At 70.3% G+C, this 114,723-nt stretch carries 100 protein-coding genes, 2 tRNA genes and 8 pseudogenes (1 of these 110 only partly in view); 62 read left to right on the top strand and 48 right to left on the bottom strand.

Going from position 1 to position 114,723, the window contains the following annotated elements; all coding sequences use genetic code 11:
* Both A4R44_RS25050 and A4R44_RS25045 read right to left on the bottom strand, forming a co-directional pair.
* Positions 1-482, bottom strand: partial view of an oxidoreductase gene (locus tag A4R44_RS25050; protein ID WP_067585514.1) — the 5' portion only. Its footprint begins 373 nt before the window's first position; 482 of the gene's 855 nt are visible here — the first part of the coding sequence; the start codon lies at positions 480-482; its stop codon lies off the left edge, out of view.
* 41 nt (positions 483-523) lie between these two features.
* Positions 524-1,354 carry a helix-turn-helix transcriptional regulator gene (locus tag A4R44_RS25045; protein ID WP_067585511.1) on the bottom strand — a complete coding sequence of 277 codons (831 nt, stop codon included), beginning with the start codon at positions 1,352-1,354 and terminating at the stop codon, positions 524-526.
* A gap of 218 nt (positions 1,355-1,572) precedes the next feature.
* Here A4R44_RS25045 and A4R44_RS25040 point away from each other — a divergent pair, with 218 nt between their 5' ends.
* Together A4R44_RS25040 and A4R44_RS25035 are read left to right on the top strand one after the other, a co-directional pair.
* The gene (locus A4R44_RS25040) at positions 1,573-2,463 is read left to right on the top strand and encodes a glycoside hydrolase family 16 protein (RefSeq protein ID WP_067585508.1); all 891 of its coding nucleotides are present in this window, start codon (positions 1,573-1,575) and stop codon (positions 2,461-2,463) included.
* A gap of 197 nt (positions 2,464-2,660) precedes the next feature.
* Entirely contained in the window at positions 2,661-8,117 is a 5,457-nt protein-coding gene (locus tag A4R44_RS25035; RefSeq protein WP_067585505.1) for an RHS repeat-associated core domain-containing protein, read from the top strand.
* 19 nt (positions 8,118-8,136) lie between these two features.
* On the opposite strand, the gene A4R44_RS25030 is transcribed toward A4R44_RS25035, so the two are convergent.
* Positions 8,137-9,033 (bottom strand): LysR family transcriptional regulator, encoded by an 897-nt coding sequence (locus A4R44_RS25030; protein ID WP_067585502.1) that lies wholly within the window; start codon positions 9,031-9,033, stop codon positions 8,137-8,139.
* Positions 9,034-9,130: 97 nt separating this feature from the next.
* On the opposite strand from A4R44_RS25030, the gene A4R44_RS25025 reads away from it, so the two are divergent.
* Positions 9,131-9,973 (top strand): oxidoreductase, encoded by an 843-nt coding sequence (locus A4R44_RS25025; RefSeq protein WP_067585499.1) that lies wholly within the window; start codon positions 9,131-9,133, stop codon positions 9,971-9,973.
* 93 nt (positions 9,974-10,066) lie between these two features.
* Here the strand turns inward: A4R44_RS25025 and A4R44_RS25020 are convergent, their stop codons facing one another.
* Positions 10,067-11,881 carry a hypothetical protein gene (locus A4R44_RS25020; protein ID WP_067585496.1) on the bottom strand — a complete coding sequence of 605 codons (1,815 nt, stop codon included), beginning with the start codon at positions 11,879-11,881 and terminating at the stop codon, positions 10,067-10,069.
* A 296-nt stretch (positions 11,882-12,177) separates the two neighbouring features.
* Here A4R44_RS25020 and A4R44_RS25015 point away from each other — a divergent pair, with 296 nt between their 5' ends.
* Both A4R44_RS25015 and A4R44_RS25010 read left to right on the top strand, forming a co-directional pair.
* On the top strand, positions 12,178-12,954 hold the full coding sequence (locus A4R44_RS25015) for a lysozyme (RefSeq protein ID WP_067585692.1): 777 nt from the start codon (positions 12,178-12,180) through the stop codon (positions 12,952-12,954).
* Between the two features lie 46 nt (positions 12,955-13,000).
* A complete protein-coding gene (locus A4R44_RS25010; protein WP_067585493.1) occupies positions 13,001-13,519 on the top strand; it encodes a hypothetical protein in 519 nt (172 codons plus the stop codon).
* A gap of 236 nt (positions 13,520-13,755) precedes the next feature.
* On the opposite strand, the gene A4R44_RS25000 is transcribed toward A4R44_RS25010, so the two are convergent.
* The 4 genes from A4R44_RS25000 to A4R44_RS24985 form a co-directional block, all read right to left on the bottom strand.
* Positions 13,756-14,568 carry an arginase family protein gene (locus tag A4R44_RS25000; protein WP_067585488.1) on the bottom strand — a complete coding sequence of 271 codons (813 nt, stop codon included), beginning with the start codon at positions 14,566-14,568 and terminating at the stop codon, positions 13,756-13,758.
* The gene (locus tag A4R44_RS24995) at positions 14,561-15,262 is read right to left on the bottom strand and encodes a GntR family transcriptional regulator (protein ID WP_067585485.1); all 702 of its coding nucleotides are present in this window, start codon (positions 15,260-15,262) and stop codon (positions 14,561-14,563) included. Before A4R44_RS24995 ends, A4R44_RS25000 begins: the two co-directional genes overlap by 8 nt.
* Positions 15,263-15,398: 136 nt before the next feature.
* The gene (locus A4R44_RS24990) at positions 15,399-16,901 is read right to left on the bottom strand and encodes an FAD-dependent oxidoreductase (RefSeq protein WP_067585482.1); all 1,503 of its coding nucleotides are present in this window, start codon (positions 16,899-16,901) and stop codon (positions 15,399-15,401) included.
* A 1-nt stretch (position 16,902) separates the two neighbouring features.
* Positions 16,903-17,820 carry a diiron oxygenase gene (locus A4R44_RS24985; protein WP_067585480.1) on the bottom strand — a complete coding sequence of 306 codons (918 nt, stop codon included), beginning with the start codon at positions 17,818-17,820 and terminating at the stop codon, positions 16,903-16,905.
* A gap of 193 nt (positions 17,821-18,013) precedes the next feature.
* On the opposite strand from A4R44_RS24985, the gene A4R44_RS24980 reads away from it, so the two are divergent.
* Both A4R44_RS24980 and A4R44_RS24975 read left to right on the top strand, forming a co-directional pair.
* On the top strand, positions 18,014-18,589 hold the full coding sequence (locus A4R44_RS24980; RefSeq protein WP_067585477.1) for a hypothetical protein: 576 nt from the start codon (positions 18,014-18,016) through the stop codon (positions 18,587-18,589).
* Positions 18,586-19,083: a GNAT family N-acetyltransferase gene (locus A4R44_RS24975; RefSeq protein ID WP_067585474.1), complete on the top strand. Its 498-nt coding sequence runs from the start codon at positions 18,586-18,588 to the stop codon at positions 19,081-19,083. The genes A4R44_RS24980 and A4R44_RS24975 overlap by 4 nt, the downstream gene beginning before the upstream one ends.
* Here the strand turns inward: A4R44_RS24975 and A4R44_RS50720 are convergent.
* The 6 genes and pseudogenes from A4R44_RS50720 to A4R44_RS24950 form a co-directional block, all read right to left on the bottom strand.
* Entirely contained in the window at positions 19,075-19,431 is a 357-nt protein-coding gene (locus A4R44_RS50720) for a hypothetical protein (RefSeq protein WP_232791767.1), read from the bottom strand. The two genes, A4R44_RS24975 and A4R44_RS50720, sit on opposite strands and share 9 nt — an antisense overlap.
* Positions 19,432-19,534: 103 nt before the next feature.
* Positions 19,535-20,056 (bottom strand): annotated as a pseudogene (locus A4R44_RS50715) (MFS transporter); the annotation flags it as partial.
* A 113-nt stretch (positions 20,057-20,169) separates the two neighbouring features.
* Positions 20,170-21,144 carry an alpha/beta hydrolase fold domain-containing protein gene (locus A4R44_RS24965; protein WP_067585471.1) on the bottom strand — a complete coding sequence of 325 codons (975 nt, stop codon included), beginning with the start codon at positions 21,142-21,144 and terminating at the stop codon, positions 20,170-20,172.
* Positions 21,141-22,118: an alpha/beta hydrolase gene (locus A4R44_RS24960; RefSeq protein WP_067585468.1), complete on the bottom strand. Its 978-nt coding sequence runs from the start codon at positions 22,116-22,118 to the stop codon at positions 21,141-21,143. The genes A4R44_RS24965 and A4R44_RS24960 overlap by 4 nt, the downstream gene beginning before the upstream one ends.
* 125 nt (positions 22,119-22,243) lie before the next feature.
* Complete coding sequence (locus A4R44_RS24955) at positions 22,244-23,209, bottom strand: aldo/keto reductase (protein WP_067585465.1); 966 nt, start codon at positions 23,207-23,209, stop codon at positions 22,244-22,246.
* 34 nt (positions 23,210-23,243) lie between these two features.
* Positions 23,244-24,353: a zinc-binding dehydrogenase gene (locus A4R44_RS24950; RefSeq protein WP_067585462.1), complete on the bottom strand. Its 1,110-nt coding sequence runs from the start codon at positions 24,351-24,353 to the stop codon at positions 23,244-23,246.
* Between the two features lie 104 nt (positions 24,354-24,457).
* Here A4R44_RS24950 and A4R44_RS24945 point away from each other — a divergent pair, with 104 nt between their 5' ends.
* On the top strand, positions 24,458-25,819 hold the full coding sequence (locus A4R44_RS24945) for an amidohydrolase (RefSeq protein WP_198545435.1): 1,362 nt from the start codon (positions 24,458-24,460) through the stop codon (positions 25,817-25,819).
* 53 nt (positions 25,820-25,872) lie between these two features.
* On the opposite strand, the gene A4R44_RS24940 is transcribed toward A4R44_RS24945, so the two are convergent.
* Entirely contained in the window at positions 25,873-26,610 is a 738-nt protein-coding gene (locus A4R44_RS24940) for an SDR family NAD(P)-dependent oxidoreductase (protein WP_095213590.1), read from the bottom strand.
* Between the two features lie 87 nt (positions 26,611-26,697).
* On the opposite strand from A4R44_RS24940, the gene A4R44_RS24935 reads away from it, so the two are divergent.
* The 9 genes from A4R44_RS24935 to A4R44_RS24895 all read left to right on the top strand — a co-directional run bounded on the left by A4R44_RS24935 (position 26,698) and on the right by A4R44_RS24895 (position 36,436).
* Positions 26,698-27,654, top strand: a complete 957-nt coding sequence (locus A4R44_RS24935) for an aldo/keto reductase (protein ID WP_067585456.1) — start codon at positions 26,698-26,700, stop codon at positions 27,652-27,654.
* Positions 27,655-27,741: 87 nt separating this feature from the next.
* Positions 27,742-28,719 carry a methyltransferase dimerization domain-containing protein gene (locus tag A4R44_RS24930; protein WP_067585453.1) on the top strand — a complete coding sequence of 326 codons (978 nt, stop codon included), beginning with the start codon at positions 27,742-27,744 and terminating at the stop codon, positions 28,717-28,719.
* A gap of 173 nt (positions 28,720-28,892) precedes the next feature.
* Positions 28,893-30,416: an ABC transporter substrate-binding protein gene (locus A4R44_RS24925; protein ID WP_067585450.1), complete on the top strand. Its 1,524-nt coding sequence runs from the start codon at positions 28,893-28,895 to the stop codon at positions 30,414-30,416.
* Positions 30,417-30,485: 69 nt separating this feature from the next.
* Positions 30,486-31,427 (top strand): ABC transporter permease, encoded by a 942-nt coding sequence (locus A4R44_RS24920; protein ID WP_067585447.1) that lies wholly within the window; start codon positions 30,486-30,488, stop codon positions 31,425-31,427.
* Positions 31,424-33,250, top strand: a complete 1,827-nt coding sequence (locus tag A4R44_RS24915) for a dipeptide/oligopeptide/nickel ABC transporter permease/ATP-binding protein (protein ID WP_067585444.1) — start codon at positions 31,424-31,426, stop codon at positions 33,248-33,250. Before A4R44_RS24920 ends, A4R44_RS24915 begins: the two co-directional genes overlap by 4 nt.
* Positions 33,247-34,062 (top strand): ABC transporter ATP-binding protein, encoded by an 816-nt coding sequence (locus tag A4R44_RS24910; RefSeq protein ID WP_067585441.1) that lies wholly within the window; start codon positions 33,247-33,249, stop codon positions 34,060-34,062. The genes A4R44_RS24915 and A4R44_RS24910 overlap by 4 nt, the downstream gene beginning before the upstream one ends.
* A 106-nt stretch (positions 34,063-34,168) precedes the next feature.
* On the top strand, positions 34,169-34,759 hold the full coding sequence (locus tag A4R44_RS24905) for a TetR/AcrR family transcriptional regulator (RefSeq protein ID WP_067585438.1): 591 nt from the start codon (positions 34,169-34,171) through the stop codon (positions 34,757-34,759).
* A 395-nt stretch (positions 34,760-35,154) separates the two neighbouring features.
* Positions 35,155-35,883, top strand: a complete 729-nt coding sequence (locus A4R44_RS24900; RefSeq protein WP_067585435.1) for an alpha/beta fold hydrolase — start codon at positions 35,155-35,157, stop codon at positions 35,881-35,883.
* Positions 35,884-35,929: 46 nt separating this feature from the next.
* On the top strand, positions 35,930-36,436 hold the full coding sequence (locus A4R44_RS24895) for a helix-hairpin-helix domain-containing protein (RefSeq protein ID WP_067585432.1): 507 nt from the start codon (positions 35,930-35,932) through the stop codon (positions 36,434-36,436).
* Positions 36,437-36,587: 151 nt separating this feature from the next.
* Here the strand turns inward: A4R44_RS24895 and A4R44_RS24890 are convergent, their stop codons facing one another.
* Complete coding sequence (locus A4R44_RS24890; RefSeq protein ID WP_067585429.1) at positions 36,588-37,226, bottom strand: TetR/AcrR family transcriptional regulator; 639 nt, start codon at positions 37,224-37,226, stop codon at positions 36,588-36,590.
* A gap of 111 nt (positions 37,227-37,337) precedes the next feature.
* Between A4R44_RS24890 and A4R44_RS24885 the strand changes: the two genes are divergently transcribed.
* The 13 genes and pseudogenes from A4R44_RS24885 (at position 37,338) to A4R44_RS24830 (ending at position 50,718) form a co-directional block, all read left to right on the top strand.
* Positions 37,338-38,882, top strand: coding sequence for a long-chain fatty acid--CoA ligase (locus A4R44_RS24885; RefSeq protein WP_067585426.1), 1,545 nt, complete (start codon positions 37,338-37,340; stop codon positions 38,880-38,882).
* Positions 38,883-38,893: 11 nt separating this feature from the next.
* Positions 38,894-40,084: an acyl-CoA dehydrogenase family protein gene (locus tag A4R44_RS24880; protein WP_067585423.1), complete on the top strand. Its 1,191-nt coding sequence runs from the start codon at positions 38,894-38,896 to the stop codon at positions 40,082-40,084.
* Positions 40,081-41,403 (top strand): MFS transporter, encoded by a 1,323-nt coding sequence (locus A4R44_RS24875; RefSeq protein WP_067585420.1) that lies wholly within the window; start codon positions 40,081-40,083, stop codon positions 41,401-41,403. The genes A4R44_RS24880 and A4R44_RS24875 overlap by 4 nt, the downstream gene beginning before the upstream one ends.
* Entirely contained in the window at positions 41,400-42,572 is a 1,173-nt protein-coding gene (locus A4R44_RS24870; protein ID WP_067585417.1) for a serine hydrolase, read from the top strand. Before A4R44_RS24875 ends, A4R44_RS24870 begins: the two co-directional genes overlap by 4 nt.
* 50 nt (positions 42,573-42,622) lie before the next feature.
* Positions 42,623-43,195, top strand: coding sequence for a TetR/AcrR family transcriptional regulator (locus A4R44_RS24865; RefSeq protein WP_067585686.1), 573 nt, complete (start codon positions 42,623-42,625; stop codon positions 43,193-43,195).
* Between the two features lie 100 nt (positions 43,196-43,295).
* A complete protein-coding gene (locus A4R44_RS24860; RefSeq protein ID WP_067585414.1) occupies positions 43,296-43,877 on the top strand; it encodes a hypothetical protein in 582 nt (193 codons plus the stop codon).
* A gap of 152 nt (positions 43,878-44,029) precedes the next feature.
* A pseudogene (locus A4R44_RS50710) lies at positions 44,030-44,281 on the top strand (acetate kinase); the annotation flags it as partial.
* A 50-nt stretch (positions 44,282-44,331) separates the two neighbouring features.
* A pseudogene (locus A4R44_RS46185) lies at positions 44,332-45,022 on the top strand (phosphoketolase); the annotation flags it as partial.
* Between the two features lie 747 nt (positions 45,023-45,769).
* Positions 45,770-46,129 (top strand): hypothetical protein, encoded by a 360-nt coding sequence (locus A4R44_RS50705; protein ID WP_232791766.1) that lies wholly within the window; start codon positions 45,770-45,772, stop codon positions 46,127-46,129.
* A 137-nt stretch (positions 46,130-46,266) separates the two neighbouring features.
* Positions 46,267-46,854: a hypothetical protein gene (locus tag A4R44_RS24845; protein WP_157905001.1), complete on the top strand. Its 588-nt coding sequence runs from the start codon at positions 46,267-46,269 to the stop codon at positions 46,852-46,854.
* Positions 46,855-47,049: 195 nt separating this feature from the next.
* Positions 47,050-47,496, top strand: coding sequence for a CBS domain-containing protein (locus A4R44_RS24840; RefSeq protein ID WP_067585409.1), 447 nt, complete (start codon positions 47,050-47,052; stop codon positions 47,494-47,496).
* Positions 47,497-47,527: 31 nt separating this feature from the next.
* The gene (locus A4R44_RS24835) at positions 47,528-48,817 is read left to right on the top strand and encodes an ArsB/NhaD family transporter (protein ID WP_067585406.1); all 1,290 of its coding nucleotides are present in this window, start codon (positions 47,528-47,530) and stop codon (positions 48,815-48,817) included.
* 110 nt (positions 48,818-48,927) lie between these two features.
* A complete protein-coding gene (locus A4R44_RS24830) occupies positions 48,928-50,718 on the top strand; it encodes a chloride channel protein (protein WP_067585403.1) in 1,791 nt (596 codons plus the stop codon).
* Here the strand turns inward: A4R44_RS24830 and A4R44_RS24825 are convergent.
* Positions 50,715-51,281, bottom strand: a complete 567-nt coding sequence (locus A4R44_RS24825; RefSeq protein WP_067585400.1) for a TetR/AcrR family transcriptional regulator — start codon at positions 51,279-51,281, stop codon at positions 50,715-50,717. The two genes, A4R44_RS24830 and A4R44_RS24825, sit on opposite strands and share 4 nt — an antisense overlap.
* A gap of 78 nt (positions 51,282-51,359) precedes the next feature.
* On the opposite strand from A4R44_RS24825, the pseudogene A4R44_RS24820 reads away from it, so the two are divergent.
* Both A4R44_RS24820 and A4R44_RS24815 read left to right on the top strand, forming a co-directional pair.
* Positions 51,360-51,885, top strand: a pseudogene (locus tag A4R44_RS24820) (alcohol dehydrogenase catalytic domain-containing protein); the annotation flags it as partial.
* 135 nt (positions 51,886-52,020) lie between these two features.
* The gene (locus A4R44_RS24815) at positions 52,021-52,884 is read left to right on the top strand and encodes an alpha/beta fold hydrolase (protein WP_067585397.1); all 864 of its coding nucleotides are present in this window, start codon (positions 52,021-52,023) and stop codon (positions 52,882-52,884) included.
* A 131-nt stretch (positions 52,885-53,015) separates the two neighbouring features.
* On the opposite strand, the gene A4R44_RS24810 is transcribed toward A4R44_RS24815, so the two are convergent.
* The 4 genes from A4R44_RS24810 to aztA form a co-directional block, all read right to left on the bottom strand.
* Complete coding sequence (locus A4R44_RS24810) at positions 53,016-55,298, bottom strand: hypothetical protein (protein WP_067585394.1); 2,283 nt, start codon at positions 55,296-55,298, stop codon at positions 53,016-53,018.
* Between the two features lie 22 nt (positions 55,299-55,320).
* A tRNA-Asn gene (locus tag A4R44_RS24805) sits at positions 55,321-55,393 on the bottom strand.
* Between the two features lie 14 nt (positions 55,394-55,407).
* Positions 55,408-55,479: transfer RNA gene (locus tag A4R44_RS24800), tRNA-Pro, on the bottom strand.
* A gap of 90 nt (positions 55,480-55,569) precedes the next feature.
* Positions 55,570-56,277: a zinc ABC transporter ATP-binding protein AztA gene (gene aztA, locus A4R44_RS24795; protein WP_232791765.1), complete on the bottom strand. Its 708-nt coding sequence runs from the start codon at positions 56,275-56,277 to the stop codon at positions 55,570-55,572.
* A 48-nt stretch (positions 56,278-56,325) separates the two neighbouring features.
* On the opposite strand from aztA, the gene aztB reads away from it, so the two are divergent.
* From aztB to aztD, 4 genes are read left to right on the top strand one after another with little or no spacing between them, the layout of a single operon-like run.
* On the top strand, positions 56,326-57,159 hold the full coding sequence (gene aztB / locus A4R44_RS24790; RefSeq protein WP_067585388.1) for a zinc ABC transporter permease AztB: 834 nt from the start codon (positions 56,326-56,328) through the stop codon (positions 57,157-57,159).
* A gap of 12 nt (positions 57,160-57,171) precedes the next feature.
* Positions 57,172-58,356, top strand: coding sequence for a hypothetical protein (locus tag A4R44_RS24785; protein ID WP_067585386.1), 1,185 nt, complete (start codon positions 57,172-57,174; stop codon positions 58,354-58,356).
* A complete protein-coding gene (aztC, locus tag A4R44_RS24780; RefSeq protein ID WP_067585383.1) occupies positions 58,353-59,261 on the top strand; it encodes a zinc ABC transporter substrate-binding protein AztC in 909 nt (302 codons plus the stop codon). Before A4R44_RS24785 ends, aztC begins: the two co-directional genes overlap by 4 nt.
* Before the next feature lie 40 nt (positions 59,262-59,301).
* Entirely contained in the window at positions 59,302-60,456 is a 1,155-nt protein-coding gene (gene aztD, locus A4R44_RS24775) for a zinc metallochaperone AztD (protein WP_067585380.1), read from the top strand.
* A gap of 98 nt (positions 60,457-60,554) precedes the next feature.
* Here aztD and A4R44_RS24770 read toward each other — a convergent pair whose 3' ends face one another.
* Positions 60,555-61,349: an IclR family transcriptional regulator gene (locus A4R44_RS24770; RefSeq protein WP_067585377.1), complete on the bottom strand. Its 795-nt coding sequence runs from the start codon at positions 61,347-61,349 to the stop codon at positions 60,555-60,557.
* A 104-nt stretch (positions 61,350-61,453) separates the two neighbouring features.
* Between A4R44_RS24770 and A4R44_RS24765 the strand changes: the two genes are divergently transcribed.
* The 8 genes from A4R44_RS24765 to A4R44_RS51830 all read left to right on the top strand — a co-directional run bounded on the left by A4R44_RS24765 (position 61,454) and on the right by A4R44_RS51830 (position 68,532).
* Positions 61,454-62,404 (top strand): DUF1177 domain-containing protein, encoded by a 951-nt coding sequence (locus A4R44_RS24765; RefSeq protein WP_067585374.1) that lies wholly within the window; start codon positions 61,454-61,456, stop codon positions 62,402-62,404.
* Positions 62,401-63,741, top strand: coding sequence for a cytosine permease (locus A4R44_RS24760; RefSeq protein ID WP_067585371.1), 1,341 nt, complete (start codon positions 62,401-62,403; stop codon positions 63,739-63,741). Before A4R44_RS24765 ends, A4R44_RS24760 begins: the two co-directional genes overlap by 4 nt.
* Positions 63,738-65,027, top strand: coding sequence for a M20/M25/M40 family metallo-hydrolase (locus A4R44_RS24755; RefSeq protein ID WP_067585368.1), 1,290 nt, complete (start codon positions 63,738-63,740; stop codon positions 65,025-65,027). The genes A4R44_RS24760 and A4R44_RS24755 overlap by 4 nt, the downstream gene beginning before the upstream one ends.
* A 29-nt stretch (positions 65,028-65,056) precedes the next feature.
* Positions 65,057-65,791, top strand: a complete 735-nt coding sequence (gene pepE, locus A4R44_RS24750; RefSeq protein WP_067585365.1) for a dipeptidase PepE — start codon at positions 65,057-65,059, stop codon at positions 65,789-65,791.
* A 236-nt stretch (positions 65,792-66,027) separates the two neighbouring features.
* On the top strand, positions 66,028-67,305 hold the full coding sequence (locus tag A4R44_RS24745; RefSeq protein ID WP_198545434.1) for an MFS transporter: 1,278 nt from the start codon (positions 66,028-66,030) through the stop codon (positions 67,303-67,305).
* Positions 67,306-67,337: 32 nt separating this feature from the next.
* The gene (locus A4R44_RS24740; RefSeq protein ID WP_067585362.1) at positions 67,338-67,835 is read left to right on the top strand and encodes a MarR family winged helix-turn-helix transcriptional regulator; all 498 of its coding nucleotides are present in this window, start codon (positions 67,338-67,340) and stop codon (positions 67,833-67,835) included.
* Between the two features lie 334 nt (positions 67,836-68,169).
* Entirely contained in the window at positions 68,170-68,298 is a 129-nt protein-coding gene (locus A4R44_RS51835; RefSeq protein ID WP_255366187.1) for a hypothetical protein, read from the top strand.
* A gap of 102 nt (positions 68,299-68,400) precedes the next feature.
* Positions 68,401-68,532, top strand: coding sequence for a hypothetical protein (locus A4R44_RS51830; protein WP_255366186.1), 132 nt, complete (start codon positions 68,401-68,403; stop codon positions 68,530-68,532).
* A 59-nt stretch (positions 68,533-68,591) separates the two neighbouring features.
* Here the strand turns inward: A4R44_RS51830 and A4R44_RS24735 are convergent, their stop codons facing one another.
* Complete coding sequence (locus A4R44_RS24735) at positions 68,592-69,968, bottom strand: cell wall metabolism sensor histidine kinase WalK (RefSeq protein ID WP_093576461.1); 1,377 nt, start codon at positions 69,966-69,968, stop codon at positions 68,592-68,594.
* Positions 69,965-70,645 carry a response regulator transcription factor gene (locus A4R44_RS24730; RefSeq protein ID WP_067585359.1) on the bottom strand — a complete coding sequence of 227 codons (681 nt, stop codon included), beginning with the start codon at positions 70,643-70,645 and terminating at the stop codon, positions 69,965-69,967. The genes A4R44_RS24735 and A4R44_RS24730 overlap by 4 nt, the downstream gene beginning before the upstream one ends.
* Positions 70,646-71,003: 358 nt before the next feature.
* Here A4R44_RS24730 and A4R44_RS50700 point away from each other — a divergent pair.
* Together A4R44_RS50700 and A4R44_RS50695 are read left to right on the top strand one after the other, a co-directional pair.
* A pseudogene (locus A4R44_RS50700) lies at positions 71,004-71,761 on the top strand (IS701 family transposase); the annotation flags it as partial.
* 135 nt (positions 71,762-71,896) lie between these two features.
* Positions 71,897-72,235, top strand: coding sequence for an IclR family transcriptional regulator C-terminal domain-containing protein (locus tag A4R44_RS50695; protein ID WP_232791764.1), 339 nt, complete (start codon positions 71,897-71,899; stop codon positions 72,233-72,235).
* On the opposite strand, the gene A4R44_RS24715 is transcribed toward A4R44_RS50695, so the two are convergent.
* The 13 genes from A4R44_RS24715 to A4R44_RS24650 form a co-directional block, all read right to left on the bottom strand.
* Positions 72,232-72,615, bottom strand: a complete 384-nt coding sequence (locus A4R44_RS24715) for a hypothetical protein (protein WP_067585350.1) — start codon at positions 72,613-72,615, stop codon at positions 72,232-72,234. The genes A4R44_RS50695 and A4R44_RS24715 overlap by 4 nt on opposite strands.
* On the bottom strand, positions 72,596-73,606 hold the full coding sequence (locus tag A4R44_RS24710) for an AI-2E family transporter (protein ID WP_369805930.1): 1,011 nt from the start codon (positions 73,604-73,606) through the stop codon (positions 72,596-72,598). The genes A4R44_RS24715 and A4R44_RS24710 overlap by 20 nt, the downstream gene beginning before the upstream one ends.
* 410 nt (positions 73,607-74,016) lie before the next feature.
* Positions 74,017-74,238 (bottom strand): DUF6480 family protein, encoded by a 222-nt coding sequence (locus A4R44_RS24705; protein ID WP_067585347.1) that lies wholly within the window; start codon positions 74,236-74,238, stop codon positions 74,017-74,019.
* Positions 74,239-75,546: 1,308 nt separating this feature from the next.
* Positions 75,547-76,698 carry a CoA transferase gene (locus A4R44_RS24695; RefSeq protein WP_067585342.1) on the bottom strand — a complete coding sequence of 384 codons (1,152 nt, stop codon included), beginning with the start codon at positions 76,696-76,698 and terminating at the stop codon, positions 75,547-75,549.
* Entirely contained in the window at positions 76,695-77,507 is an 813-nt protein-coding gene (locus tag A4R44_RS24690) for an enoyl-CoA hydratase/isomerase family protein (RefSeq protein ID WP_067585339.1), read from the bottom strand. The genes A4R44_RS24695 and A4R44_RS24690 overlap by 4 nt, the downstream gene beginning before the upstream one ends.
* Complete coding sequence (locus A4R44_RS24685) at positions 77,504-79,192, bottom strand: CoA-transferase (RefSeq protein ID WP_067585337.1); 1,689 nt, start codon at positions 79,190-79,192, stop codon at positions 77,504-77,506. The genes A4R44_RS24690 and A4R44_RS24685 overlap by 4 nt, the downstream gene beginning before the upstream one ends.
* The gene (locus A4R44_RS24680) at positions 79,192-79,644 is read right to left on the bottom strand and encodes a MaoC family dehydratase (protein WP_067585334.1); all 453 of its coding nucleotides are present in this window, start codon (positions 79,642-79,644) and stop codon (positions 79,192-79,194) included. Before A4R44_RS24680 ends, A4R44_RS24685 begins: the two co-directional genes overlap by 1 nt.
* Positions 79,641-80,855: an acetyl-CoA C-acetyltransferase gene (locus A4R44_RS24675; protein WP_067585331.1), complete on the bottom strand. Its 1,215-nt coding sequence runs from the start codon at positions 80,853-80,855 to the stop codon at positions 79,641-79,643. Before A4R44_RS24675 ends, A4R44_RS24680 begins: the two co-directional genes overlap by 4 nt.
* The gene (locus A4R44_RS24670; RefSeq protein WP_067585328.1) at positions 80,848-81,714 is read right to left on the bottom strand and encodes a MaoC family dehydratase N-terminal domain-containing protein; all 867 of its coding nucleotides are present in this window, start codon (positions 81,712-81,714) and stop codon (positions 80,848-80,850) included. Before A4R44_RS24670 ends, A4R44_RS24675 begins: the two co-directional genes overlap by 8 nt.
* Positions 81,711-82,445, bottom strand: coding sequence for a 3-oxoacyl-ACP reductase FabG (gene fabG, locus A4R44_RS24665; protein ID WP_067585324.1), 735 nt, complete (start codon positions 82,443-82,445; stop codon positions 81,711-81,713). Before fabG ends, A4R44_RS24670 begins: the two co-directional genes overlap by 4 nt.
* 9 nt (positions 82,446-82,454) lie before the next feature.
* Positions 82,455-83,603 (bottom strand): acyl-CoA dehydrogenase family protein, encoded by a 1,149-nt coding sequence (locus A4R44_RS24660; protein WP_067585321.1) that lies wholly within the window; start codon positions 83,601-83,603, stop codon positions 82,455-82,457.
* Positions 83,600-84,427, bottom strand: a complete 828-nt coding sequence (locus tag A4R44_RS24655) for a CoA ester lyase (RefSeq protein WP_067585318.1) — start codon at positions 84,425-84,427, stop codon at positions 83,600-83,602. Before A4R44_RS24655 ends, A4R44_RS24660 begins: the two co-directional genes overlap by 4 nt.
* On the bottom strand, positions 84,424-85,593 hold the full coding sequence (locus A4R44_RS24650; RefSeq protein ID WP_067585313.1) for an acyl-CoA dehydrogenase family protein: 1,170 nt from the start codon (positions 85,591-85,593) through the stop codon (positions 84,424-84,426). The genes A4R44_RS24655 and A4R44_RS24650 overlap by 4 nt, the downstream gene beginning before the upstream one ends.
* Positions 85,594-85,815: 222 nt before the next feature.
* Between A4R44_RS24650 and A4R44_RS24645 the strand changes: the two genes are divergently transcribed.
* The gene (locus A4R44_RS24645) at positions 85,816-86,499 is read left to right on the top strand and encodes a GntR family transcriptional regulator (RefSeq protein WP_232791763.1); all 684 of its coding nucleotides are present in this window, start codon (positions 85,816-85,818) and stop codon (positions 86,497-86,499) included.
* A 133-nt stretch (positions 86,500-86,632) separates the two neighbouring features.
* On the top strand, positions 86,633-88,084 hold the full coding sequence (locus A4R44_RS24640; protein WP_067585309.1) for an amidase: 1,452 nt from the start codon (positions 86,633-86,635) through the stop codon (positions 88,082-88,084).
* Between the two features lie 95 nt (positions 88,085-88,179).
* Here the strand turns inward: A4R44_RS24640 and A4R44_RS24635 are convergent, their stop codons facing one another.
* Positions 88,180-88,848, bottom strand: coding sequence for a hypothetical protein (locus tag A4R44_RS24635; protein WP_067585305.1), 669 nt, complete (start codon positions 88,846-88,848; stop codon positions 88,180-88,182).
* A complete protein-coding gene (locus tag A4R44_RS24630; protein ID WP_067585301.1) occupies positions 88,845-89,027 on the bottom strand; it encodes a hypothetical protein in 183 nt (60 codons plus the stop codon). The genes A4R44_RS24635 and A4R44_RS24630 overlap by 4 nt, the downstream gene beginning before the upstream one ends.
* 203 nt (positions 89,028-89,230) lie before the next feature.
* Here A4R44_RS24630 and A4R44_RS48270 point away from each other — a divergent pair, with 203 nt between their 5' ends.
* Positions 89,231-89,620, top strand: coding sequence for a hypothetical protein (locus A4R44_RS48270; RefSeq protein ID WP_143132485.1), 390 nt, complete (start codon positions 89,231-89,233; stop codon positions 89,618-89,620).
* A gap of 180 nt (positions 89,621-89,800) precedes the next feature.
* Here the strand turns inward: A4R44_RS48270 and A4R44_RS24625 are convergent, their stop codons facing one another.
* The 3 genes from A4R44_RS24625 to A4R44_RS24615 all read right to left on the bottom strand — a co-directional run bounded on the left by A4R44_RS24625 (position 89,801) and on the right by A4R44_RS24615 (position 95,026).
* Positions 89,801-91,015: a cytochrome P450 gene (locus A4R44_RS24625; RefSeq protein ID WP_067585297.1), complete on the bottom strand. Its 1,215-nt coding sequence runs from the start codon at positions 91,013-91,015 to the stop codon at positions 89,801-89,803.
* Between the two features lie 82 nt (positions 91,016-91,097).
* Entirely contained in the window at positions 91,098-94,172 is a 3,075-nt protein-coding gene (locus tag A4R44_RS24620; protein ID WP_067585295.1) for a BTAD domain-containing putative transcriptional regulator, read from the bottom strand.
* A 29-nt stretch (positions 94,173-94,201) separates the two neighbouring features.
* Complete coding sequence (locus tag A4R44_RS24615) at positions 94,202-95,026, bottom strand: hypothetical protein (RefSeq protein ID WP_067585293.1); 825 nt, start codon at positions 95,024-95,026, stop codon at positions 94,202-94,204.
* Positions 95,027-95,209: 183 nt separating this feature from the next.
* On the opposite strand from A4R44_RS24615, the gene A4R44_RS24610 reads away from it, so the two are divergent.
* From A4R44_RS24610 to A4R44_RS24585, 8 genes and pseudogenes are all read left to right on the top strand, one after another.
* Positions 95,210-95,905: a hypothetical protein gene (locus tag A4R44_RS24610; RefSeq protein WP_157905000.1), complete on the top strand. Its 696-nt coding sequence runs from the start codon at positions 95,210-95,212 to the stop codon at positions 95,903-95,905.
* A 474-nt stretch (positions 95,906-96,379) separates the two neighbouring features.
* On the top strand, positions 96,380-97,174 hold the full coding sequence (locus tag A4R44_RS24605) for a hypothetical protein (RefSeq protein WP_067585287.1): 795 nt from the start codon (positions 96,380-96,382) through the stop codon (positions 97,172-97,174).
* Positions 97,175-97,245: 71 nt separating this feature from the next.
* A pseudogene (locus A4R44_RS50690) lies at positions 97,246-98,196 on the top strand (AMP-binding protein); the annotation flags it as partial.
* Between the two features lie 41 nt (positions 98,197-98,237).
* Positions 98,238-98,459 (top strand): annotated as a pseudogene (locus A4R44_RS52575) (acyl-CoA synthetase); the annotation flags it as partial.
* A 147-nt stretch (positions 98,460-98,606) separates the two neighbouring features.
* Positions 98,607-98,972, top strand: coding sequence for a hypothetical protein (locus tag A4R44_RS50685; RefSeq protein ID WP_232791770.1), 366 nt, complete (start codon positions 98,607-98,609; stop codon positions 98,970-98,972).
* 31 nt (positions 98,973-99,003) lie between these two features.
* Positions 99,004-99,276: an acyl carrier protein gene (locus tag A4R44_RS24595; RefSeq protein ID WP_067585282.1), complete on the top strand. Its 273-nt coding sequence runs from the start codon at positions 99,004-99,006 to the stop codon at positions 99,274-99,276.
* A 7-nt stretch (positions 99,277-99,283) separates the two neighbouring features.
* Positions 99,284-100,060 carry a hypothetical protein gene (locus A4R44_RS24590; RefSeq protein WP_067585277.1) on the top strand — a complete coding sequence of 259 codons (777 nt, stop codon included), beginning with the start codon at positions 99,284-99,286 and terminating at the stop codon, positions 100,058-100,060.
* 143 nt (positions 100,061-100,203) lie between these two features.
* The gene (locus A4R44_RS24585) at positions 100,204-100,881 is read left to right on the top strand and encodes a zinc-binding dehydrogenase (RefSeq protein WP_067585274.1); all 678 of its coding nucleotides are present in this window, start codon (positions 100,204-100,206) and stop codon (positions 100,879-100,881) included.
* A 128-nt stretch (positions 100,882-101,009) separates the two neighbouring features.
* Here A4R44_RS24585 and A4R44_RS52570 read toward each other — a convergent pair whose 3' ends face one another.
* From A4R44_RS52570 to A4R44_RS24575, 3 genes and pseudogenes are all read right to left on the bottom strand, one after another.
* Positions 101,010-101,327, bottom strand: coding sequence for a low temperature requirement protein A (locus A4R44_RS52570; protein ID WP_369805933.1), 318 nt, complete (start codon positions 101,325-101,327; stop codon positions 101,010-101,012).
* Positions 101,328-101,347: 20 nt separating this feature from the next.
* Positions 101,348-102,127: pseudogene (locus A4R44_RS52565) on the bottom strand (low temperature requirement protein A); the annotation flags it as partial.
* Positions 102,128-102,168: 41 nt separating this feature from the next.
* Positions 102,169-103,074, bottom strand: coding sequence for a helix-turn-helix domain-containing protein (locus tag A4R44_RS24575; RefSeq protein ID WP_067585270.1), 906 nt, complete (start codon positions 103,072-103,074; stop codon positions 102,169-102,171).
* 156 nt (positions 103,075-103,230) lie between these two features.
* Here A4R44_RS24575 and A4R44_RS24570 point away from each other — a divergent pair, with 156 nt between their 5' ends.
* Positions 103,231-104,199: an alpha/beta hydrolase gene (locus tag A4R44_RS24570; RefSeq protein ID WP_232791762.1), complete on the top strand. Its 969-nt coding sequence runs from the start codon at positions 103,231-103,233 to the stop codon at positions 104,197-104,199.
* Positions 104,200-104,734: 535 nt separating this feature from the next.
* On the opposite strand, the gene A4R44_RS24565 is transcribed toward A4R44_RS24570, so the two are convergent.
* From A4R44_RS24565 to A4R44_RS24555, 3 genes are all read right to left on the bottom strand, one after another.
* Positions 104,735-105,043: a hypothetical protein gene (locus A4R44_RS24565; protein WP_067585267.1), complete on the bottom strand. Its 309-nt coding sequence runs from the start codon at positions 105,041-105,043 to the stop codon at positions 104,735-104,737.
* A gap of 257 nt (positions 105,044-105,300) precedes the next feature.
* Positions 105,301-106,788: a benzaldehyde dehydrogenase gene (locus tag A4R44_RS24560; protein ID WP_067585264.1), complete on the bottom strand. Its 1,488-nt coding sequence runs from the start codon at positions 106,786-106,788 to the stop codon at positions 105,301-105,303.
* Between the two features lie 43 nt (positions 106,789-106,831).
* Positions 106,832-108,022 carry an aminotransferase class V-fold PLP-dependent enzyme gene (locus A4R44_RS24555; RefSeq protein ID WP_067585261.1) on the bottom strand — a complete coding sequence of 397 codons (1,191 nt, stop codon included), beginning with the start codon at positions 108,020-108,022 and terminating at the stop codon, positions 106,832-106,834.
* Positions 108,023-108,231: 209 nt separating this feature from the next.
* Here A4R44_RS24555 and A4R44_RS24550 point away from each other — a divergent pair, with 209 nt between their 5' ends.
* The 4 genes from A4R44_RS24550 to A4R44_RS24535 all read left to right on the top strand — a co-directional run bounded on the left by A4R44_RS24550 (position 108,232) and on the right by A4R44_RS24535 (position 114,709).
* Positions 108,232-110,289: a prolyl oligopeptidase family serine peptidase gene (locus A4R44_RS24550; RefSeq protein WP_067585256.1), complete on the top strand. Its 2,058-nt coding sequence runs from the start codon at positions 108,232-108,234 to the stop codon at positions 110,287-110,289.
* Entirely contained in the window at positions 110,286-111,971 is a 1,686-nt protein-coding gene (locus A4R44_RS24545) for a gamma-glutamyltransferase (RefSeq protein WP_067585249.1), read from the top strand. The genes A4R44_RS24550 and A4R44_RS24545 overlap by 4 nt, the downstream gene beginning before the upstream one ends.
* Positions 111,972-112,101: 130 nt before the next feature.
* Positions 112,102-113,712 (top strand): ABC transporter substrate-binding protein, encoded by a 1,611-nt coding sequence (locus A4R44_RS24540; RefSeq protein WP_095213588.1) that lies wholly within the window; start codon positions 112,102-112,104, stop codon positions 113,710-113,712.
* A gap of 34 nt (positions 113,713-113,746) precedes the next feature.
* Positions 113,747-114,709 (top strand): ABC transporter permease, encoded by a 963-nt coding sequence (locus tag A4R44_RS24535; protein ID WP_232791761.1) that lies wholly within the window; start codon positions 113,747-113,749, stop codon positions 114,707-114,709.
* Positions 114,710-114,723 lie beyond the last annotated feature (14 nt).

Genomic DNA, 114,723 nt, shown 5'->3' with positions numbered 1-114,723 from the left:
CCTTCGACGGCGAACTTGGTCGCGTGGTAATAGCCGGTCGCGCCGAAGGCGGCCAGCCCGCCGAGCGACGAGACCGAGACGACGTGGCCGCTGCGCCGCGCCCGCATTCCCGGCAGGACAGCGCGGGTCAGCGCCATCAAGCCGAATACGTTGGCCTCGAACAACGCGCGGATCTCGGCGTCTTCGCCCTCCTCGGCGGCGGCGAGGTAGCCGTAGCCTGCGTTGTTGACGAGGACGTCGATCTGGCCGAAGACGCGGTGTGCCTCGGCGACCGCTTCGGTGATCTGCTGCTGGTGGGTCACGTCGAGCGCGACCGCCAGCGCGCGTCCGGGGTGCGCGGAGACGAGGTCCGCGACTCGTTCGGGATCGCGGGCTGTCACGACCGCGCGGAGGCCGCGTTCGAGAACTGCGGCCGCGAGTGCGCGGCCGAGGCCGGTGGAACACCCGGTGATGAACCAGACGGGTGCATTGTTTTCAGACATGGATCTGCCCTCGGAGGAATTCGTGAATTGCGGAAAATGCGTCAGCGGTGCGGGCGGTCGCCGGCGGCGAGACTGCCGAGCAGCCCCAGCGCGGCCTCCGACGGACTGCCCGGATCCGCTTGGTACACCACGAGTTGCTGGCCGGAAGCACTGTTCACGGTCATCGATTCGTAGTGCAGGGCGAGCATTCCGACCAGCGGATGCCGGAACCGTTTCGATTCGCGCGTTTTCTGCCGGAGATCGTGGCGCGCCCACAACCGGCGGAAATCGGCGCTCTTGAGCGACAGTTCGCCGACCGCCTCGATCAAGAGAGGATCGTCCAGATCGGTGCCCGCCGCCGACCGCAGCCCGCCGACGGTGTTGACCGCGACCCGTTCCCAATCCGGGTAGAAGTCCCGGGCGCCGGGGTCGAGGAACACCAGCCGCAGCAGGTCGCCGCTGTGCTCGTGCCCGGCGAACAGCGCCTCGCCGAGCAGATTCGACGCGAGCACGCTCATGCACCGGCCGAGCACGACCGCCGGCGTCTGCGGCCACGCGTCCATCAGCTGCACCAGCCGCGGGCTGACGCGTTCCTTCGCGGGACGTCGCCTCGGCCGCTTCGGCCGGGCCAGCGAGTGCAGGTGCGCGAGCGCCTCGTCGTCGAGTCGCAGCGCCCGGCCGAGCGCCTCGACGACTTGCGCGGACGGCGTGCGCTCCCGGCCCTGCTCAAGCCGCACGTAGTAGTCGGTGCTCACCCCGGCCCGCTGCGCGACCTCCTCCCGGCGCAAGCCGCTGACCCGGCGCCGGGTGTCGGCGAGCACGTCCGCGTCCGCCGGAACGGTGGTGCCGCGCCGGGCCCGCAGGAACTCGCCGAGGAGGTTGCTGTCGCTCACGGTCCCAGGCTAGATCGGGGATGGCGGCCGCGGGGGACGCAAAGGGGGTGTGGTTCTCCCACCCTCTGCGGTACCCCGCGACGCAGTGGTTCAAACCTTTCCGGGCGCGCTCTGCCCGCGCGCACCGCCGCCGCGGAACCGGCAGGCAGACTGTTTTGACTGGTCAGCGGCACCGGCCGACCCTGCTGAGACCACCCCCTCCACCGGAAGGCGAACCCATGCGCCGAACCCCGCTGATCCTGGCCGCCGTGGCCGCCGTGTCGATGGCCGCCGCGCCCGCGCAGGCAGCCGAAACCTGGACCACGGTGTTCGAGGACACCTTCGACGGCCCCGCGGGCACCGGTCTCGACCCGCAGAACTGGCTCTACGACAAGGGAACCGGATACCCCGGCGGCGCGGCGAACTGGGGCACCGGCGAAATCGAGACCTCGACCGACTCGACGGACAACGTCTACCACGACGGAGCCGGGCACCTGGTGATCAAGCCGCTGCGCGACGCGAACGGCGCGTGGACGTCCGGCCGGATCGAAACCCAGCGCACCGACTTCGGCGCGCCTGCGGGCGGGCAGATGGAAATGAGCGCGACGATCCAGCAGCCCGACCCCGCGCACGGCCTCGGCTACTGGCCCGCGTTCTGGGCGATGGGCGCGGACGCGCGGCCGGTCGGCGCGACGAACTGGCCGAGCATCGGCGAGCTGGACATCATGGAGAACGTGAACGCGCTGGACCAGCACTCCAGCACATTCCACTGTGGACAGTGGGCGGGCGAGTGCCACGACCCGGACGGGATCAGCAGCGAGCTGCAGGACTGCGCAGGCTGCAAGTCCGGGTACCACACGTACGCGGTGGTGGTGGACCGCCGGGACGCGGCGGCGGAGGAACTGCGGTTTTCCTTGGACGGCAAGGAGACTTTCGCGGTGAAGCAGAACCAGGTGTCCGATGCCACCTGGAAGGCGGCGGTGGACCACGGGTTCTTCGCGATCTTCGACGTGGCGATCGGCGGGTCGTATCCGAACAAGGTGTGCGGGTGCACCAGCCCGGGAGCGGACATCACGCCGGGGGCGGGGATGAGCATCGACGCGTTTTCGGTGAAGGTCAGCGAAAGCTGAGTTTCGGCCACCGGTCCGGCAACGCCGGAAACCTCAAGCGGACGTGCGGAAATGCGTGCCCGGCCGGGCACGCGGCCGCCCCGCTGCCTCTCCGGACTACCAGAGTTGCCCTCCTGGCCAGGCTCCCGCGTGCCGCGTGCCGTCCCGGAGCGCGGTAGGTACCGTGATCACCGCAGCTACGGGCAGGGGGAACAAACGTGAGCAATCCATTGGTCGCGCCGGTGAAGGAGACCTCGGCGGTGGCCGGGGTCCCGTTGCTGGAGGACGCCACCGGGCTCAAGGAGGCGATCGAGAGCAAGAACTGGGCCGCGGTCGCGATCGGGGCCGTCGGCACCGCGATCGACGTGCTCACCGCGGTGATGGACCCGTTCGGCGCGATCTTCGCGGCCGGGGTCGGCTGGCTGATGGAGCACGTCGGCCCGCTCAAGGACGCTCTCGACGCGCTCACCGGCAACGCCGACCAGATCAGCTCCCAGGCGCAGACCTGGACCAACGTCGCCAAGGAACTCGAAGGCGTGTCCGGCGAGCTCGGCGAGCTGGTCAAGAAAGACCTCCAGAGCTGGGAGGGCGAGGCCGCCGACAGCTACCGCAAGAAGGCCGAGGACACCTCCGCCCTGATCGCCAGCGCCCAGAAGGGCTCCGAGGGCGCGGCCAGCGGGGTCAAGACCGCGGGCGAGGTGGTCGCGGCAGTGCGGTCGCTGGTGCGCGACACCATCGCCGACCTCGTCGGGCACCTGATCTCGTGGGCGCTGCAGGTGCTGCTCACCGCGGGGATCGGGATGGCCTGGGTCGGCCCGCAGGTCGCCGCGGCCGTCGCGAAGACCGCGTCCCGGATCACCGAGATCACCACCAAGCTGGTCAAGGCCCTCAAGGCGCTCATCCCGCTGCTGAAGAAGGCCGGGACGCTGTTCGAGGACGCGGGCAAGGCGCTGAAGGGCCTCAAGGGCGGCAAAGGCGCCCCGTCGCCGAAGCCCAAGGACATCAACGTCAAAGCCGAGGGCGGCGGCACCCGGTCCCACCCCGGCGGCGGCGAGGGCACGCACACCTCTGGAGCCGAAGGCGGCGGAGGACACCAAGGCAACACCGGAAACACCCACTCCAGCAACGCGGAGGGCAACCAGGGCGGCGGGCACGAAGGCGGCCAAGGCGGCACCGGGCCGCACGAGTCCGGCGGCAACGAGGTGCATACCTCCTCGACGCAGCAGCCGAGGGGCAACCCGAGCGAGAACGCGGCCGAACACCACACGGATCCCCACGAGATCAAGGGCTGCGGCGACCCGATCGACGTCGCCACCGGCGCGGTGTACCTGGTCCAGGAAGACCTGAACCTGCCCGGCGTGCTGCCGCTGACGGTGGAACGCACCCACCGCTCGACCTACCGCTCCGGCGGATTCTTCGGCCCCACCTGGTCCTCGACGCTGGACGAACGCCTGGAGATCGGCGACGAGGGCCTGCACTACGCCGCCCCGAACGGCGTGCTCGTGCGCTTCCCGTTCCCGCGAGGCATCGAGGCCGTCGCCACCGACGACGGGCCCTACCTCGCACTGCGCCGGGTCACCACCGGGTTCATCGTCGGCGACCCGCAGAGCAGCGTCATCCGCCACTTCACCGGCGACCCCGGCGACCGCGTCCTGCGGCTGCACGCGCTGGTCGACAGCTCGGGCAACCGGATCGACTTCCGCTACGAGGACGGCGTGCCGGTCGCCATGGAGCACTCCGGCGGCTACCGCGTGACGATCGAATCGGCGGACGGCCTGGTCACCGCGCTGCGCGTGCCGGACGCGCCGGTGGCGGTCCGGGAGTACCGCTACGACTCCGCCCGGCGGCTGGCCGAGGTCGTCGACGCGGTCGGCACCTCGCACCAGTTCCGCTACGACGCCGACGGCCGGATGGTGCGCTGGGACGACGTCAACGGCCGCTGGTACCGCTACCAGTACGACAGCGACGGCCGGTGCGTGCGCGCGCGGGGCGACGGCGGATACCTCGACACCGAGCTGTCCTACGACCGCGAGAACCTGGTCACCACGGTCACCGACTCGCTCGGCGCGGTCACCCGCTACCAGCTCGACGAGCAGCTCAAGGTCGTCGCCGAGACCGACCCGCTCGGCAACACCTCGACCACCGAGTACGACGAGTTCGGCCGGGTCACCGCCAGGACCGACGCGCTCGGCAACGCCACCCGCTGGGAATTCGACGCGCTCGGCAACGTCGTCGCGGTAATCCGCCCGGACGGCTCCCGGCTGGTCAACGAGTACGACGAGCGGGGCCTGCCGGTCTCCGCCACCGGCCCCGCGGGCGAGGTCTGGCGCTACGAGTACGACGAACAAGGCAGCCTGGTCAAGGAAACCGATCCGGCGGGCGGGGTCACCGCCTATGCCTACGACCCGGACACCGGCGCGGTGGCGACGCGGACCGACGCGCTCGGCGGCGTCACCCGGTTCGAATCCGACGCGGCGGGCCTGCCCACGAAGATCACCGCCCCCGACGGCGCGGTCACTCGCTACTCCTACGACGCGCTCGGCGCCATCACCTCGATCACCGGGCCGACCGGCGCGTCCGTGGAACGGGTGCGCGACGCGGCGGGCAACCTGGTCCAGCAGCGCAACACCGACGGCACGGTCAGCAAGTTCGGCTTCAAAGCGGCGGGCAACGTCGAGGAGTCGGTCGACCCGCGCGGCGGCGTGCACCGCGTCGAGTACGGCGCGTTCGGCCTGCCGCTGTCCGCGCAGGACCCGGACGGCGGCGTCCGGCGGTTCGGCTACGACACCGAACTGCGGCTGACGACAGTGACGAACGAACGCGGCCTGGTCTGGCGCTACGAGTACGACCACGCGGGCCGGGTCGTCGCGGAAACCGACTACAACGGCCGGGTCCTGCGCTACGGCTACGACGCGGCGGGACGGCTCGTGCGCCGGGTCAACGCGGCGGGGCAGGCGATCGACATCGAATACGACGCGCTCGGGCGGCTGGTGCGGCGCACCGCCGCCGACGACGTCGCCGAATTCGCCTACGACCACGACGGCCGGATGGTGCTGGCGCGCAACGGCGAGACCGAGGTCCGGTTCGAGTACGACCCGCTCGGGCAGCTGGTGTCCGAGTCGATCAACGGCCGCGTCGTGCGGTCGGAGTTCGACGCGCTCGGCAGGCGGACCGGCCGCCGCACGCCCACCGGCGCGCAGTCGTCGTTCGGCTACGACTCCGCGGACCGCCCGACCGCGATCACCACCGCGGGCCGCACCCTGCGGTTCGAATACGACGCCGCCGGGCAGGAAACGGCGCGCCGGCTCTTCGCCGGGACCGCGCCGGTGGCGGAGCTGCGGCAGGACTGGACCTCGACCGGAAGGCTGCGCGGGCAGACCGTGCTGCGCGGCGCGGCCACCGTGCAGCAGCGCGACTACCGCTACCTGCCGGACGGCAACCTGTACGCGACCGGCGATCTGCTCGCCGGGCCGCGCGCGTTCGAGGTCAGCTCCGGCGGCCGGGTCAGCGCGGTCAACGGCCCGGACTGGCGGGAGAACTACGGCTACGACGCGGCAGGCGCGATCACCGAAGCGGGCTGGCCGGGCGACCCGGCCGCGGCGGGAGCCCGGACCTACCGCGGCACCCTGATCGAGTCCGCGGGCGAGACCCGCTACACCCACGACGCCGAGGGCCGCGTCGTGACGCGGGAACGCCGCGGGCAGCGGTGGGAATACCAGTGGAACTCGGCGAGCAGGCTGACCGGCGTGCGCACCCCGGACGGCACGGTCTGGCGCTACCGTTACGACGCGCTCGGCAGGCGCGTCGCCAAGCAGCGGCTCGATCCGGCGGGCGCGGTGGCCGAGCAGATCGAATTCGCCTGGGACCACTACCGGCCCGCCGAGCAGGTGCACAGCGCCCCCGGCCGCCCGCAGGTCGCGACGGTGTGGGATTGGCTGCCCGACTCCGACCGGGTGCTCGCGCAGACCGAGCGGAAGCTCGGCGAACGCGTCGACGAACGCTTCCACGCCATCGTCACCGACCTGGTCGGCGCACCCGCCGAACTGGTCGACGGCACCGGCGCGCTCGCCGGGCACCAGCGCACCTCGCTGTGGGGCGCGGTCGTGGCCGAAGGCGGAACCGCGCGCACCCCGCTGCGCTTCCCCGGCCAGTACTACGACCCGGAGACCGGGCTGCACTACAACATGCACCGCTACTACGACCCGGAAACCGGCCGCTACCTCTCGCACGACCCGCTCGGCCTCAGCCCGTCCCCGGATTCGATGGCCTACGTGGACAACCCGACCGCCATGATCGATCCGCTCGGCCTCAGCCCGCTGCCGACCGAGCCGTGCCCCAAGAAGCTGAAGGAAATGGAGGAACAGCAGGCCGGCAACAAGCGCAAACGCGACGACGACGCCACGCCCGACGCGCCCCCGGCCAAGAAGGCGTCCACCGAACCGTCGAATCCGCCCGGCACCTACGGCAACCGCAACCCCGAGGCGGCCCGGATCGGAGAGAACCACGGCTACGAGTTCGACGGACACCTGACCAACCAGCACGAGCACGTCGGCGTCCACCAGGCCGCCGCGGACAACGGCAGCGGCCTGCCGCGGAAGCGTTCCGACGAAACGGACCTCGAGCACGCGGCCTACAGCTACACCGAAAGCCACGACTTCCACCGCAAGCACCCGGGCACCGGGAGCGGCAACCGGATGCACACCTCCGGCTTCACCAGCGGGAAAGCGCACGACGAACACCAGCTGAGCTACGCCTACGCGCAGCGGCGGGCCTACGAGCGCAAGGACACGTCGGATCTGCTGCAGCTCAACCAGATGGGCTACGCGCACATGGACGGCAAGTACACCCGGCCGACCTATCAGGTGCCGGGCCGCCAGCCGCACAACACCTATCTGAGCCCGCAGGAAAAGGTCTACCACGGCGACGACCCGAACCACGTTCACCATCCGGATTTCCACGACCCGAAACACGGCATCCACACCTACGGGAACAAAACCGAACGGGTCCCCGGCGAGCATTACCCGGACGGTTCCGAAGTGCGGCACCGGATCGAGAACACCGACAAGCAACGGGAGGATTCGGCCGCCGCCTACAAACAGCGGGCCGAGGACGCGAAGGCCGAACAGGAACGCCGCGACTACCTCACTGAGCACCGCAGCGAAATCGAAAACGGCAACGACGCCAAGCTCAAAAAGGACCTCAGCGACTTCGACGAGGAGCAGAAGTACCTGCGCGGGTCCAAGGACTCCTACCAGCACATGGTCGACGAGATGTACGGCACCGGCAAGGGCATGCCGTACAACCCCGCTCCGGGCACCAAGGAGTACGACGACATGGTCAAGAACGGGGAGTCCTTCGCGCGCACCGACCCGCTCACCGCGGGCGGCCGGGCCGAGGCGCATCTGGCCTACGAACAGCGTCAGACCGGCCAATACCCGCAGGGAACCGCCGACGAACTGCTCGACAAATGGGGATTCCAAGCCCCGAAGGACAAGAACGACCCGACGTGGCAGCGGTGGCAGAACGGCGATTACGACCCGCCGGAGCTGCGCAAATACGACGGCGAGACACCCATTTCCGCCGAGAAGCGCGCGGAGATGAAGGAAATGGAGGAAAAGGCGCTCGCGCAGCAAATGCGGACCCTGGACCTGGACCGTCGCGAGGGCAGGGGCTGACGCGCTTTCCGGCGCGGGATCAGCCCGCGCCGGAAAGATCCGTCGTCCCGGCCAGGCGGGTCGCCACGTCCAGCAGCGCGGCCGGGCGCGGGCCGTCCGCGCGCCACACGACGACGGTGCGCGCGGATTCGCCCTCCAGCGGCACGAACACCACACCGGTGCGGCGCAGGCTGTGCGCTGATCGCGCCAGCCGCGTCACGCCGACCCCGGCCGCGACCAGCCCCAGCAAGCCCTGCACGGTCGCGGTGCGCTGCACGACGTCCGGAGTGAACCCGGCCGCGGCGAAATCGGCGTCGTACTTGCGGTGCCAGGGATCCCAGGACGCACGCGGCGTCAGCACCCATGGCTCGTCCGCGAGGTCGGCCAAGCGCAGCGCCGAACGGTCGGCCAGGCGATGGCCCGAGGGCAGGACCGCGCAGACCTGCTCGGTCAGCAGGACGTGCGTCGCCAGACCGTCGACCAGCGGCGGACGAGTGAAACCGGCGTCGAAGCGGCCGTCGAGGACACCCTCGACGAGCTCCGCGATCGAGACTTCCGCGGTCGTGACGGTCAGCTCCGGGAGTTGCTCCCGCACCGCGCGCACGACCGGCGGGAGCAGGTAATTCGCGGTGCTGGCAAGGAAAGCCAGCCGCAGCGCGCCGATCTCGCCGCGGACCGCGCGAGCGACCGTCGCCACCGCGGCGTCGGCGCGGGCGAGCACCGCGCGCGCTTCGGGCAGGAAGAGCTCGCCGACCGGGGTGAGCCGGGTGCCACGGGCGTCGCGGTCGAACAGTTTCGCGCCGAGCTGGCGTTCCAGCACGGAAATCTGCTGCGAGAGGGACTGCTGCGCGATGTGCAGGGCCGCTGCCGCGCGCGTGAAGCTCGTCGTCTCGGCGACGGCGAGGAAGTAGCGCAGCTGCCGCAGCTCAGGGGTCACAGGCTGAGACTGTAGCCCGCCAGCGAACCGGTGTTGGCGGACCCCGGCAGGCGCGCGCCACGATCGGAGCCGGAAGAACCACTGGAGGGACTGCTCAATGACCAAGGAAACCGACGGCCGCGTCTGGCTGATCACCGGGTGCTCAAGCGGCTTCGGCCGCGAACTCGCCCGGGCCGCGCTGGCGGCGGGGGACCGGGTCCTCGCGACCGCCCGCACACCGGAGACGCTCGACGACCTCGTCGCGTCAGGCGGGGACCGGGTGCGCACCGCCGCGCTGGACGTCACCGACCCGGCCCGGATCGACGCCGCGGTGCGGACCGCGCTGGACGAGTTCGGCCGGATCGACGTGCTGGTCAACAACGCCGGCCACGGCACGGTCGGCGCGGTGGAGGAACTGACGCTGCCCGACCTGCGCGCGGTGCTGGAGGTGATGTTCTTCGGCGCGGTCGCGATGACCAAGGCCGTCGTCCCGCTGCTGCGGGAACAGCGGAGCGGCACGATCGTGCAGATGAGCTCGATGGGCGGACTGCTCGCGCCGCCCGCGTTCGGGGCCTACTGCGCGGCGAAATTCGCCCTGGAGGGCCTGTCCGAGGCGCTCGCGGCGGAGGTCGCGCCGCTCGGGGTCAAGGTGCTTATCGTGGAGCCGGGCGCGTTCCGGACGTCGTTCGGCGGCACGGCGATGCACCGCTCCGGCAAGATCGACGCCTACACCGAATCGACCGCGGCCACCCGCGCCGCGATCGAGGGGATGGACGGAACGCAACCCGGCGATCCGGCGAAGGCAGCGGAGGCGATCCTGCGCGCGGTGGACGCGCCCGACGCGCCGCTGCGGCTCGCGCTCGGCGGCGACGCGGTGGACGCGATCCGCGGCAAAATCGCCGCGCTGACCCAGGATCTCGACTCCTGGGAGAAGGTCAGCCGGGCCACCGCGCTGGACTGAGGCGCGGGGTCCCGGTCGGTGAAGGGCTCCTTGAGGGAATCAGGCTCCCTCAAGGAGCCCTTCACGGACGTGGGGACCCGGTGCCAGACCGGGCTACGGATAGTTCGGGACGTTGACCGGTTTGGTGCCGTCCGGGGTCACGTCGCCCGTGTCGTTCACGACGTGGGTGATCGTGCCGCGGTGGTTCAGCGACACCGTGAGCAGGCTGTGCAGCTTCACCCCGCCGTTGTCCGGCACTTCGAACGCGTGGTAGCTCGAAACCGCCGGGTTGGTGTCGAAGAAGCAGTAGCTGCCCAAGCCCCACGCTTCGTGCGACTTCACGTCCGGGCCGACCTTGTACGCGGCGTACCCGGCGGTGCCGGGCGCGGAATTCCACGAGCCCTGGTCCGGGACGTCGTAGGGCATTTCGTTCTGGAAGAAGATCGTCTTCCCGTCCTGGCCGTTCCACACGACCTGGAACTTCTGGTAATGCTCCACGAACAGCCCGGTCGCGGTCACGTTGTCGCCGTTGACGAGCACGCCGGTGTCGGCGGTGTTCGTGGTCCAGCCGACGGTGCCGCTGTTGCCGTGGTCGGCGCGCCACGCCCAGACGTGGTCGACGATCGTGTCGTCGCTGTTCACCGCCAGGCTGGTGGTCGCCTTGCCGGCCAGATCGCCGCCGACGCGGAAGAAGACGTCCTGCAGCGACGTCGGATTCGCCGCGTGGCTCGTGTGCTTGCCGCTTTCGCCGACGGTCAGCAGCGCCTGCGAATTCTGGGTTCCCGCGTCGAACAGCAGGCCCTTCACCCGCACACCGTCCACATCGGACACGTGCATCGCGTCGACGCCGTTGTCCGGGATCAGCGTCGGATAGCCGATGCCGAGCACCGTCGTGCCCGGCCGGGTCACGTTCAGCGTCTGGTCGAGGTGGTAGGCGCCAGGGGTGAAGAACAGGTTGCAGCCGGAGTCGAGGGAGCTGTTGATGCTCTCCGCGGTGTCGCCGGGCTTCACGACGCGGAACTGGCTCATCGGGAGGGAATCGCCGGGGGTGCCGCCGTTCGCCCAGCTCGGCCCGGAAGCGTTCGTGCGCAGGGACGGCAGGAAGACGCGGTAGTTGCCGCCGTCGTCCACGTACAGGTACGGCACGTCGCGCGACACCGGTGTGGAGTCGAGCGTCGTTTCCGGCGGGTTCGGGAACGAATTGGCCGGCGCGCCAGTGGTCCCGGAGAAGACCATGTTCCACACGCCGCCGTCCCAGCTGCCCAGCGCCGAATCCCGCGTGTACCACTGCTGCTGCGAGACGGACGCGGCCTGCCCGGACACGCGGGTGTCGGCGACGTAGCCGCCGCTCGCGTAGCCGTAGCTGGCGGGGAACAGCTGCAGTCCGCCCTTGATGTCCATCCGGCGGAACGGCGCGGCCTGCGACACCGCCCACCGGTCGCTGCCGTTGGAGGGCGTGACGGCCATGTTCTCCGCCGAACGCCAGAAGTTCTGCAAGGCGGAACCCTGGTCCGACTCGTTGAAGGCGTCCACGGTGATGTCGCCGTTGATCTGGACGTCGTCCGGGTTCTGCCCGAGCCCGGCGACGGAGGTGTAGAAGCCGACGTTGTCGTGCACCGCGTAGGAGCCCGGTTTGAACAGGTGCGCGACGCGGCCCGAGCCGAACTGCGCGGCCTGCGTGTCCTTCTGCGCCTCGAAGTCCTTGTCCAGCTGAGCCTGGATCGTCGAGGAGGGCATTCCCGGGTCGAAAATGTGCACGTTCGGCCCGAAGTCCGGCTGATCGGACTGGCCGGTGCAGCCCGCCTGCGCGGACGCTGGGGCCGCGGCGGCGGGCACGGCGAGCCCGGCCGCGGCGAGCAGGGCCAGCGCGATCAATGCGGGTCCGCGGGATCGGGACGGCCGCCCGGGTGGTCGATGAGTCCGGTTCACGTGGGGACACCTCCGCCGGTAGGGAATTTGCCAACTAGTTTGTGGTCGGCCACAACAAATTAAACGCCCAGCTCGGCGGTGCCGGTCACAAATCGGTCACGGTTGTCTGGACCACCTGGGCGATTCCGGCTATCGGAAACCTGTTCACGTCCGGGTGACGCAGCCAGCCTCGCGCCGCGTTGTGCCCCACGATGGGCCCTGGACCTGCCGCCGTGGAGATCGGAGTCTCGGTGACCCGGACAGCAACGGACAACCCCTGGCGGCTCGGCTTGGCCGCCGTCGGGTCGGCAGTGGCGATGGCATGCGGCGTCGCCACTGCCGGACCGGCCGCCGCCGCGGACTACTCGAAGGCCGGCGAGAACGTTGCCGGTTCACAGATTCTGCGGCACGAGGGCGTGCAAAGCGGGAGCCCGCGGCTCGACCCGGCGACCGGGCAGACCCTCGGCCACGACGTCAGCGGGCACCAGGGCGCGGTCGACTGGGGCCAGGCCGCCGGCGCGGGCGCCCGGTTCGCCTACGTCAAAGCGACCGAGGGCACCGGATTCGTGAGCCCGCAGTTCGACCAGCAATACAACGGCGCGCGCAGCGCCGGCCTGATCCGCGGCGCCTACCATTTCGCCCGCCCGGACGTCTCCAGCGGCGCTCAGCAAGCCGACTACTTCATCGCCCACGGCGGCGCGTGGCGCGGCGATGGCAAGACGCTGCCGGGCGCGCTGGACATCGAGTACAACCCGTACGGCGACGCCTGCTACGGCAAAAGCCAGGCCGACATGACCGCGTGGATCGCCGACTTCACCCACCGGTACCTGGCGAAACAACGCCGCAGCGCGATCATCTACACCTCGACGTCCTGGTGGAAGCAGTGCACCGGCAACGCGGGCGGGTTCGGCGACACCAACCCGCTGTGGCTCGCCCGGTACGCCCCGCAGATCGGCGAACTCCCGGCGGGCTGGGACAAGCAGAGCATCTGGCAGTTCTCGCGCACCGGCAGCCTGCCCGGCGACCAGAACTACTACAACGGCCCGATGAACCGCGTGGAGGCGCTCGCCAGGGGAGGCGGATCGTCGGCGTGATCGCCTGAAAGCCGTACCGGGGGTCCGGTCGCAGCTGGATCACCGGGTGACTTTCGCGATCGGACTCTTCGACCTCTTCGCCTACGCGATCCCGGGCGCCCTGCACCTGGCGGTCCTGGCCTACCTCGCCGGAGCGCCGCACTGGATCGACCTCGCCGCCGTCTCGCGCGGACCGGGCGTGGTGCTGGTGATCGGGGTCGTGGTGGCGAGCTATCTGCTCGGATACCTGGCGTACCCGATGGGCGCGCGGGCGGGACGGTGGCTGCCGCGGCGGCGGAAGCGGAACGCGAGGGAGGAGTTCCTGCGCCGGAACCCGTCCGCACGCGGCCAAGCGTTCGTCGAGGCGGATTCGTTCCTGCTGCTTTCGGCCCTGCGACTGCACGACGCCGGTGCGGCTCTGGAGGCGACCCGGCTGCGCACCGCCGGGCTGATGCTGCGCAATTCCAGCCCGGCGCTCGCGGTGGCGTTCCCGGCGCTGGTCGCACAGGGCCGGCTGATGTCGCACTGGGCGAGCGTGAAGACGCTGGAGCTCAGTTTTTGGGTGCCGGAGGTGGAGCGACCCTGATGCGTTCGACGAGTGCGGGGCCGCCGAAGACGGTCACGCCCGCGATACCGTGCCGGCGGACGTCGAGGACCGCGCAGCCGAACGGCTCTCCGTGCCGGCTAACGACGGCCGCGGGCTGACCGTCGACGACCATCCGGTACATCCGCCAGCCGCCTGGGTCGCGACGCGGCGCAGCCAGGCGCGGACTGAGGACCGCTCCTCGAATCGGTTCCTTGGTTCCCGCTGGTCTCGGCTGGTCAGCTGATGACGGCTTCGTGCCAAGCGACGTTGGCGCCGAGTGCGGCGGTGAGACGGGCGATGGTCTGTCGGGTGCTGTGGTCGTTGACGTGCTCGGGCAGCCAGGCGCAGGCGAGGTAAGCGCCGGCGACGTCGGCGGCGGCGCAAGCGGCGGCGAGGCATTCTTCGATCCGGGCGAGGGAAGGGCCGGGGCCGGACGGGAAGCGCGCGCCGGGCAGTTCGGCGCTGTCGATGACGTCGATGTCGAGGTGGAGGTAGACGGGGACCGGGCCGAGCCGGTCGAGGGCGGTGGTGATGGCGGCGGGGTCGGCGGGCACGCGGCGGACTCGGCTGGCGGCGAGGGCGTCGTGTTCGGCGGGGTCGAGGTCGCGGGAGCCGGCGAGCACGACGCTGGTGTCGGGGACCGGACGCAGGCCGAGCGGGTCGTCGAACAGGCCCGCGGTGCGGCCGGTGAGCATGGCCAGTGCCATGCCGCCGAGATAGCCGCTGGTGGAGATCGCGGGGGTGTTGCAGTCGCCGTGCGCGTCGAGCCACAGCACGGCGAGGTCGCGGTGGCGTCGCTGCAGCGCGGCCACGGCGGCGCGGCTGGTGGGGCAGTCGCCGGAGAGCACGAGGGGCTTGGCGGCGCGGGCCACCGCGTCGGCTGTCGCCTGGTGCAGCAGGTTCATCCGGACGGGGACGGGGGCCGAGGGCAGGACCGGCGGGACGACCTGGGCCGCGGCGGCGGGTACGGGGAACTCCGGGAGGCGCTGGTCGAGATGCCAGGGCGTGACGATCAGGTCCCACGGGCCGTCGGGGCGGTGGTCAGCCACGAGATTTCTCGCTTTCGTCGTGGTCGGCGAGCAGGTCGAGCAGCCGTCCCAGTTCGGCGGCGCCGGCTCGCAGGTGTGCGGTGATTTCGGCGCTGGCTTCGCTCGGGCTGCCGTGCAGGGCGTCCAGCAGCCGGCGGTGGTCGTCGGTGGTGCGGCCGAGCTCGCGGCGGGAGCGTTCGGCCAGTGCGAGGGCGAGGCGTTGTTCTTGCTGGAGCTGCGCGTGGAAGCGGCGCAGCCGGGGGCTGCCGGTGGCGGTGACGAGCGTGGCGTGGAAGAGGCGGTCGCTGTCCAGAGCGGTGGCGGTGTCGTCCTGGTCGAAGGCGTGTTCGATCCGGTCGACCAGGTCGGCCAGCTTCCGGTAGATCGCCGGGTCGCGGTGCTCGGTGAGGGCGTCGGCGGCGGTGAGTTCGACGGAGATGCGGGCGGCGTAGATGTCGGCGACGTCCGGGCCGGTGACGTCCGCGACGACGATGCCGCGGTTCATCTGATACCGGACCAGTCCTTCGCTTTCTAGGGTCCGCGCGGCCTCGCGGAGGGTGCCGCGGGAGACCCCGAGTTCGGCGGCGAGCGCGGTCTCGCGCAACGGAGTGCCCGGCGGCAGCCGGACGGACAGGATCGCCTGCCGGACGGCTTCGGCCGCCTGCTCGGCGGTGCTGCGCCGCTGGATGCCCGCCCCCAGGCCGTCGATCGTCATCAGTCCTCCAGTGCCGCGCTCGTTTGAGCTGACCGTGTGGGCTAGATTGCCAGATTGTCCGACAATTGGGCAAGACTTGGGGGCAGGCGAAAAGTCCCGGCCGCGAACCGCGGCCGGGACTCCGGAATGAACTGCCTCAGCGACCCCGGAACCGAGCCGCCAGCGCGGCGATCGGCGACCGCCGGCCTCGCAGGGGAACCTCGCCGGAGGTGATGTCCGCCAGCAGCGTCGCTACGGTTTCCTTCGCGCACGTCCGGTTCGCGCCGATTCCGCCCGACGGGCCGCGCTTGATCCAGCCCACCACGTACGCACCGGTCCGGCCCTCGACCCGGCCCGCGGTGTTCGGGATCGTTCCGGCGGCGTCGTCGAAGGGGAGCCCGGGCACCGGGCGGCCGCGGTAGCCCACCGCGCGCACCACCTGGCCGGCGGCGATCTCGACCGGTCCGGAAGGCGCGCCGACGCGCAGTCCGCGCACCTGACGGTCGCCGGTGATCTCCGCCGGGGCCGAGTGGAACCGCAACACGATCCGGCGGGGACCGTCCGCGGGAGGGGCGGTCCAGTCGACCGTTTCCCGGGCCAGGTCCTTCAGCAGCGCGGCTTTTCCGGTGCCCGCGTCGATCGCCGCCGCGGTGCGCGGGTCTTCGGTGTCGACTACGAGCGGCACATTCGCCCGCTGCGCCAGCGCGATCAGCTCGGGCGAGGTGTAGGCGGCGTCTTCCGGGCCGCGCCGGGCCAGCAGCACTACCTCGCGGACCTTGCTGGAGCGCAACCGTTCCAGCGCGTGCGGGGCGATGGTCGTGCCGTCGAGATCGTCCGGGTCGGCGGTGAGGATCCGGGCGACGTCCAGCGCGACGTTGCCGGTGCCGATCAGCACGACTCGCTCCGCGGAGAGGTCGACCGCGTGCGCGGGGACGTCCGGGTGGCCGTTGTACCAGGCGACGACCGTCGTCGCGGCGAGGCTGCCGGGCAGGTCCTCGCCGGAGAGGCCGAGGGTGCGTGCGGAAGAAGCGCCGACCGCGTAGATCACCGCGTCGTGCCGCTCGGCCAGCTCGTCCACCGTCACGTGACGGCCGACCTCGACGCCGAGCTTCAGCTTCAGCCGCGGGTGGTGGTGGAACCGCGAGAACGCCTCGCCGATCCGCTTGGTGTCCGGGTGGTCCGGGGCGACGCCGAAGCGCACCAGACCGCCCGCGACCGGCAGCCGGTCGATCAGCGTGACGCGCGCGTTGGTGTGCAGCAACAGGTCTTCCACCGCGTACATCCCGGCCGGGCCGGTGCCGACGACGGCCACGTCCGCGGGCTCGAGGTCGCTCGGGATGTCCCGGTCGAACGTCGGCGGGCCCCAGCGGTGGAAGTTCGGCGCCGGGTTCGCGGCGACCGGCGGGCGGTCGGCGAAGAAGTCCGCGTTGATCCCCGCGTAGACCTTCATCGAGTCGGTCAGCAGGTCCACCGGGAAGATCGCGTCGACCGGGCACGCGTCGGCGCACGCGCCGCAGTCGATGCAGGACGTCGGGTCGACGTAGAGCATCTCGGTGGTGCCGAAGTCCGGCTCGTCCGGCGTCGGGTGGATGCAGTTGACCGGGCAGACCGACACGCACGTCGCGTCGTTGCAACAGGTCTGGGTGATCGCGAAGGCCATGTCAGATCAGATTCGCCCGCTTGTAGAACACCAGCGCCGGCTTCGTGAGCAGCCCGCAGGAGCCGAGGAACTCCATCAGCCCGGCACAGCTGGAGCGCATCATCGACTTGTGGTGCTCGTTGGCCTTCGCCTCGCGCAGCGCGCGCTCGGCGTCCAGCCCGGCGTTCTTGTACACGTCGCGGTTGACCATGCTGCTGACGATGAAGTACGACGCGATCGCGATGACCAGCGCGTTGAACTGGCGGCGCAGCGCTCCCGCGCCCTCCAGCTGCTCGCGCGTCTCCTCGCGGGCGAACTTCATGTGCCGCGACTCTTCGACGACGTGGATGTTGTTGATAGTGCGCACGAACGGGACCACGCGCTCGTCGCGCATCCAGTCGCGCTGCATCACGTCGAGGACCTCTTCGGCGACCAGGATCGCCGCGTACGCCGCTTCGCCGCCGGCGACCGCCTTGAAGACGCGGCCCAGTTCGACGGCGAGCTTGCGCGGCCGGTACGGGGGAGCGCCGAGCTTCTGCGCGCCGCGGGCGAACATGATCGAGTGGCGGCATTCGTCGGCGATCTCGGTGAGCGCCCACTGGAACGCCGGGTCGGTCGGGTCCTTGGCGTAGAAATCGCGCAGCACCATCTGCTGCAGGATCATCTCGAACCAGATCCCGGTGCTGGCGACCGACGCCGCCTCCTGGCGGGTCAGCTCCTTCTGCTGCTCCGGGGTCATCTCGGCCCAGTAGCTCGTGCCGTAGAGCGTGCTCCACTCCGGGCTGGCCCCGTGGAAGTCCTTGTCCAGCGGGGTTTCCCAGTCGACCTCGGTGGCCGGGTCGTAGGACAGGGTCGCGGAGGAGTCGAGCAGCCGCTGCGCGGTCTCGTGCCGGCCGGACGGGGCCGCTTCCGGTGCTCGCTGCACGTCTGCGCTGGTCATTCGGTCCTCCCTGAGCGACATTGATTAGGCGTTACCGCGATTCACTGTTACCTAAGGTAACACCTAACTGGCCGTATCGCGAGGGGCACCGGCGAACCGCGTGTCGTCCGTTCGGGCAATCGGGCCGGGGAGGGGCCGCCGACCTGGCAGGATGACCCGCGAATGTCTTCCTGACCTCGGAGGAACCGCCGTCGTGACGCAACCGCCGCAGCCTTACCCCGGCATGGAGCCGCAGCAGTACTCGCCGCTGCCTCCTGCTTACGGAGGACAGCCCGCTCACAGCGGCCAGTTCCCGGCGCAGCCGCCGCCGACCGCGTACTTCGGGGCTACTGCCATTGCCGCGGCGACGCTGGCCTCGGTCATCGGACTGGTGGGCACGATCGGCTTCGTCGTGGCGGTGATCCGGATGGTCGGCCATCCGTCCTCGGGCAGGCTGCTTTCCAGCGGTATCGCCGGCGTGGTGGACCTGGCGATCGCGGCACTGACCGTCGCCGGCGCGATCGGGCTGTTCAGGCGCTCCCCGGCGGGCCGGATCTGCGTGCTCGCCGGCGGCGGCCTGGCAGTGCTGGACATCGTCGTCTTCATGATCGTCGGCCTCGGCTCCAGTTTCGTCCGGAGGAGCGCGCCGCCGACCCTGCAGATGACCTTCCCGAGCGGGTTCCTGTGGCTGATCGTCCCGGTGGCCGCCCTCGTGCTGGCAGCGCATCGGGCGACCGGCGCGTGGCTGCTGCGCAAAACCCGGCCGGCGCCGTACCACCCCGGCTGGTGACCGGCCGCGAGGAGATCCTCCGCACGTCTCGGCTGCGGCTGACGACCTGGCTGCCCGAGGATCTGGACGATCTCGCCGCACTGCACGCCGATCGCGAAGTCATGCAGCACATGACGAGCGGCCCGCAGACCCGCGAGGCGACCCGGGAACGGCTGGAGCGGTTCATCGCCGAGCACCGGACGCGAGGCTGGTCGAAGTGGCGGATCGAAGGCGCGCCGGGATTTCTCGGCCGGGCCGGGTTCGGCCTCGCCCATCGCAGCGGGCACCGGGAAGTCGGCTACCTGCTGGCCCGCGCGGCGTGGGGCGCTGGTCTGGCGACGGAGCTGACGCGGGCGCTCCGGCAGTGGCACGACGACCACCCGGAGCCCGCTCTCGCACCCGGGCTGCGGGCGTATGTGCTGCCCGGAAACGCGGCCAGCTGCCGGGTGCTGGAGAAGGCGGGGTTCCGGGCGGTCGGCGAGGAGGACGGCCAGCTCGTGTTCGAGTCAGGCTGATCGGCGCAGCCGGGGCAGCACCGCCAGCCACAGCAGCACGGTCGCGACGCCGTACGCCGCAGTCATGGTCAGGCTCATCGACAGCGGCGTGGTCCCGCCCAGCGACACCAGCGGCGCGACGACCGGCCCGATCGCGAACGACGAGGTTCCGAGCAGCGCCGCCGCCGTTCCGGCTCGTTTGCCGTGGTTGGCGAGGGCGAGCGCGTTGCCGTTCGCCTGTGTGGTTCCGCCCGCGAACATCAACAGCGCCAACGGAATCAGCAGCGCCGCCAGCCCGGCCCCGAACAGCACCGCGCCCGACATCGCCACAGCTGCCGCCGCGGTGAACGTCGTGCCCAGCACGTACATCCGGACCGGTCCCGCACGCCGTACCGCCGCGCGGTTCACCTGTGCTCACCAGCAGGAAACCCAAGAACAGCGGGTCTTTCAGCAATATCCGGAACTCGCCGCCGCCCTGGCGCGGATGTCGTGCCTCGGGTGGCAGGCTCTCCGGCAGCGCGGTCGCGGCGACGATCAGCAGCGCCGCCCCGATCCCGGCCAGGACGCCGAAGATGCCGCGCCACCCGATGACGGCCGCCAGCTGGCCGCCGATCACCGGAGCGACGATCGGCGCCAGCGCCCCGACGGTGGTCAGCAAGGCCAGCAGGCGCACCAGTTCGACGCCCTCGGCGAGATCTCGCGCGACAGCCAGCGACAGCACGATTCCGGCCGAGCCGCACAGTCCCTGGAGGAACCTCGCCGCGAGCAGCACCTCGATCGACGGCGCGAACGCGCACACCACGGACAGCACGGCGAACAGCCCGGTCCCGGCCAGCAGCGGACGCCGCCTGCCGAACCGGTCGCTCAGCGGGCCCACGACCAGCTGGCCGAAGGCGAGTCCGAGCATGCAGGCAGACATGGTCGCCTGCGCGAGGCTCTGCCCGGCGTCGAGGTCGTCGGCGAGCTGGGGGAGTGCTGGCAGGTACAGGTCCATGGAGATCGGGCCGAAGACCTCCAGCAGCCCCAGCACGACTGCCATCCGGAGCGCGCCTGGACGTTTGTTCGGCAACACCGGCTCGACCAGGTCTGCTTCGGTCTGGAGTCGCTTCATCCGGCGCGCAGGATCCGGCGCAGCCACGAAAGCCGGGTCGCGACCGCGGAGCGGGAGACTTCCGCGTCGGGGGAGAAACCGGCGAAACCGTGGTAGCCGCCCGCCCAGACGTGCAGTTCCGCCTGCCCGCCGGTAGCCCAGATCCGCAGGGCGTACTCGGTGGTCTCGTCGCGGAAGATCTCCGCGGCTCCGACGTCCAGGTACGCGGGCGGGAGGCCGGACAGATCGGTCATCCGGGCCGGGACCGCGTACGGCGACGCCGCGTCGGTGCCGCGCGCCGGGCCGAGCAGCGCATCCCAGCCGGTGTCGTTGTTGTTGCGGTCCCAGGCGCCGATTCCGTTGTACTGCCGGGTCGACACGGACTCGTTGCGGTCGTCGAGCATCGGGCACGCCAGCAGCTGCCCGGCGAGGGCTGGGCCGTTGCGGTCCCGGGCCAGCAGGGCGACGCCCGCGGCCAGGCCGCCGCCCGCGCTGGCGCCGGTGACGACGATGCGCGCCGGGTCGATGCCGAGTTCGCCGGCGTGCTCGACTGTCCACACCAGACCGGCGTAGCAGTCCTCGACGGCGGCGGGGGCCGGGTTTTCCGGAGCCAGCCGGTATTCCACCGAGATGCCGACCGCGCCGAACAGCAGGACGTCGTCGATCAGGCCGTCGAGACCGAAGAACCGGTTGCCCAGCACCATTCCGCCGCCGTGGATGCTGTACAGGGCGGGCGCGCCGGCGGCACCCGCGGCGGGGCGGACGACGGTGAGCACGATGTCCGGTGCGCCCTCGGGGCCGGGGACGGTGTGCTCGGTCAGTTCGACCGGGCGGTCGCCGGCGATCTGCTCGGCGGGCGGGATGATCGTCGCGAAATGCGCGCGGTTGGCCAGGATCGTGTCGGCGCGCAGCGGGATTCGCTCGACCAGGTCGAGGAACGCGGCGAGGCCGGGCTCCAGTTCCGGGTCGTAGGGCACCGGAGGGACGCTCATCGGCCTGCCTTCCCGAAGATCCGGCGCAGCCAGGAGTTCCGGGTTTCGAGGGCGGCCTTGCTGATCGGCCAGTCCGGGACGTACATGTCGAATCCGTGGAAGGCTCCCGCCCACACGTGCAGTTCGGCCTGTCCGCCGGTCGCCCAGATGCGCAGTGCGTAGTCGGTGTCCTCGTCGCGGAACGGTTCCGCGCTGCCGACCTCGATGAACGCCGGGGGCAGGCCGGACAGGTCGACCGCGCGGGCCGGGGCGGCGTAGGGGGAGACGTCGACGGCGCCGACCGCGTCGCCCAGCAGAGACTGCCAGCCTGCGAGGTTGGATTCCCGCGTCCACGTGCCCAGGCCGGGGTACTGCTGGCTCGCGACGGTCGTGTTGCGGTCGTCGATCATCGGGCACAGCAGCAGCTGGCCCGCGATGGCGGGGCCCTTCCGGTCGCGGGCGAGCAACGAGACTGCCGCGGCGAGACCGCCGCCCGCGCTGCCGCCCATCACCACGACGCGCGCCGGGTCGATGCCGAGTTCGTCGGCGTGCTCGACTGTCCACACGAGACCGGCGTAGCAGTCCTCGACCGGCGCGGGGTGCGGATGCTCGGGCGCGAGCCGGTATTCGACGTTCACCGCGACGACGTTCAAATCCAGCACCAGTGCCAGCAACCGGCCCACGTCCATGTTGCGGTGGCCGACCATCATGCCGCCGCCGTGGATGTTGTAGAGGACGGGAAGCACGCCGTCGCTTTCGTGCGGGGACAGGATGGTGATTTCCAGGTCCGGCGCGCCGTCCGGGCCGGGGATCCGCTGCTCGACGACGGTCACCGGAGCGTCGCCGACGGCTTCCGCGGCGGGCGGGAACATCTCGGCCATCGCGCGGCGCAGGCCGGGGATTGTCTCGCGGGTGAACGGCGGCGCGTCGGCCGGGACGATCTCGGCGAGCGCGGGCTCGATCTCCGGGTCGAACGGGACGGGGGGATAGGTCAAGGCAGCCTCCTCGGGCAGGGCGGGCGAGTTCTGCGGCGGCGCGGGCGGTGCCAGGTGCGGTACGTGAGGGGGACCCTGACGGAATCAGATTCCCTCAGGGTTCCTCTCACGTCCGTAAACGGGGCTCAGGGACCTTCGGGGTCGACGGCGTCGCGGTCGGCCCAGAACGGCTCCGCCAGCGCACGGATCCGCTCGGCCCCGACCTTCTCGACCAGTTCGACCGCGGCGAGGTTGTCCTCCAGCTGCTCCATCCGGGTCGCGCCGAAGAGCGTCGTGACGTTCGCCGGATGCGTCAGCGTGAACGCGACCGCGAGCCGCGCCGCGCTCGTGCCGAGTTCCTGCGCGGCCTGCACGACCTTGGGGGCGTCGCGGGTGATCCGCTTCCGGACGTCGCCGGGGTCGCGGCCGATCTCGCGGGTCAGCTTGGTGCGCCCGGCGAGGATGCCGCCTTCGAGGACGTCCGAGGCCTGCATGACGAAACCGTCGGCGAACAGCCGGGCGAACGGCTCGCCGTCCGGAATGGACCGGCGGCCGATGCTGTACTTCAGCTGCGCGATCTGCGGACCCGGCACTTGCAGCGCTTCGGCGATTTCGCGCAGCCGCGCGATGTTCCCGGCCGACCAGTTGTTGACGCCCCACGCCCGGATCAGCCCGGAGCGGGTGAGCCCGGCGAGGTCCTCGACCAGGTCCTCCAGCGCGACGTCGTCGCGGCGCAGGTCGCCGAGGATCACCAGATCCGCGACGTCGAAACCGCCGCGCAGGAACGCGTTTTCCAGTTGTGGCCGGAATCCCCGGTCGCCGAAGCCCTCGATCCACAGCTTCGCCGAGACCAGGTAGTCCTCGCGCCGGATGCGGGCGGCGCGGATGATCGCGCTCCAGAGAACGTCGGTGAAGACCGGCGGGTGGCCGGGCATGCCGTAGACGCCGACATCGAACAGGTTCACGCCGGCCTCGACCGCGGCGCGGACCATCGCGACGGCGTCGGCGAAGTCCATCCGGTCGTAGGTATGCCACGAACCGAGCGACAGCAGCGAAACGTCCAAACCGGACTTGCCGACCTTGCGGCGGGGCAGGGGCGAGGATGCGGACACGAGACCTCCTTGGCTCGTAAGGGGAAACGGACGATCAGGGAAGACGCGGGTCGACGACGGCCTTGGTCTCGTCCAGCCGGTGCATGGCCGCGATCCGCTCGCTCGCGCCGGACAGCCCGACCGGGCTGCCGAACAGCCGGTCCCACGGCATCCGGGCGGCGAACGACCCGAAGAACTCGATCGCGTGGTGGTAATCGGCGATGTCGCCGTTGAGCGAACCGACGACGGTCAGCTCCTTGCCCATCACCGTGCCGAGCGGGACCGGCGTCGGCTCCGGCCCGGTGCTCCCGACGATCACGACGCGGCCGCGCTGCGCCGCCATCGCGACCGCCTCGCGGCCGATCGACGGCGCACCGGCGAAGTCCAGCACCAGATCGCCGCCGTGCCCGCCGGTCAGTTCGGCGACGCGCTCGACGATCGCGTCCGAACCCCCGGCGACCTCGACCACGTCGTCGGCTCCGAACTCCTTCGCCAGCTCCAGCCGCGACGCGGGAGCGCCGACGGTGATGACACTGCCCGCCCCGCTGAGGTGCGCGACCGCGGTCGCGAACAGGCCCAGCGCGCCGGATCCCTGCACCACCACGCGAGATCCGGGCCGGACGCCGCCGACGCGGGCGAATGCGCGCAGCACGGTTTTCGCCGCGCACCCGGCCATCGCGGCCCAGGTGTCGGGCACCTCGGCGGGCAGCAGCAGCTTCGCCGCGCCTGGGACGACGTAGGCGTATTCGCACAGCCCAGCGGTCGCGAACGGGGCGACGTCGGACCGCTGCAGGAATCCGTAGCCACGCCGCGAGCACGCGACCGGCTCGCGCAGCACGGTGCAGCCGTAACACTCGCCGCAGGTCGATTCCGACCAGCCGATCCGGGATCCGGCTGTGACCTCGCGGCCGAGCGCGTCGCGCGTGTCCGGTCCGGCGGCCACCACTTCGCCGACCATTTCGTGGCCCAGCACCATCGGCAGCATGCCGGGAAAACTCATCTTCCCGGACCAGATCTCCACGTCCGTGCCGCACAGCGTCGCGCACGAGACGCGGACCAGCGCCGCGCCCGCTTCGAGCTGGGCGGGCAGCGGGAGTTCGGTCAGCTCCAGCGGCGCGCCGTGCTCGGTCAGCACCGCTGCGCGGGTGGAAGTCGGGACGGTCATGGGAAACCTTTCCGGGGACTGGCGGGCCCTGCGGGGCCGGGTGATGGGTTAGTCTACGGACGTCGACAAAAATGTCGAGTCCCCGAATTCCTCCAGGAGCGCCTGTGCCGACCTCAGTTGCGGACCTCGTCTTGCGGGCAGCAGCGGTGCACACCATGGCCGGTGCCGCGCCCGCGACCGCGCTGGCCGTGCGGGACGGACGCGTGCTGCGTGCCGGAACCGACGCCGACGTGCGGGAGCTGACCGGCCCCGGCACGACAGTGCTCGACCTCGGCGACCGCGCGGTGCTGCCGGGCATCAACGACGCGCACCTGCACGCCACGTGGCTCGGCGCGCTCTGGCCGGACACCCTGTTCGCCGACGACGGCGCGCCCGGACCCGGCCCGGAGAAGCCGCTGCGCACCGCTGCCGAACGCCGCGCGGCCATCCTCCGCGCGGGCGAAATCCTTGCCGCGCTGGGCATTACGAGCTACACCGAACCCGGTCTCGGGCCGGGCGAGGACGACGGGCACATCGGCGCGTTCGGCATGTCCGTCGTCGAGCAGTACCGGGAACTGGCCGCCGAGGGACTGCTGCGGGCGCGGGTGACCGCGCTCTGGCTGTACGGCGAACTCGACGGCCCGAGCACCTTCGGCACGTTCCGCGCCGGACTGGCCACAGTGGACGGAGCGGGTGCCGACCCGCGCCGGCTGAACTTCCGCGGAGTCAAGATCTTCGCCGACGGCATCCCGCCGATGCGCTCGGCCTACACCCACCACTGCTACGCCGACGGCAGTCACGCCCACCTGCTCGTCGGCGGCGCGGACGACCCGGAGCGCGAGGAAAACTTCACCCGGATGGTCCGCACCGCGCACGAGGCCGGACTGCAGGTCGGCGTGCACGCGACCGGCGACCGGGCGATCGAGCTGATGCTGGACGCCGTCGAGCGCGCCCGGGAGGAACGCGACGTCGACCTCGGCCACTACGTCATCCACGGCGACCTGGTCAACGCGGCGCAGCTGAAGCGGATGGCCCGGCTGGGGGTCGGGCTGTCCGCCCAGGCCGGGATCGCGGTGCGCACCGCCGGCGTGGTCGACGAGGCGCTGGGGGCGGGCAGTTCGGCCGCCGCGTGGCCGCTGCGGGAGGCGCTGGACGCCGGGATCCCGCTGTGCCTGACGTCCGACGCGCCGGTCCTGCCGCCGGACTGGCGCAAGGAAATCGCCGCTGCGGACCAGTGGATGGGTCCCGCCGAGGACGTAGGGAAGCGGATGGAAACGCTGCTCCGCTGCTACACCGTGCACCCGGCCCAGCAGGACGGTGCCGCGTCGTGGAAAGGCACGCTGGAGCCGGGGATGGCGGCCGACCTCTGCGTGCTGTCCGCGGACCCGTTCGCGGTGACTCCCGGCGAGCTTCCCGCCGTCGAGGTGGACCTGACCGTCCTAGGTGGACAGATCGTCCACGAACGCTCGCCCGGAACAATCGCTTAACGTCCGTGAGGGGCACTCTGAGTCCCTCAGGGTTCCCCTCACGGACGGCTGGCTCAGGTGAGCAGCTGGCCGCCGTCCACCGGGAGGCTCGTGCCGGTGATGTGGGCGGCGGCCGGGCTCGCCAGGAACACCACCGCCGCCGCGACGTCCTCGACCGCGGCCATCCGGCCGTCCGGGATCCGTGCCACCCACGCGTCGTGCGCGGGCGATCCGGGCGGCATCGCGGCGGCGAGCATCGGCGTCGCGACCGGGCCGGGCGCGACGGCGTTGACCCGGATGCTGTGCTCCGCCAGTTCGAGCGCCGCCCACCGGGTCAGCGCGTCCACGGCCGCCTTGCTGCTTTCGTAACCGCCCATTCCCGGCGTGGGCTGCCGCCCGCCGATCGAGGACAGGTTCACCACGACGCCCGGCTCGCCGTGCCCGGCCGTCCGGCGTTCGACCATCCGGCGGGCGACCAGCTGCGTCATCAGGAACGTCCCGTGCACATTGGTCGAGAGAACGCGCAGCAGGTCCGCGCCGGGCAGGTCCAGCAACCGGCCGTGGACGCTGAGCAGACCGGCGTTGTTGACCAGGACGTCGACCGGGCCGACCTCGTCGAGCGCGGCGGAGATCGCCGCCTCGTCGGTGATGTCGAGCCGGATTCCGCGCCCGCCCACCGGTTTGGCGGCTTCTTCGGCGCCGTCGAGGTCGGCGAGCACCACGGAATCACCTGCTTGGGCGAAGGCGGCGCCGATCGCGCGGCCGATGCCGCCGGCACCTCCGGTGATCAGCACGGTACGGGCAGCGGGCATCGTCGTTTCCTTTCGCCGGGAGCGGAGGTTCGCGGGCTTATAGTATACAAGTGTAGAAAATAAATCCCGTGGATCGCAGGAGGAATCGTGGCGACGGATCGACCTGGACTGGGCCCGGCGTTCCCGCGCGTGCCGGCGTTGTCGCTCGGCTCGTGGAACACCTGGGACCGGATGGAGTTCGGCGACGCGGTGGCGCTGATCGCTCGCGCGGCCGAACTCGGGCACGCCTTCTTCGACGTCGCGCACTACGACATGGGTCCGCACGCCGAGGGCTCCACGACCGACCAGATCTTCGGCCGCGCGGTGCGCGAAGCCGGTCTCGCCCGCGAAGATTGGCTCTACTGCGGGAAACTGTGGCTCTGGGACTACCCGAACGTCGGCTTCGCGCAGCAGCTGAACACCTCGCTGGAGCGCGTCGGCGTCGAGTCCGCCGATCTGGTCGTGGTCGGCGACTACTTCGGCGAAGTCGACCTCGAACGCGTCGTCGCGGACGTCGCGGAGCAGATTGAAGCCGGCCGGTTCCGCGCGTGGGGCGTGAACAATTGGCGCATTGACGATCTGCGCAAAGCTTTTGCCATTGCGCGCAAACGTGGTTTGGCGCCGCCGGTTTTCGCGCAGCTCAAGTACGGGCTGGCGCGCCGGTCGATGGCCGAGGGCGAGTTTTACGCGCCGCTGTTCGCCTCCGGAGAGCTGACGCTGCAGGCGTCGGACATTTTCGAAGGCGGGCTGCTCGTCGGGAATCTGAAGCCGAATCGCAAGATCGGCGCGGATGTCGGCGGCATCCGGGAGAAGATCGCGGACGCCTGGCCGGTCGTGCGAAAGATCGCCGACGAGCTGGACGCGTCGCCCGCGCAGCTGGGAATTGCCTTCTGCCTGGCCAATCCCGCGACCGCGAACGTCCTCGTGGGCATCTCGCGGCAGGCGCAGCTGGAGGACAACGCGGGCGCGCTCGCCTTGCTGGAACGCGTCGGCGCGGACCGGATTCGCGAGCTGACGCGGGAGCTGTGGCTCGATCGCGAGGTCGCCGCCGACGGAACCTGGTGAAGGGGCTGGTGTTTTTTGTCGACGTGCGTAGACTAAAGCTCCCCGGGGTGCCCGGAGGGGCATCCCGACGCCGTGAGGAGCCGCCACATGACGAAACCAGCGCCGGACCGCATCGTCGACATCGCCATCGGGTACATGGGCGCGAAGCAGTTGTTCGCCGCCTCGCGGATCGGTCTGTTCCGCGCGCTCGCCGACGGTCCGCGAACGGCGCCGGAACTCGCCGCGGCCACCGGCACGGGCGAACAGCTGATCCGGATCCTGGCCGACGCGATGAACGCGCGCGGCCTGCTGGAGCGCACCGACGGCCGCTACGCGCTGGCCGGGGACGCGCAGGAGTACCTGGGCGGGAACGGTGCCACGGATCTGGCGCCGTTCCTGACCTTCCTCAACGAAATCAGCTACGGCCACTGGCTCCAGTTCGACACCACTGTGGACAGTGGCAAACCGGGCGACCTCCAGATGGACGAGGGCCGCTGGGCGACGTTCATGGCGGGCGTGATGCGCTACAACTCGCTGCACGCCTCGATGCTCGCGCGCGCATTCGATTTCTCGCCCTACCGTTCCATGCTGGACCTGGGCGGATTGTCGCCGGAATTCGCGATCGGCGCGTTGCGGGCGAATCCCGCACTGACCGCTCGTTTCGTTTTCGGACCCGCGTCCACGCAGGGGATCACCGACGCGGTGAATGCGGCCGGCTGCGCGGATCGCACGAGCGTCGACCCCGCGCCGACCGAATCCGCGGAACCGGGCGGAGAACACGATCTGGTGATGGTGAACCACGTTGTGCACCGGTTCACCGCGGAGCAGAACCGAAAGATCCTCGCGAATGCCCGCGCGGCTGCCGGCGACGGAGCGACGTTGCTGCTGCTGGACTTCTTCCTCGACGACGACGAACGGCAGCGCCCGATCGACGCGCTGCACGCGGGCGAGTACTTCGTGATCGACGGAACCGTGGTGTATCCGGAGGCGGAAGTCCGCGAATGGCTCGACGGTGCAGGATGGCGCGTATGCGATGTCCTCGCACTGCCCGGGAGCCCGCGCGTTCTCGTCGCCGACGCGGTCTGAAAACGGCCCGCGGGGCCGGGAGATAACAAACGCATCCGGCCCGTTGATTTTTTAGCCGACAATCGTAGACTATCCCGCACCACGGCGAGCCGGGCCGCACTCGCAGGCCCGCCGTTCCCGGCGGGGCGCCGAGCGATCCCGCCGGCGGTCCAGCACCCTGAGAGAGGGACTCAATGACGAGGACAAGGACAGCGGCGTTGTTCGCGGCGGCGGCCGCGGCGCTGCTCGCGATCGCCGGATGCACCGGCTCGGGCGCCGCCGGGGCGGGCGCGGGCACCGACGAGCTGAAGGCGGGCGTGTTCCTCGACGTGACGTCGTGGGACCCGGCCAACGCCGACATCGGCTTCGACGGCCCGTACCTGTCCGCGGTCTACGACCCGCTGGTCGCCCTGGACAAGGACGCCAAGCCGATCCCGGCGCTCGCGAAGTCGTGGGACTGGTCGGCCGACCGGCTGAGCCTGACCATGCACCTGCGCGACGACGTGGCGTTCGACGACGGCCAGAAGTTCGACTCCGCCGCGGCGGTCGAGAACCTCGACCATCTCAAGGCGGGTACCCGTTCCGGGCAGGCCTACGCCGACGTGAAGAGCGTCGAGGCGAAGGACGCCTCGACGGTCGTGCTCCATCTGTCCGAACGCGACGACGCGCTGCTGTACTTCATGGGCCTCGGGCGCAGCTGGATGGCCTCGCCCAAGGCGATCAAGGCCAACTCGCTCGCCAACGGCCCGGACGGCTCCGGTCCCTACACCTTCGACAAGGCGTCCTCGCAGCCGCAGTCGCAGTACGTCTTCAAGAAGCGCGCGAAGCACTGGGACAGCGCCACCTACCCGTTCCCGACGGTGCGGCTGTTCCCGATCACCGACCAGGCGGCGAGCTTCAACGCGATGCTGTCCGGTCAGCTGAACGTCCAGTTCGCCAACGCGGCCAACCTCCCGAAGGCGCAGCAGAACGGCTGGAACGTCGCGAAGAAGCCGGCGTCGTGGGTCGGCGTGCAGTTCGCCGACCGCACTGGCAGCCAGGTGAAGGCGCTCGGCGACCAGCGCGTGCGGCAGGCGATCTCCTCCGCCTTCGACGCGGCGGGGATCCTGAAGGCGGTCGGCAACGACGCTGGCACGGTCACCGACCAGCTGTGGCCGAGCGGCAGCCAGGTCTACGACCCGGCGGGCAACGGCAAGTACAAGACCGACCTCGCGAAGGCCAAGCAGCTGCTCGCCGAAGCCGGGTATGCCGGCGGCTTCAGCCTGAAGATGCCGATGTCCACGATCTTCCAGGCGTGGCAGCCCGCCGCCGAGCAGACCTTCGGGCAGCTGGGCATCAAGGTCGACTGGCAGAACATGTCGATGCCGGACTACCAGAAGAACGCGCCGACGTACCCGATGTTCCTCGCGGTGATCGCGATGGACGGCAACGACATGGCCACGCTGACCGACCAGGTCACCTCGAAGCAGTGGTACAACCCGAATCCGTCGGTGGATGCCTTCCCGGAGGTGAAGGCGCTCGTGCAGAAGGCGCAGCAGGCCGAGCCGGGCCCGGCGCAGACCGCGGCGCTCAAGCAGCTCAACACCAAGCTCGTGGACCTCGCCTGGTGGAACGTCTGGTACCAGGCCGACAACCTCTACTTCAGCGTCAAGGGCATCACCGTCACGCCGATCACCGGCATGATGTTCCCGACGCTGCGGTTCATCCAGCGCGGCTGACGCGCCCGTCGTCCCCGGGTCCGTCCGAAGACTCCACAGTGGACGGACCCGGGGGAGGAGCCGAACGACATGCTCACATTCATCGTCAAACGCCTGGTGTCCGGGATCCTGTTGCTCGTGCTGGTCACCAGCGGCACGTTCTTCCTGGCGCACACGGCGGTGGGGGACCCGACCGCCGGTCTGCTCGGCAACAGCGCGACCCCCGCGCAGCAGGCGGCGCTGCGCGCCCAGATCGGGTACGACCGGCCGCTGCTCGTCCAGTTCTGGGACTGGCTGTCGCACGCGGCCACCGGCGACTTCGGGACTTCCTGGCGGAATTTCCAGCCGGTCGGCGAACAGATCGCGCTGCGCGTGCCGGTGACGCTTTCGGTCGTCATCGCCGCGACGCTGCTCGCGGCGATCTTCGGGGTGCTCGTCGGGGTCGTCTGCGGGCTGCGTCCCGGCGGCGTGCTCGACCGCGTGCTGAAGCTCGCCTCGGTCGTGCTGTTCGCGCTGCCCGGGTTCTGGGTCAGCCTCGTGCTCGTCACCTGGTTCGCGATCCAGCTGCAGTGGTTCCCCGCGGTCGGCTACGTGTCGCCGGACCAGTCGGTGGCGGGCTGGCTGCGGTCGATCGCGCTGCCGTCGATCTCGCTGTCGCTCGGCGCGATCGTGATGATCGCCGAACAGCTGCGCAACGGCTTCCTCCAAGTCGCGAATCAGGACTTCGTCCGCACGCTGCGGGCGCGCGGCCTGTCGTCGCGCCGGGTCACGACGCACGTGCTGCGCAACGCTTCGCCGTCCGCGCTGACCGTGCTGGCGCTGATGTTCGTCGGCCTGCTCGGCGGCGCGGTGGTCGTGGAGATCGTGTTCAACCTGCCGGGGATCGGCAGCCTGACGCAGTCGGCGTCGCAGATCGGGGACATCCCGGTGCTGCTCGGCCTGACCGCGGTGACCGTCGTGTTCGTCGTGATCGTCAACTTCCTGCTCGACCTCGTGCTCGGGTGGGTCAACCCGAAGGTGCGCGACCGATGACCGCTGCCCCGTTCCCCGCCACGCTCGCCCCGGTGAAGCGGATTTCCTTGCTGCGCCGGTACTTTCGCCGTCCGGTCGGCGTCGTCGCGCTGGTCGTGTTCGCGCTCGTCGTGGTCGCCGCGGTGTTCGCGCCGTGGCTGGCCTCCTACGACCCGAACCACGTCGACTTCGCGCTCACCCACGCCGAACCCGGCAACGGGCACCTGCTCGGCGGCGACTCCGCCGGACGCGACATCCTCAGCCGGCTGCTCTACGGCGCGCGGACCACGCTGTACGGCGGCGTGATCACCTGCGTCACCGGCGTCGTGCTCGGCGTCCCGACCGGCGTGGTCGCCGGGTACGTCGGCGGCGCGACGGACCGGATCTGCTCCTGGACCAGCGACGCCTTGCAGTCGGTGCCCGGGATGATCGTGCTGCTGGTCGTCGCGGCAGGCACCGGCCAGGACTTCACCGTGCTGATGATCGCGCTCGGCGTGTTCCTCTCGCCCGGCTACTACCGGATCACCCGCGCCCGCGCGCTCACGGTGCGCCGGGAGCCGTACATCGACGCCGCGCGCGTGGCCGGGGTCGGCACGCTGCGGATCCTGCGCACGCACCTGCTGCGCGCGGTGTACGCGCCGATCATCGTGCAGACCGCGCTGACCGCCGGGCTCGCCATCGGCATGCAGGCCGGTCTGCAGTTCCTCGGCATCGGCTCGGCGTCGACGCCCAGCTGGGGCCAGACGATGAACGACGGCTTCCTGAACATGCTGACGTACCCGCTGATCCTGCTGTGGCCGTCGATCGCGCTGGGCGTCACCATCGCCGCGTTGGCGTTCATGGGCTCGACGCTCGCCGATCTGGTCAGTGTCCGGGCCGAACAGCCGACTCGCCGGGGCCGGGCCCGGGTGCGGGAAGCCCTCGCGGCTCCGGCTCCGGCCGCGCTGGGTGAGGGCGCGGCTTCGGGCGCTCACGAACACGCGGCAGCGGATTGCGCGCTGCGGATCGAGAACCTGCGGGTCGGCTACGCGACCGACAAGGGCGTCAAGGAGGTCGTGCGCGGGGTGTCGCTGGACGCGGCACCCGGCGAGGTCCTCGGGATCGTCGGAGAATCCGGGTCCGGGAAGACACAGACGGTGTTCTCGGTGCTGGACCTCCTGCCGCCCGGCGGGACCGCCGTCGCCGACGGCATCTGGGTCGGCGGGCACGAGGCCGGGAACGCGGCCGCGCGGGCGAAACTGCTCGGCCGCGAGATCGGATACGTGCCGCAGGAACCGATGACGAACCTCGACCCGTGCTACCCGATCGGGCAGCAGCTCGTCGAGCCGCTGCGTCGCGTGCACGGGCTGGACAAGGCCGCGGCGAAGAAGCGGGCGCGCGAGGTGCTGGAGCGGGTCGGCCTCACTGACCCGGACCGCGTCATGGCCAGCTACCCGCACCAGATCTCCGGCGGCATGGCGCAGCGCGTGCTGATCGCCGGCGCGGTGGCCGGGCGGCCGTCGCTGCTGGTCGCCGACGAGCCGACGACCGCGCTCGACGTGACGGTGCAGGCCGAGGTCCTGGAGCTGCTGCGCGAACTGCAGGCCGAGTACGGGATGGCGCTGGTGATCGTCACGCACAACTTCGGCGTGGTCGCGGACATCTGCGACCGTGTCGTGGTGATGAAGGACGGCCGGATCGTGGAAACCGGTCCGGTGGAACGGATCTTCCGCGCACCCGAGAACGCCTACACCGCCGAGCTGATCAGCGCGTCGCTGGACGACACCGAAGGACGGGACGAGCTGGACGAAGCCTGGGAACGCCGCGGCCTTGCCCACGCGACCGGAGAGGAGGGCGGGCGATGACCGCACCGCTGCTCGCGATCGAGGACCTCGTGGTCGACTACCGGCTCAGCCGCCGGGTCCGATTCCGGGCCCTGAAAGGGATCTCGCTGGAGGTGAAGCCGGGCGAATGCGTCGGGCTGGTCGGCGAAAGCGGGTCGGGGAAGTCCACTTTGGGCAAAGCCGTGCTGGGCCTCGCCGCGCCGGAATCCGGCCGGATCACCTTCGACGGCGAGGACATCACCCACGCCCGGGGCGCGACGCGGCGGCGGCTGGCCAGCGACATCCAGGTGGTGTTCCAGGACCCGTACGGCTCGCTGGACCCGACCATGACCGCCGGCGAAGTCCTCGCCGAACCGCTGGTGGTGGCGGGAACGTCGCGCGCGGAAGCCCGGACGGTGGTCGCGGACATGCTCGACCGGGTGCGCCTGCCCGCCGACGCCGTGCACCGGTATCCGGGGGAGTTCTCCGGCGGACAACGGCAGCGGATCGCGATCGCCCGGGCGCTGGTCCGCCGGCCGCGGCTGATCGTGTGCGACGAGCCGGTGAGCGCGCTCGACCTGACCACGCAGGCGACGATCCTCGATCTGTTCCTGGAACTCCAGCGCGAAACCGGGGTGTCTTACCTGTTCGTGTCGCACGACTTGGGCGTGGTGCACCGGATCTGTCACCGGGTTTCGGTGCTGTACCAAGGAGAGATCGTCGAATCGGGTCCGACGGCTGTGGTTACCCGGGCACCGGAGCATCCGTACACGCGGCGGCTGCTGCTGGCCGCTCCGGTAGCGGACCCGGCCCGGCAGGCGGAGAGACGGGCGGCCCGGCTGGGGCTCGGGTAAGCACTCCTCGCGTTCGCCGGTGCCCGGATTCCGGGCTCGCCGCGCCCGCGGGCGGTCGAGCAGGGTCACATTCGCCGCGGGAGAATACGGGTTAGAGTCTGTAACCATGCCGAAGGTCATCGATCACGATCAGCGACGACGGGAGATCGTCGAGGTCGCCAAGAAGCTGATCATCGAGGGCGGGTTCGAGGCTGCCACGATGCGCAGCATCGTGACCGCGGCCGGGTTCGCGAACGGTGCCCTCAAGCATTACTTCCCCAGCAAGGACAGCATTATCGCGGCGACGTTCGAGAGCGTGCTGCAGGAGACGTCGCAGCGGATGTCCGAACTGGATCCGTCGCTGGGGCCCGCGGAGTCGTTGCGGGGGTTCGTCGAGGCCGCGATTCCGTTCGACGAGCATCAGATCGCGTCGGCTCGGGTTTTGCTGGTGTTGTGGGAGCATTCCGTGGCCAATCCGGATCTCGCCCGGCAGTATCGGGATTTGCTGGACAGCTGGCGGGGCGAGCTGACGGTGCGGATCGCTGCTGCTCGGGGGAAAGGGGAGGCGGCGGATGCTCCGGTGATCGGGGTGTTGGCGGATGAGATTATCGCCGTTTCCATCGGGGCGAATGTGACCAGTTTGATGCATCCGGTGGGGAAGGTTGCCGGGCGGTATCGGGCTTATGTGGACGGGTTGATGGCTCGGATCGGGGATTGAGTTCCTGCTTGGGAGGGCGGCTCGTCGCCTGGGGGCGACATTGCGCCCGGGGTGGGTGGGGCACCCCGAAGGGTGAGTGTGACTGCGGCGCGAGGGTGCTTGTCAAGGCGGGAAGGATGCCTTGACAAGCACCCTCGCGCCGTGTTTTTGGCTTCGTATCGGGGCGGGGGGAGTGTGGCTGCCTGGGTGGGCGGGTGCGGTGGCTGCGGTGGGGTGGTGGGTGCGCGCGGGTGGGGTGCGTGGTCGCGGTGAGTTGTGCGGAGGCGGGGCGGTCTGTGAAGGGGTTCCTCCCGCCCGGCGGCGGAGTCGTGAGGGGAACTCAGGGGATCAGAGTCAATGAGGGTGGCCCTCACGGAACGCTGGACCGGGTGGCGGGTTTTGTCTACGATTGTAGAATGACTTCCGCGTTTCCGGTCATCCGCACGCTTTCCGCGCGTCCTGTTACTGGGCCTCCGGTCGTGCTGATTCATGGGTTCGCGTCCTCGGCTGCGTGTGATTGGCCTGCGGAGTACTGGGCCGATCCGCTGGCGGCCGCCGGGCGGGAGACGGTTGTGGTGCAGTTGGCGGGGCATCCTGGCGGGCCCAGGGTCGCGAAAGCCGAGGAGGCGACCGCGACTCGGGTGGTGGACGCGTTGGCGGAATGTGCTGGCACGCAAGAGGTCGACGTCGTCGGTTACTCGCTCGGGGCGCGGCTCGCGTGGGATCTCGTTTCGCATCCCAAGGTGTCGGTGCGGCGGTTGGTGCTGGGCGGGTTGAGTCCGCAGGAACCGTTCGCGGCGGTTGATCTTGGGGCTGCGCGGCAGGCGGTCCGAGGCGGACCGGCTCCGGACGATCCGCTGACCGGGGCGATCACGGCGATGGCGGCGGCGGGGGATTCGGAGTCGCTGCTGAATCTTGTCGAGGGGTTGGCGAGCGAGCCGTTCGATCCGGGTGCGGGTGTTCCGCAAGTGCCGACGTTGTTCCTCGCGGGGCGGCAGGACTTCATGGCACACGGGATCGAGCAGCTGGCGGCGCGCGTGCCGGGTGCGCGGCTGCGGCAGGTCGCGGGGGATCACCGCGGTGCGCTGGTGGGCGTCGAGCTGCGGGAGGCGGTGTTCGACTTCCTCGGGGCCGCGGCGTTGTGAGGCGCCAGAATGGCCGCTGCGGCGCAGTCGTGCCAGCCTGGAGCGCATGACGACACCGGCGCAGCTCCGCAGAACCGCCCTGTCCTACCCGGAGACGGCCGAGCTGGCTGTTGCCGGCACGGTCGCGTTCACGGTGCAGGGCAAGGAGTTCGCTGCCCTGCGACCGGACCGGCAGGTCGTGCTCCGGATGACGCCGTCCGATGTGGACGAACTGCGCGCCGCCCATCCGACCGCGCGCCGCGTCGCCAGGGCGGGGGCACGGTTGCCGATCGAGGACATCAACGGGCAGCAGCTCAACCACTGGGTGCGGCGCGCGTGGCTGGCTCGGGCCCCGAAGCGGCTTGCGGCTCCGGTGGCTGCCGCGGGGACCGCGGTGGCGGGGGAGGTCGGCGACTTGCCCAGGGCGATCGGCAGTCCGGCAACCCGGGCGCTGCACGGTGCGGGGATCACGACGCTGGCGCAGATCGCCGAGCGGAGCGACGCGGAGCTGCTCGCGTTGCACGGCGTGGGCCCGAAGGCGGTGCGGCTCCTTCGCGAGGAGGCCCAGGACTAAACCGGGCCGTCGCGGATTCGGTCAGCGGCCGCGGCCAGGACAGGTGCCCGCTGCGGCTCCGAGCGAGGTGTCCGTGGCGAGGATCTACCGAAGCTTGCCGACGGCTTGCCCGGCGGTGGGCCGATATCTCGGCGGCAGCCGAGGCAACGCCTCAGGACTGCGGTGAATCCGCTCCGGTAGGCGCGGGGTCGGGCGGGTCGCCCTCGAAGCCGTTGGCCCAGTAGCGGCCGCGCAGCGAAAGGTTTTGCAGCATCCCGGTGGCCTCTTCCGCCGACATCGGCGCTGGGTCCGTTTCGAGCCACCACCGCAGGACGGCGAGCTGTTCCCCGACCCATGCCCTGGCCAGCACGCCGAGGTCGATGCGCGGCGTGACGTCGTGGTGGTCGGCGCGGGACTTGAACACCGAGCGCACCGCGTCCGTGCGCGCGTCGGTGAACTGCCGCAGCGCCCGGCCGTCGCCCTCGCCGCGCAGGATGAGCAGGTAGAGATCCCGGTTCTCGCGGGCGTGCCGGAACAGTTCCAGCGCCGGTTTGCCGGTGAAGCCCACTGAAGAGGCCGGGACCAGCGGCCGCAGCCGTTCGTCCAGTTCCTCCTGGAGCTCGGTGACGACGTGCCGCAGCAGCGCGTCCTTGTCCGGGTAGTGGCTGTAGAACGTCGCGCGGCCCAGATCGGCCCGTTCGGTGATGTCCTCCACCGTCACGTTGGCGTATCCGCGTTCGAGCACCAGCGACACCAGTGCGTCGCGGAGCAGGCCGCGGGTGCGGCGGGTCCGTCGGTCAGTGGTCGGCAAGAGGCCCCCTTCGGTCGTTGCCGGCCCGAGTGTAGCGAACTGTTGACACCGCGACTGTTAATAGACACAGTGTTCAGCATTGGTCAATCTGACGGAAAACAGGGAGTCGGCGTGAACCTGGGCAGCTATGTCACCCGTGCCAGCACGTTCTGGCCCGATCAGCAGGCGCTGGTGTGCGGCGAGCGGCGGTGGTCCTACCGCGAGCTGGAGGAGCGGACGAACCGGCTGGCGTCCGCGCTGCTCGCGTCCGGCGTCGAGCCCGGGCAGGCAGTCGCCACCTTCTCCGGCAACAGCGCGGAGCTGGTGGAGACCGAGATCGCTTGTTACAAGGGCGGGTTCCTGCGCGTGCCGATCAGCGCGCGGCTGTCCGCGGGCGAGGTCGAGCACATCCTGGCGGACGCGGACGTGCGAGTGCTGCTGGTCGATGCCGAGCACGCCGAAGCGGCGCAGAAAGCGGCTGCCGGGACTTCGTGCGCGCTGATCGACTACGACGGCCGCACGCCGGATGCGCGGTCCTACGCCGACGTGCTGGCGGCGGGGTCGTCCGAGCCGGTCGCGGTCGAGGTGAGTGCGGACGATCCGTCGGTCTTGCACTTCACGTCCGGGTCCACCGGGAAGCTCAAGGCCGCGGTGCAGACGAACGGAAACCGGCTGGCGAACCTGCGCAAGCGGTTGATGAGCCCGGAAGGCGCGCCGTCCGCCTCGGAAACGTACCTGGCGGCGGGTCCGATCACGCACGCCACCGGAATGGGTTTGCTGGCGGCCTTTTCCCGCGGGGCGACCGCGGTGGTGCTGCCGCGCTTCGACGCGGTGGAGTTTTTGGCGGCAGTCGAGAAGGAGCGGATCACCTCGACGTTCCTGGTGCCGGTGATGCTGAACATGGTGTTGTCGCATCCCGCCGTCCACACCGCCGACCTGTCCTCGCTTCGTTGCCTTCGGGTGGGTGGCGCGCCGGTGTCGCCGCAGCGGTTGCGGGACGCGGTGGCGGCGTTCGGTCCGGTGGTGATGCAGGGGTACGGCCAGGGCGAGACCACCAGCGGCGTCACGGTGCTGACCTGCGAAGACGTGGTCCGCGGGATCGAGGAGGACGCGGAGTTGCTGTCCTCGGCGGGGCGGCCGTTGTTCGACTCCGAGGTCCGGGTGGTCGACGACGAAGGCCGTCCGGTGCCCGCCGGGGAACTCGGCGAGGTGGTGGTGCGCGGTCCGGACTGCGTGACGGAGTACTGGCACGAACCGGAGCTGTCCGCGGAAACGTTCCGCGACGGCTGGGTGTACACCGGCGACATCGGCTACCTGCGCGCCGACGGGTATCTGTTCATTGTGGACCGCAAGAAGGACATGATCATCTCCGGTGGCTACAACATCTTCTGCACCGAAGTGGAATCCGTCCTCTACGAGCATCCCGCCGTTTCCGAGGCGTGCGTGGTGGGCGTGCCCGACGAGAAGTGGGGCGAAGCGGTGAAGGCGGTTGTCGTCCGCCGCTCGGACGTCACTGCCGAGGAACTGATCGAGTTCTGCGCGGAACGATTGGCGCGCATCAAGAAACCCCGCTCGGTCGATTTCGCCGAGGAACTCCCGGTGAACCGCAACGGCAAGATCGACCGGCGCGCGGTGCGGGACCGGTATTGGGCGGGCGAAGCCCGGAAAGTCCACTGAGGAGGTCCCGCATGTCCTTCACCCTTGCCCCGGCTTACGACGACAACCCGCGGCTCGCTGAGCTTGTCGGCCGGTTGCGCGAATACCTGTCGGGCGAACTCGCCGAGTACGAGGCCACGCTCGGGCTGACCCCGGAGACCCCGTTGACCCGGGCCGTGATCGAACCGGTCTGGAAACGCTGCCGGGAGCTGGGTTTCTACGGGGTCCACCTGCCCGGCGAGTACGGCGGCCTCGACCTGAGCTACACCGAACTGGCCGCGCTCAAGGAGGAGGTCGGCGCGTCCGGGCGGATCCTTTACCACTGCGTGCTCGGCGACCTCGGCGGTCCGCTGCGCGCGGGCGCGATCTTCGCCACGGCTACCGAGGAGCAGCGCGAGCGGTATTTGCTGCCGCTCGTCCGCGGGGAGCGCGCGTGCTGCTTCTCGCTGACCGAAACCAATGCCGGGTCGGATGTGCGGGCCATGCGCACCACGGCGACCCCGGAGGGAGACGGCTGGCGGATCAGCGGCCACAAGGTGTTCTCCTCGGCGGGTCCGATCGCCGATTTCTCCGTGCTGGTCGCCCGGATGGCGGGGGAGGACGAGAGCTACTCGGCGTTCCTGGTCGATCTGGACTCGCCGGGCTGCACGGTCGCCGACGGGGAGGTTCCGATGTCCGGCCAGCACATCGAGTCCGACATCATCCTCGACAACTGTTGTGTCGGCCCGCAGCAGCTGCTGGGCCGGGTGGGGGACGGGCTGCGCATCGGGCTCGGCCGGGTCACCACCAACCGGCTGCTGCACTGCCCGACAGTGCTGGGCCACGCCCGTCGCGCGCTGGAACTCACCATCGAATTCGCCCGCACCCGCCAGGTGTTCGGCGGTCCGCTGGCGGCGCTGCAGTCGATCCAGCACAAGATCGCCGACATGGCCACCGCGTACTACGCGGCCCGCGCCATGACCTACGACGCACTGTCCGCATTGGACTCCGGGAGCAAGCCGAGCACGGAGGCGTTCATGTGCAAGCTGTTCGTGGCGGAGAACGCCTTCCGCATCGCGGACGAGGCGGTGCAGATCCACGGCAAGGCCGGGCTCGTGCGCGGCGCGGAGGTGGAGTGGCTGTTCCGGCGGCTGCGGATGTTCCGCGTGCTGACCGGATCGTCGGAGATCCAGAAGAACGGCATTGCCAAGGCCCTGCTCCTGCCGTCCGGGACCCAGCGGTGAAGCCCGCCGGGACCCGGCCGCGTACGGCCGCGCCGGCGGGCGGCACCGCGGGGAACGCCTGGCTGCGCCGCTGGTCGGTGGTGGCGATGCTGCTGCTGTTCATGCTGATCAACTACGGCGACAAGGCCGTTCTCGGGCTGGCCGCACGCCCGATCATGCACGAATTCGGGCTGAGCCCGTCGCAGTACGGCCTGCTGTCCAGTGCGTTCTTCTTCCTGTTCAGCGTGTGCGCGCTGGCGGTCGGGTTCGCGTCGAGCCGGATCTCGACGCGGTGGATCCTGCTGGCGCTCGCGCTGGTCTGGGCGGTGACGCAGGTGTCCGTGGTCGCCGCGAGCGGGGTCGGGCTGCTGCTGATCAGCCGGATCGTGCTCGGCGCCGCCGAAGGGCCCGCGCAGCCGATGGCGCTGCACGCCGCCTACAGCTGGTTTCCCAACGCCAAGCGCAACATCCCGAGCGCGCTGATCGTCGGCGGCGGCGCGCTGGGCGGGGCGATCGCGACCCCGCTGCTCACCGTGGTGATCGTGCACTTCGGCTGGCGGGCCGCGTTTCTCGCGATGTTCCTGGTCGGCTGCGTCTGGTGCCTGCTGTGGCTGGTGATCGGCCGCGACGGGCCGGTCGACCTCGCTCCGTCCGGAGCGGCGCCGGTCCCGGCAGGCCGCGTCCCCTACCGGCGGATCCTGCTCTCCGGAACCTGGCTCGGCGGGTTCGTGGGCGCGTTCGGCGCGTACTGGACGTCCACGCTGATGGTCGCCTGGCTGCCGTCCTATCTTGAGATGGCGCTCGGCTACAGTGCGGGCGAGGCGGCCGCCATCGCCACGATCCCCTGGGTGGCCGGGCTGATCCTGACCTTCGCGCACGGCGCGATCACCCAATGGCTGCTGCATCTCGGCGTGCCCAGCCGGATCGCCCGCGGCATCCTCGGCGGCTGCGTGCTGGTCTTGGCGGGCTTGGCGATGGTGCTGCTGCCGACCGTCACGCAGCCCGCGCTGCGGATCGTCCTGATCGCCGTGGCGTTCAGCTTCCACGGCGTCACCTTCGCCAACGGCCAGACGGTCAACAGCGAGATCAGCCCGCCCGCGCAACGGGGTGCGGTGCTGTCGGTCAGCGTCGCGCTGGTCACCGTCGCCGGCCTGCTCGCGCCGTATCTCACCGGCAGGCTCGTCGAGTCCGCGGCCGGACCGGCCGCCGGTTTCGCCACCGCCTTCGCCATTCCCGGGGTCCTGATGCTGGCCGGCGGGGTAGCCGCATTGTTCTTCGTCCGCCCGGAACGCGACGCCCGGCGCATCGCGGCACTCGCCGCAGTCAAGGAGAAACCGTGACCAATCCGTATACAGTGGACAATGCTTATTGGAGCCGCGGCTACGTCGACCCGGCCTTTGTCCGTCTCGGCATGACCCGCGCCAGGGAAACCGGCCCGACCCGGCGGGTGTGGCGCGGCGCGGGCCCGCGCCGGGATCTGCCCGAGGACCACGAGGACCTGGACAACCTGCTCGTCGCCCCGCGGGCCGGGGCAGCGCCCGTCAAGCTGAGCGAGTTCCTGGCCGGTGCGGAAACCGACGCCATTCTGGTGGCGCACCGGGGGAAGATCGTCTATGAACGGTACTTCCACGGCATGCGGCCACACGACGTGCACCTGTCCGCGTCGGTGGCGAAGTCGTGGACCGGGCTGCTCGCCGCGCTGCTGATCGACGAGGGCGTGCTCGACGCCGGTCAGCCGTTGGCCCACTATGCCCCCGAACTCGCCGGCACGGCGTTCGGCGACGCCACGATCCACCACCTGCTGCACATGGGCACCGTCATGGACTACGGTGGGCGGCCGTTCTGCAAACCCCTTGAAGCGCAACGATATTTCGCCGCTGTCGGCATCGTGCCCCGTCCCGCTGGCTACACCGGGCCCACGAGCGTCAAGGAACATCTGGCCACCGCGCGGGCCGTCGCACCGCCGGGAACCGAATTCCGCTACGACAACGGCAACACCGAGGCCGTAGCCGAAGCCCTTCGCCGCGTCACCGGCGTCAGCCTGGCCGAACTGTGGAGCGAACGGGTCTGGGCCCGGCTGGGCGCGGACGAGGACGGCGCGTACTGCCTGGATTCCACCGGCACGGAGATCGCCTGCGGCCGCTACAGCGCCACCCTGCGCGATCTCGCCCGGGCAGGGGAGATGCTGCGTCGCGGCGGGACGGTCGGCGACCAGCAGATCGTGGCGGAACGCGTCGTCGCCGACCTGACTGCCGTGCCGCCCGGGCCCGCGCGGCGCGCCCTGCCGACCGGTGCCGCGCGGCCGATCGGCTACCACAATTTCTGGTGGGTCCCGGACGAGGGCTACGGCACCTTTGGCGCGCGAGGCATCCACGGGCAACGGTTGCAGGTCAGTCCGGGGCGGGAGCTGGTCATCGCCCACTACGGATCGCATGTGATGTCGCCTTCGGTTCCGGTGCCGCCGCTGGAGGCGGTGTTCGCCCGGATCGGCGATCATCTGGCCGGGTAACGCCGGCCGCTTGCTCTGCTAGCGTTGCCGTTGTGGTGCAGAAGATCCGGGTGTCCGAGGCGAGGTCGAGGCTGCTCGCGACGGCCACCCGGATCTTTTACGCCGAAGGTCTCCACTCGGTCGGGGTCGACCGGATCGTGGCGGAGGCGAAGGTCACCCGGGCCACGCTGTACCGGCATTTCCCCGGCAAGGAAGACCTCGTCGTCGCGTATCTCCAGGGCGTCTCCGAGATGGAGCGCGCCGGGGTCGGCAACATCCTCGCCGGCCACCCGCCCGCGGCCGAAGCCCTGCGCGCGGTCGCGGAGTGGATCGCCGAGAGCATCCAGTCGGCGCACTTCCGCGGCTGCGCGTTTCTCAACGCGGCGGCGGAATACCCGGACCCCGGACATCCCGTGCACCAAGCGGTCCTGACCCACCGCGAGTGGTTTCTCCGCACGGTCACGGAGTTGTTCGCGCGGGTCGGTTCGTCCGCACCGGAGCCCGCGGGGCGGCATTTCGTGATGCTGCGCGACGGTGCGATGGCGTCGGGCTGTTTGACGGATCCGGCCGAGGCCGGCGACACCTTCCGGCAAGGGGTCGACGGCATCCTGCGGCACCGCCTCGGCTCCGGGGCGAGCCCGTAACACTTCTGAAAGCCCGGTTGGCGTTGACGCCGCTCGGGGTCTGCCGAGAGGCTGAGGGAGAACGAACGTTCTGTCTCATTCAGCTTTCGGAAGGATCACCGTGACCATCGTTGACTCGCCCGCCGGAACCGCTCCGGCGTTGCGCCGGCTGTACTTCGTGCGGTTCGCCTTCGCGGTCGTCTGGGCCGCGCTGCTGTTTCTCACGGCCAAGACGCACGTCGGCCCGATCGGAGTTGTCCTGGTCGTGGCGTATCCGCTGTTCGACGTCGCCGCCGCGGTCGTGGACGCGCGCTCGTCCCGTGCCGCGGGGTTGTCCGTGAACATCGCGATCAGCCTGCTGGCAGGCATCGGCCTCGCGATCGCCAGTGCGTCCGGCGTCCCGGCGGTGCTGCGGGTGTGGGGTGCGTGGGCGGTCGCCGCCGGTCTTGTCCAGCTGATCGTGGCCGTCGGCAGGCGCGGGATGGGCGGCCAGTGGCCGATGATCCTCAGCGGCGGCATCTCGGTGCTGGCCGGGGCGAATTTCGCGCTCAGTGCCGGCGCGCCCGACCCGTCGCTCGCCGCTGTGGCCGGATACGCGGTGCTGGGCGGGATTTTCTTCCTGGTCTCGGCGCTCCGGCTGGGCCGCACTGCCGCCCGCCTGGGGACCAAAGACTCCGGCAGCGCGGACGTCCGCCCGCAGTGACCGCGGGTCGCGCGGATTAGCGTCGAGGGCGGGACACCGAACGCGAGGAGAACCCAGTGCGAATCCTGACCCTCAACCCTGGTTCGTCCAGCTTGAAGGCAGCGGTCGTGCACGATGGCGCCGCGGTCGGCTGGGCGGCCTGGCAGAGCGAGATGACCCGCGCGGTCGTCGACACCGTGGAGCGCTGGCCGCGGCCGGACGGGGTGGCGGTGCGGTTCGTCCACGGCGGCGCGCAGAAAACGCCGGTTCTGGTAACCGGCCAGGTGGTCGCGAATCCCGACCGGCTCGTCCCGCTGGCTCCGCTCCACCAGCCGCTGTCGCTGGACGTCACCCGGCAGGTCCGGGACCTGCCGGGTGTGCCGGTGGTGGCCTGCTTCGACACGGCGTTCCATGCGGACCTGCCCGACGCCGCCGCGCACTATCCGCTGCCGCGCGAGTGGACGCGGCAGAACCGGTTGCGCCGTACTTCCCGCCGGACACCAACACGCTCCTGGAGGTGGCCGCGCACTGCCTGCGCAGCCGGGACCTGGTCAACGTGGTGGTCGCGGGCAAGAACGAGACACCGGCCTGGCTCGACGCCGAGGAGGCCGCACTGCACTGCGCACGAGGTCTGGGCATCTGGGAATGGGCCGGCACGCACGCGGACCGCGAACCGGACGTCGTGCTCGCGTGCGCGGGCGACGCTCCGACCCTGGAAATCCTCGCCGCGGCGGCGATCCTGCGCGAGGAACTGCCGGAGCTGGCGGTTCGCGTGGTCAACATGGTGGCTGCAGCCGGAAACGGAGCACCGGCACGGACTGAGCGACTGGGAGTTCGACGCGCTGTTCACCCCGGACCGTCCGGTGATCTTCGCCTACCACGGCTACCCGTGGCTGATCCACCGCCTGGCCTACCGCCGCACGAACCACGCCGGGCTCCATGTCCGCGGCTACACCGAACACGGCACCACGACCACGCCGTTCGACATGCTGGTGCGCAACCGCATGGACCGGTTCCAGCTCGTGATCGACGTGCTGGACCGGGTTCCGGGACTGCTCGCCACGACCGGCCCGCTGCGGCAGCGGATGACCCGCACGCAGGAACGGCACCGGCACTGGATCACCGAACACGGCGAGGACCTGCCCGAGGTGCGGGAGTGGCGGTAGCGGCGCGCTCGCGGGCTTCGATCCGGGTCGCTGAGGGCCGTTGGTCCCTCGAAGTCGGGACAGGTTCCGCTATTTCGCGGCGCTGCCGGGAGCGAGGCTCGGTTCAGTGCCCCCTCACCCGGAGACTGCCATGAACGTTTTCCTGCCGCTCGTCGTCGACCAAGCGCTCGCCGCCGCCGTCCCCGCAGAACACCCAGCCGTGGCGGTTCGTCGTCGACGGCTCCCGGATCGAGGTGCGGCTCGACCGGGACCGGGTCCTCCCGATCGCCGACCCGGCCGGGCGCGAGGCACGGCTGTCCTGCGGCGCGGCGGTGTGCAATCTGCTGCTCACCCTGCGGGTCAACGGCGTGCGCGGCCGGGTGCGGATCGTCCCGGACCTGACCGACCGCGATCTGCTTGCGGTGGTCTCGATCGAGGGGAACACTCATCCGTCCACTGTGGACCGAAGCCTCGCGGAGGCGGTCTACCGGCGGCACACGAACCGGCGTCCGCTGTCCGATCGGCCGGTGCCGGTGTCCGCGCGGAGACTCCTGCGTTCGGCCGCACTGGGCGAGGGCGGCCAGCTCGAACTCCTGGACGCCTCGGGCCACTACGCGCAGGTCTCCGCGCTCGTCCGGCGCGCGGAGACCGAGCAGGCCGCGGACGCGGCGTTCCAGGCGGAAACCGCGAAGTGGACGGGCCGCGCCCCGGACTGCCCGGACGGCGTGCCCACCTCCGCGTTCGGGCCGCCCGCCGACGTCCCCCGGTGTGGTGTCGCTGCGCTCGTCGCACGAGAACCGCTCGATCCCGCCGCGGCAGTTCGAACAGGACCCGGTGCTGGTCGCGGTGCTGACCCGCGACCAGGGCGCGGCGGCCGACGTCCGCGGCGGGATGATCATGGAACGCGTCCTGCTCGCCGCGACCGCGGAAGGCTTGGCGTCCTCGTTCCTGTCGCAGCCGTTCGAGGCCCGGTCCACGCGGGCGCAGCTGCTGGCGGCATTCCACGGCCTGGGGCACGTGCACACGCTGCTGCGCATCGGGTACGGGCTGCCGGCGCGGAGGACCGCGCGACGGCCTGCCGCCGAGGTGACGACGATGCGGAGTGCGCCGGAGGTCGCCGCGTTGTGAGGCGGTGGCGGAACCGGGCCGTTGGTCCCCGCCGCCGTGCCCTCCGGGACGGGCCGGGCGGCCCGCCTGCCCGGGGCGGAATTCCTCTGTGGACAGCGCGTTGCGCGGGCGATTCCGGAGCACGGGAGGTGCGGAAGATGGAAACATGGACGGACCGCCTCCTGCGGTGGTGGCACCTGCTCGTTCCGGGACCCGGTTCGGTGGCGCGCGCCTCGGACCGGTTCCAGTCCGGGCTCCTGCTTGCCGCGCTCCTCGTCGCGCTGACCGCTCTCCCGTTCGCGGCCGCCGTCGGCTCGGAGCTTTACGGGACGCGGAAACCGGTCTCGGCCGGACAGCTGACCGAGCGCAACCAGGCGACCGCGATCCTGCTGACTGACGGCCCCGCGACAACGGTCAACGGGCGCAGCGGGCTCGCCGCCGGCCGACGCGACCTGGCGCGCACCGGACGGTTCGCGTCGAACCGGCCAGGTCGCGGCCGCCGAAGGCGCGCGGCGCGGCGACCGGATTTCGATCTGGGTGGACCGCGCGGGAAACCCCGTCCCGCCGCCGCTGACCGCCGGGGCGGTGCTGGCCGACGCGGTGTGCGCGGCGGTCGGGCCGTAGGTGTCGGTGTGCTTGGTGCTGGCCCTGGGGTCGGTGGCACGGTGTTCGCGCTGAACCGGCGCCGGAGGGCCGAGTGGCAACGCGAGTGGGATGCCGAACAGGCCAAGCGCACCCATCCGTGACCGGAGGCCCGGTTTGCCCCGGGCCGGTCTTTGCGGCATCTTTACGCGTGGTGTGCCGGGAAGTCTGGTCGGCCTGCCCGTGCCCAGCCGGGCGGCGGGCGGTCCGGTCGACCCCGAGGAGCCCCGTGGCGTCAGGCGTGCGGAAAGAAATCCCGAGTTCCGGCGGAGCCGCGCGGGCGGCCGTAGCCTGGGGGCATGCGCGCAGCGGAGCTGGCCGAGGAGTTCCCGGTCGTCGATCTCGACGCGGACGCGCTGGCGGCCGCGCGCCTGCTGGCCGAGCACCGGCTGCCCGGGCTGGTGGTGACGGAAGCGTCCGGGCGCCCGCACACGGTGCTGCCCGCCTCCGACGTCGTGCAGTTCCTGGTGCCGCCTTACGTGCGCGACGATCCGTCGCTGGCCGGGGTGCTCAGCGAGTCGATGGCGGACCGCGTCGCGGACAAGCTGGGCGGGCGGACGGTGCGCGAACTGCTGCCCGGCGAACCTCGCGAGCTGCCGAGAGTGGACGCCGACGACACGATCGTGGAGGTCGCCGCGACGATGGCCCGGCTGCGCTGCCCGCTCGTGGCGGTGATGCGGGACCGGACGCTGCTCGGCGTGGTCTCCGCGTCGCGGCTGCTGGAGCACGCGCTGACGCCTCGCTGATCCGCGCGCGCCTGCTCCGGGCGGTCCGCCGGTGAGCACGGTCATCGCGGTCGTCGTGTTCGTGGTGGCCTACGTCTTCATCGCGACCGAGAAGATCCCGAAGATGACCGCCGCGCTGGCCGGGGCGGGCGTGGTGCTCGCGACCGGGGTGAGCGGGTCGGCGGACGCGTTCTTCTCCGAGGACACCGGCGTCGACTGGAACGTGCTGTTCCTGCTGCTCGGGATGATGATCATCGTCGGGATCCTGCGCCGCACCGGGGTGTTCGAGTTCGTCGCGATCTGGGCGGCCAAGCGCGCCAAGGGGTCTCCGCTGCGGATCATGCTGCTGCTGGTGCTGATCACCGCGGTCGCCTCGGCGTTCCTGGACAACGTGACCACGGTGCTGCTGATCGCCCCGGTGACGCTGCTGGTGTGCGACCGGCTCGACCTCAGCCCGGTCCCCTTCCTGATCGCCGAGGTGCTGGCGTCCAACATCGGCGGCACCGCGACCCTGATCGGCGACCCGCCGAACATCATCATCGGCAGCCGCGCGGGCTTGGCGTTCAACGACTTCCTGCTCAATCTCGCGCCGATCGTCGCGCTCGAACTCGTCGTGCTGGGGCTGGTGCTGCCGTGGCTGTTCCGCGGCTCGTTCACCGTCGACCGGCAGCGGGTCGCCGACGTGATGGCGCTCAACGAACGCGAAGCGATCCGGCAGCCGAAGCTGCTGGTGAAGTCCGGTGCCGTGCTGCTGCTGGTGTTCGCCGGATTCGTGCTGCATTCGGTGCTGCATCTGGACCCGTCGGTGGTCGCGCTGCTCGGCGCGGGCCTGCTCGTGCTGCTCTCGGGCACGCCGCCCAAGCAGTATCTCGACGGCGTCGAGTGGGAGACCCTGCTGTTCTTCGCCGGGCTGTTCATCATGATCGGGGCGCTGGTCAAGACCGGGGTGATCGACTGGCTGGCGAAGCTCGCCGCCGGAGCCACCGGCGGGAACGCGCTGCTGGCGGTCTCCTTGATCCTCGGCGTGTCCGCACTGCTGTCCGGCGTGATCGACAACATCCCTTACGTGGCAACGATGAGCCCGCTCGTGCTCGCGCTCACCCACGACATCCCGGACCCCGCGCACGCGGAAGCACTGTGGTGGTCGCTGGCGCTCGGCGCGGACTTCGGCGGCAACATGACGGCGGTCGGGGCCAGCGCGAACGTGGTGGTGCTCGGTCTCGCCGCCCGGGCGGGTTCGCCGATTTCGTTCTGGGAGTTCACCAAGAAGGGCGCGGTCGTCACGGTGATCACTGTGCTCGTCGCCGCCCCGTATCTGTGGCTCCGTTACTTCGTGTTCTGACTCTCGATAGCGTGCAAAACGGATGAAAACCCTGACCGGGCTTGAGAAGTCCGCTCAGGTGTGAGCGATCCCGCAACCCTGTCCGTGTGCAATTGTTGCATACTGCATCAATGTCGTCGGGTGAGAGTGCGGGGAAACGCGGGCTGGTCGTACCGGTGCGCCGGCCGGTGGGCCGGTGGGTGCGGGAGAGCCGGGCCGGGCTGGTCGGGCTGGCGGTGCTGATCGGGGCGGGCGCCGGGCTGGGCGCGGTGGTGTTCCGGTGGTTGATCACGTCGTTCACGCACGTGTTTTCCGGGCACGCGGACTATTCGGCGGCCGGGCGTGCGGCGCATTCGTGGTTCCCGGCGCTGGGTCCGTGGTTCCTGCTGCTGGCCCCGGTGCTGGCGGGGTTGCTGTACGGGCCGCTGGTGCACCGGTTCGCGCCGGAGGCGCGCGGACACGGGGTGCCGGAGGTGATGTACGCGGTGGCGGAGCGGGGCGGGCGGATTCCGGTGCAGGTGAGCGTGGTGAAGGCGCTGGCGTCGGCGTTGACGATCGGCTCGGGCGGTTCGGTGGGCCGGGAGGGGCCGATCGTGCAGATCGGGTCCGCTCTGGGCTCGTCGCTGGGGCGGGCGGCGCGGTTGCCGGAGTCGCGGTTGCGGGTGCTGGTGGCGTGCGGGGCGGCGGGCGGGATCGCGGCGACGTTCAACGCGCCGCTGGCCGGTCCGTTCTTCGCGATGGAGCTGATCCTGCGGGATTTCGCCGCCGAATCGTTCGGGGCGGTAGTGCTCGCGAGCGTGACAGCGAGCGTGGTGGGGCGGGCGGTGCTGGGGAACGCGCCGTTCCTGGACTTGCCGCCGTTCACGGTGCGGAACCCGGTGGAGTATCTGCTGTTCGTGGCGCTGGGTTTGCTGGTGGGTGCGTGCGGGGTGCTGTTCGCCCGGGTGCTGTACTGGATCGAGGACCTGTGCGACCGGCTGTGGCGGGGTCCGGAATGGCTGCGCCCGGCCGTCGGCGGGCTCTTCCTCGGCGGGCTGCTGCTGGCGCTGCCGCAGATGTACGGGGTGGGGTACCCGGTGCTGCGGAACGCGGTCGAGGGCAAGTACGTGTTCGGGTTCCTGCTGGTGCTGATGCTGGGGAAGATCGTGGCGACCAGCCTGACGATCGGGATCGGCGGATCGGGCGGGGTGTTCGCGCCGTCGCTGTTCATCGGCGCGATGGCCGGGACGGCGTTCGGGATCGCGGTGCACACGTGGTTTCCGTCGGTGACCGCGTCGCCGGGCGTGTACGGGCTGATCGGGATGGGCGCGGCGTTCGCGGGCGCGGCGCGGGCTCCGATCACGGCGGTGATCGTGTTGTTCGAGCTGACCGGCCAGTACACGGTGATCCTCCCGATGCTGACCGCCATCGTGATCGCGACCGCGATCAGCCGCGCGCTGAGCCGCGACACGATTTACACGCTGAAGCTCCGCCGCCGGGGCATCGATCTGGACAAACACCCTTCCGCCGGGCGGTTGGCGGGCACGAAAGTCTCCGCGGTCACCGAACCGTTGCCGGAGCCGCTGCGCGAGAACCTGCCGCTGGACCTGGCTGCGCACGCGCTTGCCTTGTCCGGCCACGGAATCCTGCCGGTCATCGACGCGGGCGGCCGATACCAGGGCTGCGCGACCGCCCGCGCGGTCGCCGAAGCAGTAGCCGAGGACCAGACGGGCCGGGTGGGGGATCTCGCCGAGTTGCCGCCGTTGGTGACGAGCGATTCCACACTTGCCGATGCGCTGGACGCACTTGCCCAGGCTCCGGGGACCGGCCTGCCGGTGCTGACCGGCGGGGATGAGCTGACGGGGTGGATCACGCACCAGTCGGTGTTGAGTGCGCTGGAGCCCGCGGCGGCGAGTGCGACCGGCCGGAAGTCGGGGGCCTAGGCGCAAGCCCGGAGCCCGTCCAGCAGAAGGTCCAGCAGCCGGCCCGCCATCGCTTTGTGCTCGGCGGAACCGGCCACGGTGAAGATGCCGATGAGCGCGGCGGCGATGTCTTCGGCGGGGACATCGCCGCGGAGTTCGCCGCTGGCGCGGCCGGCTTCGAGGAGGCCGTCGATGGCCGCGAGCAGTTCGGTTCTGGTGCGGGCGTGGGCGATCTCGCCGGATTCGACCATCGCGAGCAGCGTGTCGAGCATTCCGTTCTTGGTGGCGATCCAGTCCCCGAACAGGTTCATCCAGCGGCGCAGCGCGGCTGCCGGACCGAGGTGGGCGAGCAGGTCCTCGGCACCGGCGGTGAGGCGCGAGACCTGGTCCTGGTAGACCGCGTCGACCAGTGCCTCGCGGGTGGGAAAGTGCCGGTAGAGGGTGGCGATGCCGACTCCGGCCTCGGCCGCGATCGCGCGCATCGACGGCTCGGTCTCGGCTGCGGCGAACAGCCGGGTCGCGACGTCCAGCAGCTGCTGGCGATTGCGGGTCGCGTCTGCCCGAGGGGTCTTCGCGGCAGCCAAAACGGATCACGCTCCACTTGTGCTAGCTTCGAGGATGTAAACGGAGCATAGTCCGTTTACTGAGCTCAAGGAGAACAGGTGAGCAGGAAAGAAGCGAGCCGGGCGGTTCAGTTCGAGTCGTTCGGCGGGCCGGAGGCCTTGCGAATTCGCGAAGTGCCGGTGCCGCAGGCTGGTCCGGGGAAGATTCGCGTACGGGTCACCGCGGCTGGGCTGAACCCGATGGACTGGTTCATGACCTCGGACGCGGAGACTGCCGCGCGGTTCGGGCTGAGCCTGCCGTGCGGGTTCGGCACCGACCGGGATCGTGGACCAGGTCGGCGACGGAGCGAGCGAGTTCGCGGTCGGCGACCGGGTGTTCGGCGGCGCGCTGTCCCGCGCGGTCGCTGACTACGTCGTCGTGGACGTGGCAGGGACCATCGCGGTGGGCGGCGAGGCGCACCGCACCCCGGACGGTGTCGACGACCGCACCGCTGCCGCGCTTGCGATCGCGGGCTGCACGGCGGCCGCAGCGCTGGCGGTGGTCAACCCGGGCCCGGGCGACACGGTGCTCATCGGCGGCGCGGGAGGCGGCGTCGGCGTGTTCGCGGTCCAGCTCGCGCGCCTTCGCGCTTCGCCCTCATCGGACTGGGCGCCCCGTTTCCGGCTGGTCAAACATGGATTCGCGAGCACCTGCCGCCCTGCCCGGACAAGCGCACCGCCGCAGCGCGCGGGCGGGGCTCGGCAGTGAGACAGTGGCAGCGTGTTCGACACCTTCGCGGAATGGGACATCCCTGTCAGCGATTCAGTGACCCTCCACGGGCGAAGCGGGGGAGAAGGACCGCCCGTTGTGTTGTTGCACGGGCATCCTCGGACGCATACCACCTGGTACCGGGTCGCTCCGGCGCTTGCGCGGGCAGGGTTTGCTGTCGTCTGCCCCGATTTGCGCGGGTACGGCCGGTCGGCCAAACCCGATCCCGACGAAGAACACGAGGTCTACTGCGACCGCGCGATGGCAGCCGACACCGTGGCGCTGATGCGCGGTCTCGGGCACCGCCGATTCGCTGTCGTGGGCCATGACCGCGGCAGTTACGTCGCTTATCGGACGGCGCTCGACCATCCTGATTCGGTGTCACGCCTGGGTGTTCTGGACAGCGTGCCGATCATCGAGGCGCTCGAACGCGCCGACGCGAAGTTCGCCGCGGCGTGGTGGCACTGGTTCTTTCTCGGCGCCTCCCCGCACGCTGAGCGGGTGATCACGGCCGATCCCCTTGCCTGGTACCACCCCGACGAGCACGCCATGGGGTACGAAAACTGCCGCGACATGACCCGCGCGGTCACGAATCCGGCCACTGTGCGGGCCATGCTGGAGGATTATCGCGCCGGGCTGACTGTCGATCGCGCCCATGACGAGGCGGACCGGGCGGCGCGGCGCGTCATCACCTGTCCGACCCTCGTCGCCTGGTCCGTCAGGGACGACATGGAGGATTTCTACGGTGACCCGGTCGCCGTCTGGCGTTCCTGGGTCAGCGGCGAGCTTTCGTCCGGCCGCATCGAGTCCGGGCACCACATGGCCGAGGAAAACCCGGACCAGCTCGCCGAAACCCTGGTCCGGTTCCTCCGGTAGCCGCCCGGTTCATCCGGCCCCCGAATCGGCGGAGCGGGCACCAGGTCCGCGACCCCGGTGCGGAAGCGGGCCAGCGAATACAGCACTGCCTTCGGCGCGGTCAGCCTGGGACAGATCGGCCCCGCCGTTTCCTAGACGCGCGAGGTCGGGCGGACTTCTGGCAGGCACCAATGCTTGCCAGTGGTCCAGCCGAGGAAACGCCGTCCGGTTCCGCTGTCCGTCCGGCCCTCCGGGGTGAACCGGCCGCCTTCCACGACGTGCGCCAAGCCGTTCACTGCCGGGGCGAACCGGTCGGCCAGGCCCGCTCGCGTCGCTTGCTCGGCGAGGTGACGGACGGTCGCGCGCTGAGTGTCGAGGTCGCAGAAGCTCAGGAAGAACAGCGCCTGCCGCCAGGCGTAAGCTGCGTTCTTGACCGCTTGCAGGGCCGTGTGGTGGTGGTCGGTGCGGGTCGCCAGCCGGGTCACCGCCCAGGTCAACGACTGGGCGGCCAGTTCGGGCGCCGCTGCCTGGAGCCGGGTCCGCAGATCGAGCGTGTGCACCAGGACTGCCAGGTTCTGCGTCGTGAGAATCTGGCTCTGCTCCAGCACTGTGCCGTTCGCGGCGACCGAGCGGAACCGCCACGACGGCCTGGCTTCGCCGGCTCGGGCCACGCACAGGCCGGCGAAGTCGTCGGCGGTGCGGTTGGCGAGCGCGCGGAACTTGCGAGGGGGTGGCTCCGACGTCCAGGACTCCGGCAGGTCGTAGTAGCGGGCGTAGAGCGTGCCCGCCATCGTGCGGCTCGTGAGTTCTGCTGCCGTGCGCCATTTCTCGGTGAACGTGCCCATGAAGATGTCGGCGGCGACCTCCTCCACCAACGGCATCGGCAGCCCAGCCTGCTTCGCCAGCGCGCCCAGTTCGCGCACCAGCGTGTTCGGCAGGATCGCCTGCGGGAACGCGCTGAGCGCCAGCAGCACTGTCTGGTCGAGGGTGTGACGGGCCGCCCGGGTGGCGTCCGGACGCCGCGCTCGCAACGGGTCGATCGCGTGGACCCAGGGCAGTTCCTCGATCCGGACCTGGTGTTCGAGGTCGAGCAGCAGCAGGCCGCGTCGGCGGCGGAAGGCCGCGTAAGTCTGGGCGTACAGCGTCGAAAGCTGCTCATTGTCGAAGTTCGCGGCCAGCAGTTGCGCGGTGATCTGCGGCAGGACCGTCGCGAGGACGTCGGCCGAGGTGATCACGTTCCGCGCGACCAGTTCCTCGATCGGCGCCTCCAGTGCGCGCGCGACCTTGGCGACCAAGTGGGCCGGCGCGTCCTCGGCGACTGGCTCGATCGCCGGCAGCCCGCCGTCGGCCGGGAAGCGGTCCAGCCGCTCGGCCAGCGCGGCGGCGAGTTCGGCGTGGGTGGGTCGCGCGGCGACCGCGGCCTGCAGCGCCCGCAGCGCCGCTCGCGGTTCCGAGCCCGGCTCGCCGTGCTTGGTGATCGTGTTCGCCAGGGCGCGGCGGATCCAGCCGACGTCCCGGCCGGTCAGTTCCGTGCTGTCGTGCTCGCACGCCAGCAGCGCGCGGTGCAGCCGGGCGAAGTTGCTTTTCGGGTGAGTGTGGGCTGTCGACGCGGTGTGCCGGAAGCGCGCCCTGGCGTAGTCCGCAAGCCACTCGGCGCGACGCTGCTGCCAGTCGGCCGGCCAGGTACGGCACGGCCAGCCGCCGGCGACGCCGGTTCCGTCCAGCCGCGGCAGCTCGCCCTCGACGGTGTCGCACCACAGCGCGACCAGCCGGTCGAACAGCGGGTGCCACACCGTCAGCGTTTCCAGCATCGCCGTGATCGCGGGCGGGGTGCTCGCCGACCGGAGCGATTCCCGGACTTCGCCGACTGTGCTCAGCCGGACCAGCGCGCCCGCCGGTCGCGGTGCCGCGCCGGGCAGCGGGGCCAGGCGCAGGCGATGCAGGTGCGGCCGCAGCTCGGCGATCAGGTCGAGCGCGGCTTCGGCGTGCCCGTGGTCCAGCAGCCACGCCACGGTCGGCAGCGCGGCGTCCTCCGGGACCTCGATCCGATAGGACTCGGTGGCCAGCATGGCGCGCAGTGCGGCGAGCCCGGCGTCGGTGAGGTACCAGAGGTTGAGCCGTTCGCGTTCTGTGGTGCCCGGCCCTTCGGCGCACAGCGCGGCCTCGGCGGGGGAAAGCGCGACCTCGGCCAGGAATCGGCCGGTGGCGAACCCGCCGTGCACGACTTCGAGGGTCACCCACGCCGGAGTGTCCGCGACCGGGGTCCGCGAGCCGATCCGCAGGGAACTGGTGGCCATGCCGGTCAGGACGTCCTGCCACCGGCCGGCTTTCGCCGCCGCACGCCGGCGCGTCGCCCTGTCCTTCGCGGACATGGCGGTGCGGACAGCCCGTTCGAGCTGCCCGTAGGCGTACCCCGGCGACGCGGTGTGTCCCATGTGGATTCCCCCTGTGGTCAAGACTTGGAGGCAGGATTCGAACCTGCGCCTTCCCGGGGAACAGCCGGGTGTTCTGCCTGCTGAACTACTCCAAGACGCGGCGGGAGGGACATGGAGGCGGGACTCGAACCCGCGCCCTCCCGGTCCCGAGCCGGGCGATCTGCCGCTGATCTACTCCATGCCGTTCCCCGCGCCGGAATCCTATGCCGCCGAGGGCCAGCGCCGCCATCGATATAGGGCTTTCGCTGTGGTGCAGGGGAAGTCCGGTTTCTTACTCTTCCGGCAAACCCCACCCCACAGCCACCCGCTCCCGGCTGAGCACCGCGGAGGGCGGGCCTTCGGCGAGCAACCGCCCGTCGCGCAGCAGCAGGCAGTGCGCCGCGCGGCGGGCAACGGCGAGGTCATGGGTGATCCGGACAACGGTCGCCCCGCCGCGAACGGTCGCGTCGAGAGCCTCGTCGATGAGGGTCTGGGCGTGCAGGTCCAGACCTGCCGCGGGTTCGTCGAGCAGCAGCAGATCCGACTGCTGGGCAAGGGCTTGGGCCACGAGCGTCCGCTGCCGCTGTCCGCCGGAGAGGGCGCCCAGCGGCTGGTCGGCGATGGCCGCGATGTCCAGCTGCTCAAGGCAGTCCTCGACGATCGTCCGGTCCCGGGCGGTGAGCCTGCGCCACGGGCCGCGGTGTGCCCAGCGGGCCATGGTCACCGTGGCGCGGACGGTGATCGGGAGTTCGCCGGACACCTCGCTGTGCTGGGTCGCGTAGGCGGCGCGGAGCCGGCCGGTGCGGTGCAGCGTGCCGGAGCTGATCGGCTGGATCCCGGCGATCACGTTGAGCAGGGTCGACTTCCCTGCCCCGTTCGCCCCGACGACGGCGGTGCTCCGCGCCGCGGGCACCTCGGCGGTGATCCCGCCGAGCACCTCGTGCGGCCCGTAGCCCGCGCGGACGTTTCGCAAGGTGACGGCCGGTTCGGCGACGTTCACTAAAGCCCCCTTAAAGAGAATGAAAACCATTTCCACTATAGTGGCGGCGTGACCTGGTTGCTGACCCCCTTCGACGTGTCGTTCATGCAGCGCGCGCTCCTCGCCGGGGTCCTCGTGTCGGTGATGTGCGCGCTGGCGGGCACCTGGGTGGTGTTGCGGGGGATGGCTTTCCTGGGCGAGGCGCTGTCGCACGGGATGCTGCCCGGGGTGGCGATCGCGTCGCTGGCGGGAGTGAACCCGCTGCTCGGCGCGGTGCTGAGTGCCGCGGTGATGGCCGGGGGCGTGACCGCGCTCGGCCGGTCGCGGCGGTTGTCGCAGGACACGATGATCGGGTTGCTGTTCGTGGGCATGCTCGCCACCGGCGTGATCATCGTGTCGCATTCGCAGTCGTTCGCGGTCGACCTCACCGGGTTCCTCTTCGGCGACGTGCTGGCCGTCGGTGCGGGCGATCTGCTGGTCCTGGCGATCGCACTGGGTTTGGTCGCCGCGGTCTCGCTGCTCGGGTATCGCCCGTTCGCCGCCGTCGCTTTCGACGTGCGCAAGGCCCAGACGCTGGGGTTGCGGCCAGGTCTCGCGAACGCCCTCCTGCTGGCGCTGGTGACCGTGACTGTGGTCGCGTCGTTCCGGGTCGTCGGCACCTTGCTGGCATTCGGGTTGCTGATCGGCCCGGCGGCCGCGGCCACGTTCTGGGCGCGCCGCATCACGACGGTCATGGTGCTCGCCGCGCTCATGGGAATCCTGCCCACGGTCGCGGGACTGCTCGTGTCCTGGCACTGGGGCACCGCCGCGGGAGCCAGCATCGCCGCCGCCGCGATCGCGCTCTTCTTCCTTTCCGCTCTGCTGTCCGTCGTCCGCGGCAGGAATTCTTTGTCCGACAACTGAAATCGAGGACGTATGACAACATCATCTGTCCGCCGGGCGGCGGGCGTGCTGGCGACGGTCGCGGTGCTGGCCGCCTGCGGGCACGATCCGGCGGAGCAACCCGCCGCCCCGCCGCACGGCTACGTCGAGGGAGCGGAGGAGACCGCCGAAGCACAGTCGAGGCTGGTCGTCGCCGACGCCTCGACTGGTGCGGCGCACGTGCTGGACCTGATCACCGAGCAAGTCACGCCCGTCGGAACAGTCGAGGGAGTGCACGCGATCACCGGGGACGGCCGGTTCGGGTACCTCACCGGACGCGCCGACGGAGTCCGGGTCATCGACAGCGGCGCCTGGATGGTCGACCACGGCGACCACGTGCACTACTACCGCGCCGCGGTGCGCGAGACCGGGACCGCTCCGGGGCAGCGGTTGCTGGCCGCTCACAGCGATCCCGCCGTCTCCGCACTGTCCTTTCCGGACGGAACCACCAAGCTGCTGGACCGGGCGAAGCTGGACCGGGGCTCGATCGCGGAACTCGGCACGATCGCGCGGAGTCCGCATGCCGGGGCGGCGGTGCCCTATCGCGAACGCGTCCTGGCCTCGGTTGCGGACGGCGTGCGAGTGCACGACCGGCAGGGCAAGCCGGTCGCGAAGATCGCGCAGCCGTGCCCCGAACTGAGCGGTGCGGCGGTCACCCGGCGTGGTGTCGTCTTCGGGTGTGCGGACGGCGCGTTGCTGGTCACCGAGAAGGACGGCACGTTCGCGGGGGAGAAGATCCGTTATCCGCGGCCGGTCCGCAAAGAGGAACGGGCCACCAAGTTCGCTCACCGGCCGGGCAGCACGACTCTCGCCGCCGCGGCCGGGGCTGACGCGGTGTGGTCACTGGACGTCCGGGCCCGGACGTGGTCCCGGGTCGAGACCGGACCGGTGGCCGCGCTGAACGCCGTCGGCGAGGACGCGCCGCTGCTGGTGCTCACCCGAGACGGCGTGCTGCGGGCCTTCGACCCGGCCACCGGGGCGCAGCGGGCGCAAGTCCCGTTGCTTCCCGCGGTCAACGGTCCGGTCGCCCCGGCGATCCAGGTCGATGCGACCCGCGCCTACGTGAACAACCCGGCCTCCGGCGAGATCTACGAGATCGACTACAACGATCACCTCCGCCGGGCCCGGACGCTCACCGTTCCCGGCAAGGCCAGCTACGTCGTGGAGACCGGGCGATGAGCAGAACCCGGACCGTGCTGTCGCTGTTCGCCGCCGCGCTTCTGGTGGTGTCCGGCTGTTCCGGTGCCCGCGCGAGCGCCGGTTCGGTGGTGGTGACCACGAACATCCTCGGCGACATCACCCGCCGCGTCGTCGGCGACCAGGCCGGCGTGACGGTGCTGATGAAACCGAACGCCGATCCGCACTCCTTCGGCATTTCCGCCCAGCAGGCGGCGGAAGTCGAACACGCGGGGCTGATCGTCTACAACGGACTCGGGCTGGAGGAAGGCATTCTGCGCACGGTCCAGGCGGCCGAACGCAGCGGCGTCCCCGCGCTGGCGGTGGGCGAGCGGGTCGATCCGATCAGCTACGCGGCCCACGGCGGCCCGGATCCGCATTTCTGGACCGACCCCGGCCGTGTCCGCGCCGCCGTGACGGTCATCGCCGACCAGGTCGTCGCGCGCGTGTCCGGAGTGGACGAAACCGCGATCCGGGCCAACGCCGAACGGTACCGGCGAGAAATCGGCGCGCTCGAAGACACGATGCGCCGGCGGTTCGCGGAAATCCCGCCGCACCGCCGGAAACTCGTCACCAACCACCACGTTTTCGGCTACCTGGCCCAGCGGTTCGGCTTCGAGGTCGTCGGCGCGGTGATTCCGAGCGGCACCACGCTCGCCTCGCCCAGCGCGTCGGACCTGAAGTCGCTGGCCGACGCGGTGCGGGCCGCCGGAGTCCCGGCCGTCTTCGCCGATTCCTCCCAGCCGGACCGCCTCGCCCGGGTGCTCGCCGACCAGGCGGGCGTGCGGGTGCGGGTGAAGTCGCTGTTCTCGGAGTCCCTCAGCGAACCCGGGCAAGGCGCGGCGACCTACCTGGACATGATGCGCGCCAATACCGACGCGATCGTCGACGGCTTGGCCGCGCCCTGATCGGCTGAACCGGAAAACCCATCCCCACCGAGGAGAATGAATGCCATTCAATCCGTACCGAACCGCTCTCGCCGTATCGAGCCTGCTCGTGGTGACCGCCTGCGGTTCCGCGCCGCAGCCCCCGGCAGCCGCGCCCCGGATGGTCGCCGACGCGGTCGCGATCACCTACGACGGCGGGATCTCCCTGCTGGACGGGAAAACCCTGAAGGTCGTCAAGGACCTCCCGCTGCCCGGCTTCAACCGCCTGAACCCGGCCGGGAACGACCGCCACCTGATCGTTTCCACGGCCACCGGATTCCGGCTCCTCGACGCGGCGGGCGCGGCGCTCACCGACACGGAAATCCGCGCCCCGAAACCAGGACACGTGGTGCGGCACGCAGGCAAAACGGTCCTCTTCTCCGACGGCACCGGCGAGATCACGGTGCTCGACCCGGCGGCGCTCGGGACCGGGAAACCGCCCGCGTCCCAGCACAAAACCCCGGAACCGCATCACGGCGTCGCGGTCGAACTGGCCAACGGCGAGCTGGTCGCCACGGTCGGCAACGAGGACGCCCGGAACGGCATCGCAGTGCGGGACAAGGACGGCAAGGAGATCGCGCGCAACGACCAATGCCCTGGAGTGCACGGCGAAGCGACCGCGCGGGGCGAGACCGTCGTCGTCGGCTGCGAGACCGGCGCACTGATCTATCGTGCGGGCACGATCACCAAGGTCACCAGCCCGGACGCGTACGGGCGCATCGGCAATCAGGCAGGCTCCCCGCACTCGTCGATCACGCTGGGAGACTACAAAACCGACAAGGACGCGGAACTGGAGCGGCCGGCGCGGGTGTCGCTGATCGACACCGAGAAGGCCAGCCTGCGGCACGTCGACCTCGGCACCAGCTACACCTTCCGGTCCCTGGCCCGCGGCCCGCGGGGCGAAGGCCTGGTGCTGGGCACCGACGGCAAAATCCACGTGATCGACCCGGCCGCGGCCCGGGTGACCCGGACGATCCCGGTCATCGGCGCTTGGCAGGAACCGCTCGAATGGCAGCAGCCGCGACCGGCGCTGTTCGTCCGCGGCGGGACGGCGTATGTGACGGACCCGGGCAAGAAGGAAGTCCACGCGGTCGATCTCGGGACGGGGGAGAAGACCGCGACTGGAACGCTTCCTGGCGTGCCGAACGAACTCAGCGGAGTGGTCGCCGAAAGCTGAGCAAGGNCAAGGCGGCTGGCGGGCGGCGAAGTGCCGCCCGCCAGCCGCCCTCGAATCTGTCGAGGGTCAACGAGCGGCGGCGCCCGCAGCCCCGGTCTTCACCGCCGGGGAACCGGCCGGGAAAGCCGCAGTTCGATCAACTCCGCTCCCCGGCGCAGCACATCCACCCACTGCTCCGGATCGTGCTCGAAGCGCGAGGAAGACCAACCCACGGACAAGCTCCCGTACGGCTCCCCACGCAAGAACACCGGCACCGCGAGCGTGGCCACCCCGGCGTCGTACTCACCGGTGGTGAACGCCCAGCCCCGCTGAGCGACCTCGGCCAGCTGCTCCCGCAGGACGGCCAGGTCGGTGACCGTATCCGGGGTGAACCGTGCCATCGGGCGGTCGGCGAACAGGCGGTCGCGCTCCTCTTCGGGCAGGAACGCGAAGTACGCCTTGCTGGTCGCACCCGCGTGCGCCGGGTACAGCTCGCCGACCAGCGAGTAACCGCGCAGGCGGCCGTCCGCGCCTTCCGCGGCCAGCACGCACCGGGTGTGTGCGCCGTCGGGCAGGGACAGCAGGGCGGCGTGCCCGGTTTGGGCGGCGAGGTCGGACAGGACCGGGACCACGAGCAGGTCCAGTGCCCCGGCGCGGTCCCACAGCCGGCCGAGGTGGAGGGCGGCCGGGCCGATCCGGTACTTGCGGGTGCTGTCGTCCCGGACGAGGAAACCGCGGTGGGCCAGCACGGCCAGGAGCCGTTGGGCGATCGAGGTGTGCAGCCCGAACTCGCGCGCCACCGCGGTGACCCCCCATTCCGGGCGGGCGCGGTCGAACGCGAGCAGCACCTGCAACGCGCGGTCCGCGGTCTGCGGCAGGCCGGGCGGGGTGGAGCGGTCGTCCGGATCCGGCATGCGGTCATTGTGCGAATAACGGGAAATGTTTGTCAAGCGGGGGCGCCCGGACGGAATCTGGTCGGACCAATCCCCGGCGGCTTTGCACTCTCCAGAGGAACCACATGCTCAAACACGTCCTGGAACTGCTCGAAATCCTCGACGACCCGGCGGTGACCGGGAAAGAGGTCGTCGCCTACCTCGACGCCGTCGCCGGCGCGGACGGCAGCGGCGCGGAGATCACCACGGTGCCCGGCCCTGCCGGGAAGACCGATTTCGTCCGGGTGCGCGTGTCCGGCAGCCGTGGCCGCACCGCGGGTGGCGACGCGCCCACACTCGGTGTGGTGGGGCGGCTCGGCGGGGTCGGCGCCCGGCCCGAGGTGACCGGGTTCGTGTCCGATGGGGACGGTGCGGCCGCGGCGCTCGCCGCCGCCGCCAAACTGCTGTCCATGCGGGCGCGCGGGGACGTGCTGGCCGGCGACGTGCTGATCGGCACGCATATCTGCCCGGACGCGCCGACCCTGCCGCACGACCCGGTGCCGTTCATGAACTCGCCGGTCGACATCGCCACGATGAACAGCTACGAGCTGTCCGCCGAGATGGCCGCCGTGCTGTCGATCGACACCACCAAGGGCAACCGGGTGATCAACCACCGCGGGCTCGCCCTCTCCCCGACTGTGCGCAGCGGCTACATCCTGCGGGTCTCCGAGGGCCTCGGCGAACTGCTGGAGGCAGTGACCGGTGCGCCGCTGGTGACCTACCCGATCACCACGCAGGACATCACGCCCTACGGCAACGGCGTCTACCACCTGAACTCGATCCTGCAGCCGGCGACGGCGACGGACGCGCCGGTCGTCGGGCTGGCAATCACCTCGGCGGCGACGGTGGCGGGCTGCGCGACCGGCACCAGCCACGAGACGGACATCGCCGCCGCCGCGCGCTACGCGGTCGAGGTCGCCAAGCAGTTCGGCGCGGGCGCCCTGCATTTCCACGACGAGACGGAATTCGCCAGCCTGCGAGCCCGCTACGGCTCGATGGCGCACCTGCAGACGCTGGGTACGGAGGTGGCCGGATGAGCACCGCGACGAAAACCGCGAAACACACCAAGAAGCGGATCGGCAACGACGACTACTCGCTGCGCCGCGTCCCCGAAGACGCCCGCTACGGGTTCGGCTCCATGCTGCTGCAGTGGCTCGCGCAGTCCGGCTCGTTGTCGCAGTTCGTGCTCGGCGCGACACTCGGCGTGGGAATGCGGTTCTCCGACGCCTTCTGGGCGTTCACCCTCGGCGCGGTGATCCTGGAGGTGGTGATCTTCCTGATCGGCCTCGCCGGCCAGCGCGAGGGGCTCACCATGACCATGCTGACCCGGTTCACCGGATTCGGCCGCAACGGCTCCGCACTGGTGAGCCTGGTGATCGCGATCAGCCTGGTGGGCTGGTTCGGCGTGCAGAACGGCATCTTCGGCAAGAGCATGAACGCCCTCGTCGGCGGGCCGCCATGGCTGTGGTGCGCGGTGTCCGGCGTGGTCTTGACGCTGCTGGTGATCTACGGCTTCAAGTACATGATGTGGCTGGCGAAGATCGCGGTGCCGCTGTTCTTCGGCCTCGTCGCCTGGAGCGTCATCTCGACCCTCTCCGACCATTCGGTGGGCGCGCTGATGTCGGCCGCGCCGACCGCGACGGCGATTTCCATCCCGGCCGCGGCGACGATCATCGCGGGCGGCTACATGACCGGTGCCGTGGTCGCCCCGGACATGACCCGGTTCAACCGCAAGGGCTGGCACGTCCTGCTGCAGAGTTCCGCGTCGATCGTGTTGTCGGAGTACATCGTCGGCATGACCGGCGTGCTGCTCGGGCACCTGGTCGGCAGTTCGGACGTCACGCACATCGTGCTGTCCACGTCGGGCTTCGTCGGGCTGATCGTGGTGGTGCTGGCGACCGCGAAGATCAACGACTGGAACCTCTACGGCTCGTCGCTGGGCGTGGTGAACTTCGTGCGGACCGTGTTCGGCCGCCCGCTGCACCGCGGCGTCGTCACCCTGGTGATCGGCATCGCCGGGACGGTGCTGTCCGCGATCGGTTTCCTTCAGCACTTCACCGCGTTCCTGTCGGTGCTGGGCGTCGCGATCCCGCCGGTGGGCGGGATCATCGTGGCCGAGTACTTCCTGGTGCGCAGGCTCTCCACACCGCTGCGGGAGACCAGGGCCGCCGGCCGGGTCCCGGCGACGATGCCGGTGTGGGTGCCCGCCACGCTCGCGGTGTGGGCGGCGGCGTTCTGCGTCGGCGAGTTCGTGCACTGGGGCATCCCCGCGCTCAACTCGCTGCTCACCGCCGCGATCCTGTACACGGTGCTGGGCCGCGCCGGGCTGATCCGCCCGGTGGGCTCGGCGGAACTGGAGGAGGTGGCGCGGTGAGGAGCGCACAGGACGAGGTGGTCGACCTCTGCCGGGACCTGATCCGGATCGACACGTCCAACCCGGGCGCGACCGAGCGGCCCGCCGCCGAGTACGTCGCGGAGAAACTTTCCGACGCCGGGCTGGAACCGACGCTGGTGGAGAGCGCGCCCGGCCGCGCCAGCGTGTTCGCCCGAATGTCCGGAATGGACGCGTCGCGGCCTGCGCTGCTCCTGCACGGGCATCTGGACGTGGTACCCGCCGACGCCGGCGAGTGGAGCGTCCCGCCGTTCTCCGGGGAGATCGCCGACGGCATGCTGTGGGGCCGCGGCGCGATCGACATGAAGGACTTCGACGCGGCGATCCTCGCGCTCGCCCGGCAGTTCGGCCGCACCGGGGAGAAGCCGCCGCGGGACGTCGTGTTCGGCTTCCTCGCCGACGAGGAGGGCGGCGGCAAGTTCGGCTCGCACTGGCTGGCCGAGAACCGTCCGGACCTGTTCGACGGCGTGGGCGAGGCGATCACCGAGGGCGGCGGGGTATCGTTCGACCTCGGCAACGGCAGCCGGCTGTACCCGATCGAGTGTGCGCAGCGCGGGCAGGCGTGGCTGCGGCTGACCGCCACCGGCCGGGCCGGGCACGGCTCCTCGCCCAACGACGAGAACGCGGTCACCGATCTCGCCGAATCGCTCGCCCGGATCGGGCGGCACCGGTTCCCCGTCCGGCTGATCGAACCGGTGCGGGCGCTGCTGGAACGCGCGGCGGACCTGCTCGGCGTGCCGTTCGATCCGTCCGATGTGGACGGAAGCCTGGCGCGGATGGGCCGGGTGGCCGAGCTGGTGAACGTGATTCTGCGCAACTCGGCGAACCCGACCATGATCTCCGGCGGGTACCAGGTCAACGTCATTCCCGGCCGGGCCACCGCCGCGGTCGACGGCCGGTTCCTGCCCGGGTACGAGCAGGAGCTGCTGGACACCATCGACGAGCTGCTGCTGCCGTCGGTGCGCCGCGAGTTCATCCACCGGGACATCGCGATGGAAAGCGGCTTCGACGGCCCCCTGGTGGACGCCATGTGCGCGGCCATCACCGCGGAGGACCCGGACGGCCACCCCACGCCGTACTGCAACGCGGGCGGTACCGACAACAAGGCGCTGTCCGGACTCGGCATCCGCGGCTTCGGGTTCAAGGCGCTGCGCGTCCCGCCGGAACTGCCCTACAACCGGCTGTTCCACGGCGTGGACGAACGGGTGCCGCTGGAGTCGCTGCGGTTCTCCGTGCGGGTCTTGGACCGGCTGCTGCGGACTTGCTGAACAATGGCGGGCGAACCAAGGAGAATCGCGTGACTGACTTGTTGTTGCTGTCCAACTCGACCAACCACGGCCGCGCTCCGCTGGAACACGCGCTGGACGCGGTGGCCGAGGTGCTGGACGGGCGCACCGAGCTGGTGTTCGTGCCGTTCGCGCTGGCCGACCACGACGGCTACACCGAGCGCATCGCCGCGGCGGTGGCGCCGCTCGGGGTGCGGGTGCGCGGGCTGCACACCGCCGACGACCCGGTCGCCGCGGTGCGCTCGGCCGAGGCGGTCTTCACCGGCGGAGGCAATACGTTCCGCCTGCTGGCCGAGCTGTACCGGCGCGAGTTGCTGGAACCGTTGCGGGCAAGGGTGGCCGAGGGAATGCCGTACCTCGGTGCCAGCGCGGGAACCAACATCGCCGGGCCCACCGTGCGCACCACGAACGACATGCCGATCGTGGAGCCGCCGAGCCTGACTTCGCTGGGTCTGGTGCCGTTCCAGCTGAACCCGCACTACGTCGATCCCGACCCGGGCAGCACGCACATGGGCGAGACCCGGGAGAAACGGCTCGCGGAATTCCACGAGTGCAACGACGTTCCGGTGCTCGGCCTGCGCGAGGGCACCTGGCTGCGGGTGCGCGGCGACTGGGCCGAACTGGCCGGAGTGTCCACGAACGGCGGCGCGGCCGGGCGGTTGTTCCGGCGTGGCGTGCCTGGCGAGGACCTTTCCGGCGATGTGAGTGACCTGCTGACTCCGGCGCGCGAACCGGTGTGGGGCTGACCGCTCGACGCCTGCGACGGTCGGTGAAGGGCCCCTTGCGGGAAGCAGATTCCCTCAAGGGGCCCTTCACCGTGCTTGGCCGCGGAGCGGACTCCGCCGAGATAGCTTGACACAAGCATCTTAGTACAAAGATACTTCCGGGCGACCCCGCCGGCCGGGGCGGCCGGTCTGGCGGCGCGGCGGGTCCGCGCGGTCGCCGGCCGCCTCGCGATGGTCCGGCCCGGAAAGGAACCGCGGTGACCGTGCCGACGGAAGACCGGCGTCCCGGCGCGCCGATGACCGCGTGGCTGGGCGTGCTGGCGCTGCTGGCGGTCGTGGCGATCTCCTACATCGACCGGGTCAACGTGTCCGTGCTGATCACTGATCCGGATTTCACGCAGAACTTCGGGATCGCGGGCGACCGGGCGGCGCAAGGCGCTCTGATGACGCTTTTCCTGGCTGGCTACGGAATCGCGGCCATGCTGATCACGCCGTGGTACGAAGCGGTGTTCGGGGTGCGGCGCGGGTTGCTCGTCAGCCTCGGGTGCTGGGCGTTGTTCACTCTCGTGTCCCCGTACGCCGGGAGCGCGATGCTGCTGCTGACACTGCGGTTCCTGCTCGGGGCCAGCGAAGGGCCGCTGTTCTCGCTGAAGACCATGTACGTCAAGGACAATTTCGCCGAAGGCGCGTGGGGCAAACCCAACGCGGTCAGCTCGATGGGCGTTTCCCTTGGCACGGCGCTGGGCATCCCGGTGATCACCTTCGCCCTGGTGCACTTCGGCTGGCACGGCTCGTTCCTCCTGCTCGCGGCGCTCAACCTGGTGGTCGGGCTGCCGCTGGTCGCGGTGTTCGTCCGGGCGTCGCGGCGCCGGACGGCCGTCCGGGAACCGGCGCTGCGGCGGTTCGCGGGGGCGCTGCGCACCCCCAAGCTCGGCTGGATCCTGCTGATCGAGGTGGCCACGCTCGGCTATCTGTGGGGCAGCACGTCCTGGCTCCCGTCGTATTTGCTGCAGGCACGGCATTTCTCGCTGGCGCAGATGAGCGCGCTCTCGGCGCTGCCGTTCGTGGTCAGCCTCGGGTCCGGATTCCTCGGCGGGTGGCTCATCGACCGGATGCCGGGCCGCCGGGCGCCGCTCGTGCTGGTCGTGGGCAGCGTCGGCACCGCGCTGTGCGCGACGACGGTGACCTTCGCCGATTCGCGCTGGCTCGCGGCGGCGACCCTGATCCTCGCCAACGCGTTCTGGGGTCTGCAAGGCCCGGCGATTCCGACCCTGGTGCAGCAATACGCGCCGGCGGGCTCGGTGGGCAGCGCCTACGGCATGATCAACGGGGTCGGCAATCTGGTGTCCGCGCTGCTTCCCACCTTGATGGGCGTGGCGATCGCCGCGGGCGGCGACCACGGGTTCGCCGCCGGGTACGCGCTGCTCGCCGCGACGCAGCTGCTCACGCTGCTCGGTGCGGTCGTGCTGCTCCGCGGCCGCGCTCCGGCCGGGAAGGAATCCGCGGCGACCAGGACGGGCGCGCACACCGGATAGGCTCGGTCCGCATCCCGCGGAACAAGGAGCCGATGACGATGGACCCGGTCGACCAGGTGGTGGCGGACTGGGCGCGGGAGCGCCCGGACCTGGACGCCTCGCCGATCGCGATCTTCGGCCGGGTCCGGCGGATCGCCGACCTCGCCGCGGGCGGTCTCCGCGAGTACCTGGCCCCGTACGGCCTGACCCCGGGCGCGTTCGACATCCTGTGCAACCTGCGCCGGGCCGGCCGTCCTTATCGGAAGACGCCCTCCGAGCTGGCGGCCTCCTCGCTAGTCACCTCTGGCGCCCTGACCGGGCGGCTGGACGCTCTCGAACGCGACGGCCTGATCCGCCGCCGCGACCACCGAGGCGACCGGAGGGTCAGCTACGCCGAACTGACCGCCGCGGGCGGCAAGCTCATCGACCGGGTCCTCGAAGGACACCTCGACCGGGAAGAAGCACTCCTCGCCAACCTGGGCGAAGCAGACCGCGAGGACATCGAACGGGTGCTCGCGCTGCTGGAAAGCGCGGTCCGGCGCGGTAGCTGACTGAGCGGTGTTCGTTCGGGCAGAGAACCAAAGAACCCCAGGGTCGCCACTAGCGTGATCATCATGAGGGCGGAGAAGCTGAAGACGTTCGTTCTGGAGCACGGAGCCTGGCACGGTCCGTGGTGCTGGGAGCGGGTGAGCGAGCACCTGATCGCGCGGTCAGAAAGTGGTGTGCCCGGCCCTGCCGTCCGACACGCCCGAGGCGGCACCTCGCGGTGATCGAAGACGCGCTGCGAGACTGGTCCGACGCCGTCCTCGTCGCACACTCGATGAGCGGCGGGGCGGCGACGCTGGCAACCCAGCGGTCAGTTCGCTCGTCCTGCTCGCTGCCCTGATGCGCGCGCCCGGCACCGCGTGGTCGGACAGCGGGGAAGCGCTGCTTCGCGAGCCGGTGCGGAAGGCGCTCGCCAGGGCTGTCGTGGACGCGTCCGGGTGCGTGATCTGGACCAGCCGACGCCGCTGACACGGTGAGCCGATTGCGACCCAGCGCGAACACGGCGGGCCAGCAGGTCGGTCCGGACCTGTCGCAGCGCCGTGTGCCGTGTCATGCCGCGAGGAGCATGCGATGGACAGCGAACGGAATGCCGCGCTGGCCCAGGAGTTTCTCGGTGCCGAGGTACGGGAGATCGACGGCGGGCACTCGCCGTTCCGGTCGGCGCCGGAACGCCTCGCCGCCCTGCTGGTCGAATTGTCCTGACGGCGAGGTCAGCTCCGGTCCCAGCGTTCACCTGCGGTGCGGCCGATCGTACTGGAGCGTCACCCGGGTGCTTGGGGGAGTTCGACGACGAACCGAGCCCCGCCGCCCGGCCGTCCCTCCGCCCACACCCGTCCGTCGTGGCGGTAGACGTGGTCCGCGACGATCGCCAATCCGAGGCCGGTCCCCGAATCGGGATCCCGCCGTCCGGCGTGCACCCCCCGGGAGAACCGCTCGAAAATGCGTTCCCGGAGTTCGGCGGGCACCCCGTCGCCGGCGTCGTCCACTTCCAACCGGACGACGCCGGCGCACGCGTGCGCGGCCACGCGGACCGCACCGCCGCCGTAGCGGGCCGCGTTGTCGAGCAGGTTCGCCAGAACCCGGTCGAGGCGGCGGCGGTCCGCGGCTACCAGCAGGGGTTCCGGAGGGAGTTCGAGAGCGGGCCGTGGGCCGGGGCTGCTCGCGACGCCGCTGCGGACGAGCGGGACCAGATCGACCAGTTCGCGTTCCTCGCCGTTGTCGGCTTGGTCGACTGCCGAGATCTCCAGCAGGTCGAGCACCATGCCGCGGAACCGGTGCAGTTCGGCCAGCAAGAGCAGCAGCGCCTTCTGCGCGGGCACGGGCATGGCGTCGCGGCGGCGTTCGAGAACTTCCGCGACGGTCGTCATCGTGGTGAGCGGCGAGCGCAGTTCGTGACTGACGTCGGCGGCGAACCGGGCGTCGCGGCGGACCCGCTGTTCCAAGGCGTCGGCGGTGGCGTTGAACGTCGCGGCGAGGGGAGCGAGGTCGGGTCCGGCCGGTTCGGGCAGTCGCGCGCGCAGGTCGCCGCGGGCGATCCGGGCGGCGGTTTCGGTGAACGCGGCGAGCGGACGGAGCGCGCGCCGCGCCGCCCACGCGCCGAGGACGACGCCGAACAGCCCGCACGTCAGGGTGCCCGCGACGAGGATCAGGCGCAGGTTGCGGAAGGTCCGTTCGAGCCCGAGCAGCGGATGGAGCTCGACGTAGTAGCCGTTCGTCTGGGCGAGCGGTTGCGCGACCGCGAGGACCGGAACTCCGTCGGCGGTGAACTGTTCGTGCGCGGGCGCGCCGGGGCGGGCGCGGGAAAGCAGGCCGGGCGGGAGTTCCTCGGGCCCGATCGGGCGGCCCGCGGTGTGCCAGCCGCCGGGAAGGGACACCAGGATCGTCGAATTCGGTCCGGCGGCGAGGCCGGACAGCAGTTCGCCGAGACCGGCGGGCCGGTCGCGGACCTCGTTCTCGACCAGCCGCGCGTTGATCCGGGAATGGCGGTCGGCGCCCTGCTGGCGCTGGGTGAGCAGGTAGCCGGTGGCGAGCTGCCAGGTCGCCGCCGACAGTGCGCTGACCACCACCAGCAGGCCGAGCCCGAACGCGGCGGAAACCCGGAAGCGCAAGGAAAGCCGGGACACGGAAGCGCGGCTCACGGCCGGGGCTCGGCGCGGTAGCCGATCCCCCGGACGGTGAGCACGAGACGCGGGCAATCGGGATTCGGCTCGACTTTGCGCCGCAATCGCCGGATGTGGACATCGAGCAGGCGCGTGCCGCCGAAACAGTCGCGTCCCCAGATCCGGTGCAGCAACTGCTCCCGGGTGACGACCTCGCCTTCGGCGGCGGCCAACTCGGCCAGGAGGCGGAATTCGGTACGGGTAAGGCGAATGTTGGCGCCTTCGCGAGAGACGGTCTCGTCGTGCGTGCTCAGCAGCAGATCGCCGACCTGGAGACAACACCGGCGGACCGGCGCCGCGCGGCGCAACAGCGCGCGGATGCGGGCCGCCAGTTCGCCGGCGACCAGCGGCTTGGTCACGTAGTCGTCAGCACCGGCTTCCAGACCCGCGATGACGTCCTGGCTGTCGGCACGTGCGGTGATGACGATGACCGGCAGGTCGCCGCGCACGCGCAACTCGCGGCAGACGGCGAGCCCGTCCATGCCGGGCAGCATCAGGTCGAGCAGGACGACGTCCACGCTCACCGATTCGAGCATCGCCAGCGCATCCTCGCCGCACGCGGCTTGCGTCACCGTGCAGCCCTGGTCGGCGAGCGCGAGGGAAAGCGCTTCGCTGATCAGGGCGTCGTCCTCGACCAGCAAGACTCGGACCGTCATCGAGCCGCCCCTCCGCCGCGGAACCTGCCCTAGAAATTGTTCCCTATCGCGGCAAGGCCGCGGCGGATGCGGATTCCTGCGCACAACTCGGCGGACAGTGGGGTTTTCGGCGGTGTTCCGCATACCGACACTCGACGCGGCTCCTCAAGCCCAGCCGCTGCGGTCCGTGCCGAGCAGCAACACTCCAGCTGGTAACCCGGACCGTCGTGAGCGCCGATGCCGGTTAGTACTCCAGCTGTAGTTCGTGATCGGTGACGTAGGCGTGGCGGCCACGCGATCATGGGTGTTTGTGAGGACAACTCAAGATCGTGTGGTGGCCGCGGCTGCCAGCGTGGACCCCGTGGTGTGGCGGGCGGTGCTGGGTGAGGCGTTCGCCCGGATCGCGGGCCGGTTCGGGCGTGTCGTGGCCCGCCGCGGCGCGGCGAGGTTCGTGCGGGGTCTGTTGTCCGGGTTGCCGCGGGCGAATTGCTGGACGATCGCCGAGCGGGTCGGGGACCGGACCCCGGACGGGATGCGGCACTTGCTGTCGCGGGCGGTCTGGGACGCCGACGGTGTCCGCGACGACCTGCGCGGGTTCGTGGTCGAGAACCTGGGCGAGCAGGACGCGATGGTCATCGACGAGACCGGGGACCTCAAGAAGGGCGGCAGCACGGTCGGGGTGCAGCGGCAGTACACCGGCACGGCGGGGCGGATCGGGAATTCGCAGATGTCGGTGTTCGTGGTGTATTCGACCTCCGCCGGGCATATCTTCATCGATCGGGAGCTTTACCTCCCGGCCGGGTGGGTGACCGGGGACGAGGCCTACGGCAAGGACGCCGCCGGCCTGCGCGACCCGCTCGGGGACCGGGAGCAGGCCTACGTGCTGGCCGTGGCCTGCGATCACCGCATCACCGACACCGCCCGCGCCGCCCGCGCCGACGAGACGGCTGGCCGAAACGGGTCTGGCAGGAGCTCTCGGCCGGGGCCGGCGCGAAAGGGCGGCGTTACTGCCTGTGGGCTCGCATCCGGCTGCGCCAGGCCGGGAAGCCCGGGCAGCACTGGATGCTGGTGCGCCGCAACCGGCGCACCGGCGAGACCGCGTTCTACCGCTGCTACAGCCCGCGCCCGGCGTCGCTTGCCGAGCGCTGGTGGACCTGCTGGACGAGTCGGTGAACCTGACCGTCCGGACGGGGGACACCGCCCGGTTCATTGCGAGCGTCGAGTGCTCGCAGGGCGTTGCGGGTCGGTTCACGCGAAGGGATGGTTTTCCCGGTGCATCAGACGACGGCCGGTCTGCTGCAGCTCGCCGAGCTGCCACCGGAACAGGCGGAGGAGCTGTACGCGGTCGACAAGCCAGGGGAGCGGCCGGAGCCGCCCGAATTGCGGGCTGATCTGGCTCAGGTGCGGCGCAGCGGTTTCGCGCTCAACCAGGGCCGGTCGGAACGGGGAGTGGTGGCCGTGGGCGTGCCGGTGCACGGAGCGGACGGGGTGGTCGTCGCCGGGTTGTCGGCGTCGATGCCGAGCGTGCGATACCGGAAAGACCAGCTGCCGACGCTGGTGGCGTCGCTGCGCGCGACCGCGGCCGCGCTGGAGGCGGATCTGCGCGGTTAACGCGGGTCTTCTCCCGCGAGTGCCGCCGCGAAAGCCGCGTGCACGTTGAGGAATTGCTGCACCGGCAACTCGGCCGCGACCCCGGGTCGCTGCGGGGCCAGCCGTTTCGCCGCCCAATCGCCCCACCGTACGTGTGCTTCCTCGACGCTCAGGTGAGCCGCTTCGGCGGCACGGCGAGCGTTCACGCCGTCCAGAATCGCCTGGTGCATCAGCGCGGGGGTCGAGCGTTGTTCCCACGCGCGCAAGGACGCCATCGAGGAAAGCCGGTGCAGCGTCGAGGACACCGTCTGCGGTGCGGACCGGGGGAGCGGAAACCCGCGTTCGAGCGGTGCTCGCCGTGGTGCTGTGCCGTCGGCGTTGTCAGTGATCAAGCTTGTCATCAGAGTCCCTCCGAAGTGCGATTACCCGCCTGCGCACGGCCGAAACCCTTGATCGTCCGGCGGCGTGGGCGTTGGCGGGCCGCAGCGGGTCGATGTCGAGCGGATCCAGCCGCGGGTCGCGCAGCAGCGACGCGAACGCGGCTTTCGCGACCGCGAGGATCGGCACCGCGAGCAGCGCCCCGACGATCCCGGCGATCTCCAGGCCGAGCGCGATGCCCAGCACCACGGCGAGCGGATGCAGCCGGACCGCGCGACCGAGCAGAAGCGGCTGCAGCACATGGCTTTCCAGCTGCAGCACCCCGACGACGATCGCGAGCACGATGCCCGCCGCGACGAATCCGTTGGCGACCAGGGCGATCAGCACGGCGACCGCGCCGGCCACCACCGCGCCGACGATCGGCACGAACGCACCGATGAAGATCAGCGCCGCCAGCGGCACCGCGAGCGGGACCCCGACCAGCCAGACGCCGAGTCCGATGCAGACCGCGTCCACGCAGGCCACCGCGACGGTCGCACGCACGTAGCTGACCAGCGAGGCGAACCCGCGGCGACCGGCGACGTCGATCTCGTCGCGGGCGGAGGCGGGCACGATCCGCAGCAGGAAGCGCCACACCTGATTGCCGCTGTACAGGAAGAAAACGAGCACGAACAGCGTCAGCAGCATCTCGGTCAGCACACCGCCGACGGTCGCCGCGGTGGAGAGCACCCGGCCGGCGAGTTCGGCGGTGTTGCCCTGGATCGCGTTGACCGCCTTGTCGAGGAGTTGCTGCACCTGCGGCAGGTGCAGCGGTCCGTGCTGCAGCCAGTTGTTGATCCTCGCCAGGCTGGCTCCGACCTGGCTGCCCAGCTGCGGAAGGCTCGCGGCGACCGTGGTGATCACCAGGGCGAGGACCCCGCCGAGGACGGCGAGCCCGACGACGATCGCGATGAGCGTGGCCAGCGCGCGCGGCACGTGCCAGCGCACCAGCCGCTCCACCAGCGGCGCGAACAACGCCGACAGGAGCAGGGCGATCCCGATCGGNCCAGCGCCCCAGCCGCTCCACCAGCGGCGCGAACAACGCCGACAGGAGCAGGGCGATCCCGATCGGGACGGTGACCTGCGCGAGGTAGCCGAGCGTCCACGCGATGACCCCGAGCATCGCGAGGACGACCAGGAATCGCCAGCTCGCTGCCGCCGCGACGCGCAGCGACCACGGCACCGCGTCGGCGGCGTCCCGGCGTCGACGGCGGTTCGCGCCCGCGAGCCGAGCGGTCATCCCGCGGCCGCGTTCGCCGACAGCGGTTCGGCGACCGATCCGAGGCGATGCCACGACCGCCGGTCCGTGCTCGCCCGTACCTCGTTTCGCCTCACGTCGATCACCTCGCGGCGCGAATTCCCGGCCGAGGTCAGTGGCAAACGGGCTAGAACCAGTCGAGGGCGCGCAGTACGAAGAACGCGGCCACCACCAGCACGAGGATCGCCACCGCGGCTAGCCAGCGGGCGGGCAGCGCGCGCGAGGGCATCGGCTGCGGATGCGAGAGTCCTGAGGTTTGCCCGGCGTCCGGCGGGGTGTCGCCGGGCGGCACGGAGCCGCCCGGTTCGAGACCCGGCACGTCGTCGGGTTCGGGCCCGGGTGCGGTCATGTTCGGTCTCCTCGTCGAGGGTGCGGTCACCGGGCTGGTTTGCCGCACCCGGCGGCGATAAACGTGGAGACCGGCACCCTGCCGGTTATCCCCTCCGCGATCGCGTCCATGGCCTCGGTCGGCAACGCGCCCATGGACCGCTCCGGTTCCGCCTGCCAGGCGACGAACGCGCCGTCGAATCCGGCGATGCCGAAATAGCCTTGTCCGCCTTGTCCGCCGCCTCCGGGCCGAGGCGGCCCACGACTGGGAGATCATCCGGCGCATGCGCCGCCGTCCGCCGGCGCGGACGCGTTCGATGATCTCCTTCACCTCGACGTCGTCGACCGCTTCGGCGCTCATCAGCAGGATCAGGAAGTCGGGTTTCGCGGCGAAGACCTCGCCGGTGCGCTGCAGGAACCAGCCGAGCAGTTCGGCGGGCGGCAGGGACTCGGGCGGATTCGCCTGCGACTCGCGAAGGTGCCGGAAGAACTCGTACGCCCCGCGCTCCAGGACGGCCGAGAGCAGCCCGGCCTTGGGTGTGGCCGTGGCCGCTCATGAACCGAACGGCCGGTCCAAAACTATGGAGCACACTCGCTGCGCGGCAGCGCGAGCGGGCAGCTCTCTGACGTCGGGACACTGTCGCGTCAGCCATCAGGAATGTCACCACCGACGCGCCACAGCAATCGAACTGGCTTGACGACGCGGGCAATCTCCTCGCGGACGCCGGGGGACACCTGGTCCATGGGCTGGTGTCCTCCGGCAACGCCATGCTCAACCACCCGGGCGAGGTCGCCACCGCAGCAGCCGGCCTCGGGGTCATTAGCTCGGCCGCCGAAGGAAATCGCCGAACGAGACGGCCATGGCGCGAACGACGCCGCCGTGCACGGTGCCGCGGACAATCCGGTCGAAATACCCGAATTCGGCCGGACAACTCGCATCGCTACACCGGCAAGGACGCTGTCGTTGACGTGAGAGACCACTACGGCGTCGGCGCGGGGCAGAGCAGGCTGGAGGCAACACTCCGCCGGAGTACCGGGCGGTCGTCGCCGGTCTGCTGTCCGAACGAGACCCTGAACTGCCGCCTGCCTTTCAAGGGCAGGAGAAACCCGCTCTTGACCAGTAAGAAGCGATCATCGACGCGCTGGGCGACGCGTTCACCGGACACCTGGGCGCTGGCCAGGAACCGACCGGGCAAGGCGAGCTCATCGGCAACGCGCTCGGTGCCTTCCTCACCCGGTGGCCCGCGGAAGACCTGGTCGACGACTGATCCGCCGAGAGAGTGCTTCCCCGGCGCTTTCGCCCGGGGAAGCACTCTCCAGGAGCGTCCGCTCAGCGGTCCGCAGACGCGCCCAGCACCTCGTCGTTATGCTGCCCAACCCCCGGCGCAGGCCGCGGAGCAAGCCGACCCCCGTCCACCTGGATCGGCGACTTCGGCGCCCAATGCGCCCCCGCCCCGGGCTGATCCACCGACTCGAACAACGCCAGCTCCCGCAGCGCCGCACCACCGTCCCGGCCGAGTTCGGCGAAGCTGCGGTACCGCTCCCACAAAATCCGGTGCCGGGTAAGCACTTCGGCCACCTCCGCGTACGGCGTCCGGCCGAACCACCGCGCCAGCAGCGGCGTGATCACGTCCCGATGCCGGTATCGGTCGGACTCGGTGGCGAAGGAGATCCCCAGCGTCTCGCTCAGCCCGGCGAAGGCGGCGGACAGTCCGGTCGCGGCGAGCATCTTGTGCCAGTGCCGTTCGGTGAGCAGCACGATCATCACCCGGACACCGTCGGCAGTTTCGAAATCGTCGCCGTAGGTGCCGTAGATTTCGTTGCCGGATTTGGTCCGCGAGTGGTCGGTCAGCTGCGCTTCGGCGAGGTAGCCGAGGTTCCCGGCGGTGGCGAGGGCGACGTCCTCCAGCGCGACCCGGATCGACCGGCCGCGGCCGGTGACCTGCCGGTGCCGTTCGGCGGCCAGCAGCCCGATCGCCAGGTACAGCCCGGCGCAGACGTCCCAGGCGGGCACCACGTGGTTGACCGGCACCGTACCCGTGCCGGTGAGCAGCGGGAAGCCGGTCGCCGCTTGAACGGTGTAGTCGACCGCGGCGCCGCCGTCGGCTCGGCCGTCGAGCAGCACGTGGATGAGGTCCGGCCGTCGCGCGCTCAGGGCCTCGTATCCGAGGTCCGCGTGCCGCGAAGTGTTGGTCACGACCACGCACGGACCGCCCTCGACGATCAGCTCGGCGACCCGGCGACGGTCCACTTCGGACTCCAGGTCGACGGCGACGGCCCGCTTTCCCTTGTTCAGCCCGGACCAGTACAGGCTCGTTCCGGTGTCGGACAACGGCCAGCGCGTGCGGTCGGGGGCTCCGCCCAGCGGTTCCACCCGCACGACGTCCGCGCCGAGTTGGGCGAGGGTGAGCCCGCACAGCGGTGTCGCGACGTACGCGGACAGCTCGACCACCCGCAACCCGGCCAGCAGTGCGGGGTTCATGCGTCGTGCACCCGGGAGAAGTCGGGCTTGCGGCGTTCGCGGTGCGAGGCGAGACCCTCGTGCACTTCAGGACCGCCGAAACCGTAGAACTCCAGTGCCAGCGAAGAGTCGAAGATCGCGCCGGCGAGCTGCCGGTACCAGAGGTTGAGGCTCTGCTTGGTCCACCGGATCGCGGTGGGGGCGCCGCAAGCCAGCTCGTGCGCGATCTCGCGGGCGGTGGGCAGCAGGTCGGCTTCCTCGTCCACACACAGCGACACCAGGCCGATCCGTTCGGCTTCGGCGCCGTTCAGCGGGCGGCAGGTCATCAGGTAGTACTTGGCTTTCGCCATCCCGCACAGCAGCGGCCAGCAGACGGCCGCGTGGTCGCCCGCGGCGACACCGAGGCGGGTGTGGCCGTCGATGATCTTCGCGTTCGCGGTGACCACGGAGACGTCCGCGAGGACTCCGGCGACGAGTCCGGCGCCGACGGCAGGGCCGTGGATCGCGGAGACGATCGGTTTCGAGCAGTCGATCACGTTGTAGACCAGATCCCGGGCCTCGCGCATGGTGCGGGAGCGGGCTTCGAAGTCGGTGGCGAGCTTTTCGACCAGGTCGAAGGACCCGCCGGCGGAGAAGCCGTTGCCTTCGCCGCGCAGCAGGACGGCTTTCACCGCCGGGTCGCGGTCGAACTCGCGCCAGATGTCGGCGAGATCGGCGTGCGCGGCTTCGCTGACCGCGTTGAGGTGCGGGGCGTCGAGGACGAGTTCGACGACGCCGTCCTCGTCCGGGCCGTCGACCCGCAGGTTCTCGAACTGTGCGTAGCGACTCATGCCGCTCCTTTCCTGCCGTCGCCGAGGAACAAGCCCTCGCGGTCGTATTTCCGGAGTTGCTCGACGTCGTCCGCGCTCACCTCGGGCAGTTCGCTCAGGTCCTCCGCCACTGCGAGGTCCCAGCCGCAGCGCGACCGGACGTGTTCGACGCGGTCGGCCAGCGGCTCCGGCCCGGGCGCGATCGCGGTGAGCACCAGTTCGCCGTCGCGCCGGGACAGGATGCCGAGGTCGGTGACCACCGCCCGGACCCGCGCGCCGGGGCTGGTGACGTAGCCGCAGTTTTCGATGAACCGCCGCGGGCTCATCGTCCCGACCACGTACGTCTCGTCCGCACCGGTCACGACGTCGTTCCCGCCGCCCGAACCGACAAGGTACGGACCGCCGTCGGCGCGGGTGGTGTTGATGTTGCCGCGGCGGTCGATTTCCGCCGCTCCGACGCAGGCGATCGACCGCGTGGCCGGGCCGTTCACGAGGTTCCCGAGCGCCTGTTCGGTGTCGAGCAGCATCGAGGACGACGGGAAGTTGGCGAAGCTGAAGATGAACGGGTCGCCGGGTGTCGGGGAATAGTCCCAGAGTCCGAGCTCGGCCGCCAGCGCGACCTCGTGCCCGTCCGCCTTCGCCTGTTCGACGGCCACCCAGGCGGCGAGGTTCGCGAGACCGGCTCCGGCCAGCACGCCGTCGATCCGGGTTTCGGCGATTCGTGACCGGACGAGTGCGGCGAGCCAGGTCGCGGCGCGTTCCGGCCGGGTCGCTGGCCCGGTGTGTTGCCCGCGGCCGGTGGGCGGGGTGGGCTGGCCGAGTGTGCGGGTCAGTGCATCAAGCCGCCCTGAACCGAGTTTGGCGAGATATGCGTCGTGGTCGACGAGGATCCATTCGCGGATCCAGTCGTCGAAATCCGCCGAACGGCTGGCTTCCCGCGCCGCGATCCAGAACTCGACGTCCTCGGCGTAGCCGTCCACGGGCAGCCGCGCGCCCTCGGTGCCGGGGAAGACCCCGCCGGGATGGGCGCCGAACGGAGCCTCGACCACGGCCAGCACGCGGTGTGCCGGAACGCGGACGAACGGGGCCCACGGCCGCAGGTCGTCGACGACCTTTTCCACCGTCGCGAGCACTCCGCGCCGGGCGGCGAACGCCCCGATCGAGCCCTCGAACATCGGCGGCGCGATAGCCAGATTGCCCTGCCGGTCGGCGACCGCGGCGTGCACGATCGCGACATCCGGGGTGAGCGGCGCGACCAGGCCGACGCGGCCGAACGGCGTGTCGACCTCCGCGTAACCGGGGTTCCCGGTCATCGACGAATCGCGCACCGAGCCGGTGACCACCGCGGGCACGCCGGTCGCGGCGGCGCGCAACCCCTGGATGTAGCTCAGGAACGACCAGTTTTCGACCTCGACCGTGCCGTCCGCGTACGCCTGCTGGAACACCGGGTTCGGCGTGAACACGGGAAACGAGTCTCCCGAGTAGACAGTCACGACCTTCTCCAGGCAGCCGGAGCGGAACAGCACCGCGCCGAGCGACGACAGGCTCGCCATGATCAGTGTGAACCGCGACGGCCGGTGCCAGTGCTGTCGCGCGATCTCGCGGACAAGCGCGCTCCACCGGCTGTGCCCGAGGATGACATGCAGCGCGTCGCCCTCGCGGACATGGCGTGCGACGGCTTCGTCCAGTGGGCAGAAGTCGGTCATCAGGCCACGACCACCAGGGTTTCGGCGACACACGCCGGTTTCGCCGAGTCTTCCAGCTCCACCGTGTACCGCGTGGTCACGGTGACCCCGGCGGGACCGTCTTTCACCTCGGCGAACGACGCGCTGGCGCGCAGCCGCGAGCCGGCCGGAACCGGTGCCGGGAACCGGACCTTGCCCAACCCGTAGTTGATCCGCGCGGCCCCGAAATCAAGCCGGACCAGCTGCGCGCTGAAGTACGGGATCAGCGAAAGCGTGAGGAAGCCGTGCGCGATCGTCGACCCGAACGGCCCGTCCGCGGCCCGCTCCGGATCGGTGTGGATCCACTGGCGGTCGCCGGTGGCCTCGGCGAACGCGTCGATCCGCGCCTGGTCGAGGGCGAACCACCCGGTCGGCCCGATCTCCTCGCCCAGCGCGGCCCGTACCTCGTCCGCCGAGCCGAAAGCCCGGGTCACGCCGACACCCGCTCGAACACCGCGGCCAGGCCCTGTCCGCCGCCGATGCACATCGTCTCCAGCCCGTAGCGGGCCTCGCGGCGCCGCATTTCCCGTGCCATCGTGGCGAGGATCCGAGTGCCGGTCGCGCCGACCGGGTGACCCAGCGAGATCCCGGAGCCGTGCACGTTGAGCCGGTCGAAATCGGACTCGCCGAAGCCCCATTCGCGGGTGCACGCCAGCGCCTGCGCGGCGAACGCCTCGTTGAGTTCGATCAGGTCGATGTCGGAGATCTTCAACCCGGCCCGTTCCAACGCGAGTGCCGAGGCAGGCACTGGCCCGATGCCCATCACCTTGGGCTCGACCCCGGCCACGCCGTGCGAGACCAGCCGCACGAGCGGGCGCAGGCCCAGTTCGGCGGCGCGTTCGCGGGTGGTCACGATGCACACCGCGGCGGCGTCGTTCTGGCCGCTGGCGTTGCCCGCGGTGACCGTCGCCTCCGGGTCCTGCTTGCCCAGCACCGGCCGCAGCTTGGCAAGGGTTTCGACGGTGGTGTCCGGCCGGGGGTGCTCGTCGGTGTCGACGACGACGGTGCCTTTCCGCGTCTCGACCGGCACCGGGATGATCTCCTCGGCGAACACCCCGGACTGCTGCGCGGCGACGGCCCGCTGATGCGACCGAGCGGCGAGCCGGTCCTGCTCTTCCCGGCTGATGCCGTACTGCCGCCGCAGGTTCTCCGCGGTCTCCAGCATCCCGCCGGGCACCGGGTAGTGCTTGCCGCCCGGAGTCTGGCGGCCGCGGGTGAGCGAATCGTGCAGGTGGACGCCCGCGCCGCCCGCGCCCCAGCGCAGGTCGTTGGCGTAGAAGACGGTGGTGGACATGCTTTCCGCGCCGCCCGCGACGATCAGCTCGCTCGCGCCCGCCTGTACCTGCAACGCGGCGAGCAGCACCGATTGCAGTCCGGATCCGCAGCGACGGTCGACCTGCATGCCCGGCACAGTCACCGGCAGCCCGGCGTCGAGCGCGACGACGCGGCCGATCGCGGGGGCTTCGGCGCTGGGGTAGCAGTGGCCGAGGATGACGTCGTCGATCGCGTCGGCGGGCAGACCGGTGCGCTCCAGCAGGCCTTTCACCGCGATCGTGCCAAGGTCGGCGGCGGGCACGCTCTTGAGCGAACCGCCGAAGCGGCCGATCGGGGTGCGGACAGGTTCGCAGATGACGGCGTCACGCATGGAGAGTGCCTTCCTCGTGATAGTCGGCTTCGAGGCTGGTGCGCGGCCCGGCGTCCCCGACGAGGGTCAGGGCCGCGCCGCCAGGACGGGGTTCGGTGCGCAGGCGCGCGGGCTGGCCGCAGAACAGCGGGGCCAGGTTGCGGTGCGCCAGCCGGGTCACCCGCGCGCCGGGGGAGTCCAGGCGCAGCACCTCGGCCAGCGCCAGCGACATCAGCGGCCCGTGCACGACCAGGCCGGGATAGCCCTCGGCCCGGGTCGCGTACGGCCAGTCGTAGTGAATGCGGTGCGGGTTCGCGGTGGCCGCGGAAAAGCGCATCAACAAGGTGGGGTCGGTGGCGAAGTCCCAGCCGTTTTCGGTGCGGCGGAACGGAGTTCGCGCCAGCTCCGCGGGTTCCACTGGCGCTGCCCCGGAGGTGGTCGCGCCCGCTTCGCGGTAGATGAGGTCCTGCCGTTCCGCGACGAGCGGCGAACCGTCCACACCGGACAGCGCGGTCCGCACCACGACGATCACCAGCTTTCCGGAGCGGCCGGATTTCTCCGTCACCGAGTCCACAATGGACCTCCGGGTCACCGTCTCGCCGATTCTCGGGGCCCGGTGCACGGTCACCTCGCCACCAGCGAACATCCGCCGCGGCAGGTCGACTGGCGGCAGGAACGAGCCACGCGCCGGGTGCCCGTCGGGGCCGAGTTCCGAGGAGACCGGCCAGCGGGGGAGCGCGACCCAATGCCACAGCGGAGGCAGGTCGTCGCCCGGCCGCGGCGCGGGCAGCCCGTTGTCGAAGAGCGCGGCCAGCGCCGCGACCGGGGCCGGGTCGACCAGCTCCGCGGTCGTGACCGCGTGGGGTTCCCAGCCGGTCACATGAACCGCCCGCCGGTCACCTCGAGCACCGTGCCGGTCATGTAGGAGGACAGGTCGGACGCGAGGAACAACGCGACCGAAGCGATTTCGCCGACCTCGCCCGCGCGGCGCATCGGGATCTCGGCCATCTTCTGGTCCCACGCCTTCTGCGGCATGGCCTCGGTCATCGCGGTGCGGATCAGGCCGGGCTGGATCGCGTTGACCCGGACGCCGTGGTGCGCCATCTCCTTGGCCGCGGCCTTGGTCAGCCCGACGATCCCGGCCTTGGCGGCGGAGTAGTTCGTCTGCCCGACCATGCCGACCTTGCCCGAGAGCGACGACAGGTTCACGATCGCTCCGCTCTTGCGCTCGCGCATGATCGCGGCTGCCTTGCGGGTGCCGTTCCAGGTTCCCTTGAGGTGCACCGAAATGACCTGGTCGAACTCGTCCTCGGTCATGGTCCGCATCGTCGCGTCGCGGGTGATGCCCGCGTTGTTGACGAACACGTCGACCGGCGAGAACGTCGCGGCCGCGGCCGCCAGCAGGGCGTCGACATCGGCGGACTTGGTGACGTCGCAGGCGACGCCGACGGCTTCCCCGTCCAGGCTGTCCGCGGTTTTCGCGGCTGCCTCGCCGTCGATGTCGCCGAGCACCACCCGGGCGCCCTGGGCGACGAACAGCTGGGCGATGGCGAGTCCGATGCCTTGCGCGCCGCCGGTGACGACAGCGGTCCGGCCGTTGAGCAGAGTCATGGGATTCCCTCAGATCTTGTTGCGCGCGACGAGCTGCGCGGCGATGACGTTGCGCTGGATTTCGTTGGTGCCCTCGCCGACGATCATCAGCGGCGCGTCGCGGAAGTAGCGCTCGACGTCGTATTCCCTGGAGTAGCCGTAGCCGCCGTGGACGCGGATGGCGTCGAGCGCGACCTGCATCGCGGTTTCCGACGCGAACAGCTTGGCCATCCCGGCCTCCATGTCCGCGCGTTCGCCCGCGTCGAGCTTCTCCGCGGCGTCCACAGTGAGCAGCCGGGCGGCGCGCATCTTGGTGGCCATGTCGGCGAGAAGGTTCCCGACCGACTGGTGTTTCCAGATCGGCTTGCCGAAGGACTCGCGTTCCTGGGCATAGCGGACGGCGTCGTTCAACGCGGCCTGGCCGACGCCCAGCGCCCGCGAGGCGACCTGGATCCGGCCGACTTCCAGCCCGCGCATCATGTGCGACCAGCCCTGGTCCGGCGTGCCGCCGAGAACGGCGTCCGCGGGCACTTGCTGGCCGTCGAAGACGAGTTCGCAGGCTTCGACGCCGCGGTAGCCCAGCTTGGGCAGCTTCTTGGAGATGGTGAGGCCGTCGCCGGGTTCGACGAGCAGGACGCTCATGCCGCGGTGCGCGGGTTTCGCGTCGCGGTCGGTGATGCACAGCAGGCCGATGAGGCCGGAGTGCGCCGCGTTGGAGATCCAGGTCTTCGAGCCGGTGATCGTGTAGCCCTCGTCGCCCGGCACGGCCTGGGTGCGCATCGCCTGGAGGTCGCTGCCGCCGCCGGGCTCGGTCAGCGCCATCGTCGCGCGGATCCGGCCTTCAGCCATGGCGGGCAGGTACTTCTCGCGCTGCTGCGGGGTGCCGAAGGTTTTGATGAGATAGGTGATGACGGAGTGCCCGCCGATCGCGCCCGCCAGGCTCATCCAGCCGCGCGCGAGCTCTTCGGTGACGCGGGCGAAGCAGGCGGTGCTGACGTCGACGCCGCCGTGCTCGGCCGGGACGAGCAGCCCGAAGAAGCCGAGTTCCTTCATCTCGTCGATGAACTCGGCGGGGTAGATGTCGTCGGCTTCGAACTCGCGGACCCGGGGCCGGACCCGTTCGTCCACGAACTCCGCGACCAGGGCGACCATCTGCTGTTCGTCGTCGGTGAGCGTCATCGCCCGTTCCCTTCTCGTGCCTGCCGGAGGACGCGCTGGGCGCGCTCCAGCACCGGCTTGTCGACCATCTGTCCGTTCACTGCGACGGCGCCATCCGCGCCGGCGTCGAGGATCGACTGTGCCCAGCGGACTTCCTCGCGTGTCGGCCGCAGCGCCGCGGCGGCGACGGGTACCTGCTTCGGGTGCACGCACAGCTTTCCGGCGAAGCCGAGCCGCCGTGCGTAGCGGACTTCGTCGGTGAGGTGCGGCTCGTTGTCCAGATCCGCGGTGACGCCGTCGATCGGTCCGGGCAGTCCCGCTGCGGCGGAGGCGAGCACGAGCGCGCCCCGCGCGGCGACGAACGCGTCCCGGTCCGCCGGGTCGGCACCCAGCTCCGCGGCCAGGTCGAAGCTGCCGAACGCGAGGCGCTGCACGTTCGGCACGGTGGCGGTTTCCCGCGCGTCCAGCACCCCGCGCGCGGTCTCGACCAGCGCGATCACCACGGGCAGGACGCCGAGCTGCTCGGCCGCGGCACGCGTCGTCGCCGGTTCGGCCTTCGGCAGCATCACGGTGCACCGGCGCCGCCTGAGCACGGCGAGGTCTTCGTCGTGCCAGGCGGTGCCAGCGGCGTTTATCCGCACCGCGCACTCGGGGTTCTCCTCAAGCCACGCGACGACTTGTTCCCGCGCGTACTCCTTGCGCTCGGGCGCGACGGCGTCCTCCAGGTCGAGCACGACCAGGCTCGCCCCCGAAGCCACGGCCTTGCCGAAACGCTCCGGCCGGTCACCCGGGACGAACAGGAGAGTCGTCGCTTCCCGTGCCCGGGTAGCCGCGCGGCTGGTCATTTCTGTGCCTTCTTCGCCTGCCGGACCAGCCCGCCGCCGATGATGAGGCGCTGGATTTCGCTGGTGCCTTCGTAAAGCCGCAGCAACCGGATGTCGCGGTAGATCCGCTCGACCGGTACGTCGCGCATGTAGCCGGTGCCGCCGTGGATCTGGACGGCGAGATCGGCGACCTTGCCCGCCATCTCCGTGCAGTACAGCTTCGCCGCCGAGGGACCGATCCGGCGATCCTCACCGGACACGTAGCGCGCCGCAGCCTCGCGCACGAGCGCGCGCCCTGCCATCACGCCGGTCTGCTGATCCGCCAGCATTGCTTGCACCAGCTGGAAATCGCCGATCGGCTGGCCGCCCTGTGTCGCCGAAGCGGCGTACGCGACGGACTCGTCCAGCGCACGCTGCGCGGAGCCGACGGCGAGTGCGGCGATATGCACGCGGCCCCGCGCGAGGGAGGTCATCGCGGCGCGGTACCCGTCGTCCTCGTTGCCGCCGACGAGCGCGGAGGCGGGCACCCGGACGTCGGTGAAGGCGACGTCCGCGGTCCAGGCGCCCTCCTGGCCCATCTTCTTGTCCTTGGGCCCTACCTCCAGCCCCGGCGTGTCCGCGGGCACGAGGAACACCGCGATGCCCGGCCCGGAGTCGTCCGCGGGACGGGTGCGGGCGAACACGACGAACAGATCCGCGATCGGCGCGTTGGTGATGAACCGCTTCTGCCCGTCGAGCACCCAGTCGTCCCCGTCGCGCACCGCCTTGGTGCGCAGCCCGGCGGGATTGGACCCGGCACCGGGCTCGGTCAGCGCGAACGACGCGACGACCTCGCCCGAGGCGATGCGCTCCAGCCACTGGCTCTTCTGCTCGCCGGTGCCGAAGCCGACCAGCACCTGTCCGGCGATGCCGTTGTTGGTGCCGAACATCGACCGCAGCGCCAGCGACGTGTAGCCGAGCTCCATCGCCAGCTCGACGTCCTGGGTCAGGTCGAGCCCGAGCCCGCCCCATTCCTGGGGGATCGCGTAGCCGAACAGCCCCATCTCCGCGGCCTGCGTGCGCAGGTCGCCGGGGATGGCGTTGCCGTCCATGATCTCCTGTTCGCGCGGAACGACCTTCGCCCGGACGAAGTCGCGCACCAGCTCCAGGATCGGCCGGAAGTCCTCGGGGGTAACCGCTGCTGCCATGCCTCCCACTATGACCCAGACCGTCCAGCTAGAAAATACTTTATCAGAAATCATCGAATGGCTCACACTCTCGGGCGGCTGTCGGCGAAGATGTTTCCGCAGGTCAGGTTGAGTTATTGGAGCGGAGGCCGCACCCGGCACGGAGCGACTCGGCCGCCTGAGCGTGCCCCGGGCGTGTAATACTTCATCCGATACAGCCGCGCACGCAGGAGGGAGACGGTAGTGGCGACGCCCGAAACCACGAGTGCCGGACCGCGCCGCACGGGCCCGGCGAACCTCAAGGCGATGGCCGCCCAGGAAATCCGGCGCCGCGTCTTCTCCGGCCAGTTGCGCGCCGGGGCGAAGATCGACCAGGAGGCGCTGGCCGACGAACTCGGCATCAGCAAACTGCCGGTCCGCGAAGCGTTGATCACGCTCGACCACGAGGGCGTGGTGGAGCACATCGCCCGCCGCGGCGCGTTCGTCGCCCGGATGACGCGCGACGACATCCGGGACCACTACCGCGTGTTCGGCGTCGTGTCCGGGTTGGCCGCGGAGCGCGCGGCGAAGAACCTCTCCCCGGAAAGCCTCCAAGCGCTGCACGATCTCGCGGACCGGATGGAGTCCGCGGCGGACCCTGCCGAACAGGAACGGCTGAACTACGAGTTCCACCGGAGAATCAATTACGCCGCCGGCTCGCGCCGTCTCCTGTCGCTTCTCGGCATCCTGGCCAAAACCGTGTCGCACGGGTTTTACGAGGCACACGAGGACTGGCCGGTCAAGGCGCGGGACGACCACCGGCTGATCCTGGACGCACTGTCCGCCCGCTCGGCGGCCCGGGCGCGCACGCTGGTGGAGAAACACCTCGCCGACGCGGGCGAGCGCGCGGTGGCTTTGCTGGAGAAACAAGGATTCTGGGACCGCTGACCGGGTTCGCCGAAGTCGCGGCCGCTGTCCCGTAGATGCGCGGCACCGGCCGGACCGCGCCCGTCGACCACGGGCCGCCGTTGTGGAAATTGACATTTTATGGCTCCGCCGGGTGCCCGTTACGGTCGCATTCATGGAGCGGAACTTTCACTCGGCCGAAGAACTCACGGCCGCCCTGCGGGCAGGCGAAGCGACCTCGGCGGAGCTGACCGACGAGGCGATCGCCCGCATCGAGCGGGAAGACAAGGCACTCAACGCGATCTGCGTACCGGACTTCGATCGTGCCCGCACCGCCGCGCAGGAGGCCGACCGGGCGCGCGCCCGCGGCGAAGACCGGCCGCTGCTCGGAATTCCGGTGACGGTCAAGGAGTGCTACAACCTCGCCGGTCTGCCCACGACCTGGGGTATGCCGCAGCACCGGGACTTCATCCCCGCCGAAGACGCGGTCCAGGTGTCGCGGCTCAAGTCCGCCGGCGCGGTCATCCTCGGCAAAACCAATGTGCCACTGGGACTTCAGGGCTTGCAGAGCTCCAACCCGGTCTACGGCACCACCAACAACCCGTGGGACCACGACCGCACCCCAGGCGGTTCCTCCGGCGGATCGTCAGCGGCTCTGGCGGCGGGCTTCGGCGCCCTGTCCATCGGCTCCGACATCGGCGGCTCGCTGCGCACCCCCGCGCATTTCTGCGGTGTCTACGGGCACAAGCCGTCCCTCGGCCTGGTGGCGAACCGCGGCATGGTCCCGCCGAACGAACTGCCCTTGCCGCACGAACTGGACCTCGCCGTCGTCGGCCCGATGGCGCGCACCGCCCGCGACCTGGCACTGTTGCTCGACGTCATGGCCGGACCCGACCCGCTGACCTCCGGCGTGGCGCACGACTTGGCCCTGCCGCCCGCACGCCACGAGCAGCTGAGCGAGTTCCGAGTCCTGATCCTGGACGACCATCCCTTCATCCCGACCGGAGCCGCGGTACGGGCCGGAGTGCACCGAGTAGCCGACGCGCTCGCGGACGCCGGTGCCCGGGTCGAACGGCACAGCCCGCTGCTGCCCGACCTGACCGAAGCCGCGACCCTCTACACCCAGCTGCTGTTCTCCGGCTCCGTCGCGCGCTTCCCGGTCGACGCCTACGAGCAGCTGCAGACCCGTGCCGCCGAACTGAGCGCGGACGACGAAAGCCTGGACGCGGCGCGGCTGCGCGGAATGGTGCTCACCCACCGCGACTGGCTCGGGGTGCACCACCGCCGCGAACTGCACCGCCATGGCTGGCGACAGTTTTTCGCCGAGTTCGACGCCGTGGTGTGCCCGGTGACGCCGACGCCCGCGTTCCCGCACGACCACAACCCCGATCTGCTGGCCTGCCGGATCGACATCGACGGCGTCGAGTACCCGTTCTTCGACCAGCTGGTCTGGGCCGGTGTCGCCACCATGCCCGGCTTGCCCGCCACGGCGATGCCAGCGGGCTTCTCGCCGGAGGGGCTGCCGGTGGGGGTGCAGGTCATCGGCCCGATGTTCGAGGACCGGACCCCGCTGCGGCTGGCGGAGCTGCTGGAGGGACGGATCGGCGGCTTCCCGGCGCCGAAGTAGAGATCGTGTTCGCTCCGGACTCGCTTCGCCTCGCGGCAGGATGCCCGGCCAGTTCGGAGCGGACCCCGTCCCGTTCCGGTTCCCTGCTCCGGCGATCAGGAAGGCGGGGGCAGGTGGCGGTGCATGCGATAAGCGGTCGGGAGCGGCCCGGTGAGCGTTTCCGGGGCGACGCCGAATCCGAGGTGCCGACCCAGGATCGCCATCATCGCGACCGAACTGTCGGCGATGGTCGCGGCGGAGGCGAAGTCGATGAGGCCGGAGCCGGACATCTCGTCGTCGAACAGGTGCGGATGCGTCCCGCCGCGGGAGTCGTACCCGCCTCCGCACGTGAAAGTGAAGACGAGGCGGCCAGCTGACCACTGCCGGATCGTCTTCGTTCGCGGCGACGAAGACGACCTCGGTGTCCCTGGCCAGATGGCTGGCGATGCCGTCGATGTGGGATTTCTGCTGAACGTATTCCACCGCGACGGTCCACTCGCCTGTCTCGGCGACACGAACCCATTGCGGCCCGTCGAAGAACCTGCCGTGCTCAGCACCGGGTCGGCGAGCGCTTGCCCGGCGGTCATGACTCGCGCCGAGCCGCGCACGAAGGTGAGGGCACCGCCGTCGAGGACGACCCCGGCCGGAGTGGCCAGCCACGCCCGGTCCGGATCGAGGCGATATCGGTCGTCGATCGGCGACCGATCGTTCTTGTGTCCGGCCAGCCCGCGCGTTGCCGCAGACGGGCTGTCCGGGAACCGAGGCGCTCGCCGGTCCGGGTTCACGAACCGGGGCAGGTCGCCGGCCCGGGATTGTGGCCGACGATGAGCCACTGGCTGTTCTCGACTGACGTGCCGAGCGCGGGGCCGCCGACGACGCGATGGGCGCGGGAGTCGATGACGACGGTGTTGCCCGGGTTTTCGCCGGCCACGAAGCAGGGCAGCGATTCGGCGTAGTCGTTCACTGCGGTGATTCTGCCAGCGAGGGTTTCCGCCGCGGTGCGGCAGCGGGGAAACCTGTGTCGGCGGCGAACGCGGTCTGTGCGTGCTGGCGCTGCTTCGACTGAGCCGTGGTGAGCGATGTTGCTGTAGACCCTCCGCACGGCTTCGTGGGGGTTCGGTGCTGAGGATCCGATCGCGGTGATGACTGCGGCCGCCTTGTGCGGCGATGTCCGCGCTGGACTTGCCGTGGTCTTCGGGGAACAGCCACGACTCGAAATGCAGCAGCGACGGCCGCGCCTTCGTTGTAGCTGATGACGGATGTGGTGCCGACGAGAGCGACGACGCCCATGACGATGCCGCCGGTTCCGAGCCGGATCGTGCGTTTGGAGTTGTCGATGTCGCCGCCCGCGACGTCGCGGGCCCTGAACCGGCTGTTGCCGTCCTGGATGACGACCACCTGCGCGCCGTCGGCGGTCGCTCCGCGCACTCCGTCCCCGAGCCGCGCGGTCGGGGACTCGCGCTGCTGCGCCAGCCCATCGAGCGCGGCTGTGCCTCGCAGCCGCGGGCCTTCTCGCCGAGCTGTTTCGCGCCCTCAGCCAGGTATTCGGCCGCATAAGTCCCCGCGGCAGCGGCCAGGCTCGCGATGTCGTCCGCCCTCCCCGGCGATTGCGTGGCCTCGATCACTCAAGGCGGAGCGTGCCGGGTCCTGTCCTCCTGCGGACCAGTCGCTTCGCCCGGACGATCGGCGTGGTCCGGATGCCGGGAAAAGGAAGCCGCCACCGGACCAGGCGGCCGCTCAGGACCAGGTGACCGGAAGCTCGTGCACCCCGTAAATGTTCATAGTGGTCCGCAACGGCACCTCCCCGGCCGGAACCGCGAGCCGCAGGTCCGGGAAGCGGCGCAGCAGCCCCTCGAATCCGACACGCATCTCGATGCGAGCCAGCTGCTGTCCCAGGCACTGGTGGATGCCGTGGCCGAACGCGACCTGCCCGCGGACCTTGCGGTGCGGGTCGATCGTGTCGGGATTCTCGAAATGATCCGGGTCGCGGTTGGCGGCGAGCAGCGAGACGACCACAGTCGAGCCGGCCGGGATCGTCTCGCCGCCGAGTTCGACGTCCTCCGTCGCGTAGCGGTAGAAGATGTCGGCCACCGACAGGTAGCGCATCAGCTCTTCCACCGCATTGGCGAACAGCGTCGGGTCGGTGCGCAGTTCCGCGAGCTGCGCCGGGTGTTCGAGCAGCGCGAAGGCGCCCAGGGACAGCATGTTCGCGGTGGTCTCGTGTCCGGCCAGCAACAGCAGGAACGCCATGCCGGTCAGTTCCTCGACGCTGAGGTCCTCGTCGCGGGCGAGGTCGGAGAGGATGTCCTCGCCGGGTTCGGCGCGCTTGTCCGTGCACAGCTGGCCGAGGTAGCCCATCATCGCGCCGAACGCGGCCATCTTGTCTTCGAGGTTGACGTCCCGCTCCATGAACTTCGACGAGTTCGCCTGGAAGGTTTCGCGGTCGGCGCAGGGAACGCCGAGCAGTTCGCAGATCACCAGCGACGGCACGGGGAGCGCGAACTCCCGAACGAGGTCGATCGGCGGCGCGAGCCGCGCGACCGCGTCGAGTTGCTGTTCGGTGATCGCGATGATGCCGTCTTCGAGCTGCTTCATCCGCTTGACGGTGAACGCGCCGGTGAGCTTGCGCCGCAGCCGGGTGTGGCCGGGGGCGTCCATGCTGATGAACAGGCCGGGGATCTGCGGCGAGGGCTCGGTGGCGACCGGCATTCCCGGCGTCTCGTACGGCACGTGGACCACGCCGATGTCGAGGCGGCTGCTGAACCGGGCGTCGGACATGACCTGGCGGACCGCGTCGTACCCGGTGACCAGCCACCCCTCGTGGCCGTCCGGGAAGAGCATCGGGCTGACCGGGCGGGTCTCGCGCAGCGCGGTGATCGCGGCGGGCGGGTCGAACGGGCCGGCGTCGCGGTCCATCGGCAGGCCGTCGACCGGGGAAAGCTGCTGGCTCATCGGGAAATCCTCTCGTGGTGGCTTGATGTCGCCACGATCTCCGAGAGGCCAGACACCCGGCCGTCACGGCGCTGACACGGGATCAGGCCCGCGTCAGCGGCACCGCCACCAGGTCGGTCCAGGAATCCGCCGCGCCTTCCTGCGCGGCCTGGTCGAACGCGGCGTCGCCGAGGCGGTTGCGCGCTTCCTGCTCGATTCGCGTCACATCCGGGTTCGCCAGGTCTTTCCGGCCGAGCACCCGCGCGCTCGCGGCCAGCAGTCGTGCGGCGTGGTCGTACTGTGCGCGCCGCAGTGCCAGGTCAGCGACCCCGACGACCGCCTTGGCGATCTCTGGCGCGCGTCCGGTTTCCGCCGCCGCGTCGCAGGCCGCGGCGCGGTGTTCGCGCGCTTCGTCGAGGTCGGCGGCGAACCAGGCGCGCAGTTCGTGGGCGGCGGCTCGCAGATGTGGTTGCTGGGCTTCGTCGCCCAGCAGGGCCATCGCGTGGCCGAACTGGTCGAAAGCGTCCTGCGCGTTGCCGTTCCATCGGGCCAGTTCCGCCCGGACGAGGGCGAGCGAGGCCAGCGTCCCGGGCCAGGTGACGCCTTCCGCGAGGCTTTCCGCTTCGGCGACCGCGGCGGCGCAGGCGTCCTTGTCGCCCGCGAGCCAGCGCAGCCGGGCCTGCCGCATGCGCAGCTGGACGACGTCGTCGAGGGCGCCGAGTTCGGCGACGACGGCGATCGCCTGGTCGAAATGCTCGCTGGCCTCGGGGAATTCGCCGCGCATGGCCAAGCAGCCGGCCAGTTCCGTCTGGGCGAACGAGATGCCGAACCGTTCGCCCAGCACCCGGAACTCGACCAGCGATTCGTCGAACCAGGATTCGCCGTCCTGGCCGAGCACCATCCGGAGCTTGCCGATGTGCAGCCGGGACAACGCTCGAACCCACGGATCCTCGTCGTCCAGCAGCGACTCCCAGGCGGGCAGGAGCGCGTCCGTGTCGCGCAGCATCATTTCCAGCGGCACCACCAGCCGCAGTGCCGCGTGGCAGTGCCGCCCGTGCTTGCCGAACTCGTACGCCTGGTGGACCCACCGCGCGGCTTCCGGCATGTCGCCGGGTCCGGACGTGGCGAACATCGAGGTCAGGGCGTACACGATGGCTTTGGTCTCGTCGGGGACCTCGCCGGGAACCGCGATCGCGGCGGTGATCAGCTCCATGCCCTCGGCCTTGCGGCCCACGAGCCACCAGTACCAGCCGCAGGCGGCGGCGAGCCGCATCGCGGCGTGCGCGTCACCGGCGGCGAGCGCGCCGCGCATGGCCGAGACGAGATTGTCGTGCTCTGCCCTGAGCACGGTGAGCCACTCCACTTGCTCGCCGCGGCGCAGGCGGGGTTCCGCGGTTTCGGCCAGCTCGGTGAAGTACGCGAGATGCGCTTGCCGGGCCAGCTCGGCCTCCCCGGCTTCGGCGAGGCGTGCGGTGCTGTACTCCCTGATCGTGCCGAGCATCCGGTACCGCGGCGCGCCTTCGCCGAACGCGACGAGCAGGGACTTGTCGCTGAGCGCGGAGAGCAGGTCCAGCACCTCGTACTCGTCGACCAGTTCTCCCGCGCAGACCCGTTCCGCCGCCTCCAGGCTCGCGCCGCCGGCGAACACCGACAGCCTGCTCAGCACGAGCCGTTCGCCGTCGCTGAGCAGCTCCCAGCTCCAGTCGACCATCGCGCGCAGCGTCCGGTGCCGGGGGAGCGCGGTGCGGCTGCCTCCGGTGAGCAGCCGGAACCGGTCGTCGAGACGGTCCGCGAGCAGCTCGGGCGACATCGTGCGGAGCCGGACCGCGGCCAGTTCGATCGCGAGCGGCATCCCGTCCAGCGCGGTGCAGATGCGGGCCAGCGTCCGGTCGTCGGCGAGGTGCTGGTTCCGCGTCGTCGCCCGGTCGCGCAGCAGCTGGACGGCCTCGGCGCGCGGGAGCGGTTCGACCGGCCACAACGCCTCGCCGGTGATCCCCAGCGGTTCCCGGCTCGTCGCGAGGATCCGCAATCCGCGGCATTCGCCGAGCAGCCGGTGCGCGAGGGCGGCCGCGGACTCGATGACGTGTTCGCAGTTGTCCAGGACCAGCAACGTTTCGCGGTCGCGGATCGCGGAGACCAGCCGGTCCGCCGGATCCGCGGAGGACGCTTCGCCGAGCAGCGCGTCGCGGAGGCCGAGCCCGGACAGCGTGGCCTGCGCGACGTCGTCCCCGCTCCCGGCGGCGGCCAGTTCGACCAGCCAGGCGCCGTGGTGCAGGCCGGCGACCAACGTGCGGGCGGTTTCCGTTGCCAGCCGGGTCTTTCCCGAACCGCCGGGGCCGGTCAAGGTGGTGAGCCGATGCCGCGACACCAGGTCGCGGACCGCGGCGACATCAGCCTCTTTCCCGACGTAGCTGGTGAACTCGGCGCGCAGGTTGCTCTTGCGGCTTTCCTCGCGCCGTCCGACCTCGCCGCGCAGCAACGCGACGTGCAACGCGGACAGTTCGGGCGACGGGTCGGCGCCCAGTTCGTCGGCCAGCGTTTCCCTGATGCGCTGGAACGCTTGCAACGCCTCGGTGTTGCGGCCCGCGGCGGCGAGCGCGCGCATCAGCGCGGCGACGAGCCTCTCCCGCACCGGGTGCGCGGCCACCAGGTCGGTCAGCTCCGCGACGAGATCCGCGCCGCGGCCGAGATCGAGCTCGGCTTCGAACCGGTCCTCCATGGCCGCCAGCCGCAGGGCTTCCAACCGCGTGGCCGCCGCGTCGAATGCGCCGCTGTCGGGCAAGCCGACGTCCTGCATCGCCGGGCCGCGCCACAACTCCAGCGCCTCGCGCAGCCGCGCCGGCCCCTGGTCCCGGGCCTGCGCGAGTAACCGCTCGAAGCGCACCGCGTCGACCGCGTCGGCGTCGATGGCCAGCCGGTAGCCGTCGGTCAGCCCTTCGACCACGGCTCCCGGGAGCGCCTTGCGCAGCCGGGAAACCAGGCGTTGCAAGGCGTTCGCGGCGTCGGCGGGCGGGTGCTCGCCCCAGATCCAGTCGATCAGCGACGCCTTCGGGACGACCTGGCCCGGCCGGAGCGCGAGGGCGACGAGCAGTCCGCGCAACCGAGCGCCCGGAACCTCGGCCGCCTCTGCTCCATCGCCGTCGTGGACCTCGAACGGACCCAGGATCTTGATCTGCACCCGTCCGATCCTGCCATCCGACCGGGTGGTCAGGCCGCGGAATGGACGACGATGTCGCCGAGCCGCGCACGGGCGTGGACCTTGACCGTGTCACGAGGGCTGTCCGGCGTGCCGAGGGTGTTGCGCACGGCGCCCTTCGCGCTCTTCGCGTCCACGTCGGCAGTGGTGCCCGCGCTGACGCCGACCTCGATCCCGCCGGCCGCGTTCGACAGCTCCACCAGGCCGCGCGTGACCCGCCCGATCCGGATCGGGCAGTCGGCCGCCCTGGCGACGACGCTCCCGTCCGCGGTGCCGATGTCGAAGCTGCCGTTCGACCCGCCGAGGTCGACGTCGGACCGGGCGCGGCCGATCCAGACCTTGCCGCTCGTGCCCTGGCAGCGGATCTGGCCGTCGACCTCGCCGATCCGCAGGACCGCCGCGCTGCCCTCGATGACCGCGCCGCCGGCGACGTGCCCGACCGCGAGCCCGCCGGCGCCGAGGTTGCCGCGCAGTGCGTCGACCCGGTCGAGCTGGACCCGGCCGGAGCCGATGTTGACCTCGCAGTCGCCGAGGGCGCCGTCCGCCCGCACCTCGGTCCAGGCCGTGTTCAGGAGCAGCTTCGACCCGGCGGGCAGTTCGATCGCGATGTCGACCGAGCCGGCCTGGCGGCCGGACTTGGTGGTCTTGACCGACAGCACGCCGTCAGCGAACTCGACCCTCGTCTTCTCCGCGACCTTCACGTCGGTCGAGTTCGCCGCGTCGACCGGCTGCACCCGCACGACGGTCTCGGCACGCTCGCCCGCGGCGATCCGGACGCGGGCGCCCGCGGTGGTCAGCGCGGCGGTGATGGGGTGGGGGGTGGTGAACGTGGACATTTCCGGTCTCCCTGGCTGGCTTGGCGGTTCGTTGCGACCACATTCGACTGCCCGGCGGACACGCAGCTGTCACGGCGCAGACGCAGGGGAGACGGTCGTGGCAGGCCCGATGTCAGCGCGAACCGGGGCGGCGCGGTGTCCGGGCGTGCTGTTCCTCGACCGCCGGTGGAGTTCGCCGGGATCATGCGCAATCCGTTGGCCGCAGCGAGGTCCTCGAACAGGCCGGCTTCACCTGGGACGGGTCACGGCTGGCGGAAGAGACGCGAGCACCTCGCAGCGGGTGGCGGGCCACCGTCACACGCGAGCCTGGACGGCTCTGTCGCCCGCGGCGGGCCGCGCACCGTCCGGGGCGCGGAAGCCGGCCGCGACAACGACGTCACCCCGCCGCGGTTCCCCGGCCTGCACTGCAACTACCACCGCTACCTCAGCGCCGACCCGGTCGGGCTCAACGACGGCAAGGGGACGTTCGGCAAACAGGACATGCGGTTCGGAAACCAGCCCCGGACCGCGGCCGGGCAGAAGAAGTCCGGCGATTTCCAGAACTTCATCCACCATAATAAGCGGCATCCGAAGAAGGCCGGGGAAGCCGGCGACCTGAACGGCAAACAGCTGAGCGGGAAGCAGCGGGCTACTTTCCGGGTTCTGGACGACGAGAAGCGGGTCGAGCGGATTCAGCTCGGCGGGCGCACCTGGCGGAGAGCCGCCGCCGGGCCGGGACAGAACAATGTCCGCGGCCGGTGCCGCCGAGTTTCCGGTAACCGCGCGACGGGGTTCGGCGCGGATATCCCTTCGCGGGAGCCCGCGGCGCGCCACTCGGTTGGAGCAGGCTCTGCTCCAATTCGGGGAGCCTGCCGGAATATGCATTTCGCACCCGAGTGAATTACCCGGGTGCGTCCGGGTCCCCATCGCGCGCGGTCGAGGAGTTCTTCGCTGAGCGATGTCGCCGGGGAGCGGCCCGCGAAGGGCTCGATCCGGTGAATCCCGGCCGGCGCGGGGGAAGCCGGGCGACGCGATGCCCGGTAGTCGGCGGGCACTCGGACGGATGCACTTAATGGCATTCGTGGCAAGGGTCTTTCCCTGTCCTCTCTCGGGAGAGGAGCATGTTCAATCGCGGCGCTGAGGCGTGGGCGGATCGAAAATCGCTGAGAGGTGTTGTCATGGAATAGGCCACTGCGCCTGCGTTTGCGGCCGCGGGTCGCGCGGATTCGGTTGTTGGCATCACGTTTATTGCGCTGGATTCTCGCCCGTTCGCCGACCCGCGCACGCCGCCTGGTGGAATATTCTCCTCTGAGCTTTCCGCGATTCCGCGCCGCGAGCAGTCGAACCCTTTTCACCCGTGGACAAGGAGCAGTCATGACCGAGATCAGCCAGTCCCATCTGAGCCGGGAGTCCCTGGAGATCGCGCTGTGGCAGACGTCGTTCCCCGAACTGGAGGCCGCGGCGAGGTCCGCGCTTGAGGACTTCGACCCGGACAGCAACGCCCAGGGGGTGGGCAACAAGGCGGCGGGGGACAACAGTTTGCTGCCCGGCCTGGGGCCGCTGTCGACGTTCGGTTCGTGGGAGTCGGTCGGCAGCACCATCGTGCACCGGGCGGTGACCCTCAGCGGCTTCAACCCGGGGAGCGAGGCATTCGACCCGGTCGCCTGGAATATTTTCCTGCAGAAATTCTCCACGATTCCGTTCTTCCTGACCTACACCTTCGACAACCGCGACGCGTCCATCAGCAAGACCTCGTTGAAAAAGGCGGTCGACGCGGTGTCGGACCTGGTCGAGAACATCATGACGCCGGAGAACTTCCAAGGCATCGTGACCACCATCCAGAAGATCGGCCAGCTCGCGCTCGAGAACGAGGGGAGAAAACAGAAGAACTCCAACCAGCAGGTCGGGGTCCTGTCGCGGCATCAAAGCTCGCTTTACCTCGGAGCGGTCCGGACCGCGGTGGAGATGGAGTACAAATCAGGCAAGGGGTACGAGCAGCTGAATCAGTCTATTTACGTCTACCGCGGCTATGGCGTGCTCGACTTCGAGAAGTGCAAGCGCCACGCCGACACGCTGCTCAAGTGGGACGGCCAGGACGTGGACGACTGGGAGAAAGACACGGCCAGTGCCCCGAAGCCGCCCAACGAGAGCCCCGCCTGGAAGCACTGAGCCGGTTCTTCCCGTGTTCCGCGGGCTCCCGGGGCCGCTGCCCCGGGAGCCCTTGACCCCAGGCAGGTCCCATGGTGTTTCCGCAATCGCCGCCTCGCGAGCGAGCGACGGCCTCGACCTTCGCCGAGATCCTCGCCGAGAACCTCGGCCATCCGGACGGAGGCTGCACCTTCGTCCAAGAGGACGGGCACGAGCATTTCGTGAGCTGGTCCGAGCTGTCGCGGGAGGCTCTGCGCCGGGGGCGGCAGCTGCTCCGGAGCGGCCTGCGCAAGGGAGACCGGGTCGCGCTCGTCGTCCCCGGGCAGCAGGAGTTCGTCCTCGCCTTCCTGGGCGCGGTCTCGGCCGGTGTCGTCCCGGTCCCGATGAGCCCGCCGATGGGCCTCGGCAAGTTCGAGGCGTACTGCGAGGACGCCGTGCACATCCTCCGCGCGGCGGGAGCACGCGCACTCCTGATGCCCCGGAACCTGGCGGGTCTGCTGAACCCGCTCCGGCACGCTGTGGACGGGATGCAGGTCCTCGATCCGGAGGAGCTGTTCGCCGAACCCTTGCCGGGCAATGCGCCCCAGCCCGAGGAGATCCTCCCCGAGGACGTGATGTTCTTGCAGTTCACCTCGGGCAGCACGGCGGCGCCCAAAGGAGTACGGGTCACGCACGCCAGCGTGCTCGCCAACTGCGCGGCCATCATCGGCGCCCTTCGCCTCGAACGCGGACGAGACCGGGGCGTGAGCTGGTTGCCGATGTACCACGACATGGGGCTGGTCGGTTTCGTGCTGGCACCGCTGCTGGCGCGCTGCCCGGTGACCTTCCTGCCGACGCTGCGCTTCGCGCTCTCGCCGAGGCTCTGGCTGGAAACGGTGAGCCGCCACCGCGCGACCGTGACCTTCGCGCCCAACTTCGGCCTGGCGCTGGCGGTCAAGCACACTCCGGCCGACGAGGTGCGGCGGCTGGATCTGTCCTGCCTGAGAGTGGTGGGCTGCGGCGCCGAACCCAACCATCCCGAGACGCTGCGGTCCTTCGCGACGCACTTCGCGGCGGCAGGACTGCGACCGGGGACGGTGGTGCCGTGTTACGGCATGGCGGAGNGGCGGAGGCGACGCTCGCGATCTCGTTCGGCGAGATCGGAGTTCCGCTGGAACCGGACGTCATCCAGAAGGAGCCCTACCACGCGCGCAGCCTCGCGCGGCCCGCCTCGGCAGCCGCCGAGGAGCAGGTGGCGTTCGTGCCCTGCGGGCGTCCCGTCGCGGGCCACCGCGTCCTCGTCGTGGACGACGACGGGAATCCGCTCCCGGAGCGGCACATCGGCGAGGTGGTCTTCCAGGGGCCGAGCGTGGCGGCGGGGTATCACGGCGACGCCGAGGCGACCCGGCGGAGCTTCACGCCTCGCGGCCTGCGCACGGGGGATTGCGGCTACCTGGCGGACGGCATCCTCTACGTGACGGGCCGGAAGAAGGACCTGCTCATCGTCAACGGGCGCAATCACGATCCCCAGACGGTGGAGTGGACCGCGGCCGAGGTGCCCGGCTTGCGCAAGGGCAACGTCGTGGCTTTCACCCGGCCCGGCCGGGCGACCGAGGAGGTCGTGATCGTCGCCGAACTCCGCAGCGGCGACGCCGCCGCGGTGGCGAGGCGGGTCCGCAGTCGCATTCAGACGAAGCTGTCCCTGCCCGTGGCCGAGGTCCTTCTCGTGGCGCCAGGGGAACTGCCCAAGACGTCCAGCGGCAAGGTCCGGCGGAGCAAGACGCGGCAGCACTATCTCCGGGGAGTTCTCCACCGCGGAGCGCCTTCCCCGACGAGCTGAACACAGTCCACACCCCTTGAGAGGAGCAACCATGGACACCCGGCTGACCCCCCGAGAGCGAGAGCAGCTGTACTCCCTGATCCGCGAGAAGCTGGAACCCGGCGGCGCGGAGCTCGACGACACCACGATGGTGGGAGAGCTGCCCGGGGTCGACTCCGTGAAGCTTCTCAGCCTGGTGGGCGCCGTCGAGCTGGGCTTCCGGGTCAACCTGGGCTTCGAGGCGATCCCTCAGGTGCGGACAGTGCACGACATCGAGCAGTTGATCTGCGATTCGCGCGAGCGGTACACCGCGCGGGCGTCGTGAGCCGGCTGTGTGCACTCCGAGCGAGGAGCAGTCGCGGCGGGAAGCGTTCGAGATCGCCATGTGGGCGGAGGGCGGGCCGGACGTGCTGGGCTCCGGCAGCAGCGACCCCGACGAGGAGGCAGGGATCGGCAACGCCTGCGGCGGGGACAACAGCGGTCTGCCGGACCTGGGACCGCTGGCTCCCTTCGGCTCGTGGCAGTCGGTCGCTGCCACCATCATGCGCAAGACCGCGGACTCCGCTCGCTTCGACGAGTCGTCCACGGTATTCGATCTCGTGCGGTGGATCGTCTTCGGAAACCAGTTCACCACCATGCCGTTCCTCACCGGCATCACCGGAGACAGCCGCAGCGTGTCCATCTCGTCGCTTTCCTTGTCGCCGGCCATTTCGGCAGTGACCGAGCTGGTCGGAGGACTGGTCACCCCGGACACGCTCACCGGCATCGTCAACTCCATCAAGAAGATCGGCCAGCTGGCGGTCGAGAACAGGGGGCTGCGGGAGAAGAACAGCAACGTGCACCAGGGAGTCCTGACCGTGGTGAACGGAGACCTGCGCCTCGGGCGGCTCCAGACCACGGTCCAGATGGAGTACCGGACAGGCAAGGGATACCAGCAGCTCAACCAGCACCTGACGGTCAGCCGCCTTTTCGGCACTCTCGACTACGGCCTCTGCGTCCGCAACGCCGAGATCCTGCTCGCCTGGGACAGACAGGACGTGGACGACTGGGTGAAGGGCGCCTCGAGTTCTCCCTATCCGCCTAACGACAGCCCCGCGTGGGGCAACTGAGCCGGCGCATCGTCGTTCAGGGGCAGGTCCGTGTTCGTCAGGCAAGGGCGCGAACCGAGGCCGTCGCGCAGCCGCTGCGCTGCGGTTTACCCGGTAACGAGCGCGTGTGCCGAGAGACACGGTCCGCCGGAGGAACCTGTGCAATGGGCGGCTTTCCGCACCGCGGTGCGAACGCGGTCAAACTCGTGCCGCTGCCCGACGAGCTGAGTTTCGCCGCCGGCGCCGCGATTTCGTGCGGCACCGGCACCGCCTACGGCGCGCTGACCCGGCTCGACGTCAACGCGCGCGACACGCTGGCGGTCTTCGGCCAAGGCCCGGTGGGCCAGGCCGCCGTGCAGCTCGCCGCAGCGATGGGCGCGGAGGTCGTCGCGGTCGACATCGCGGCGGAACGCGTGGCGCGGGCGAGGGAATTCGGCGCGGCGCACGCGATCGACTCGACGTCGGCCGATCCGGTCGAAGCGATCCGGGAACTGACCGGTGGCAAGGGCGTGACCAAGGCGCTCGACTGCTCCGGAGCACCACCGGCGCGGGCCGCGGCGGTGAAGTCCGCGGCGAAATGGGGCACCGTCGCGTTCGTCGGCGAAGGTTCGACGGTGACGCTCGACGTCAGCCCGGATCTGATCCGCAAGCAGCTGACAGTGGTCGGCTCGTACACCTTTTCCCTGGTGGGCCAGGCGGAGTGCGCCCGGTTCATCGCCCGGCACGGGGTTGAGGCGGACCTGGTCTTCACCGACCGCTGGCGGCTGGACGACGCGGTGGCGGCCTATGCCGCCTTCGACAGGCANAGGCAGACCGGCGGCAAGGCGGTCATCGAGTTCTGACGAGGAGAAGCGGCGGTGGGCCGGAGACCCACCGCCGCTTCTCCGGGGTACAGAACAGCAGCGGCTTCGCGAACCCCGCCGTCGCTCGGGCTGCCGCGTTCGGACCGGTCAGGCTGATGGGCCCGGGTTCAGCTCCGGGCCGAGGCCCTCGTCCAGCCGCAGGCAAGGTACGCGGTGAGGGCGAGCAGGATGACCACCAGCACCGCGACAGCCGCCCAGGCCGGCAGCCAGTACGCCGCGACCGCACCGGCGCCCAGCACGATTCCGCCCCCGGCCCGGGGCAGCCAGCCAGTGCCGGTCTCGACGCGGAAGTACCAGGCCTGGGCCAGCAGGTACAGCATCGGCCCGCCGAGCAGCAGCACCCCGCCGGTCCCGGCCGGGTGCCCGGGTCCGTGCGCCAGCGCGAGTTCGATCCCCGCGGCGAACGCGACCAGCCCGGCGACCACNCCGACCGGATCGGGTTCTCGGTGGCCGAGGCGTGGCTCACCACCTGCTGCTCGGTCCGTCCGAAGTAGATCGCCCACAGGCAGACGAGCGCGGCGAACCCGCCCAGCACCATCAGCAGCGACGGCGCGTCCGGCGCGTGCTCGGTGAGCACCCGGCCCAGTGCCAGGACGGTTTCCCCGAGCAGGATGATGAGGAACAGCCGCATCCGCTCGATCATGTGCTCCGCGTCGAACGGCAGCCGGGCGGACCGCAGCGCCCGGCCCGGTACCGGGTGCGCGGTCCACGTGCCGGTGAGGTCGATGAGCGCGGCCGCGGCCCACAGCCAGATCCGGGATTCCGGGCGCAGTGCCGCGCCGACGATCCAGAACGGCGCCGAGGCGGCGAGCCAGCCCAGGACCCGGGTGAAGTGCCCGCGCAGTTCGGGTGTCGGCGCGGTAGCCGCGGCATACGCGCCGGGCCCGGCGAGCGCGAGCATCATCGGGACGACGAAGAGCCACGGATGCTCCTCGAACGCGCCGCTGATGCCCGCGTTCATGAAAAGTCCCAGCGCCATCACCGCGACGATCGTCGCCCGGGTGCTGCCGCGTTCGACGTCGAGCATGGTCGCCTCGAACGAGGTGAACGCCCACACCCCGCAGACCGCCACCAGCGCGACGAGCGTCTCGGCGGCGCCGGTCCAGCTCAGCCGCGCCAGCAGGTGGTGCGCTAGCTGGCCGATGGCCAGCACGAAGACGAGATCGAAGAACAGCTCCAGCGGCGAGACCTCGCGGCGGGTCCACCGCGCGTTCCGGGCTGGCATGGGCTCAGCAGTGATGCACTGGGAACAGGACGACCGGCTCGCTAGGCCTGGGCACGGCGGTCTCCTTCCGCGGTTTCGGACCCTGCGGAGGGTACCGCCGGTCCGGGCGCCTCGCTCGCGGTCCAGCTGGACAGCAACTGCAGCGCCTCGGCTGAAGGGGAGCCGGGTTCGGCGGTGTAGCCGATCAGGGTGAGGCCGGGCGCGGAGGCGACCTGCAGTCCTTCGAACCGCAGCGTCAGCTCGCCGACGACCGGGTGGCGGAACAGTTTCGTCCCGCGCCGGTGCGCCTTCACGTCGTGCGCTGCCCACCGGGTGCGGAACGCTTCGCTGCGGGTCGCGAGATCTCCGATGAGCCCGGTGACCGCTTTCGAATACGGTGCGCGGGCCGCTTCGACGTGCAGCAGGGCTACCGCGTCGTCGGCTGCCTTCTTCCAGTCCGGGAAGACCTCTTCGGCGCGCTCGTCGAGGAAGATGAACCGGGCGAGGTTCGGCGGGTGCGGGGTGCGCTCGTAGACGCCGGCGTAGAGGGTGCGGCCGAGCGCGTTCGCCGCGACCACGTCGAGGTGTCCGTTCTGGACGATCGCGGGGGCGTTGACCATCGTGTCGATCAGCGCTTGGACTCCGTCGGGCACCGGCTGCCGGACGGTGCGGCCGGGGCCGGCCCGTTTCCCGGCGGCGCGGGTGAGGTCGAACAGGTGCGTGGTTTCGGTGTCGTCCAGGTGCAGCGCGGTGGCGATCGCGTGGAGGACTTCGTCGGAGACGCCGGACACGCGGCCGCGTTCGATCTGCACGTAGTACTCGGTGCTTACTCCGGCGAGCCGGGCGACTTCCTCGCGGCGCAGCCCGCTGACCCGCCGCCGGCCGCCCGCGATGATTCCGGCCTGCTCGGGCGTGATCTTCGCGCGGCGGGTCATCAGGAATTCCCTGAGGTCGTTGGCGATCTCCATCCCTTGAGCGTAAACGCGGAACGGCGGCGGAAGGAGGGGCTGCCGGTACCCCCGACAAGCGGCATCTGCCACATCCGCGCGAACCGCCGCAGGGTGGGTACCAGGAGCCCGGGCCGCCTGGTTCGGGACACAGAAGACGTGCAAGGAGTGAGTGCAGTGACGTCTGCGGAGGCCGTTGCCTTCCCGAACGATTCGATCACCATGGCGGGAAACCTGTACCTGCCGGACGGCTTCGACCCCAAGGGAAGCTACCCGGCGGTCGTGACCGTGCACCCGGGCGGCGGGGTGAAGGAGCAGACCTCGGGCCTGTATGCGGAGAAGCTGGCCGAGCAGGGCTTCGTCACGCTCGCGTTCGACGCCTCGTTCCAGGGCGACAGCAGCGGCGAGCCGCACCACCTCGAAGACCCTGCCGCGCGCGTGGACGACGTCCGGGCAGCGGTGGACTACCTGCAGACTCTCGGCTACGTCGACGCCGAGCAGATCGGCGGCCTCGGCGTCTGCGCCGGCGGCGGCTACCTGGTCAACGCCGCGTTGACGGATTACCGGATCAAGGCCCTCACCACGGTCAGCGCCGTGAACATCGGCACGTCGTTCCGCCGCGACTGGTACGGCACCGACTCCGACGCGGCCGCCGTCCCGACGCTGCAGGCCGTGGCACAGCAGCGCACGGCCGAGGCGAAGGGCGCCGAGCCGTCCTACCTGCCCTACGTGCCTGCCGAGCCGGACGAGAACACCCCACGCGACATGGTCGAGGCGAGCGAGTACTACCTGACCCCGCGCGCTCAGCACCCGAACGCGAAGAACAAGTTCCTGTTCACCAAGAGCGTGTCGCGGATCTTCACCTTCGACGCGTTCCACATGGTCGAGGACCTGCTGCAGCAGCCGCTCCTAGTGGTCGCGGGCAGCGAGGCCGGTTCGCTGTGGATGTCTGCCGAGCTGTACGGCCGCACCCGCAGCCCGAAGAAGCTCGTCGTGGTCGAAGGCGGCACGCACATGGACTTCTACGACCTGCCGAAGTACCTCGACCGCGCGGTCGCCGAAGCGGTGCCGTTCTTCCGGAAAAACCTCGCCGCCACCCACGGCGAGCATTCCGCACCTATTGCGCCTGCGTCAGGCATGAAATGATGGACCGCGAAACATAGCCTGCGGACCGGCTGGCCGAACGTGTCGCATGAGCGCTCGCTGTGGATTCCCCGAGTCATCTGCCGATCGGGATCGCCGACGCCGCCCCGCGAGCATCCTTGGTGCCGACTCGCCGCACGGCAGCGCAGGCGGTACCCCTGTGGCGCTTCGGCAGCTTCGAGCCCTTCTTCCGCTGTGTTTCGCCCGCGGCAAGGCGGGGATCCCGCGACGGTAGCCACGAATCGCAGATCCCTCACCCGGCCGCAGGTCATGCGCTCAGGTCAGCGATCCTTCTGCTCGGTCCACCACTTCTGCCCGGCCTCGGACAGCGTCTGGATCGGGCCGCAGTACGGGTACTTCCGCTGCGATGCCTCCGGGTCCTCGTGCTCGATAGATCTCGTTGAGTTCTTTGCCGCCCTTTCCGCATCGTGGACCAGAAGCGCGATGCAGCCGGGTTTCGGCGGTGGCGCCTCATCGAGGCTGCGGAACGGGCCGTGCCTACGAGCATCGGGACTCTGTGGAACCGGCGATCGTAGCGTTACTCGCAGGCATCGGGCCCCGGAAGATGGACATCAAGGACAGGTTGGAGGCCGCGGGTACGCAGATCGGCCACGACCGCCTCCGCCTCGGGCACCTCGTGGAGATTGCCCTCCCGGGTGAACGGCGTCTCCTCCAGGACCTGAACGGGCCGCAAGCCGTGCTCCCCGAAGAGGACCCGGAACTGCGGCCAAGTCGAGTCAGCTGACGGAGCGGCCCGGCTCAGCCCGATTATTTCGCGGGTATTGGCCGCGAGCGCGTCGGTATCGGGCACGCCGAGGCCGACGCGATTCAGGTTGGCGGCGGTCATGGTCGCTCCGTTCAGCAGGGCAGGAGTGCGGCGAGATGCCGCCATCGGCCGAGTCGTTCCCGGGAGAACCTCGTGTGCCCTAGCGGTATGACCCCGGATGCGTTCCCGCTGTTCGGTCACGAGCCAAGTCCGGCAGACGCGGGCTCCCCGGACGGTCGCCGATGTCAAGCCTGGCCCGGTTTTCTTCGACCGCACCACGTCGGCGGCGATGCGGTCCGGTCTGCCCCGCACGAGGCCCTGCCTTTCAGGTTTGCCCCTCAGAAGGGATAGCACGCGATGTCGGGGCGGGCGGTGAGCCATTGCGTCTCGGTGAAGGCGTCGATATTGGCCGCCGCGCCGCCAAACCGGGCACCGGTGCCTGAGTTTCCAATGCCGCCGAACGGAATGTGCGCTTCGTCGGCCACCGTCTGTTCGTTGATGTGCACGATGCCGGAGGGGATGTCGTCCGCGAGGCGCATAGCCGCACCGACCTCGCCGAGAATGCCGAGCGAGAGGCCGTATTCGCTGCTTCGTGCGAGGTCGAGGGCTTCTTCCGGGGCGGAGAAGCTCATGACCGGCGCGACCGGACCGAAGACCTCCTCCTGCCAGGCGCGCATGTCGGTGGTTAGCTCGGTCAGAACGGTCGGGGCGAAGAAGAGTCCGTTGTGGGTGCCGCCTGCGGCGAGAGCCGCGCCCGCCGCCACGGTGTCGTCGACGACCGACGCGACGTGTGCGAGCTGGGTGTGGTCGATGAGCGGACCGAGTGCGACGGTTTCGGTCGCCGGATCGCCGACGGTCATGCGTGTCGCCTTTTCCGCGATGGCCGCCACGTAGTCGTCGTAGAGCGATTCGTGCACGAGGTGTCGGCCGGTCGCCATGCAGATCTGTCCTTGGTGCAGAAACGAGCCGAACGCTCCGGCCGAGGCCGCGCGCGCCGGGTCCGCTCCGGGCAACACGATGAGCGCACTGTTGCCGCCGAGTTCGAGATGCGTGCGCTTGAGGTGGCGGGCGCCGGCCTCACCGACTTTCCGGCCGGCCGCCGTGGATCCGGTGAACGAAATGACGCGCACTTCCGGTGCGGTGACGATAGCTTCGCCGATGTCGCCACCGCCGTTGACGAGCTGCAACAGCCCTGGCGGCAATCCGGCTTCCTCGAAAATCCGCAGGACCGCAACGCCACCGCAGACTGCGGTGCGGGGATCCGGCTTGAGCAGGACGGCATTGCCGAGCGCGAGCGCCGGTGCCACTGAACGAACTGACAACGTCAGCGGGAAGTTGAACGGCGCGATGACCCCGATCACGCCAGCGGGGCGGCGGCGCGCGAAACTCCAGCGGTCGCCGTTGGAGGGCAGCACGTCGCCGCAGGGATGTGTGGGCAGCGCCGAAGCCTCGAAGCACTCGGCCGCGGCGGCGGAGGTTTCGAGCCAGGCTTTCGGTGCGACCGAACCGGCCTCACGGACCAGCCACCACTGCACCTCCTGCGCGTGCTGCTGCCACAATTCGCCGGCTCGCCGGAGGACGGCAGCGCGGTCTTCGGGCGTCCGTCTCGCCCAGTCGAGTTGCGCGCGGGAAGCGCTCTTCGCCGCCCGGCGCACATCGTTGACCGACGAAACACCGATGGTGGTGAGTGTTTGGCCGGAGCCGGGCGAAACAACGGAACGGGTTCCCGCTTCTCCGGCCGTCCAGGCGTCGACGAAGATCTTGCCCTCCCAGCGCGGACGGTCAAGCAGCGCCGCAGCTTCCGATGCGGCTTCCGTGACAGTCATGCGTCCTCCGTAAGTTCTCGGGTGGTCGGTGGGCTTGGCGCGGTTAGGCTTCGGCTAGTGCGCGGTCGACTGCGCAGAACAGACGGTCGACGTCGGCTTCGTTGTTGTAGAGATGCGGCGAGAACCGGATGCCCCGACGTCGTAGGCTGCCTACGACGTTGTCTTCGACTAGTCGTCGGCGCAGCGCGCCGGCAGGCAGCGAGTCCAGTTCGACCACGACGAGATGGCTCGGCCGGTCATCGGGACCGGCTGCGAGCACGCGAAAGCCACGGTCGGCGAACCCGTGCCGAAGCTCGACGGCGAGGCCAAGGACGTGCTGTTCGATTTGCGCGGGGCCGACTTCCGCTAGCAGGGACAGGCTGGCGACGAGCCCGGCCATGAGCACGTGCGACACCGCGCCCGGTTCGCACAGCTCCGCGACTGCCGAGTCGGCGAGTCCGACAGCGGCCGGCAGTCCGGCGGACGGCTCGTTGACACGGTTCGCGTTGTGCCACCCGGCGACCGCGGGCTTCAACTCGGCAGCAAGTTCGGGACGCACGTAGCAGACGCCGATTCCGGCGCCGCTCAGCAAAAATTTGTACGCCTGCGCGGCAAGCAGGTCGATCCGGTCGCGCTCCACATCGGCTTGGAGAGCTCCCAGACTCTGAATCCCGTCGACGACGAACCAGGCACCCCGTTCGTGGCAGAGCGCGCCGATTTCGGGAAGCGGGGCCCGTGCCCCGGTCTCGGAATTGACTGCGCTGACACAGACTGCGCGGGTGCGCGAGGTGATGCGCAAGGCCAACTGCTCGATGTCGATCCGGCCGTCGGCGCCGGTCGGTGCCATCACCAGCCGCACACCCTGTCGCGCGAGAAGCTGGAAAGGCGCGATACAGGTGGAAAAGTCACCTTCGAAACAGATGACCTCGTCGCCGCTGCGCCAGGGATAGCCGCCAGTAAAGACGTGGATACCGTGTGCGGTGGTGGGGACCAGACCGATGTCTCGGGCGCCTGCGCCGATCAACTCGGCGAGGTCGGTGCGGAGCCGGGTCTTCAGCGGGCCGCCCCGGGTTCCGGGAGTGACGAGAGGCTCCGCCAGGTCGCGAGCGATTTCGGCGCGGAGCTGCGCGACATGGCGTTCAGGCCGGAGGCCGAGACCGGCGGAATCGAAGTACGCCCATTCGCGCAGAATCGCGAATTCGGCCCGTGCCTGGCCGAGGGCACTGTCCGCGGCCTCGCTTTGTGTCGCTGCCATCGCCCGATAATGGCAGTTTCGTTGCCGGTACGGCGAGATACGGCGCGTCGCGGAGCTGCCTGCGGCATCCGACGCACTGTCGTACGGGGCGGGGTGGGGCGACGCCTGGTCGTGGCATGGGCGGAGACCGCGCGACACAACGTCGGATGCTGTCTGCCAATCCGTCTGAGAGGCTGAGCCGACCCCGATTGCCGACAGGACGGAGAGCCGTGAACGCCGCGACAGGAGTTCCGGATCCAGCCGAGAGGCTGATCGGCCAGATCCGGTTTGAGGACCCGTACGAGTGGCTTGAGGCCGACTCGCCGCAGGCGATGGAGTGGCAGCGTGAGCAGGATGCCCGTGCGGCCGCCGAGCTGTCCGGTTGGGCGGGCCATCCTGTGCTGCGGGACGCGGTCGCACCGTGCATCGCGCGCACGCTCGGGACGTACGCTCCGCTGCACCGCGGCGAGCACTGGTTCCGGCTCGGGTTCGCCGGCGAGGGAGCCAGGGTCGAGGCGAGCGATCAGCCGGTCGGTCCTAGCCGCGTTGTGGTGGACCCGGTCGCTCTCGGCGGCGCTCTCGACTGGTTTCAGCCCTCGCCGGACGGCGCGTACGTCGCCTTCGGCCTTTCGTTCGGCGGCGACGAGCAGAGCGTGCTGCACGTAGTCGAGGTCGGCACAGGGGAGCTTCTGCCCGAACGCATCCCGTTCGCCTCGTCGGCGACCGTTGCCTGGCTGCCGGATTCGAGTGGCTTCTACTACAACGGCGGCGTCGCTCCGGACACTGTGGACCCCGACAAGCGACTGTTCTTCCATCGCCTCGGCGACACCGTGCCTTCCGCACCCGAACCGATCACTGTCCGCGAGGCATTCAGCCTCTTCCCGCAGGTGTCGGGGAACGGGCGCTGGCTCGCGGCGGTGACGAGCGAGCTGGATCCGCGTGCCGACCTGGTGAAGGAACTGCCTGCCGGCGAGTGGCGGCGATTCCTGGCTGACGTGCCGGGCCGCGGGTATGGGGCGTTTGCCGGGGACCAGTACGTCGCGATCCTCACCGATCAAGCGCCGAGGGGGCGTTTGGTCGGGATCCCGGTCGCCACCGCCACCGATCGGTCCACGTGGCGAGAGCTTCTTCCGGAGAGCGACGCGACCATGTTCTCGGTCGAGTGCGCCGGAGATCGGCTCGTGTTGTGCGAACTGGTCGGCACTTATGCGCGGCTGCGAGTCCTGACCGCCGACGGAACGCTGGAATCCGAGGTGCCGCTGCCGGGCCGCGGCGTCGTGATGCAGCTTTCCCGATTCGGCCACTACCTGACGCCCGGCTCGCCCTGGATGGGCACGTGCATCTCGGCGGGGGTCGGCGAGTTCACCTTCGTCTACTCCAGCCCGACCCGCTCGCCCGGGCTCTATCGATACGACTGCGCGAGCCGTCAGCTCACCGAACTGGTACCGCCGGACAGCGACCGCCTCGACCTGGTGGTGCACGACCGGGTCGCGACCGCGGCGGACGGGACAGTCCTGCCCTACCAGCTCGTCTGTCGACGCGGCCTCGACCTGGACCGGCCGAATTCCCCGCAGCCGGCGTTGATCTACGGCTACGGCGGGTTCAACGTCTCTTTCGTTCCGGGCTATCTGGGGATGTTCACCCCGTTCGTCGACGCGGGCGGCGTGCTGGTGCTCGCGCATGTGCGCGGCGGCGGCGAGCTGGGCGAAGCTTTCTGGAAACAGGGCAGGCTGGGGAAGCGGCAAACGTCGTACGACGATCTGTACGCCACCGCGGAGCACCTGGTCGAAACCGGCGTGACGAGCACCGATCGGCTCGCCCTGGTGGGGAGCTCCAACGGCGGCCTGCTCGCTTCGGTTGCCCTCACCCAGCGGCCCGACCTGTGGCGCGCGGTGTGCGCGCTGGTGCCGTTGTGCGACATGCTCGCTTACACCCGCGACGCTTACACCTCGGCTCTGGTCATGGAGTTCGGGGACCCGGACGACCCGGCGCAGGCGCAGTTCCTCTATGCCTATTCGCCCTATCACAACGTGCGATCCGGCGCTGAGTTCCCGGCGACCTTGTTCTACTGCGGCGCGAATGACGTGCGTTGTGCGCCGTGGCATGCCCGGAAGCTCGCTGCGCGATTGCGGGACAACACTGGCTCCGCGCACCCGATCCTGCTCCGGGCAGTCGCCGGCGGCGGACACCAAACCGTGAAGTACGACCCTGGGCAGGTCGCCGAATGGCTCGGCTTCCTCTTCCGCGAACTCGGCCTGACCCCGATGCCGAACAGGAGCGCCGCATGACCAGCTTGACCACCAAGCCGACGCCGGGCGACGGAAACGGCAACGGCCGCCTCGGCCGCAAGCAGCCGGCGGTCGGCAGCACGGCGGTCTGTTCGAGCCAGCACCCCACAGTCACCGACACGATGCTGCAGGTGCTGCGGGACGGCGGGACCGCGATCGACGCCGCGATTTCAGGGGCGCTCGTCCAGGCCGTGGTCCAGCAGGAAATGACCAACCACAGCGGCTTGGTGACCTGTCTGTACTACGAGGCCGCCACCGGCGAGGTGCACGAGCTCGATTCGCTCGGACGGATCGTCCCGGATCTGCCGCCGCACCACCGGGTTCCGGGAGGCAAGGGCCTCTACGCTCCGCCGGGCACGCCCGGTCCGATGTCGGTGACGCCCGGGTTCATCCCCGGAATGAAGGCAATGTACGAACGGTTCGGCACGAAGCCGTGGGACCAGCTGGTGGCACCGGCTGTCGAGGCCGCCGCCGAAGGGCATATCGTCACCTCGTTCGAGCATTTCGTGCAGGCGCAGACTGTCGACTTCTATCTCTACACGCCTTCCGGCCGGGAGAACTTCGCCCCGGACGGGCATCTGCCGCAGGTCGGCGAACGGTGGGCGCAGCCGGAACTGGCCCGCACGCTGGGGAATCTCGCCGCGGAGGGCCCTGACTACTTCATCACCGGCGGTTGGGCCCTCAGCTTCGTGGAACGGGCCAATGAACTCGGCTGGCCGATCACGGTCGAGGACCTGGGCCGGCGGCCCGCCTGCTGGAAGACGCCGAAGCGATGGGAGCACCGCGGATACGAGATCGTCCAGCTCGCGCCACCGGACAGCCAGGCCAGCTTTACCGCGATCGTGCTCGGCGTTCTCAAACATCTCGACGTCACCTCGCTCGGGCACTTCACCGAATCGGCCGAGGCCGGCTACTACCTGGCACACGCCCTGCGCCTTGCTGAGCTCGAAACCGGGTTCATCAACGACCCGGCGATTTTCGAGGATCCGTCGGAGATCCTGATGTCCGACGACTTTCACGCGCACCTCGCGGCGAAGCTGCGCCGCAGCCGGCCGAAGATCGACCTGACCAAACACGTCGAACTGCTCCGCGGCCGCAATGCGCTGCACGCGGCGAGCGGGGCGTCGAAGCAGCCCAAGGGCAGTTGCGAGCTGAGCGTCGTCGACGCACAGGGCAACTGGGTCCAGCTGATCAACTCGATCCAGAGCGGCGGCATCCCCGGTGAAGTCGTCGGCGGAGTGCCGATGGTGGGCAGTCACCAGGTCAACGGGCTGCGCTCGGACCTGTCGGGCTGGCTGACCGGCGGTGCCCACATGAGCATCATCATCGGCAACACCTTCCTGATGAAGGACGGCAAGCCGGCGATTTCCCTTGGCAGCCCGGGGAACGTGCACTGCACGGTGCCGCAGGTGATCTCGAACATCATTGACTACGGCATGAGTCCTGACCGTGCCGGAGAAATGCCGTTGATGCTGCCGCTGACCGACGACTACGAACTATCCGTCGAAAGCCGGTTGAGCAGCGACTACGTGGCTGGGCTCGCCCGGATGGGCGTGCTGGTCAACCCGCTGCCCGCCTGGGACTACCACATGGGCTCGTACCAGATGAGCTGGCGCGCCGCAGACGGGACGCTGCGCGGCTGCGCGGGGCCGCGGCGGGCCGGAACCTCCGCTGCGTTCTGATTCTGCCGGGCACGCCGGGGGCGACATCAGACAGGAGCGCAACGAAGCCGGGGGAAAGTGCGACGACGGCGAGTCCCGCCATCGTGCCGGTCCAGCGAGATCACCTTCACCAGTTACGAAGGAGTGACTGATGTCCGTATCAGTTCGAAAAAGGTTCGGTCCGAGGGCATTCCTGGCCGCGACCGTGTCGGCGGCGTTGCTTGCCGCAGGCTGCGCCGGTGCCGGGGAATCGGCGGGTGAGGGGGACACCACGTTCTCGTTCGCGTTGCCCTCCGCGCCGAATTCCCTTGACATCGCCAAGGACTACACTGGCACCACACAGCAGATCATGGCCACGGTCACCGAGCCGCTGGAGCGGGTTTCGGGCACCGGCGAGGTGCGGCCCAACCTCAATGCCGAGTTCGCGCAGCCGAATCCGCTTACCCTGGTCTACCGCTTGCGCGAGGGCGTCCGGTTTTCCGACGGCACCGTCATGACTTCGGCCGACGTGTCGTGGAGCCTGAACCATGTCCTCGACACACAGGCCGGGGCACAGACCGCGGGCACCGCGGCGTCGATCGCGAGCGTCGCCGCGACCGGGCCGCTGGAAGTGACGGTAAAGCTCAAGTATTCCGATCCGACCGCGCGGGCAAGTCTGGCCGCGATCGGCCTGATCCAGGAGAAGGCGTTCGCCGAAGCACACCAGAAGGACCTGGGCACCCCGTCCGCCGCTCCAGTCGGCACCGGCCCGTACCGGGTCGAAGCGAACTCTCCGCAGCAGATCAACTTGGCCCGCAACCCGAATTACTCGGGCACCCGGCCGGTGCCGGACACCCTCGGGTTCGTGTTCATCGCGCAGGACAACTCCGCGCAGCTGGCGATGCGTTCCGGTTCGATCCAGGGCGCGGGCGTGCTGAACCTGAAGAATTCGCCGGAGTGGGCGGCGATCAACGGCGCGATGGTCGTCGCGCTGCCGTCGCTCTATCAGAGTTTCCTGGCGCTGGACGCGAAAACCTCTCCGCTGGACGACGTCCACGTGCGCAAGGCCATTGCCTATTCGCTGGACCGGACGGGGCTTGCGAAGTCGATTTACGGCGATCACGGCTCCGCTTTGGACGGGCTGCTGCTGCCCGCTTCACTGAACTCGGCGGCCCCGTCCGAAGCGGACGCGAAGGCGTTCACCGGCAGCCTGCCGCGCTACCCCTTCGATCTGACCAAGGCGAAGGCGGAGCTGGCCAAGTCGGCTCACCCCAGCGGGTTCACGCTCGAAGTGCCCTACATCTCCGGAACGCAGTATTCCGAGCTGACCATCCTCAACCTCGCGCAGAACATGAAACAGCTCGGTGTCGACATCAGGCCGAAGGCCCAGACCTCCGCGCAGTGGTCCTCGACCGTCTACGGCCATCAGAACCTGGGGATCCAGATTCTCTCCTGGGTGCCCTCGGTGCCGGACCCGGCAGGCACGCTCGGTCAGCTGACCGGCGAGGAAAACATGGCTGCCCAGCACTTCAATCTCGCCAACTACTCGACCCCGGCCGTGGAAGAAGCACACACCCAGCTGGTCCGGTCCACCGACAAGGCACAGCGGTGGGCGGCGATCAAGACCCTGCTGAGCGCCGTCGCCGAAGACGTTCCGTATGTGCCGCTGTATCACGTGGACACCTATGTCGCGCTTGGCGGCGGGTTCACCTTCGCCACCACGCCGGACGACTTCGACCTGCACGTCAACGGCACCTGGGTGTCGCAGTTGAAGAAGAGCTGACGCCTCCGCCGGTGCCGGGTAGGAAGGATTTCGCATGCCGATCGTGGCATTCCTGGCCAAACGGGTCGCGGCGATGGCCGCAATCCTGCTGCTGGTGAGTTTCCTGGCCTTCAGCCTGCTCACCTTGAGCCCAGTCTCGGAGGTTGCTGTCCTGCTCGGGAGCCGCCCCGCGACGCCGGAGACGATTGCCGGCATCACCGCCCAGTATCGTCTGGACGACCCGTTTTTCACCCGGTACTGGCTTTGGCTGGTGGACGCGGTGCGCGGTGACTTCGGTGCCTCGGTGCAGTCCGGGCAGAGCGTGACTGGCGTGATCGCCTCGCATTTCCCCCTGACGCTGCAACTGGGTCTGTACGCATTCGTGCTGGTGCTGGTCGCCGGCCTGCCGCTGGGCCTGGCGGCGGGCATCCGGCGCGGGTGCCTGCTCGACCGGGCGACCTCGGCATTCACGGTCATCGGGATGAGCGCGCCCGGGTTCGCCGTGGGCATCGTGCTCATTTATGTCTTCGGTGTGCGGCTGGGCTGGTTTCCGGTCTACGGCGGCGGGAACGGGCATTTCGTCAGTACCGTCGTGCATTTGACGCTGCCGGCGATCGCGCTCGCCATCGGGCTTTCCGCGCTGGTCGTGCGGCAGACCCGGGCGGCGGCGCTGGATGTGATGGAGCAGGACTACATCACCTTCGCCAAGGCTCGTGGGGTGTCCGGTACCCGGGTGCTGATCGGGTACCTGCTGCGGAACACGGCGCTGCCGGTGGTGACCGCGGCCGGGCTGATGCTGATCGCCGCGGTTTCGGGCGCGGTGGTGGTCGAGACGGTCTTCTCCGTACCCGGGATCGGTCAGCTGATGGTGAAGTCGATCGAAGTGAAGGACATCCCGATGGTGCAGGGGATCACCTTCTTCGTGGCGCTGGCGGTGCTCGCGGTGAATCTCGCGGTGGACGCGGCCGTGCTGATCCTCGATCCGCGGACGCGGATCTCCGGACGGAGGCGAGGCTGATGCAGGACGATCTC

Origin of the sequence: Amycolatopsis sp. M39 (assembly GCF_001651785.1) — a bacterium.
In the GTDB taxonomy this organism is placed as follows: Bacteria; Actinomycetota; Actinomycetes; order Mycobacteriales; family Pseudonocardiaceae; genus Amycolatopsis; species Amycolatopsis rubida.
The sequence above is the reverse complement of the archived record's forward strand: the minus strand, read 5'-3'. Positions and strand labels throughout refer to the sequence as shown.

Bases quoted from the DNA above. Each gene is read 5' to 3' on its own strand.
- A4R44_RS24595 (WP_067585282.1), top strand. From the start codon at position 99,004: ATGGACACCCGGCTGACCCCCCGAGAGCGAGAGCAGCTGTACTCCCTG.
- A4R44_RS24905 (WP_067585438.1), top strand. From the start codon at position 34,169: ATGCCGAAGGTCATCGATCACGATCAGCGACGACGGGAGATCGTCGAG.
- A4R44_RS24605 (WP_067585287.1), top strand. From the start codon at position 96,380: ATGACCGAGATCAGCCAGTCCCATCTGAGCCGGGAGTCCCTGGAGATC.
- A4R44_RS24990 (WP_067585482.1), bottom strand. From the start codon at position 16,901: ATGGCCTTCGCGATCACCCAGACCTGTTGCAACGACGCGACGTGCGTG.
- A4R44_RS24565 (WP_067585267.1), bottom strand. From the start codon at position 105,043: ATGACCGCCGCCAACCTGAATCGCGTCGGCCTCGGCGTGCCCGATACC.
- A4R44_RS24940 (WP_095213590.1), bottom strand. From the start codon at position 26,610: ATGCCCGCTGCCCGTACCGTGCTGATCACCGGAGGTGCCGGCGGCATC.
- A4R44_RS51835 (WP_255366187.1), top strand. From the start codon at position 68,170: ATGCGCGCGCCCGGCACCGCGTGGTCGGACAGCGGGGAAGCGCTGCTT.
- A4R44_RS25015 (WP_067585692.1), top strand. From the start codon at position 12,178: ATGGCATGCGGCGTCGCCACTGCCGGACCGGCCGCCGCCGCGGACTAC.
- A4R44_RS25025 (WP_067585499.1), top strand. From the start codon at position 9,131: ATGACCAAGGAAACCGACGGCCGCGTCTGGCTGATCACCGGGTGCTCA.
- A4R44_RS24730 (WP_067585359.1), bottom strand. From the start codon at position 70,645: ATGACGGTCCGAGTCTTGCTGGTCGAGGACGACGCCCTGATCAGCGAA.
- A4R44_RS24845 (WP_157905001.1), top strand. From the start codon at position 46,267: ATGGAAACATGGACGGACCGCCTCCTGCGGTGGTGGCACCTGCTCGTT.
- A4R44_RS24740 (WP_067585362.1), top strand. From the start codon at position 67,338: ATGACGATGGACCCGGTCGACCAGGTGGTGGCGGACTGGGCGCGGGAG.
- fabG (WP_067585324.1), bottom strand. From the start codon at position 82,445: ATGACTCTGCTCAACGGCCGGACCGCTGTCGTCACCGGCGGCGCGCAA.
- A4R44_RS24915 (WP_067585444.1), top strand. From the start codon at position 31,424: ATGACCGCTGCCCCGTTCCCCGCCACGCTCGCCCCGGTGAAGCGGATT.
- A4R44_RS24985 (WP_067585480.1), bottom strand. From the start codon at position 17,820: ATGACCAGCGCAGACGTGCAGCGAGCACCGGAAGCGGCCCCGTCCGGC.
- A4R44_RS51830 (WP_255366186.1), top strand. From the start codon at position 68,401: ATGGACAGCGAACGGAATGCCGCGCTGGCCCAGGAGTTTCTCGGTGCC.
- A4R44_RS24950 (WP_067585462.1), bottom strand. From the start codon at position 24,353: ATGACCGTCCCGACTTCCACCCGCGCAGCGGTGCTGACCGAGCACGGC.
- A4R44_RS24660 (WP_067585321.1), bottom strand. From the start codon at position 83,603: ATGACGCTCACCGACGACGAACAGCAGATGGTCGCCCTGGTCGCGGAG.
- A4R44_RS24555 (WP_067585261.1), bottom strand. From the start codon at position 108,022: ATGGCAGCGACACAAAGCGAGGCCGCGGACAGTGCCCTCGGCCAGGCA.
- A4R44_RS24840 (WP_067585409.1), top strand. From the start codon at position 47,050: ATGCGCGCAGCGGAGCTGGCCGAGGAGTTCCCGGTCGTCGATCTCGAC.
- A4R44_RS24625 (WP_067585297.1), bottom strand. From the start codon at position 91,015: ATGAGCCAGCAGCTTTCCCCGGTCGACGGCCTGCCGATGGACCGCGAC.
- A4R44_RS24920 (WP_067585447.1), top strand. From the start codon at position 30,486: ATGCTCACATTCATCGTCAAACGCCTGGTGTCCGGGATCCTGTTGCTC.
- A4R44_RS24995 (WP_067585485.1), bottom strand. From the start codon at position 15,262: ATGACGATCGACGGCCTGGGGGCGGGCATCCAGCGGCGCAGCACCGCC.
- A4R44_RS24560 (WP_067585264.1), bottom strand. From the start codon at position 106,788: ATGACTGTCACGGAAGCCGCATCGGAAGCTGCGGCGCTGCTTGACCGT.
- A4R44_RS24965 (WP_067585471.1), bottom strand. From the start codon at position 21,144: ATGAGCGTCCCTCCGGTGCCCTACGACCCGGAACTGGAGCCCGGCCTC.
- A4R44_RS24830 (WP_067585403.1), top strand. From the start codon at position 48,928: ATGTCGTCGGGTGAGAGTGCGGGGAAACGCGGGCTGGTCGTACCGGTG.
- A4R44_RS48270 (WP_143132485.1), top strand. From the start codon at position 89,231: ATGTCCGCGCTGGACTTGCCGTGGTCTTCGGGGAACAGCCACGACTCG.
- aztC (WP_067585383.1), top strand. From the start codon at position 58,353: ATGAGCAGAACCCGGACCGTGCTGTCGCTGTTCGCCGCCGCGCTTCTG.
- A4R44_RS24895 (WP_067585432.1), top strand. From the start codon at position 35,930: ATGACGACACCGGCGCAGCTCCGCAGAACCGCCCTGTCCTACCCGGAG.
- A4R44_RS24545 (WP_067585249.1), top strand. From the start codon at position 110,286: ATGACCAGCTTGACCACCAAGCCGACGCCGGGCGACGGAAACGGCAAC.
- A4R44_RS50720 (WP_232791767.1), bottom strand. From the start codon at position 19,431: ATGTACGTGCTGGGCACGACGTTCACCGCGGCGGCAGCTGTGGCGATG.
- A4R44_RS24810 (WP_067585394.1), bottom strand. From the start codon at position 55,298: ATGGGACACACCGCGTCGCCGGGGTACGCCTACGGGCAGCTCGAACGG.
- aztD (WP_067585380.1), top strand. From the start codon at position 59,302: ATGCCATTCAATCCGTACCGAACCGCTCTCGCCGTATCGAGCCTGCTC.
- A4R44_RS24540 (WP_095213588.1), top strand. From the start codon at position 112,102: ATGTCCGTATCAGTTCGAAAAAGGTTCGGTCCGAGGGCATTCCTGGCC.
- A4R44_RS24615 (WP_067585293.1), bottom strand. From the start codon at position 95,026: ATGTCCACGTTCACCACCCCCCACCCCATCACCGCCGCGCTGACCACC.
- A4R44_RS24640 (WP_067585309.1), top strand. From the start codon at position 86,633: ATGGAGCGGAACTTTCACTCGGCCGAAGAACTCACGGCCGCCCTGCGG.
- A4R44_RS24705 (WP_067585347.1), bottom strand. From the start codon at position 74,238: ATGACCGCACCCGGGCCCGAACCCGACGACGTGCCGGGTCTCGAACCG.
- A4R44_RS24785 (WP_067585386.1), top strand. From the start codon at position 57,172: ATGACAACATCATCTGTCCGCCGGGCGGCGGGCGTGCTGGCGACGGTC.
- A4R44_RS24575 (WP_067585270.1), bottom strand. From the start codon at position 103,074: ATGGAGATCGCCAACGACCTCAGGGAATTCCTGATGACCCGCCGCGCG.
- A4R44_RS24880 (WP_067585423.1), top strand. From the start codon at position 38,894: ATGTCCTTCACCCTTGCCCCGGCTTACGACGACAACCCGCGGCTCGCT.
- A4R44_RS24760 (WP_067585371.1), top strand. From the start codon at position 62,401: ATGAGCACCGCGACGAAAACCGCGAAACACACCAAGAAGCGGATCGGC.
- A4R44_RS24900 (WP_067585435.1), top strand. From the start codon at position 35,155: ATGACTTCCGCGTTTCCGGTCATCCGCACGCTTTCCGCGCGTCCTGTT.
- A4R44_RS24685 (WP_067585337.1), bottom strand. From the start codon at position 79,192: ATGACCGACTTCTGCCCACTGGACGAAGCCGTCGCACGCCATGTCCGC.
- A4R44_RS24910 (WP_067585441.1), top strand. From the start codon at position 33,247: ATGACCGCACCGCTGCTCGCGATCGAGGACCTCGTGGTCGACTACCGG.
- A4R44_RS24695 (WP_067585342.1), bottom strand. From the start codon at position 76,698: ATGAACCCCGCACTGCTGGCCGGGTTGCGGGTGGTCGAGCTGTCCGCG.
- A4R44_RS25040 (WP_067585508.1), top strand. From the start codon at position 1,573: ATGCGCCGAACCCCGCTGATCCTGGCCGCCGTGGCCGCCGTGTCGATG.
- A4R44_RS24610 (WP_157905000.1), top strand. From the start codon at position 95,210: ATGCGCAATCCGTTGGCCGCAGCGAGGTCCTCGAACAGGCCGGCTTCA.
- A4R44_RS24925 (WP_067585450.1), top strand. From the start codon at position 28,893: ATGACGAGGACAAGGACAGCGGCGTTGTTCGCGGCGGCGGCCGCGGCG.
- A4R44_RS24675 (WP_067585331.1), bottom strand. From the start codon at position 80,855: ATGCGTGACGCCGTCATCTGCGAACCTGTCCGCACCCCGATCGGCCGC.
- A4R44_RS24770 (WP_067585377.1), bottom strand. From the start codon at position 61,349: ATGCCGGATCCGGACGACCGCTCCACCCCGCCCGGCCTGCCGCAGACC.
- A4R44_RS24690 (WP_067585339.1), bottom strand. From the start codon at position 77,507: ATGAGTCGCTACGCACAGTTCGAGAACCTGCGGGTCGACGGCCCGGAC.
- A4R44_RS24535 (WP_232791761.1), top strand. From the start codon at position 113,747: ATGCCGATCGTGGCATTCCTGGCCAAACGGGTCGCGGCGATGGCCGCA.
- A4R44_RS24715 (WP_067585350.1), bottom strand. From the start codon at position 72,615: ATGACAAGCTTGATCACTGACAACGCCGACGGCACAGCACCACGGCGA.
- A4R44_RS24650 (WP_067585313.1), bottom strand. From the start codon at position 85,593: ATGGCAGCAGCGGTTACCCCCGAGGACTTCCGGCCGATCCTGGAGCTG.
- A4R44_RS24930 (WP_067585453.1), top strand. From the start codon at position 27,742: ATGACGAAACCAGCGCCGGACCGCATCGTCGACATCGCCATCGGGTAC.
- A4R44_RS24765 (WP_067585374.1), top strand. From the start codon at position 61,454: ATGCTCAAACACGTCCTGGAACTGCTCGAAATCCTCGACGACCCGGCG.
- A4R44_RS24655 (WP_067585318.1), bottom strand. From the start codon at position 84,427: ATGACCAGCCGCGCGGCTACCCGGGCACGGGAAGCGACGACTCTCCTG.